This window comes from Labrys sp. F242 (assembly GCF_057813875.1).
The window spans coordinates 173,015-286,014 of record NZ_JBVASG010000004.1 but is presented as its reverse complement, the minus strand read 5'-3'; the positions used below and the strand labels follow the sequence as shown (position 1 = coordinate 286,014).

The 113,000-nt window shown below is 63.3% G+C and carries 109 protein-coding genes (2 of these 109 running past the window's edge); 67 read left to right on the top strand and 42 right to left on the bottom strand.

The window, feature by feature from the left end:
• The 3 genes from ACZYTC_RS24785 to ACZYTC_RS24775 form a co-directional block, all read left to right on the top strand.
• Positions 1 to 284 carry the end of an aromatic ring-hydroxylating oxygenase subunit alpha gene (locus ACZYTC_RS24785; protein WP_441773692.1) on the top strand. The gene continues 970 nt to the left of window position 1, outside the view, so 284 of the gene's 1,254 nt are visible here — the last part of the coding sequence; its start codon lies off the left edge, out of view; it ends in the stop codon at positions 282 to 284.
• 25 nt (positions 285 to 309) lie between these two features.
• Complete coding sequence (locus tag ACZYTC_RS24780) at positions 310 to 1,353, top strand: FAD-binding oxidoreductase (RefSeq protein ID WP_434961358.1); 1,044 nt, start codon at positions 310 to 312, stop codon at positions 1,351 to 1,353.
• Between the two features lie 337 nt (positions 1,354 to 1,690).
• On the top strand, positions 1,691 to 2,314 hold the full coding sequence (locus ACZYTC_RS24775) for a TetR/AcrR family transcriptional regulator (RefSeq protein WP_488990799.1): 624 nt from the start codon (positions 1,691 to 1,693) through the stop codon (positions 2,312 to 2,314).
• A gap of 37 nt (positions 2,315 to 2,351) precedes the next feature.
• Here ACZYTC_RS24775 and ACZYTC_RS24770 read toward each other — a convergent pair whose 3' ends face one another.
• Positions 2,352 to 2,954, bottom strand: a complete 603-nt coding sequence (locus tag ACZYTC_RS24770; protein WP_488990798.1) for a dimethylsulfoniopropionate lyase — start codon at positions 2,952 to 2,954, stop codon at positions 2,352 to 2,354.
• A gap of 48 nt (positions 2,955 to 3,002) precedes the next feature.
• Positions 3,003 to 5,039 (bottom strand): oxidoreductase, encoded by a 2,037-nt coding sequence (locus ACZYTC_RS24765; RefSeq protein WP_434960944.1) that lies wholly within the window; start codon positions 5,037 to 5,039, stop codon positions 3,003 to 3,005.
• Between the two features lie 238 nt (positions 5,040 to 5,277).
• Here ACZYTC_RS24765 and ACZYTC_RS24760 point away from each other — a divergent pair, with 238 nt between their 5' ends.
• From ACZYTC_RS24760 to ACZYTC_RS24715, 10 genes are all read left to right on the top strand, one after another.
• On the top strand, positions 5,278 to 6,072 hold the full coding sequence (locus tag ACZYTC_RS24760; RefSeq protein ID WP_434960945.1) for a pyrroline-5-carboxylate reductase family protein: 795 nt from the start codon (positions 5,278 to 5,280) through the stop codon (positions 6,070 to 6,072).
• Between the two features lie 70 nt (positions 6,073 to 6,142).
• Positions 6,143 to 7,144: an ABC transporter substrate-binding protein gene (locus tag ACZYTC_RS24755; RefSeq protein WP_434960946.1), complete on the top strand. Its 1,002-nt coding sequence runs from the start codon at positions 6,143 to 6,145 to the stop codon at positions 7,142 to 7,144.
• A gap of 92 nt (positions 7,145 to 7,236) precedes the next feature.
• Entirely contained in the window at positions 7,237 to 8,124 is an 888-nt protein-coding gene (locus ACZYTC_RS24750; RefSeq protein WP_434960947.1) for an ABC transporter permease, read from the top strand.
• Positions 8,117 to 9,157, top strand: a complete 1,041-nt coding sequence (locus ACZYTC_RS24745) for a quaternary amine ABC transporter ATP-binding protein (protein ID WP_441773687.1) — start codon at positions 8,117 to 8,119, stop codon at positions 9,155 to 9,157. The genes ACZYTC_RS24750 and ACZYTC_RS24745 overlap by 8 nt, the downstream gene beginning before the upstream one ends.
• An 87-nt stretch (positions 9,158 to 9,244) precedes the next feature.
• Positions 9,245 to 11,230 (top strand): oxidoreductase, encoded by a 1,986-nt coding sequence (locus ACZYTC_RS24740; RefSeq protein WP_488990930.1) that lies wholly within the window; start codon positions 9,245 to 9,247, stop codon positions 11,228 to 11,230.
• Positions 11,231 to 11,372: 142 nt separating this feature from the next.
• On the top strand, positions 11,373 to 12,272 hold the full coding sequence (locus tag ACZYTC_RS24735) for a dihydrodipicolinate synthase family protein (RefSeq protein ID WP_488990797.1): 900 nt from the start codon (positions 11,373 to 11,375) through the stop codon (positions 12,270 to 12,272).
• Positions 12,273 to 12,401: 129 nt separating this feature from the next.
• A complete protein-coding gene (locus tag ACZYTC_RS24730) occupies positions 12,402 to 13,256 on the top strand; it encodes a substrate-binding periplasmic protein (protein ID WP_488990796.1) in 855 nt (284 codons plus the stop codon).
• A gap of 188 nt (positions 13,257 to 13,444) precedes the next feature.
• Positions 13,445 to 14,098 (top strand): amino acid ABC transporter permease, encoded by a 654-nt coding sequence (locus tag ACZYTC_RS24725; RefSeq protein ID WP_488990795.1) that lies wholly within the window; start codon positions 13,445 to 13,447, stop codon positions 14,096 to 14,098.
• A complete protein-coding gene (locus tag ACZYTC_RS24720; RefSeq protein ID WP_488990794.1) occupies positions 14,095 to 14,838 on the top strand; it encodes an amino acid ABC transporter ATP-binding protein in 744 nt (247 codons plus the stop codon). The genes ACZYTC_RS24725 and ACZYTC_RS24720 overlap by 4 nt, the downstream gene beginning before the upstream one ends.
• A 204-nt stretch (positions 14,839 to 15,042) precedes the next feature.
• Positions 15,043 to 15,801, top strand: a complete 759-nt coding sequence (locus ACZYTC_RS24715) for an SDR family NAD(P)-dependent oxidoreductase (RefSeq protein WP_488990793.1) — start codon at positions 15,043 to 15,045, stop codon at positions 15,799 to 15,801.
• A 17-nt stretch (positions 15,802 to 15,818) separates the two neighbouring features.
• Here the strand turns inward: ACZYTC_RS24715 and ACZYTC_RS24710 are convergent, their stop codons facing one another.
• The 11 genes from ACZYTC_RS24710 to ACZYTC_RS24660 form a co-directional block, all read right to left on the bottom strand.
• Positions 15,819 to 16,943 carry a mandelate racemase/muconate lactonizing enzyme family protein gene (locus ACZYTC_RS24710; protein WP_488990792.1) on the bottom strand — a complete coding sequence of 375 codons (1,125 nt, stop codon included), beginning with the start codon at positions 16,941 to 16,943 and terminating at the stop codon, positions 15,819 to 15,821.
• A 51-nt stretch (positions 16,944 to 16,994) separates the two neighbouring features.
• Positions 16,995 to 17,936 (bottom strand): alpha/beta hydrolase, encoded by a 942-nt coding sequence (locus ACZYTC_RS24705; RefSeq protein ID WP_488990929.1) that lies wholly within the window; start codon positions 17,934 to 17,936, stop codon positions 16,995 to 16,997.
• Positions 17,937 to 18,066: 130 nt separating this feature from the next.
• A complete protein-coding gene (locus tag ACZYTC_RS24700) occupies positions 18,067 to 18,963 on the bottom strand; it encodes a glycine betaine ABC transporter substrate-binding protein (protein ID WP_488990791.1) in 897 nt (298 codons plus the stop codon).
• Positions 18,964 to 19,069: 106 nt separating this feature from the next.
• A complete protein-coding gene (locus ACZYTC_RS24695; protein ID WP_488990790.1) occupies positions 19,070 to 19,975 on the bottom strand; it encodes a glycine betaine ABC transporter substrate-binding protein in 906 nt (301 codons plus the stop codon).
• Positions 19,976 to 20,006: 31 nt separating this feature from the next.
• Positions 20,007 to 20,768, bottom strand: a complete 762-nt coding sequence (locus tag ACZYTC_RS24690; RefSeq protein WP_441773681.1) for an ABC transporter permease — start codon at positions 20,766 to 20,768, stop codon at positions 20,007 to 20,009.
• Positions 20,765 to 21,883: an ABC transporter ATP-binding protein gene (locus tag ACZYTC_RS24685; protein ID WP_488990789.1), complete on the bottom strand. Its 1,119-nt coding sequence runs from the start codon at positions 21,881 to 21,883 to the stop codon at positions 20,765 to 20,767. The genes ACZYTC_RS24690 and ACZYTC_RS24685 overlap by 4 nt, the downstream gene beginning before the upstream one ends.
• The gene (locus ACZYTC_RS24680; protein ID WP_434961360.1) at positions 21,880 to 22,542 is read right to left on the bottom strand and encodes an ABC transporter permease; all 663 of its coding nucleotides are present in this window, start codon (positions 22,540 to 22,542) and stop codon (positions 21,880 to 21,882) included. The genes ACZYTC_RS24685 and ACZYTC_RS24680 overlap by 4 nt, the downstream gene beginning before the upstream one ends.
• Before the next feature lie 58 nt (positions 22,543 to 22,600).
• Positions 22,601 to 23,281 carry an isochorismatase family protein gene (locus tag ACZYTC_RS24675; RefSeq protein WP_441773679.1) on the bottom strand — a complete coding sequence of 227 codons (681 nt, stop codon included), beginning with the start codon at positions 23,279 to 23,281 and terminating at the stop codon, positions 22,601 to 22,603.
• Position 23,282: 1 nt separating this feature from the next.
• Positions 23,283 to 24,587 (bottom strand): M24 family metallopeptidase, encoded by a 1,305-nt coding sequence (locus tag ACZYTC_RS24670; RefSeq protein ID WP_434960961.1) that lies wholly within the window; start codon positions 24,585 to 24,587, stop codon positions 23,283 to 23,285.
• Between the two features lie 124 nt (positions 24,588 to 24,711).
• Entirely contained in the window at positions 24,712 to 25,713 is a 1,002-nt protein-coding gene (locus ACZYTC_RS24665) for a GlxA family transcriptional regulator (protein WP_441773678.1), read from the bottom strand.
• A 13-nt stretch (positions 25,714 to 25,726) separates the two neighbouring features.
• Entirely contained in the window at positions 25,727 to 27,262 is a 1,536-nt protein-coding gene (locus ACZYTC_RS24660; RefSeq protein WP_441773724.1) for a trimethylamine methyltransferase family protein, read from the bottom strand.
• A 180-nt stretch (positions 27,263 to 27,442) separates the two neighbouring features.
• On the opposite strand from ACZYTC_RS24660, the gene ACZYTC_RS24655 reads away from it, so the two are divergent.
• Both ACZYTC_RS24655 and ACZYTC_RS24650 read left to right on the top strand, forming a co-directional pair.
• Positions 27,443 to 28,330 (top strand): LysR substrate-binding domain-containing protein, encoded by an 888-nt coding sequence (locus ACZYTC_RS24655; RefSeq protein WP_322432150.1) that lies wholly within the window; start codon positions 27,443 to 27,445, stop codon positions 28,328 to 28,330.
• 269 nt (positions 28,331 to 28,599) lie between these two features.
• Positions 28,600 to 31,020, top strand: a complete 2,421-nt coding sequence (locus ACZYTC_RS24650) for a GcvT family protein (RefSeq protein WP_488990788.1) — start codon at positions 28,600 to 28,602, stop codon at positions 31,018 to 31,020.
• A 90-nt stretch (positions 31,021 to 31,110) separates the two neighbouring features.
• On the opposite strand, the gene ACZYTC_RS24645 is transcribed toward ACZYTC_RS24650, so the two are convergent.
• From ACZYTC_RS24645 to ACZYTC_RS24630, 4 genes are all read right to left on the bottom strand, one after another.
• The gene (locus tag ACZYTC_RS24645; protein WP_441773676.1) at positions 31,111 to 31,416 is read right to left on the bottom strand and encodes a hypothetical protein; all 306 of its coding nucleotides are present in this window, start codon (positions 31,414 to 31,416) and stop codon (positions 31,111 to 31,113) included.
• 5 nt (positions 31,417 to 31,421) lie between these two features.
• Positions 31,422 to 33,410, bottom strand: a complete 1,989-nt coding sequence (locus tag ACZYTC_RS24640; RefSeq protein ID WP_481271240.1) for a hydantoinase B/oxoprolinase family protein — start codon at positions 33,408 to 33,410, stop codon at positions 31,422 to 31,424.
• A gap of 13 nt (positions 33,411 to 33,423) precedes the next feature.
• Positions 33,424 to 35,526 (bottom strand): hydantoinase/oxoprolinase family protein, encoded by a 2,103-nt coding sequence (locus ACZYTC_RS24635; protein ID WP_488990787.1) that lies wholly within the window; start codon positions 35,524 to 35,526, stop codon positions 33,424 to 33,426.
• 262 nt (positions 35,527 to 35,788) lie between these two features.
• Positions 35,789 to 37,249 (bottom strand): aldehyde dehydrogenase family protein, encoded by a 1,461-nt coding sequence (locus tag ACZYTC_RS24630; RefSeq protein WP_488990786.1) that lies wholly within the window; start codon positions 37,247 to 37,249, stop codon positions 35,789 to 35,791.
• A 328-nt stretch (positions 37,250 to 37,577) separates the two neighbouring features.
• On the opposite strand from ACZYTC_RS24630, the gene ACZYTC_RS24625 reads away from it, so the two are divergent.
• The 5 genes from ACZYTC_RS24625 to ACZYTC_RS24605 all read left to right on the top strand — a co-directional run bounded on the left by ACZYTC_RS24625 (position 37,578) and on the right by ACZYTC_RS24605 (position 43,511).
• Complete coding sequence (locus ACZYTC_RS24625) at positions 37,578 to 38,789, top strand: 3-hydroxybenzoate 6-monooxygenase (RefSeq protein ID WP_488990785.1); 1,212 nt, start codon at positions 37,578 to 37,580, stop codon at positions 38,787 to 38,789.
• A 48-nt stretch (positions 38,790 to 38,837) separates the two neighbouring features.
• On the top strand, positions 38,838 to 39,632 hold the full coding sequence (locus tag ACZYTC_RS24620) for a class II aldolase/adducin family protein (protein ID WP_488990784.1): 795 nt from the start codon (positions 38,838 to 38,840) through the stop codon (positions 39,630 to 39,632).
• Between the two features lie 151 nt (positions 39,633 to 39,783).
• The gene (locus ACZYTC_RS24615) at positions 39,784 to 40,221 is read left to right on the top strand and encodes a MarR family winged helix-turn-helix transcriptional regulator (protein ID WP_434960970.1); all 438 of its coding nucleotides are present in this window, start codon (positions 39,784 to 39,786) and stop codon (positions 40,219 to 40,221) included.
• Between the two features lie 259 nt (positions 40,222 to 40,480).
• Positions 40,481 to 41,833: an MFS transporter gene (locus ACZYTC_RS24610; protein ID WP_434960971.1), complete on the top strand. Its 1,353-nt coding sequence runs from the start codon at positions 40,481 to 40,483 to the stop codon at positions 41,831 to 41,833.
• A gap of 1 nt (position 41,834) precedes the next feature.
• Positions 41,835 to 43,511, top strand: coding sequence for a GMC family oxidoreductase (locus ACZYTC_RS24605; protein WP_488990783.1), 1,677 nt, complete (start codon positions 41,835 to 41,837; stop codon positions 43,509 to 43,511).
• Between the two features lie 105 nt (positions 43,512 to 43,616).
• On the opposite strand, the gene maiA is transcribed toward ACZYTC_RS24605, so the two are convergent.
• The 4 genes from maiA to ACZYTC_RS24585 are packed head-to-tail and all read right to left on the bottom strand — an operon-like array spanning position 43,617 to position 46,632.
• Positions 43,617 to 44,264, bottom strand: coding sequence for a maleylacetoacetate isomerase (gene maiA / locus ACZYTC_RS24600; protein WP_434960973.1), 648 nt, complete (start codon positions 44,262 to 44,264; stop codon positions 43,617 to 43,619).
• Entirely contained in the window at positions 44,261 to 44,962 is a 702-nt protein-coding gene (locus ACZYTC_RS24595; RefSeq protein ID WP_488990782.1) for a fumarylacetoacetate hydrolase family protein, read from the bottom strand. Before ACZYTC_RS24595 ends, maiA begins: the two co-directional genes overlap by 4 nt.
• 33 nt (positions 44,963 to 44,995) lie before the next feature.
• A complete protein-coding gene (locus tag ACZYTC_RS24590) occupies positions 44,996 to 45,556 on the bottom strand; it encodes a maleylpyruvate isomerase N-terminal domain-containing protein (protein ID WP_434960975.1) in 561 nt (186 codons plus the stop codon).
• On the bottom strand, positions 45,553 to 46,632 hold the full coding sequence (locus tag ACZYTC_RS24585) for a cupin domain-containing protein (RefSeq protein ID WP_488990781.1): 1,080 nt from the start codon (positions 46,630 to 46,632) through the stop codon (positions 45,553 to 45,555). Before ACZYTC_RS24585 ends, ACZYTC_RS24590 begins: the two co-directional genes overlap by 4 nt.
• Before the next feature lie 215 nt (positions 46,633 to 46,847).
• On the opposite strand from ACZYTC_RS24585, the gene ACZYTC_RS24580 reads away from it, so the two are divergent.
• Positions 46,848 to 47,276, top strand: a complete 429-nt coding sequence (locus tag ACZYTC_RS24580) for a MarR family winged helix-turn-helix transcriptional regulator (protein WP_434960977.1) — start codon at positions 46,848 to 46,850, stop codon at positions 47,274 to 47,276.
• A 134-nt stretch (positions 47,277 to 47,410) separates the two neighbouring features.
• Here the strand turns inward: ACZYTC_RS24580 and ACZYTC_RS24575 are convergent, their stop codons facing one another.
• Both ACZYTC_RS24575 and ACZYTC_RS24570 read right to left on the bottom strand, forming a co-directional pair.
• Complete coding sequence (locus tag ACZYTC_RS24575; RefSeq protein ID WP_454818974.1) at positions 47,411 to 48,217, bottom strand: family 1 encapsulin nanocompartment shell protein; 807 nt, start codon at positions 48,215 to 48,217, stop codon at positions 47,411 to 47,413.
• Positions 48,210 to 49,283 (bottom strand): Dyp-type peroxidase, encoded by a 1,074-nt coding sequence (locus ACZYTC_RS24570; protein WP_488990928.1) that lies wholly within the window; start codon positions 49,281 to 49,283, stop codon positions 48,210 to 48,212. The genes ACZYTC_RS24575 and ACZYTC_RS24570 overlap by 8 nt, the downstream gene beginning before the upstream one ends.
• A 159-nt stretch (positions 49,284 to 49,442) precedes the next feature.
• On the opposite strand from ACZYTC_RS24570, the gene ACZYTC_RS24565 reads away from it, so the two are divergent.
• Both ACZYTC_RS24565 and ACZYTC_RS24560 read left to right on the top strand, forming a co-directional pair.
• Positions 49,443 to 50,072, top strand: a complete 630-nt coding sequence (locus tag ACZYTC_RS24565; RefSeq protein WP_488990780.1) for a PqqD family protein — start codon at positions 49,443 to 49,445, stop codon at positions 50,070 to 50,072.
• Positions 50,073 to 50,084: 12 nt separating this feature from the next.
• Positions 50,085 to 50,879, top strand: a complete 795-nt coding sequence (locus ACZYTC_RS24560) for a glycosyltransferase family protein (protein ID WP_488990779.1) — start codon at positions 50,085 to 50,087, stop codon at positions 50,877 to 50,879.
• A 39-nt stretch (positions 50,880 to 50,918) separates the two neighbouring features.
• On the opposite strand, the gene ACZYTC_RS24555 is transcribed toward ACZYTC_RS24560, so the two are convergent.
• The 4 genes from ACZYTC_RS24555 to ACZYTC_RS24540 all read right to left on the bottom strand — a co-directional run bounded on the left by ACZYTC_RS24555 (position 50,919) and on the right by ACZYTC_RS24540 (position 53,804).
• Positions 50,919 to 51,047, bottom strand: coding sequence for a hypothetical protein (locus ACZYTC_RS24555; protein WP_488990778.1), 129 nt, complete (start codon positions 51,045 to 51,047; stop codon positions 50,919 to 50,921).
• 92 nt (positions 51,048 to 51,139) lie between these two features.
• Complete coding sequence (locus tag ACZYTC_RS24550; protein ID WP_149249890.1) at positions 51,140 to 51,556, bottom strand: organic hydroperoxide resistance protein; 417 nt, start codon at positions 51,554 to 51,556, stop codon at positions 51,140 to 51,142.
• Positions 51,557 to 51,747: 191 nt separating this feature from the next.
• Positions 51,748 to 53,067 (bottom strand): sensor histidine kinase, encoded by a 1,320-nt coding sequence (locus ACZYTC_RS24545; RefSeq protein WP_488990777.1) that lies wholly within the window; start codon positions 53,065 to 53,067, stop codon positions 51,748 to 51,750.
• Positions 53,064 to 53,804: a response regulator gene (locus ACZYTC_RS24540; RefSeq protein ID WP_434960983.1), complete on the bottom strand. Its 741-nt coding sequence runs from the start codon at positions 53,802 to 53,804 to the stop codon at positions 53,064 to 53,066. Before ACZYTC_RS24540 ends, ACZYTC_RS24545 begins: the two co-directional genes overlap by 4 nt.
• A gap of 571 nt (positions 53,805 to 54,375) precedes the next feature.
• On the opposite strand from ACZYTC_RS24540, the gene ACZYTC_RS24535 reads away from it, so the two are divergent.
• The 4 genes from ACZYTC_RS24535 (at position 54,376) to ACZYTC_RS24520 (ending at position 59,414) form a co-directional block, all read left to right on the top strand.
• Positions 54,376 to 56,148, top strand: a complete 1,773-nt coding sequence (locus ACZYTC_RS24535; RefSeq protein WP_488990927.1) for a cytochrome c biogenesis protein DipZ — start codon at positions 54,376 to 54,378, stop codon at positions 56,146 to 56,148.
• Positions 56,149 to 56,293: 145 nt separating this feature from the next.
• On the top strand, positions 56,294 to 56,860 hold the full coding sequence (locus ACZYTC_RS24530; protein WP_441773661.1) for a TetR/AcrR family transcriptional regulator: 567 nt from the start codon (positions 56,294 to 56,296) through the stop codon (positions 56,858 to 56,860).
• Between the two features lie 49 nt (positions 56,861 to 56,909).
• Positions 56,910 to 57,878, top strand: coding sequence for a quinone oxidoreductase family protein (locus ACZYTC_RS24525; protein ID WP_488990776.1), 969 nt, complete (start codon positions 56,910 to 56,912; stop codon positions 57,876 to 57,878).
• A gap of 123 nt (positions 57,879 to 58,001) precedes the next feature.
• Positions 58,002 to 59,414: an amidase gene (locus tag ACZYTC_RS24520; RefSeq protein ID WP_488990775.1), complete on the top strand. Its 1,413-nt coding sequence runs from the start codon at positions 58,002 to 58,004 to the stop codon at positions 59,412 to 59,414.
• Between the two features lie 101 nt (positions 59,415 to 59,515).
• Here the strand turns inward: ACZYTC_RS24520 and ACZYTC_RS24515 are convergent, their stop codons facing one another.
• Complete coding sequence (locus ACZYTC_RS24515; RefSeq protein WP_488990926.1) at positions 59,516 to 60,820, bottom strand: epoxide hydrolase family protein; 1,305 nt, start codon at positions 60,818 to 60,820, stop codon at positions 59,516 to 59,518.
• A gap of 307 nt (positions 60,821 to 61,127) precedes the next feature.
• Here ACZYTC_RS24515 and ACZYTC_RS24510 point away from each other — a divergent pair, with 307 nt between their 5' ends.
• The 4 genes from ACZYTC_RS24510 to ACZYTC_RS24495 all read left to right on the top strand — a co-directional run bounded on the left by ACZYTC_RS24510 (position 61,128) and on the right by ACZYTC_RS24495 (position 64,124).
• A complete protein-coding gene (locus ACZYTC_RS24510) occupies positions 61,128 to 62,168 on the top strand; it encodes an alpha/beta fold hydrolase (protein WP_434960987.1) in 1,041 nt (346 codons plus the stop codon).
• Between the two features lie 21 nt (positions 62,169 to 62,189).
• A complete protein-coding gene (locus ACZYTC_RS24505) occupies positions 62,190 to 62,717 on the top strand; it encodes a cytochrome P460 family protein (RefSeq protein ID WP_488990774.1) in 528 nt (175 codons plus the stop codon).
• 32 nt (positions 62,718 to 62,749) lie between these two features.
• A complete protein-coding gene (locus tag ACZYTC_RS24500) occupies positions 62,750 to 63,277 on the top strand; it encodes an isoprenylcysteine carboxyl methyltransferase family protein (RefSeq protein ID WP_488990773.1) in 528 nt (175 codons plus the stop codon).
• 61 nt (positions 63,278 to 63,338) lie between these two features.
• Entirely contained in the window at positions 63,339 to 64,124 is a 786-nt protein-coding gene (locus tag ACZYTC_RS24495; RefSeq protein WP_488990772.1) for an alpha/beta fold hydrolase, read from the top strand.
• 134 nt (positions 64,125 to 64,258) lie between these two features.
• On the opposite strand, the gene ACZYTC_RS24490 is transcribed toward ACZYTC_RS24495, so the two are convergent.
• The gene (locus ACZYTC_RS24490) at positions 64,259 to 64,612 is read right to left on the bottom strand and encodes a hypothetical protein (RefSeq protein ID WP_434960991.1); all 354 of its coding nucleotides are present in this window, start codon (positions 64,610 to 64,612) and stop codon (positions 64,259 to 64,261) included.
• 68 nt (positions 64,613 to 64,680) lie between these two features.
• Positions 64,681 to 65,103: a hypothetical protein gene (locus ACZYTC_RS24485; protein WP_434960992.1), complete on the bottom strand. Its 423-nt coding sequence runs from the start codon at positions 65,101 to 65,103 to the stop codon at positions 64,681 to 64,683.
• 393 nt (positions 65,104 to 65,496) lie between these two features.
• Between ACZYTC_RS24485 and ACZYTC_RS24480 the strand changes: the two genes are divergently transcribed.
• Together ACZYTC_RS24480 and ACZYTC_RS24475 are read left to right on the top strand one after the other, a co-directional pair.
• Positions 65,497 to 66,450 (top strand): helix-turn-helix domain-containing protein, encoded by a 954-nt coding sequence (locus ACZYTC_RS24480; RefSeq protein ID WP_488990771.1) that lies wholly within the window; start codon positions 65,497 to 65,499, stop codon positions 66,448 to 66,450.
• A gap of 582 nt (positions 66,451 to 67,032) precedes the next feature.
• Positions 67,033 to 67,824: a helix-turn-helix domain-containing protein gene (locus ACZYTC_RS24475; RefSeq protein ID WP_434960994.1), complete on the top strand. Its 792-nt coding sequence runs from the start codon at positions 67,033 to 67,035 to the stop codon at positions 67,822 to 67,824.
• Positions 67,825 to 67,984: 160 nt separating this feature from the next.
• Here the strand turns inward: ACZYTC_RS24475 and ACZYTC_RS24470 are convergent, their stop codons facing one another.
• A complete protein-coding gene (locus tag ACZYTC_RS24470) occupies positions 67,985 to 68,746 on the bottom strand; it encodes an FkbM family methyltransferase (protein ID WP_434960995.1) in 762 nt (253 codons plus the stop codon).
• A 251-nt stretch (positions 68,747 to 68,997) separates the two neighbouring features.
• A complete protein-coding gene (locus ACZYTC_RS24465; RefSeq protein WP_488990770.1) occupies positions 68,998 to 71,148 on the bottom strand; it encodes a TonB-dependent receptor plug domain-containing protein in 2,151 nt (716 codons plus the stop codon).
• Between the two features lie 360 nt (positions 71,149 to 71,508).
• Between ACZYTC_RS24465 and ACZYTC_RS24460 the strand changes: the two genes are divergently transcribed.
• The 4 genes from ACZYTC_RS24460 to tsaA are packed head-to-tail and all read left to right on the top strand — an operon-like array spanning position 71,509 to position 74,919.
• Positions 71,509 to 72,555 carry an iron ABC transporter substrate-binding protein gene (locus ACZYTC_RS24460; RefSeq protein WP_488990769.1) on the top strand — a complete coding sequence of 349 codons (1,047 nt, stop codon included), beginning with the start codon at positions 71,509 to 71,511 and terminating at the stop codon, positions 72,553 to 72,555.
• Entirely contained in the window at positions 72,555 to 73,610 is a 1,056-nt protein-coding gene (locus ACZYTC_RS24455) for a FecCD family ABC transporter permease (protein WP_488990768.1), read from the top strand. Before ACZYTC_RS24460 ends, ACZYTC_RS24455 begins: the two co-directional genes overlap by 1 nt.
• Positions 73,607 to 74,422 carry an ABC transporter ATP-binding protein gene (locus tag ACZYTC_RS24450; protein ID WP_488990925.1) on the top strand — a complete coding sequence of 272 codons (816 nt, stop codon included), beginning with the start codon at positions 73,607 to 73,609 and terminating at the stop codon, positions 74,420 to 74,422. Before ACZYTC_RS24455 ends, ACZYTC_RS24450 begins: the two co-directional genes overlap by 4 nt.
• A 2-nt stretch (positions 74,423 to 74,424) precedes the next feature.
• Positions 74,425 to 74,919 (top strand): tRNA (N6-threonylcarbamoyladenosine(37)-N6)-methyltransferase TrmO, encoded by a 495-nt coding sequence (gene tsaA / locus ACZYTC_RS24445; protein ID WP_488990767.1) that lies wholly within the window; start codon positions 74,425 to 74,427, stop codon positions 74,917 to 74,919.
• Positions 74,920 to 74,983: 64 nt separating this feature from the next.
• Here the strand turns inward: tsaA and ACZYTC_RS24440 are convergent, their stop codons facing one another.
• Positions 74,984 to 75,631, bottom strand: a complete 648-nt coding sequence (locus tag ACZYTC_RS24440) for a pyridoxine/pyridoxamine 5'-phosphate oxidase (protein ID WP_488990766.1) — start codon at positions 75,629 to 75,631, stop codon at positions 74,984 to 74,986.
• A gap of 6 nt (positions 75,632 to 75,637) precedes the next feature.
• Complete coding sequence (locus ACZYTC_RS24435) at positions 75,638 to 76,414, bottom strand: class I SAM-dependent methyltransferase (protein WP_488990765.1); 777 nt, start codon at positions 76,412 to 76,414, stop codon at positions 75,638 to 75,640.
• A gap of 164 nt (positions 76,415 to 76,578) precedes the next feature.
• On the opposite strand from ACZYTC_RS24435, the gene ACZYTC_RS24430 reads away from it, so the two are divergent.
• Complete coding sequence (locus ACZYTC_RS24430) at positions 76,579 to 77,472, top strand: LysR family transcriptional regulator (RefSeq protein WP_488990764.1); 894 nt, start codon at positions 76,579 to 76,581, stop codon at positions 77,470 to 77,472.
• Between the two features lie 101 nt (positions 77,473 to 77,573).
• On the opposite strand, the gene ACZYTC_RS24425 is transcribed toward ACZYTC_RS24430, so the two are convergent.
• The 3 genes from ACZYTC_RS24425 to ACZYTC_RS24415 all read right to left on the bottom strand — a co-directional run bounded on the left by ACZYTC_RS24425 (position 77,574) and on the right by ACZYTC_RS24415 (position 80,371).
• The gene (locus ACZYTC_RS24425) at positions 77,574 to 79,073 is read right to left on the bottom strand and encodes an aldehyde dehydrogenase family protein (RefSeq protein WP_488990763.1); all 1,500 of its coding nucleotides are present in this window, start codon (positions 79,071 to 79,073) and stop codon (positions 77,574 to 77,576) included.
• 301 nt (positions 79,074 to 79,374) lie between these two features.
• Positions 79,375 to 79,980 carry a cysteine hydrolase family protein gene (locus ACZYTC_RS24420; RefSeq protein ID WP_488990762.1) on the bottom strand — a complete coding sequence of 202 codons (606 nt, stop codon included), beginning with the start codon at positions 79,978 to 79,980 and terminating at the stop codon, positions 79,375 to 79,377.
• Positions 79,981 to 80,164: 184 nt separating this feature from the next.
• A complete protein-coding gene (locus ACZYTC_RS24415; RefSeq protein ID WP_434961005.1) occupies positions 80,165 to 80,371 on the bottom strand; it encodes a TOBE domain-containing protein in 207 nt (68 codons plus the stop codon).
• A gap of 128 nt (positions 80,372 to 80,499) precedes the next feature.
• On the opposite strand from ACZYTC_RS24415, the gene ACZYTC_RS24410 reads away from it, so the two are divergent.
• From ACZYTC_RS24410 to ACZYTC_RS24385, 6 genes are all read left to right on the top strand, one after another.
• On the top strand, positions 80,500 to 80,892 hold the full coding sequence (locus tag ACZYTC_RS24410) for a winged helix-turn-helix domain-containing protein (RefSeq protein WP_488990761.1): 393 nt from the start codon (positions 80,500 to 80,502) through the stop codon (positions 80,890 to 80,892).
• Between the two features lie 597 nt (positions 80,893 to 81,489).
• Positions 81,490 to 81,777: a hypothetical protein gene (locus ACZYTC_RS24405; protein WP_434961007.1), complete on the top strand. Its 288-nt coding sequence runs from the start codon at positions 81,490 to 81,492 to the stop codon at positions 81,775 to 81,777.
• 268 nt (positions 81,778 to 82,045) lie between these two features.
• Positions 82,046 to 84,871 carry a xanthine dehydrogenase family protein molybdopterin-binding subunit gene (locus ACZYTC_RS24400; RefSeq protein WP_488990760.1) on the top strand — a complete coding sequence of 942 codons (2,826 nt, stop codon included), beginning with the start codon at positions 82,046 to 82,048 and terminating at the stop codon, positions 84,869 to 84,871.
• Entirely contained in the window at positions 84,868 to 85,413 is a 546-nt protein-coding gene (locus ACZYTC_RS24395) for a (2Fe-2S)-binding protein (RefSeq protein ID WP_441773641.1), read from the top strand. Before ACZYTC_RS24400 ends, ACZYTC_RS24395 begins: the two co-directional genes overlap by 4 nt.
• 7 nt (positions 85,414 to 85,420) lie before the next feature.
• Complete coding sequence (locus tag ACZYTC_RS24390; protein ID WP_488990759.1) at positions 85,421 to 86,704, top strand: cytochrome c; 1,284 nt, start codon at positions 85,421 to 85,423, stop codon at positions 86,702 to 86,704.
• A gap of 204 nt (positions 86,705 to 86,908) precedes the next feature.
• Positions 86,909 to 88,072, top strand: a complete 1,164-nt coding sequence (locus tag ACZYTC_RS24385; protein ID WP_488990758.1) for an ABC transporter substrate-binding protein — start codon at positions 86,909 to 86,911, stop codon at positions 88,070 to 88,072.
• Positions 88,073 to 88,407: 335 nt separating this feature from the next.
• Here the strand turns inward: ACZYTC_RS24385 and ACZYTC_RS24380 are convergent, their stop codons facing one another.
• Together ACZYTC_RS24380 and ACZYTC_RS24375 are read right to left on the bottom strand one after the other, a co-directional pair.
• Positions 88,408 to 89,181 (bottom strand): tellurite resistance TerB family protein, encoded by a 774-nt coding sequence (locus ACZYTC_RS24380; protein WP_488990757.1) that lies wholly within the window; start codon positions 89,179 to 89,181, stop codon positions 88,408 to 88,410.
• Between the two features lie 245 nt (positions 89,182 to 89,426).
• Complete coding sequence (locus ACZYTC_RS24375; RefSeq protein WP_488990756.1) at positions 89,427 to 90,335, bottom strand: GntR family transcriptional regulator; 909 nt, start codon at positions 90,333 to 90,335, stop codon at positions 89,427 to 89,429.
• Positions 90,336 to 90,522: 187 nt separating this feature from the next.
• Between ACZYTC_RS24375 and ACZYTC_RS24370 the strand changes: the two genes are divergently transcribed.
• The 22 genes from ACZYTC_RS24370 to ureG all read left to right on the top strand — a co-directional run bounded on the left by ACZYTC_RS24370 (position 90,523) and on the right by ureG (position 108,777).
• On the top strand, positions 90,523 to 91,206 hold the full coding sequence (locus tag ACZYTC_RS24370; protein ID WP_434961014.1) for an amino acid ABC transporter permease: 684 nt from the start codon (positions 90,523 to 90,525) through the stop codon (positions 91,204 to 91,206).
• A gap of 1 nt (position 91,207) precedes the next feature.
• Positions 91,208 to 91,861, top strand: a complete 654-nt coding sequence (locus tag ACZYTC_RS24365) for an amino acid ABC transporter permease (RefSeq protein ID WP_441773636.1) — start codon at positions 91,208 to 91,210, stop codon at positions 91,859 to 91,861.
• Entirely contained in the window at positions 91,845 to 92,573 is a 729-nt protein-coding gene (locus tag ACZYTC_RS24360) for an amino acid ABC transporter ATP-binding protein (protein ID WP_434961016.1), read from the top strand. The genes ACZYTC_RS24365 and ACZYTC_RS24360 overlap by 17 nt, the downstream gene beginning before the upstream one ends.
• 25 nt (positions 92,574 to 92,598) lie before the next feature.
• A complete protein-coding gene (locus tag ACZYTC_RS24355; protein ID WP_488990755.1) occupies positions 92,599 to 93,378 on the top strand; it encodes a transporter substrate-binding domain-containing protein in 780 nt (259 codons plus the stop codon).
• Between the two features lie 13 nt (positions 93,379 to 93,391).
• Positions 93,392 to 94,393, top strand: a complete 1,002-nt coding sequence (locus ACZYTC_RS24350) for a zinc-binding alcohol dehydrogenase family protein (protein WP_488990754.1) — start codon at positions 93,392 to 93,394, stop codon at positions 94,391 to 94,393.
• Entirely contained in the window at positions 94,390 to 95,151 is a 762-nt protein-coding gene (locus tag ACZYTC_RS24345; protein WP_441773633.1) for an SDR family NAD(P)-dependent oxidoreductase, read from the top strand. Before ACZYTC_RS24350 ends, ACZYTC_RS24345 begins: the two co-directional genes overlap by 4 nt.
• Before the next feature lie 14 nt (positions 95,152 to 95,165).
• The gene (locus ACZYTC_RS24340) at positions 95,166 to 95,864 is read left to right on the top strand and encodes an RraA family protein (RefSeq protein ID WP_441773632.1); all 699 of its coding nucleotides are present in this window, start codon (positions 95,166 to 95,168) and stop codon (positions 95,862 to 95,864) included.
• 10 nt (positions 95,865 to 95,874) lie between these two features.
• On the top strand, positions 95,875 to 96,183 hold the full coding sequence (locus ACZYTC_RS24335) for a UxaA family hydrolase (protein WP_441773631.1): 309 nt from the start codon (positions 95,875 to 95,877) through the stop codon (positions 96,181 to 96,183).
• On the top strand, positions 96,183 to 97,373 hold the full coding sequence (locus ACZYTC_RS24330) for a UxaA family hydrolase (protein ID WP_441773630.1): 1,191 nt from the start codon (positions 96,183 to 96,185) through the stop codon (positions 97,371 to 97,373). The genes ACZYTC_RS24335 and ACZYTC_RS24330 overlap by 1 nt, the downstream gene beginning before the upstream one ends.
• Positions 97,374 to 97,697: 324 nt before the next feature.
• Entirely contained in the window at positions 97,698 to 98,945 is a 1,248-nt protein-coding gene (gene urtA, locus ACZYTC_RS24325; RefSeq protein WP_434961366.1) for an urea ABC transporter substrate-binding protein, read from the top strand.
• A 98-nt stretch (positions 98,946 to 99,043) separates the two neighbouring features.
• On the top strand, positions 99,044 to 100,612 hold the full coding sequence (urtB, locus tag ACZYTC_RS24320; protein ID WP_488990753.1) for an urea ABC transporter permease subunit UrtB: 1,569 nt from the start codon (positions 99,044 to 99,046) through the stop codon (positions 100,610 to 100,612).
• Positions 100,612 to 101,775 carry an urea ABC transporter permease subunit UrtC gene (gene urtC / locus ACZYTC_RS24315; protein ID WP_488990924.1) on the top strand — a complete coding sequence of 388 codons (1,164 nt, stop codon included), beginning with the start codon at positions 100,612 to 100,614 and terminating at the stop codon, positions 101,773 to 101,775. Before urtB ends, urtC begins: the two co-directional genes overlap by 1 nt.
• Positions 101,772 to 102,521, top strand: coding sequence for an urea ABC transporter ATP-binding protein UrtD (gene urtD, locus ACZYTC_RS24310; RefSeq protein WP_434961024.1), 750 nt, complete (start codon positions 101,772 to 101,774; stop codon positions 102,519 to 102,521). Before urtC ends, urtD begins: the two co-directional genes overlap by 4 nt.
• 9 nt (positions 102,522 to 102,530) lie before the next feature.
• A complete protein-coding gene (urtE, locus tag ACZYTC_RS24305; protein ID WP_488990923.1) occupies positions 102,531 to 103,226 on the top strand; it encodes an urea ABC transporter ATP-binding subunit UrtE in 696 nt (231 codons plus the stop codon).
• Positions 103,201 to 104,043 (top strand): urease accessory protein UreD, encoded by an 843-nt coding sequence (locus ACZYTC_RS24300; RefSeq protein WP_488990752.1) that lies wholly within the window; start codon positions 103,201 to 103,203, stop codon positions 104,041 to 104,043. Before urtE ends, ACZYTC_RS24300 begins: the two co-directional genes overlap by 26 nt.
• A gap of 14 nt (positions 104,044 to 104,057) precedes the next feature.
• Positions 104,058 to 104,360 carry an urease subunit gamma gene (locus ACZYTC_RS24295; RefSeq protein WP_434961026.1) on the top strand — a complete coding sequence of 101 codons (303 nt, stop codon included), beginning with the start codon at positions 104,058 to 104,060 and terminating at the stop codon, positions 104,358 to 104,360.
• Between the two features lie 33 nt (positions 104,361 to 104,393).
• Positions 104,394 to 104,990 (top strand): HupE/UreJ family protein, encoded by a 597-nt coding sequence (locus ACZYTC_RS24290; RefSeq protein ID WP_488990751.1) that lies wholly within the window; start codon positions 104,394 to 104,396, stop codon positions 104,988 to 104,990.
• A gap of 3 nt (positions 104,991 to 104,993) precedes the next feature.
• Positions 104,994 to 105,299, top strand: a complete 306-nt coding sequence (locus ACZYTC_RS24285) for an urease subunit beta (RefSeq protein ID WP_441773626.1) — start codon at positions 104,994 to 104,996, stop codon at positions 105,297 to 105,299.
• Entirely contained in the window at positions 105,299 to 107,011 is a 1,713-nt protein-coding gene (ureC, locus tag ACZYTC_RS24280; protein ID WP_488990750.1) for an urease subunit alpha, read from the top strand. Before ACZYTC_RS24285 ends, ureC begins: the two co-directional genes overlap by 1 nt.
• A gap of 2 nt (positions 107,012 to 107,013) precedes the next feature.
• The gene (locus tag ACZYTC_RS24275; RefSeq protein ID WP_441773624.1) at positions 107,014 to 107,481 is read left to right on the top strand and encodes an urease accessory protein UreE; all 468 of its coding nucleotides are present in this window, start codon (positions 107,014 to 107,016) and stop codon (positions 107,479 to 107,481) included.
• Positions 107,438 to 108,127 (top strand): urease accessory protein UreF, encoded by a 690-nt coding sequence (locus ACZYTC_RS24270; RefSeq protein ID WP_488990922.1) that lies wholly within the window; start codon positions 107,438 to 107,440, stop codon positions 108,125 to 108,127. The genes ACZYTC_RS24275 and ACZYTC_RS24270 overlap by 44 nt, the downstream gene beginning before the upstream one ends.
• A complete protein-coding gene (gene ureG / locus ACZYTC_RS24265; RefSeq protein ID WP_434961031.1) occupies positions 108,124 to 108,777 on the top strand; it encodes an urease accessory protein UreG in 654 nt (217 codons plus the stop codon). The genes ACZYTC_RS24270 and ureG overlap by 4 nt, the downstream gene beginning before the upstream one ends.
• A gap of 68 nt (positions 108,778 to 108,845) precedes the next feature.
• On the opposite strand, the gene ACZYTC_RS24260 is transcribed toward ureG, so the two are convergent.
• Entirely contained in the window at positions 108,846 to 109,763 is a 918-nt protein-coding gene (locus ACZYTC_RS24260) for a LysR family transcriptional regulator (protein ID WP_488990749.1), read from the bottom strand.
• A gap of 92 nt (positions 109,764 to 109,855) precedes the next feature.
• Between ACZYTC_RS24260 and ACZYTC_RS24255 the strand changes: the two genes are divergently transcribed.
• Positions 109,856 to 110,794 carry an AEC family transporter gene (locus ACZYTC_RS24255; RefSeq protein WP_488990748.1) on the top strand — a complete coding sequence of 313 codons (939 nt, stop codon included), beginning with the start codon at positions 109,856 to 109,858 and terminating at the stop codon, positions 110,792 to 110,794.
• Positions 110,795 to 110,881: 87 nt separating this feature from the next.
• On the opposite strand, the gene ACZYTC_RS24250 is transcribed toward ACZYTC_RS24255, so the two are convergent.
• On the bottom strand, positions 110,882 to 112,132 hold the full coding sequence (locus ACZYTC_RS24250; protein WP_488990747.1) for a glycosyltransferase family 4 protein: 1,251 nt from the start codon (positions 112,130 to 112,132) through the stop codon (positions 110,882 to 110,884).
• Between the two features lie 21 nt (positions 112,133 to 112,153).
• On the bottom strand, positions 112,154 to 113,000 hold the 3' portion of the coding sequence (locus ACZYTC_RS24245; protein WP_434961035.1) for a sugar transferase. It continues 593 nt past the right edge of the window; only the last 847 of its 1,440 coding nucleotides appear in the window; the start codon falls outside the window, past its right edge — the gene reads right to left on this strand; the stop codon is at positions 112,154 to 112,156.

Below are 113,000 nucleotides of genomic sequence, written 5' to 3'. Positions count from 1 at the left end.
ATGCCGTGAGCACCCTGATCATTCCGCTCAGCGCCGACGAGACCCTCGTCCGCACGAAATGGCTGGTGCACAAGGACGCCGTCGAGGGCCGCGACTACGATCTCGACAAGCTCACCAATGTGTGGCTCGCCACCAACGAGCAGGATGCGCAATTGGTCGCGCGTTCCTATTCGGGGGTTCTGGATCCGGCCTATGAGCCCGGCCCCTATTCCCCCTTCACCGAAGGCCAGCTCGACAATTTCGTCAGCTGGTACATCGATCGGATGCGCGCCAATGGCTACTGACGGCTCGCTGCAGGCAGGTGTCGGCATGACCATTGCTCCCCACGCCGAAGCGTTCGACCTGCTCCTCTGCGTCGATGTCCATGACGAAACGCATGACGTGAAAAGCTTCACCTTCCTGTCACCCGAGGGAAAGGCCTTCGATTTCGAGGCGGGCCAGCACCTGTCGCTCGAGCTGGAGATCGACGGCTTGCCCGAAAGCCGCTGCTACAGCATGTCTTCCTCGCCGGCGAGGCGGAAGGCCATCACCGTCACGGTGAAGCGCACGGAAGGCGGCCGCGTCTCGAACTGGCTGCACGACAATCTCGTCCCCGGCATGACGGTCAAGGCCTTGGGGCCGCTTGGCGCTTTCGTGCGGCCAGCAGCCGCGCCGGCCAAGCTCGCGCTGCTGTCGGGCGGCTCGGGCATCACCCCGATGATGTCCATCGTCAGGGATATTGCCGATTCCGCGCAAGCCGCGGACGTGGTCTTCGTCCATGCGGCGAGGACGCCGCGCGATCTCGTCTTCCGCGACGAGCTTTGCGTGCTGGCGAACCGGTTGAAGGGCCTGCGGCTGCTCCTGCTTCCCGAGCAGCTCATCGGCGAACCGTCCTGGCCTGGATTGACCGGACGGATATCCAAGGCGTTCCTGTCGCTGGCCATCCCGGATCTCACCGAGCGTGTCATCATGTGTTGCGGCCCGGCGCCCTTCATGCAGGCCGTCCGCTCCTTCAGCGCCGAATTGGGCAGCCCGGCCCACAATTACTACGAGGAGAGCTTCGACAGTGTCGGCGTCGAGGAGCCAGCTGCCGATATCACGCCGCAGGCGAGACTCTTCAAGGTCGAGTTCGCCAAGCAGTCGCGGACCATCGAGGTAGCCGGCGAGCAGACGGTGCTGTCGTCAGCCAAGAAGGCGGGCGTTCGCCTTCCCTCGTCCTGCGCCAATGGCCTATGCGGCACCTGCAAATCCAGGCTCGTCAGCGGCAGCGTCGACATGCAGCACAATGGCGGCATCCGCCAACGCGAGGTCGAGGCGGGCTTCTTCCTGCCCTGCTGTTCCAAGCCGCTGAGCGACCTGGTGATCGACAGATAGCTTCCGCCACAAGGTTCATTGCACCCTGCAACGGTGGACCAATGCCTCCGGGATGGCAGGCATCCTTGCCTGTCATGCCGGGAAGAGGCGATTTCGATCCAAGATGCTACGATGGCATGAACGCCGTCCCGCCCAGGAGCGGGACGGCGTTCATGCGTGCCATCGTCGCCCTGGTTTGCCGCGCCCCGACAATGGGCACTATCAGGGTCAACAGGGCGCCCGAATACGGCTCCAGACCTGTACATTTATGTCTACTAAATAGACACAATTGACGCTATGCTCGACATTCATGTGCATTTCGCCTGATCGCCGATTTGCCGTTGATGGAGGGGGCGTCATGGAGCAGGTTTTGGGCGAAACGGGCTGGCGGGGCTCGGCCGAGGTCTGGCTGGAGGCGGCCTATGAACTCCTGCTCGAATCCGGGGTCAGCACGCTCAAGATCCTGCCTTTGGCCAAGAAGCTCGGCCTGTCGCGAACCAGCTTCTATTGGTTCTTCAAGGACCGCGAGGAACTCCTCGGCGCCCTGATCGAGCGCTGGCGCGACAAGAACACCGGCAATCTCGTCAAGCAGGCGCAGGCCTATGCCGAGTCGATCGCGGAAGCGATGCTCAATGTCAACGATTGCTGGATCGACAAGACGCTGTTCGACGCCCAGTTCGAATTCGCCGTGCGGAGCTGGGCCCTCGAATCGCCGGACATCCTCGCCGAAGTGCAAACTGCCGACCAGATACGCCTCGACGCCCTTGCGCAGATGTTCACGCGTTTTGGCTATACCGCGATCACAGCCGATGTGCGGGCCAGAACGACCTACCTCACCCAGATCGGTTATATCTCGATGCAGACGCAGGAAGACGTTGCCCTTCGCATGAAGCGCATTCCCGAATATGTCGAGATCTTCACCGGCGTAAGGCCGGAACAGCGTGAGCTCGACCGTTTCCATGCAAGGCATGGCTTGAAGTGAGAGCCTTGTTGCAAGGCCTGATCGACCCGGAGGGTCCTCAGGACTCCCTATCGGCCCGGAGCGCCCAGAAGGCGAATAGCGGCGTTGCGAGCGAGCGCATTGCATGCCGGATACCGGGCCTGTTGTAGAACGAGCCGCCGATACCCGGCGAAAACCAGTCTCCCTCCCCCTGGCGGAACTCGCCGTCGGACAGCACCAGATAGACCTCTTCGGGAGCATGGTCATGGTCGGGATAGCGCACCTTCGGCGCCATCAGCGACACGCCGAGCCAGACGTCGCTGCGCTCCTCCAAGCCTCCGGGGCCCAGAAGCATCGCGTTGGCGTGGCCGTCGTCGAAATTGCCGCTGGCGGTGCTGTCATTGTTCGGACGCCGGCGCCATTGGAGGTTGGGCTCGACCTCCCTGAAACGCTGCAGCAGCTTGTCGAGCGTGGCTTGGCCCGTTTCGACACCAAGGGCAATATCGAGCTGTTCGCAAACCGGCAGACGCCCGCCGGGGCCGGACCGCACAGCGCCCGGTTCTTCCAACGCCGAGAAGATCTCGGCGATGGATTTCCGCGCCTTCGGATCCTGTGCAAATTGGCCGAAAGCTGCCTTGGCCGCCTCGACGAAGTGCTGAAGAGCCGCGCTGCGATGTGTCATTGAAAGCCTCTCCCAGTCCGGCGAGCTTCGAAAATCATGGCACCGAGCTCAAAGATCCTTGGCCAGCCTAAGGGCATCATAGATGGCCGCATGGGTATTGCGAGCCGCAACCGCGTCCCCGATGCGGAAGAGCTGATACTTGCCCTCACCGTTGCGAACCACGGATTGGGGCTCCCCCGCGATCAGTTGATCATAAGACATCTCGCCGAGATTGCTCGAGGACGGCTTCAATTCGAAATAGAGATCGTCGAGCGGAATCGTGCCGTGATTGACGACGATCTGATCAAAGCTGCGCTGCCTGACAATGCCGCCATAGTCGCTGCCGATATGGGCAACCAGCAGGTTCCCGGATTTTTCGACGGCATGGAGGCGGTAGGTGACGGTGAAGGCGACATCCAGCTTCTGCAAGCTGCGCATATAGGGCACGAGGTTCATTGCCATGACTTCCGGCGCGAAGGAACGGTCGGGCGTCATGATCTCCACCTTCGCCCCGGCCTGCGCCAGCATCTCCGCCGCCTGCAATCCAGCGTGATCGCCGGCATCGTCGAAGATGAGCACGTTGGAGCCGGGCTTGACGTCGCCGGAGATGATGTCCCAGGCCGAGACGACGAGGTCGTTGCCCTTGGACAGCACCTCGGTGTGCGGCAGCCCGCCCGTGGCGACAACAATCACGTCCGGATTCTCGGCTTCGATCCTGTCGGCGTCCGCCCAGCTATCGAAATGGAAGGTCACGCCCAGCTTCTCGCACTGGCTCATGCGCCATTCGATGATGCTGATCATTTCCTTGCGCCGCGGGCTTTGGGCGGTGAGCCTGACCTGCCCGCCCGGCTTGCCTGCCGCCTCGAAGACAACGACCCGATGCCCCCGCTCGCCGGCGACGCGTGCCGCCTCCAGGCCTGCCGGGCCTGCGCCGATGACGACCACGGTCTTGCGGACCTTGGCTTGTTGCAGGGCATGCGGCATGGTCAGCTCGCGGCCGGTGGCCGGATTGTGGATGCAATAGGCGGCCCCGCCCTGATAGATGCGGTCGAGGCAGTAATTGGCGCCCACGCAGGGCCGGATGTCGTCCTCGCGCTTTTCGATGATCTTGCGCACCAAATGCGGGTCCGTCATGTGGGCGCGCGTCATCCCGATCATGTCGACCTTGCCGGCGGCGATGGCGTGGCGTGCCGTGGCGACATCCGGAATCTTCGCGGCATGGAAGGTCGGGAATTGCGTCGCTGCGCGGATCTCGCCGGCGAAGTCCAGATGGGGCGAATTGGCCATGCCCTGGATCGGGATGACGTCGGTCAGCCCGGCATCGGTATCGATATGGCCGCGGATGACGTTGAGAAAATCGATCAGGCCGCTCTCCTTGAGGCGGCGTGAAATCTCCAGGCCCTCTTCCTTGGTCGTACCGCCCTCGAGCTGTTCGTCGGCAGTATAGCGCACGCCGACGATGAAGTCGGGGCCGACGCGCTCGCGGATGGCCTTCAGCACGTCGAAGCCGAAGCGCAGGCGATTTTCCAGCGAACCGCCATAGGGGCCTTCCAGCTCGTTGGTGAGCGGCGACCAGAACTGGTCGATGAGATGGCCATAGGCTTCCAGCTCGATGCCGTCCATGCCGCCGGCCTTCATGCGCTCGGCCGCATCGGCGAAGTCCTTGATGATCCGCTCGATGTCCCAGTCTTCCAGCTTCTTGGGAAAGGCGCGATGCGAGGCTTCCCTCTGGTGGGAAGGCGCCACGACAGGTAGCCAGTCGCCCTTGTCCCAGCGCGTGCGGCGGCCGAGATGCGTGAGCTGGATCATGACAGCCGCGCCGTGCTCGTGAACCGCGTCGGTCAGGTCCTTGAGCCAGGGCACGATCTCGTCCTTGTAGGCGAGCAGATTGTTGAAGACCGGCGGGCTGTCCTTTGAAATGGCAGCGGACCCCGCCGTCATGGTCATGGCAACCCCGCCCTTCGCCCGCTCCACGTGATAGGCCCGATAGCGTTCCTTCGGCATGCCGTCCTCGGGATAGGCCGGCTCATGAGAGGTCACGATGATGCGGTTGCGCAGCTTGAGATGCTTGAGCTGAAAGGGCTGCAGGAGGGGGTCGTTCGACATGGCTCGGGATCCAGCGTTGCATGTGCCTCAAAAGGCTAGGCAGAATGTACACTGGTGTCAATCGACCTCTAACGGCCTAGTCATGTTTTTTGACAATGGTGTACATTTTTATTGCTTCTAAACGCGTGGCTATGGCAGCATGGGTTTCGTCCATGAGCGGCGACGCTTTCCGATAGGGGAGTTTGTGGTCGTTTCATTGCCAGGCATGGTTTCCGGCTGACCACATGAGCGGTTCACGATGAGCAGGCCCCTGAAAATCGGTGTGATCGGTGCAAATGGCTGGCTCGGCGGCGCCATCGTCCAGGCCCTGCTGGACGCCGGCCTGACATCGCCCGAGCATCTGGTCCTCTCCCTGCGCAGTGGGGAACCCGCGCGCTTTCCCACTGCGCGCTGGACCCGGGACAATCAGGATCTCGCCGACAGCGTCGATCTCATCATCGTCAGCGTGCGCCCGGCGGACTGGCCGGCGCTGAACGTCAAGGCTGCGGGTAAACTTATCATCTCCGTCATGGCCGGTATTTGCCTGGAACAGCTAATCTCGGGCCTCGGTTCTGAGCGCGCGGTGCGTTCGCTGCCCAACGCGGCAGCCGAAGTGCGGGCATCCTTCACGCCCTGGATCGCGTCCCCGGCGGTATCAGCCGAGGAGCGCCGCCTCGTCGGCCGGATTTTCGAGGCGTGCGGCAGGAGCGCCGAACTTGGGAGCGAGCGCGAGTTGGACTACCTGACCGGTCTTGCAGGCTCAGGCCCTGCCTTTCCGGCGCTGCTGGCGACGGCGATGATGCGCCATGCCACCGCCCACGGCATCGAAGCCGCAGTGGCCCGCCAGGCGGTGACCGCTCTTCTCGTCGGCACGGGACGGCTGTTCGAAAAGAACGGCGATGACCCAGAGAGCACCGTCGAGGTCTTTCTCGATTACCGAGGTACGACAGCCGCCGCCATCGAGGCGATGAAGGCGGGCGGCTTCGACCAGGCTGTCGGGGCTGGCCTCGCTGCGGCATTCCAGAAATCCATCAGCATGGGCCTGCCAGCCTAGCTGCAAGGGGCACGGTGACGGCGGCGCACCGACAGCCTGACAAAGCCGCCTGAAGCAGAGGGAAATGACCGTGAAGAAACTATTGTTGACGAGCTGCCTTGCTCTCGGCCTGGTCGGGCCGATGTCGCTGGCTCAGGCGGCCGAATGCGGCTCGGTATCCATTGCCAGCATGAACTGGCAGAGCGCCGAAGTGCTGTCCAACATCGACAAGTTCATCCTCAACAACGGCTATGGCTGCACCGCCGAGATCACGGTGGGTGACACGGTGCCGACGATCACCTCCATGGCCGAGAAGGGCCAGCCCGACATCGCGCCGGAAGCCTGGATCGATCTGCTGCCTGACGTGGTCAAGCGCGGCATGGACGATGGCAAGCTGGTGACGGCAGCGACCTCCCTGCCCGATGGCGGCGTGCAGGGCTGGTGGATTCCCAAATATCTCGCCGATGCCCATCCCGACATCAAGACGATCGGCGACGCCCTCAAGCATCCCGAGCTCTTCCCCGATCCCGAGGACTCCAGCAAGGGCGCCATCTACAACGGTCCGCAAGGCTGGGGCGGCACCGTGGTGACCGCGCAGCTCTACAAGGCCATTAATGCCGAGAAGTCCAATTTCAGGCTGGTCGATACCGGTTCGGCGGCCGGCCTCGATGGCTCGATCGCCAAGGCTTACGAACGCAAGAAGGGCTGGCTTGGCTATTACTGGGCCCCGACCGCCTTGCTCGGCAAATATGAGATGGTGCGCCTCGACCCCGGCTATCCGCGCGACGAGGCGGAGTGGAAGCGCTGCAACACCGTAGCCGATTGTGCCGATCCCAAGCCCAATTCCTGGGTTCCCGACAAGGTCTATACGCTGGTCGCCAAGAAGTTCTCCGAACGTGTCGCTCCCGATGTCATGGACTACCTGAAGAAGCGCGCCTGGCACAACGACACCGTCAACAAGGTGATGGCCTGGATGACCGACAACCAGGCCAATGGCGAGGACGGCGCCAAGCACTTCCTGAAGGAAAATCCCGACATCTGGACCCAGTGGGTGTCGCCGGCCGCCGCGGACAAGATCAAGGCCGCGCTCTGATAGCAAAAAGGCGGCGCGCGTCCGGCGCGCCGCTTTCGTGACGCCCATAGCAAAAACAACAGGGGCGCCGTCGCGGCGAAGAGGGGTTATCGATGGAATGGTTCTACAAGTTTCCCCATATGAACGATGACAGCCTTCGCGACTTGAAGAAGGCGATCGACGAGGGGTTTCGCACGTTCACCCGCACCTATGGCGATGCCATCGAGAGCTTCTTCTCGCCGCTTCAGTATTTCCTGATGCAGGCCGAGCGCTTCATGACGCAGACGCCTTGGCCGATCATCACTTTGATCATCCTGGCCATCGCCTGGTTCGCCAGCCGCAGCTGGAAGGTGGTGGTCGCCTGCCTCCTCACCTTGCTGGCGATCGGCTATTTCGGCATGTGGGATGACACCATGCGCACGATCTCGATGATCTTCGTGGCGACGGTGCTTTCCATCGTGATCGGCATTCCCATCGGAATTCTAATGGCGCTCAATGACCGCCTCCAGAAGACGCTCAATCCGCTGCTCGACGTCATGCAGACCATGCCGAGCTTCGTCTATCTCATCCCCGTGGTCATGCTGCTGGGCATCGGCCGCGTGCCCGGCCTTATCGCCGTGGTCATCTACGCCATTCCACCCATCATCCGCCTAACCAATCTCGGCATCCGCCTGGTCGACAAGGATGTCCTCGAGGCGGCCGATGCCTTCGGATCCTCCGGCTGGCAGAAGCTCAAGAACGTCCAGCTCCCCCTCGCCTTGCCCACTATCATGGCCGGCATCAACCAGACGATCATGATGGCGCTCGCCATGGTCGTCGTCGCCTCGATGATCGGCGTCCAGGGGCTCGGCCAGCCCGTGCTGAAGGCCATCGCCAACCAGTATTTCACCCTCGGCATCTTCAACGGGCTGGCGATCGTCGGCATCGCCGTCATCTTCGACCGGGTCAGCCAGGCCTATGGCCGCCGCCTCCAGAAGCATCGGGAGACGGTCCATGGTTGAGGGTACGAAGCAGTACGGCATCGAAATCCGCAACCTTTCGAAGATCTTCGGCCCGAATGCCAAGGCGATGGTAGAGCTTGTCCGGCAGGGAGCGACCAAGGCCGAGCTCAACGAGCGGCATCGCCACGTCCTCGGCCTGCGCAACATCAACATCAGCATGCCGGTCGGTGGCATCCAGGTGATCATGGGCCTGTCCGGCTCGGGCAAATCGACCCTCATCCGGCACATCAACCGCCTGGTCGATCCGACCGACGGCGAAGTACTGGTGGGCGGCGAGGACGTCGTGAAGATGAACCAGCGCGAGTTGCGCGAGTTCCGCCGCCACAAGACGGCGATGGTCTTCCAGAAATTCGCGCTGCTGCCGCATCGCACCATTCTGGAGAATACTGTCTACGGCCTCGAAATTCAGGGTGTGCCGCGCGCCCGGCAGGTCGAGGAGGCGATGCGCTGGATCGAACGGGTCGGTCTCGGCGGGTTTGAAAGCCGCTACCCGAACCAGCTCTCAGGCGGCATGCAGCAACGCGTCGGCCTCGCCCGCGCGCTCACCAACGACGCCCCGATCCTGCTGATGGACGAAGCCTTTTCCGCGCTCGATCCCCTCATCCGCATGGACATGCAATCCGTGCTTCTCGATCTGCAGCAGGAGATCAAGAAGACGATCGTGTTCATCACGCACGATCTCGACGAGGCTTTGCGGCTGGGTGACCGCATCGCCATCCTGCGCGATGGCGAGGTGATCCAGCAGGGTACCAGCCAGGACATCGTGCTCAATCCCGCCGACGACTACATCGAGAACTTCGTCAAGGAAGTGAACCGCGGACGCGTCATCCAGGTGGATGCGATCATGTCACCCCTCGTCGAGGGCTATGAGACGAAGGGCATGACGGTCTTGTCGGGCTCCACCCTGGAGGGCGCCATCCGGCTGCTCGCCCACCAGCCGCATGACGACGTCGCCGTCCTCGACCCGGCGGGCAAGCCCATCGGCGTGGTAAATCTCAGGCAGCTCGCGGCCGCCGTCGTGCCCTCGCACTGACGACCAGCACCAAAGCTATGCATCCAAGGGACACAGGCAAAAGCCCGTGTCCCTCGATCGCCCCTCCCAATCCATCGGATGGCCATGGTGTCGAAGCAGTTTCCCCGCTTGTTCTCATCCATCGCAATCGGCAAGCACGAGCTCAGGAACAGGATCGTTTTCGGCGCCCACACCGCGAACATGGCGGTGAACGGGCTGCCGACGGAGCGCCATGCTGCCTATTATGCCGAGCGCGCCAAGGGCGGCGCCGGCATGATCGTGGTGGAGCCGATGCCGGTCCACCCCGCCGCCATTCTCACACGCGGCAATTTTCGCGTTTGTGACGACAGCGTCATTCCCGCCTTCCGGAAAGTCGTCAGCGCCATCAAGGACAACGGCGCCGTCGCCATCCAGCAGCTCTATCACATCGGCGCCCATGGCGATTCCGACAATTCATTCCATCCGCACTGGTCTCCCTCCGGGCTGCCGAGCTACCACGACAGCGACGGTTCCCATGCGATGAGCGAGGCCGAGATCCAGGAGACGATAGACGGCTTCGTGGAGGCTGCACGCCGATGCCGGGCCGCCGGTTTCGACGGCGTGGAGGTCTGGGCCGCCTATCTCGGCCTGGTCGACCAGTTCTGGACGCCCTGGACCAATCGTCGCGAGGACAAATGGGGTGGCACGCTGGAGAACCGCACGCGCCTGTCGAAGGAAATCCTTAGCCGCATCCGCAAGTCATGCGGTGAGGACTTCATAATCGGATTGGCCATCAGCGACGAGCCCGACTACAGCGTTGCGCTCAGCCGCGACGAACTGGTCGAAATCGTGAGCCTTCACGACCGGCAGGGCCTGATCGACTATGTCACTTGCGGTTCCGGCGGCTATCTCGACTTTCACAAGCTGATGCCGACCTTTCTCTATCCGGAAAAACTCGGCGCGGATCTGGCTGCCAGGATCAAGGCCGTCACGACGCATGCACTCGTCATTGCCGAAAGCCATATCCGTACGCCCGAAAATGCCGAGACTGTCCTGAGCGAAGGCTCTGCAGACCTTGTTTCCATCGTGCGCGGCCAGATCGCCGACCCGCATCTGGCCAGAAAGGCCAGTGAAGACCGGGCCGACGACATCAGGGGCTGCATCTCCTGCAACCAGATGTGCTGGGGACGTCGCTCGCGCGACTATTGGATCAGCTGTCTGATCAACCCCTCCGTCGGGCGTGAGTTCATGTGGGGCGGCGACCGTTTCGAGCCGGCGGCTGCAGCAAAGCACGTCCTTGTGGTGGGCGGCGGCCCGGCAGGCCTGGAGGCCGCTCGCGTCGCCGCCGAACGCGGGCACAAGGTGACGCTGGCCGAGGCCTCCAGCCGGGTGGGCGGCAATTTCCTGCTGGCTGGCCTGCAGCCCCGCCGTGCCCAGATCCTCGATCTTCTCGCCTGGTATGAGCGCCAGTTGCTCAAGCGTGGCGTCGATGTCCGCTTGAACTGCTACATGGAGGCCGAGGACGTGACGGCGATGGCTCCGGATGTCGTCATCCTGGCCACAGGCTCCCTTCCGCCCGACACCGGCTTTCAGAAAGCTATTCCGGCGGTCGAAACGCTGCCCGGCATCGGCAAGGGCAACGTCTTCTCGATCGAGGCCGTCATGAGCCGCCAGGCCCGTCTCGGCAAGCACGTGCTGCTGCTCGACGAAGGCGGTGGCTGGCGCGGATGCGGAACGGCCTGGAAGCTGGCGGAAGAAGGCCACGAGGTCACCATCCTCACGCCGGATGCCTTTGTCGGCAAGGAATTGCAGCGCACCACCGCCGATGTTCCCTTGCGCCGGACACTCAAGAAGCTCGGCGTTACCTGGCAGGTCGAGGTCAGCATTGCCGAGTGGCACGGCCGGGGCGCCACGATCATCGACCACAACAGCGGCGAAAGATCGTTTCTCGCAGCCGACAGCCTGGTACTCGCCACGACCAATATCCCGGCAAACTGGCTCGCCACGGACCTTGCGGCCCAAGGCGTTCCCTATGTCGAGATCGGCGATTGCGCCGCGCCCCGCCAAGCACCCTATGCCTTTTTCGACGGCCGAAAAATCGCCCTCGGCCTTTGACCGCTGCTGAAAAGCAAGACGTAGCGCACCGGCAGTCCTCTCGCCATCACCCCGCCCTTTCCCGAAGGCACCCGTACCCGGCCTTGCCAAGCCATTCAGACTCGTATATTGGCCTTGTTTAACGATAAACAAGGAGCGTGCTTTGCCCAAAACCCATACCGGCTTTCATGGGGTCTACCCGATGATCTATGCCTATTTCGACGCCGAGGGCGGACTGATCGAAGCCCCCGTGAAGGCTTCGGTCGAAGCGATGATCCGTCATGGTGTCCACGGCCTGGCCGTGCTCGGCCTCGCCTCCGAGGTCAACAAATTGTCTCGTGCCAGTCGGCTGCAGCTTCTCGATTGGGTCAGCGAGGCGAATGCCGGGCGCATACCGCTCAGCGTTACCGTGGCCGAGAACAATGTCACCGGTCAGGTCGAGTTCGCCAGGCTGGCCAAGGAGCGCGGCGCCAACTGGTTGGTGCTGCAGCCTCCGCCCGTCTCGCCGATCGACGAGTCCGAGCTTCTCGCCTTCTTCAGCGCCGTGATCGACAAGGTCGACCTGCCTGTCGGCATCCAGAACGCGCCGCAATATCTGGGCATCGGCCTCTCCAATGCCGGCCTCAGAGAACTCGCCCGCCGCCACGCCAATTTCCGCCTGGCCAAGACCGAAGGCAGTGCCGTTGCAATCGCCCGGTTGGTCGAAGAAACCGAGGGCATGTTCGACGTGTTCAACGGCCGCGGCGGCTTCGAGCTGCCCGATATACTGCGCGCGGGTGCTGCCGGTGTGATCCCGGGGGGCGAGAGCTTCGATGTCTTCGTCAAGGTGTATGACGCCATGCGGGCCGGTCACGCGGAAGAAGCAGAAAGGCTCTATCGCAAAGTTTTGCCGCTCATCGTCTTCCTGGAGGAGAGCATCGACCATCTGGTGACTTACGGCAAACAGGTCGCTGCCTTGCGCCTCAACGCGGACGCCGGCAAACCGGCGTTGCCCTCGACGGTGTGCACGCCCTTTGGCCTGGCGGCAATCCGCCGCTTCGCGGACGCCCTCGGCAAACTCTAAGCGTCTTGCGATTTGGCGGAATCGCCAGGAAGCGTTCCTGCTCCGGAGCATCAAGCCTTCCAGGCCGCGCAGAAGTGCGGCCCGGCCATAACAATCAAGCCATCAGACAGAACCAGAAGGGAAAGAGACATGACCGTTCGGATGACCCGCCGCCATTTTGCCGCCGCTCTCGCGGGCATGGCTGGCGCAGGCCTTATCGCCCCAACCATCGCCCGTGCAGAGACCGAGGATCTGCTCGCCCAGATCAAGAAGCGCGGCTTCCTGCGCGTCGGCACCTTCAGCATTCCGCCCGAGACCTGGATCGACATCGGCAGCGGTGAATGGAAGGGCATCGATGCCGATTTCACCAGGGCGATCGCCAAGTCGATCGGTGTCGAGGTCGATCCGGTCGTTCTCGTCCACGGTGCCCTTGCACCGGCCCTGGAGGCGGGTCGCGTCGACGTCATCGCCGGCCTCTACCGCACCGCCGAGCGCGAGAAGGTGATGGCTTACAACAAGGTGCCGTTCTGGTACGGCATCGACGTGCTCGTCACCCGCAAGGAAGGCGGTATCGACAAGGTGGAGGATCTCAAGGGCAAGGTCATCGGCACGGTACGCGGCTCGGCCCAGGAGCTGGAAGCGGAAGAGTTGAAGAAGCGCTTCGGCGCCCAGGACATCCGCAAGTTCGATGCCGCCGACCCCATGCTGCTCGATCTCAAGGCCGGCCGCCTCGATGCAGCGATCTGGTGGGGCTATACCTTCGACTATGCCGTCCAGAAAAACCCGTCCTATGACTTCAAGGTGGTGGAATATCTCCCGCCCGAATATCTGGGCAGCGAAAAACTGCCAGCGACGCATTACGTCTTTGCGCGCAAGGGCACGCAAACTCTGATCGAGGCCTTCGATGCCGAGATCCGCCGCTTGCAATCGGCCGGCGAGGACAAGAAAATCATGGAAAATTACGGCCTGAGCAACCCAGCCTATATCACCGGCGTGCTGAAGTGATGCCCACGGGAACGCGACGCGACTTGCATGTGGCGTCGTGTTCCCTGTCCCTGGATCAAAGTGCGGTTTCTTCGGACCGAACCTTGCTCTCCACCTCCTTGTTTCAATGCATTTTCTTGATCAAGAAGTCTGCCGGCTTCTTTGGAAAATGCTTTGGCGACTGACCTTTTGTCCGGAGTCCCCCGCTCATGGCGGATTTTCTCGACCTCGCCCAGCGCTACTTTCCCTATATCCTGCGCGGCGCGGTGGTGACCCTCGAACTGACCGTGTTGTCCCTGGTCGGCAGCATCATTCTCGGCCTGGCTCTCGCTTTGGCGCGTATGAGCCCGATGCGCTGGCTGAAAGTCATTGCAGGCATCTATATCGAACTCGTCCGGGCCACGCCGGCCCTGCTGCAGCTCTTCATCATCTATTTCGGCCTGACCAGCTTCGATATCCGCCTGGGTCCCTTCGCCGCGGCGGCGCTCACCCTCGGCCTGATCGGCGGCGCCTATGCGGCCGAGGTGTTCAGGGCCGGCATCGAAGCGGTCGATCGCGGCCAGTACGAAGCCGCGCGCAGCCTCGGCATGCCCACGCCGCTCGCCATGCGGCGCATCATCCTGCCCCAGGCCGCCGTACTGATCCTGCCGCCGTTCACAAATTTCGTCATCGCCATGATCAAGGATACCTCGCTGGCGCTGACGATCGCCGTGCCTGAGATCATGTACCGCTCCTATGACGCGGCCAGCCAATCCTTCCGCAGCCTGGAAATCTACGTCATGGCCGGCGTCATCTATGTCGCGATCTGCCTGCCGCTGTCGCAGCTGGCCAAAGCGCTCGATCGGCGAAAGGCCCCCCGATGACCGAGATCCTGACGCTTCAGCGCCTGCGCATGGCCTTCGGCAGCCATGAGGTGGTGCGCGGCATCGACCTATCGGTCGCCGAAGGCGAAAGCATCGCCATCATCGGGCCGAGCGGTTCGGGCAAGAGCACGCTGCTGCGCTGCCTCAACCGGCTGGAACAGCCGACTGGTGGACGAATGACCTTCGAGGGCCGAGAATTCACGCCGGCCTCCGACGTCAATGCCTTGCGCATGCGCATGGGCATGGTGTTCCAGCACTTCAATTTGTTTCCGCACATGACAGCGCTCGGCAACGTCATCGAAGCGCCGGTTCATGTCCGCAAATTGCCGCGTGAGACCGCGATCTCGCAGGCAAAGGCGCTGCTGGCCAGGGTGGGTCTCGCCGACAAGGCCGACGCCTATCCCTCGCAACTGTCGGGAGGGCAGAAGCAGCGGGTTGCCATTGCTCGCTGCCTGGCGATGGAACCACGCCTGCTGCTCCTCGACGAGGCAACGTCGGCGCTCGATCCGGAACTGGTCGGCGAGGTGCTGGCGGTGATCCGCGACCTCGCCCGGCAGGGCATGACCATGCTGATCGTCACCCATGAAATGGGCTTTGCCCGCGACGTCGCAGATCGGGTCATCTTCATGGATGGCGGTGTGATCATCGAGCAGGGTCCACCTGCGCAGATCTTCGGCGCACCGCGCAACGAAAGGCTGCGGCGCTTCCTGCACGCGGTGCTCGAACGCGACGCCCCCTGAGCCACCCGGCGACAGTTTGAACATCGTACCGAAAAATCGGCGCCATGTTCAGAAAATTATGCAACAACAATGAGTTAAATAGAAATTCGTTCACAGAGAAACGTTTTATTTCTATAACTCATTGTTTTAGAAGTATTTTTGCGATCCAGCCGTTGCGGTGAAAGCGCTGCACACTTTGGCTATCCCATTTGACAAGGAATGGACATGTCGACCAGCTTCAGGCCCGATTACCACGTCGCAATCACCGGTGCCGCGAGCGGGCTGGGGGCTGCCGCGGCCCGCCATCTCGCCGCGCTCGGTGCGACGGTGGCCTGTCTCGACATCGACGAGGCAGGCGCCGCAAAGCTGGCAGCCGAAATCACCGCCAGCGGCGGCAAGTCACTGGCGGCCCGCCTCGACGTCAACGATCCCGCCGGCGTGGAAGAAATCTTCGCCAGGCTCGACCAGCACCTGCCCACTTTGGAGGCCCTGGTCAATTGCGCCGGCATCACCGGCACCACCAACATCAAGGCGCATGAGGTGGACCTGGCCGATTTCGACCGGGTGCATGCCGTCAATTTGCGCGGTGCCCTGATCATTTCGCAGGCGGCCCTGCGGCGGATGCTGCCAAAGGCCTATGGCCGCATTCTCCACGTCGCATCGATTGCCGGCAAGGACGGCAATGCCGGCATGACCGCCTATTCGGCGACCAAGGCCGGACTGATCGGCCTGGTGAAGTCGATGGGGAAGGACTATGCCACGGCCGGCATCACCGTGAACGCGCTCGCGCCCGCCGTCATCCGCACGCCGCTGGTGGAGGCCCTGCCCCAGGCAACGATCGACTACATGACCGCCAAGATCCCGATGGCGCGCTGCGGCGAACTCTCCGAAGCCGCCGAGATGATCGCCTGGGTCGTCTCACCAGCCTGCAGCTTCACCACGGGCTTCACCTTCGACCTCAGCGGCGGTCGCGCGACCTATTGAGATGCGACCTGCCTGCTTCACGCCGCCTGCACAAATCGCCTCTCGCCCTCCCCGACCAAGTCCCTGTCGAGCTCGAAGCCAAGGCCCGGGCGCTGGAGAGCCTCGATCCAGCCCTGCTTCGGATCGAGGTCGGGCGAGGTCACGATATCCTTTTGCACCAGTTGCCACATGATCTGGTTGCCGTCATCGAGATTGGGGATGGCGAGCGCGATATGATGCTCGGCACAGGTGGTGATGCCGGTGGTGAAGGAACTGTGGATACAGATCTTCAGACCTGCCGCCTCGGCGACCGCCGCCGCCTTCAGCATCGGCTGGATGCCGCCGATCTCGCGTGGCCCGATACAGATCATGTCGGCGGCGCGCTGGCGGCAGATCTCATAGACATCGTAAAGCGTGAAGGCCGCCTGGTCGGCGACGATCGGAATGCCGACGGCTGCGCGCACATGCGCCATCGCCGGAATGCTCCAGCTTGCCGTCGGCTGCTCGATGAACTCGATCTCGAACCTCTCGAGCTTGCGGCACATGTTGATCGCCTCGTGCACGCCCCAGCCTTCATTGGCATCGAGCCGCAGGCGCGCATCGCCAATCTCCCGGCGCACCGCCGCGGTAATTTCCAGGTCGAGCTTCTCGCCTCGGCCGACCTTCAGATAGAAGACGCGCTCCCCGCGTTGGCGGCCCGCGGCAGCGTCCCGCGCCAGCTCCTCGGCAGTCTCTCCCTGCAGGAAATAGAAATAGCCGACGGCCTTGCTGTGGGCCCCACCCAGGAGCCGATGCACCGGCAGTCCCGCAAGTTTGCCTTGCAGGTCCCACATCGCCATATCTACACCCGAGAACATCTGGTTGGCGGCGCGCATGATATTGGCGCCGTGACCGAGATATTCCTGGTGGAAGATGCGCGCTATCAAGGGCGCGACGTCATAGGGGGACTGCCCGACCAGATGGCTCGCCAGCCGCCTGAGGATCGCCGCCGTTCCCGCCTGATCCGGCGCCACCGTGCATTCGCCAATGCCGACCATGCCATTGTCGGCCTCGATCTCGATCAGATTGACGGCGAAATTCTCCCTGATGCCGTAGGACCAGTGATAGGGCTGCTTGAGGGGCAGCACCAGCGGCCTGACGCGCACCTGCGAGACCTTGACCATATTGCTCGTTCCTTCCTGATATCGATGCGGGTGGCGTTGCCGATACGGGGCTTATCCTCGTCCTTCGGCAGCAAGCGTCGAGAGAGCCCGGGTTATGCGCTCCATCGCGGCCCTCGCGCGCAATGCCGTGTTGCGGGCTCGCAGGAAACTGTGCGGCAGGCCTTCCTCCTCATGCCAGGAGGCGGGGACGCCCTCGGCACGCAACCGGTTGCAATAGATCTCGCCATCGGAGGAAAGCGGATCACATTGAGCCGTGAAGACGTAGGTCGGGGGCAGATGCCCGAAGCTAGAGCCCGCCAGCGGCGTGAAGCGCGGATCGGCGCTGCAATCGATGCCGCCGGTACGCATGCCGCGATAATAGATGACGTCGCGGGTCGTCAGCAGCGGTGCGTGGGCATGGGTCAGATAGGAACCCTTGTCGAAATCGGCTCCCAGCAGGGGATAGATCAGCACCTGCCCGATCGGTCGCCGCCCCTCTTTCCCCACATGATCCGCCAGGCAGGCGGCCAGATTGCCACCGGCGGAGTCGCCCGCCAGCACAACCGGGTGCCCGAGGCCGGCCGTCACCCAGCCATAGGCGGCAATGGCATCCTCCAGCGCTGCCGTTCCCTTATGTTCCGGAGCCAGGCGATAGTCGACCGAGACGACCGTCAATCCGGTCGTCGCGCAGAACTCGGCGCAGACGTCGTCATGGCTGTCGAGACCGCCGAGGACGAAACCGCCACCGTGAAAATAGAGGATCGTCGCACGACCATTGCCTCCCTCCGCCGAATAGATCCGGATCGGAATGGCATGGCTCGGTGTCTCCACAGCCGTGGTTTCGACGGCGATGCCGGGCGGCCGGCCGGCATGAAAGGCCTGGGCCATCCGGTCGTAGACTTCCCGGTTGCGTTCGATCGACCAGTCGACGGCTTCAGGCGGATAGAAGCTGTTCGTTCGGTTGATGAAATCCCAGGTTACGGCATCTATGAGGCGGGTGTAGTCAGGCGTCATCATCGGGTACCGCAAGCAGAAAAAATTCGATTTTCAGCAATACTTCGACTGCCCTTGGGAACTCAATCGATCCGCAGGATTGGCACCGCAATGACAGTCATTCATCGTTCAAGTCCAAGAGCCATCAGAATTAAAGCAACCCCGCCTGCTTGAGATAGGCCTTGGCGACATCCTCGATCGCCTTCTTGTGGACGTCGACCTCGCCATTCAGAGCCTGCATGGTGGCGTCGTCCAGCTTGGCCGATAGCGCTTCGAGCGTGTCTTTCAGGTCCGGATGCGCCTCGAGCGTGGCATGCCTGACGACTGGGGCGAGCGCGTAGTTCGGGAAGAAGCCCTTGTCGTCCTTGAGCAGGGTCAGCTTCATGGCGGCGATGCGCCCATCGGTGGCGCCGACCGTGGCGACGTCGATATCGCCGCTGGCGAGGGCGTTGTAGACCAGCCCGATCTCCATCGGCCGAAGATTGGCACGCCCCGCCTTGAAGCCGTATTTTTTCTCCAGGCCGATCAGGCCGTCCTCGCGTTTGGGAAACTCCGCCGTGGCCCCAAGCAGGACCGGCTTGCCATCCTTATAGGCGGCGGCGAGATCAGAGAAGGTGACGAGGCCGTGCGTTTTGGCATTATCAGACCGGATCGCCAGCGCATAAGTGTTGTTGGCCTTGGACGGCGCCAGCCATACCAGCCCCTTGGCCCCATCGAGCGTCTTCACCCTGGCATAGGTTTCCTGTGGCGACAGCGGCTCCGTCACCTTGTTGAAGGTCACCAGCGAGGTGCCCGTATATTCCCAATAGAGATCGACCTGCCCGTTCTCCAGGGCTGATCGCACGATGTTGGTGCCCATGCCGTCTTTCTTGTTGACGGTATAACCCTTGCTTTCCAAGAGCTGCCTGGTCATTTCGGCGAGCAGGAACTGCTCGGTGAAATCCTTGCCGCCGACGGTGAGCGTGGCGGCAAAGGCGATCGTGGACAACACGAAGGAGGCCGCGACGCACAAGGCGGCGATCGCGCGCTTGCGCAGAATGCTGATCATGGTCTGGTTCCTTTGGCTCCATCAGCAAGTGACCGTCATCCCCGGCACGGCCGAAGGCCGTGGTATCCTCACGAGCCTTGCTTGTGAGTGAGGACGACAGGGCAGCTCACTTCAAACCGTTCTGCTTGAGGAAATCGGCTGCGACGACTTCGACCGTCTTCTTGTCGACATCGACCTCGCCGTTCAGCTTCTGCATGGTGGCATCGTCCAGCTTGGCCGAAAGCGCCTCGAGGGTCGGCTTCAGGTCGGGATGGGCGTCGAGCACGGTCTTGCGCACCACCGGCGTGAGGGCATAGTTGGGAAAGAAACCCTTGTCGTCGGCGAGCACGCGCAGCCCCAGCGCCGCGATCTGGCCGTCTGTCGCCTGGGCGGAAATGACGTCGAGATCCTTGTTGGCCAAAGCCCTGTAGGCAAGGCCGAGATCCATCGGCTTGACGTTGGCCCGACCGGCCTCGAAGTCATAGGTCTTCTGCAGGCCGAGCAAGCCGTCCTGGCGCTTGGGAAACTCGGCTGTGGTACCCATCATCAGCGTGGTTCCGGCCTTGTAGGCGGCCGCCATGTCGGAGACCGTTTTCAAGGCGTCGGTCTTCGGATTGTCCTTGCGTACCACCATGGCATAGGTGTTGTTGGCCTTGGACGGCGCCAGCCAGACCAGTCCCTTCTCGCCATCGAGTTGCTTGACCCGATCATAGGTCGCCTGCGGCGAGAGCTTGTCCGTCACCTTGTTGAAGGTGACGAGGGAAGTGCCGGTATATTCCCAGTAGAGATCGACTTCGCCATTCTCCAGGGCGGCGCGGACGATCTTGGTGCCCATGCCGTTCTTCTTGTCGATCGTGTAGCCCTTGCTGGTCAAAAGCTGCGTCGTCATCTCGGCGATGATCTGCTGCTCGGTGAAATCCTTCCCGCCGACCGTGAGATTGGCCGCCGGGGCCGCGCTGCCGGTCGTGGCCAGAACGATCGCCGAAAACACCCCCGAAAACACGCACTTGCCCAGTTTCATCAGCATTGTCATCGTCTTTCCCTCTGTTGCTTGTTGCCGCTGTTCAGCGCAGCGGATTGATGCCTCGCGGGACGAGGTAATATTGCAGCCGGCCCACCAGGAAATCGGTCATGACAGCCAGGATCGCGGTGGGGATGGCGCCGGCGAGCATCATCGGCAGTTCGTCGAGGGCGATGCCGGTGAAGATCAGTTCGCCAAGGCTGCCGGCCCCGATCAGGAAGGCGAGCGGGGCCGAGCCGACGCAGATCGCCAGAGCGGTGCGGATGCCGCCGAAGATGACGAACAGTGCATTGGGCAATTCCACCCGCCACAAGGTCTGCAGCGGTGTCATGCCCATACCGCGCGCGGCTTCCAGGAGATGGGGCTGAACCGCGCGCAGCCCTGCATAGGTATTGCGCACGATCGGCAGCAATGTCGCCGCCCACAGCCCGAACACGGATGGCAGGATGCCGATGCCGAGCCAGGTCATCGACAAGGCGAGGATGGCGAGTGTCGGGATGGTGCTGCCCAGATTGAAGATCTGCATCGCGAATTCGGAAAAACGTCTGAGGGCCGGCCGCGACAGCAGGATACCCACGGGAACGGCGGTGAGGATGGCGAGCCCGCCCGCCCAGGCGACCAGTTCGATATGCTGCAGGCTCAGATAGGTGATGTCGTCCCAGTAGGCGAGGATCTCGCCCGCCATGCCGCTGAGCCACAGCCACAGGCAAACCGCAAGCAGCACCGCCCACATGCCAAGCGGCACCCAAAACTGCGAGCGCCGCCTGTTCTGCCTGGTCGCTATTGCCGCCGCTGGTCCGCTCATCCGGCTTCTCCGGCATGGCTGAGGCTGGCGACGATCGAGCGATAGGTCAAAACGCCCTTGAGCTGCCCCGCCTCGTCCACGCAGGGCAAAACGGGCATGTCCTGCGCAAACATTGAGGCCACCGCATTGCGCAGATCCGAATTGAGCGCGGCCGTGGTCTCGATCGGGCGCGCGTGGTCACTGACCATCCCCGTCGCAGTCCTGGCATGGTCGAGCGCCACCAGGCCCTCCGGTCGGCCATCGGCGGAGACCATGATGATGGCGTGCTGGCCGGAGGCCTGCATTTTCTCAAGGGCCAGAACGATCGGATCCTGGCGTCCCACCGTATCGAACTGAGCGGTCATCGCCTCCCCGGCCGTCACCAGGCGCAGACGCTTGAGGGCCCGGTCGGAACCGAGGAAATTCTCGATGAAGGCATTGGCCGGCCTGGCCAGCAGCGCGTCGGGGCTGGCATATTGTTCCAGGCGCCCACTGCGGAAAATGGCGATCTTGTCCGCCATCTTTACCGCCTCGTCGAGGTCGTGCGAGACGAAGATGATGGTCTTGCGGATCGCCCGCTGCATCTTCAGGAACTCGTCCTGGATCACCTCGCGGTTGATCGGGTCGATGGCGCCGAAGGGCTCGTCCATCAGCATGACCGGCGGATCGGCGGCGAGTGCGCGCAGCACGCCGACGCGCTGCTGCTGGCCGCCGGACAATTCGCGCGGATATCGGCTGAGGAACAGGTCCGGCTGCATGCCCACCAGTTCGAGCAGTTCGGCCGCCCGCGAGCGCGACTTCCTGCGGTCCCAGCCCAGGAGATCGGGCACCACGCAGATGTTCTCGCAGATAGTCTTGTTGGGAAACAGCCCGATCTGCTGGATGACATAGCCGATCGAGCGGCGCAGCTGGATCGGATCGGTCGCGCTGGTATCCTTGCCGTCGATATAGACCTTGCCGCCGGTCGGCTGGATCAGGCGGTTGATCATCTTCATGGTCGTCGTCTTGCCGCAGCCCGACGGCCCCAGCAGCACGCAGATCTCTCCCGCCGGCAGGTCGAGATTGATGTCGTCGACGGCGACGAAGGGCTTGCCCGCCGTTTCGAAAGTCTTGGTGAGATGTTCGAGACGGATCATCGGCTCGCTCCGCCCTTGATGCCCTTGGAAGTCAGCAGCCACTGCACCAAAGCGAGGAACAGGTCTGCCGCGATCGCCAGGAGGGACACGGCCAGAGCGCCCGTGATCAACTGCCGGGGATCGGATTGGCTGATGCCGCGCGAGATGAAGGTGCCGAGCCCGCCTGCGCCGATATAGGCTGCAATGGCGGTCACCCCGATATTCATCACCACGGCGGTGCGCACCCCCGCCATGATCACAGGCACGGCCAGCGGAATCTCGACCTGGCGCAGCCGCTGGCCCATGCTCATGCCCATGCCTGTAGCCGCCTCACGCAAGGCCGGGTCGACATTGGCGATGGCGGTATAGGTGTTGCGGATGATCGGCAGCTGCGAATAGAGGATCACGGCGATCACCGCGGGCACATAGCCGATGCCGTGACCGAAGGGCGATAGCAGCGGGATCATCAGCCCGAACAGAGCGATCGACGGCACGGTGATCATGATCGAGGCGAGATAAAGCACAGCGTCGGCGGCAGTTTTGGACTGGGTGATCGCAATGCCGATCGGCACTGCCGTGGCAAGGGCAATGCTCACCGCCACGAAGACGATGGAAATGTGTTCGAGTGCCCTGGCACCGATCACATGGAGATTGTCGGAGATAAAGGTCAGGATTTCCATCATGCCGCTGTGCCGCAATCCTCGTTTTGTCGCCGTCGTTCGAACCCGCAAACGCTCCTCAAAGTTCTGCATAGAGATCGGAGGCATCCTCATAGGTAAAGCGCAGGGGCACCGAGCCTCGGACCTGCCAGGCCTCGACTGGCTCGCCTGCGATCAGGCGGCATGCCTGGTCGGTGCCTACCACGGCACCGCCATAGAGCCGATTTGCCAGGTTGAGGATGGCAGTCTGATGCATGGCCGTGCTGGCCGTGCCGCAGGCATCCTTGACCAGGAGCACGTGGAAGCCGAGGGCTATCGCGTCCTTGACCGTCGCATCGACGCAGGCCTCGGTCCACACCCCCGCGATGGCCAGCCATTCGATGCCGTTGCGCCGCAATTCCTCCGCCGGCGAGCTGGCGCCGAACAGGCTCGGCTCCGATTTGAAGATGACTGCCTCCTCTGCGGCCGGCGCGACTTCGGCGCAGATGGCGATGCGCGGATCGTCCTTGTCGCTGAAAGCCGAACGTCCGTCGGCCTGCATGGGATGGAAGGGACGGCCGGGCTTCGCCGGATCCACGACATAGGCGGCGTGATAGAGCGGCACGCCGTGTCGGCGTGCCATATCCTGCAGACGGCGTGCCTCCGCCAGCACGCCGGCATAGCCTTCGACCAGATAGCGCGGATCGGCCCGATGCTCCTCCTGGAGATCGATGAAGATGGCGGCCATCCGGTTGCGGTCGATATGCAGCGTCCGTTTCACGTCAGATCTGTCCTTCCAGGAACTCGTCCTCATAAGGGAAGCGCGACAGCAATTCCGTGCCGGTCTCGGTGATGAGGACCTCGTCTTCGAGCTTGACCCCTTCGCGACCGCCCTTCTCGCCGATATAGCTTTCCACCGAAACGACCATGCCCGGCACCAGATGGCCGTCGCGGCCATAGGTTTCGTAATCCATCGAATGGGCGATGAACGGCGTTTCCCCATGCATGCCCACGCCGTGCATCACCGAGGTGTAGCGCTGGTCGACGAAACGCTCGGGGATCTTCCAGGCTTTCTCGGCAATCTCGCGGAAGGCCATGCCCGGCTTCACGATGCCGATATTGTGCTGCACCTGGTCGTAGGACATCCGGTACAGCATCTTCTGATAGGTCGTCGGCTTGCCCGGCCCACAGCGGAATGTGCGGGAGAAATCGGAATAATAGCCGTAGCAGCCAATGGTGTCGGTATCGAGGGCCACCAATTCGCCCGGGCGGATCTTGCGCCCGCTCGCCTCGTTGAACCAGGGATTGGTGCGCTGGCCCGAGCTCAGCAGGCGTGTCTCGATGAATTCGCCGCCCTGCCGGATCACCTCGTGATACATGATGGCGAAGAGCTCGTTTTCCGAAACGCCCGGCTTGATCGCCTCCCGGACCGAGGCAACGGCCGCTTCGGCGCCGGCCATCGAAACCTGAAGGCACTTGACCTCCTCCGGCGTCTTGATGGCGCGCACCGCCAGGATCTCGCCCTGGCAATCCCTGACGTCGCAGCCGCGCTTTTGCAGCGCCACTGCCTGCAGATGGCTGCAGCGGTCGAGGCCGAGCTTCATCGATCCGCCGCCATGGGTCTTGAGGAGTTCGGTGATCTCGTCGGCGAAGGGACCGGCCGTCTCGTCGTCCCGGCCCGACACCGATGACCACACGAGCTTGGAAGGCCGGGCCTCGTCGATCGTGTCGAGCACCATCGAGACATGGTAGCTCTGCGGATATTCGAACAGGACGATCGGCCCCTCGGTGGGGATGAAGAAATAGCGCGTGGAGTTGCGCAGGAAGTAGCCGAACATATTGCGCGAGCCGGTGGCGTAGCGCTGATTATAAGGGTCGAACAGCACGACCGCCCCATAGCCGGCCGCGGCCATCCATTGGCGCAGCCGGGCAAGGCGACCCTTGCGCAGGGCATCGGCATCGATGAAGGAAGGCTCGGTATCGGAAAGCCACATGCCGCCGGCCGGATCCGCAGCCGCCGGATGGCGCATGCGATCCTTGAAGTCGACATCCTCGACACGATCCGGATCGAAAACCACAATGCTCATGAATAGTCTCCTGTCCATGAACAGTGACCAACCGGCGCGCGCATTGTTTGGCTGCTTTCCGCGAAAACTATGCGCGATTCCGCAAGGCCGCCCGCCGTGACCATTCTCGTCATGCCGGGTCTTGTCATATCCTGGGCGCCTCCCCCGAGATCGACTTGCGCTGGCGCACGCCCCTCGGCGCGTAGCCGAAGCTATCGCGGAAGGCCCGGGAGAAATTGGCCGCATTGTTGAAGCCGCAGGCCAGCGCCACCTCGCCGACCCGCAGGCTCGAATGGGTGAGCAGATCGGCTGCCCGCCTCAGGCGCAGGCTACGGTAGTAATGGTTCGGCGTGACGCCGAGCTCGGAGCGGAAGGAACGCTCGAGCTTGTCGGCGGAGACGCCGAGGCGCCGCGCCAGCGCATCCATGCGAAGAAGGTCCTCGACGCAGTCCTCCATGATCGCCACGGCGGCCAGCACGAGTTCGTCGCCGATGCCGGTACGCAGGCGCAGCGGCATCAGCCGCCTGTCCACGCTCGACCGCAGCGGACTGTGCACAAACCATTCGGCGACGCCGGCCGAGAGCTCGCTGCCATAATCACGGCCGATCATGTCCAGCATCATGTCGAGGCTGCCCACCCCGCCTGCCGCCGTGAAGCGTCGCCGGTCGATGACATAGAGGTCTCGCTGCATGTCGAGGCCCGGAAAGGCCTCGCGAAAAGCCGGCTGGCTGGTCCAGTGCAGGGTGCAGGCATAGCCGTCGAGCAGACCGGCGCGGGCCAGCAGGAAAGCCGCATCGGCGACCGAGCCGAGATGTGCGCCAGCCCTGAGGTTGCGGCGGATCCAGGCCATGGCATCCTCGGCAACCAGATGATCGGCGTCGCCGCCCGAACACACCACGATGCGATCAACGGACGGCGCGTCCCGAACGCCGAAATCCGGCTCGATGTCGATGCCGTTGGAGGCCCGGACCTTCGATCCATCAGGGCCGACCGTGATCCAGGCGTAGCAGCGCTTGCCAGACAGCGTGTTGGCGGCACGCAGCGGCTCGATCACCGAACTGAATGCCATCAGGGGAAAGCCCGGGAACATCAGCACGGCAAAGCGGATCGCCTCACTGGCCTGCCTTTCGCTCAGCCTGATCTCCATGGCATCGATCCCTTCAAGGTTCCCCGGCGCCGATCTCCGTGCGCCGGCGCACGACATAGGCCTCGAGCTCCTCGCGAACGGCTTCGTCCAGGGCCGGCTCCTGATATTCCCGCAAAGCGTGCTGCCAGAGGCCCGTCGCCCGGTCGAGTGCGTCATGCGCTCCGGCCTCCTGCCAGCTGCCGTAATTCTGCCAGTTGGAGAGCATGGGCTGATAAAATGCGGTTTCGTAGCGCGACATCGTGTGTTCGCTGCCGAAGAAATGCCCGCCGGCAGGCACGGCCTTGATGGCCTCGAAGCCCAGATCGTCCTCCTCGAAAGGCAGGGGACGCAGGAACTCCATCATGTTCTGGAGGATCTCGACGTCGAGGACGAGCTTTTCATAGGACGCCGTGAGGCCGCCCTCCAGCCAGCCGGCGGCGTGATAGATCAGATTGGCGCCGCCGAGGACGGCGCCCCAGGTCGCCATCTCCGTTTCATAGGCCGCCTGCAGGTCGACCGCATTGGAAGCATTGGCATTGGAGGTGCGATAGGGAAGGCCATAGCGCCGCGCAAGCTGGCCGGCGATGATGTTGGCCTTGGTGTTCTCCGGCGTGCCGAAGGCCGGCGCGCCCGAGCGCATGTCGACATTGGAGGTGAAGGCTCCGTACATCACCGGCGTGCCCGGATTGACGAGCTGCGTCAGCACGACACCGAACAGGGCCTCGGCGTTCTGCTGGCACAGGGCCGCCGCCAGGGTCACCGGCGTCATCGCGCCCATCAGCGTGAAGGGGGTGACCGTTACCGGCTGTCCATGTTCGGCCATGGCCATGAGGCCGTCCGCCATGGCGTCGTCGAAGAGCCGCGGCGAGTTGACGGAAATGATGGTGATGACGCCGGGCGAAGCGCACATCTCCTCCAGGGTGATGCCCCGCGCGATCGCCATCATGGCGATAGCGTCCATGGCGCGGCCGCGCCCGATGGCGCTGCAGTGGAAGCTCAGATCGCTGAGAGACAGATTGGCTTTGTAGGTATCGAGGTGGCGCGAATTGGCCGGCAATTCGATGGGCGCGCACACCTGGTTGCCCAGGATGTGGATGGCGTTGAAATAATGGGCCAGGCGGGTGAAGTTCTCATAGTCGGCAAGATTGCCGGATCGCCGGCCGTTGATGCGGTCATGCACGTTGGGCGGCCCGGCCACCAGGCCGAAGACCAGCGCATTGCCGCCGATCTCGAGCTGCTTGTCGGGATTGCGGCCCGTCAAGGTGAAGCGACGCGGCGCGGTGCGAAGCGCTTCCTTCACCAATGTCTCGTCGATGCGGATGGTCTGGCTCTCCCGGTCGACGAGCGCGCCGGCCTTTTCGAACAGGTCCATCGCCCGCGTGCTCATCACCCGAATGCCGAGTTCGGAGAGAATGCGCATCGAGCTGCGATGCAGCATCTCCATGCGCTCTTCGTCGAGCATCTGCATGGGCGCATAGGGATTTGACACGCGCTGCCAGGGCAGCTGGGGAATGCCCCCGCCCCGCGCGCTTCTCGATCGGCGCCCCCCGCCACGCCTGTCCTGTGTCATGCCCGGTACGCCACCCTTGCTTGAATTCATCTGACAACTCGCCATGATAGGTGTGGTACAAGGCGCCTTTCACGTGATTAGTTTGGCGGCATTGCCCAAAAAAAATGATGTCATGGCGCAAAGCGGCGTTGAACCGGCGGAGGCAGTTGAACTAGCCTCCGGCAAACATCCAGAGCCGCCATGAAACCCCCTCCTCCGCTCAACTACATCCGCTCCTTCGAATGCTCGGCCCGGCATTTGAGCTTTACCGAGGCCGCCAAGGAGCTGGGCTATACCCAGGCCGCCATCAGCACCCATGTGCGGGCCCTGGAGCACTATATCGGCCGTCAGCTGTTCGTACGGTATCCGCGCAGCCTGAAACTGACCGAGATGGGCGAGGCCTTCCTGCCGACGCTCAGGCAGGCGCTCGATCAGATCGACCACGCAACCGAAGCCATCCTCGCCTCGGTCAGGAACCGGACGGTGGTGATTTCCTGCCCGGCGACGCTCGCCACCAACTGGCTCGCGGGCTGCATTGCTGCCTTCCATGCCAGGCATCCTGATATAGAAGTCGTGCTGCACGGCACGATCTGGGAGGATCCCAGCGAACCGGCGGCCGATCTCACCGTCTCCGCACGGCGCTTCGACAACAAGCCACCAATGGCCATCCCGCTATGGGATGAGAGCCTGGCTCTGCTGTGCGCGCCGCAATTCCTCTCCGGGCCGAACGCGATCAGGTCCCCCGCCGATATCCTGAAGCAGGGCTGGATTTTCGTGCACAGCCGGCAGGAATATTGGCAATGCATGGGCGCGGCTCTCGGCATCGAGACGTCGGAGCACGAGAAATATCTCAGCACCAACTCCTCCAATATCGCCCTGGAGCTGGCGGTCGCCGGTGCGGGCTGCGTCGCCGTACAGCTTTCGCTCGCCCGCCCTTTTCTGAAAAGAGGGCTTCTGGCCGAACCCTTCGCTGTCCGCCCGCCCAGTCCGTGGGGCTATTATCTTTCCGACAATGCTTCATCCAAGGGCAGCGTGGTAAAAATCGTGAAGGAGTGGATTCTGGCCCGCGCCAAGGCCGACATGGTCTGACACGATCCTCCGATAGACTTCCCCGAGCCAATCCTACGTCTCAAGCGTTCGGCAACAAGCGAAGATCGCGAGGCCAATGACATCGTTTTATTTGGTCATTCTTTGCCGAACACCGCTTTTTTGCGCGAAAGGCTGCCTACCCGCCTCGTGCCCTGCTGCCTAGACTTGCCCGGTCACAACAGGCGAAAGCCCTGCCAGGATCTTCCGCGTGGATCTCCCAACGGCATCGGGCCTTCGCCGCATGGATTGTTCATCGGGAAGTTCGTTTCATGCGTAGCCATGCCCAGGCCGTCGTGATCGGCGGCGGTTTGATCGGTTGCTCGATCCTCTATCACCTCGCCAAGCTCGGCTGGACCGAAATCGTCCTGCTGGAACGGGACGAACTCACCTCGGGATCGACCTGGCATGCGGCCGCCAACATCCACGGCCTGCACGACTCGACCAATATCAGCCGCCTGCAGCACTATACGATGGCGCTCTACAAGGAGCTGGAGGCGGAGACCGGCCAGGGCTGCGGCATCTTCCAGCCCGGCTCGCTCTATCTCGCCCAGACCCAGGAGCGCGAGCACCAGTTGCGGCTGCAGGAAGCCAAGGCGCGCCGCTACGCCATGAATTTCTACGAGGTCTCGCACGGTGAAGCCGAAAAGCTGCATCCGCTCGTGGATTTCTCAGGCATACGTTGCATCATGTTCGAGCCCGAGGGCGGCAATGTCGACCCATCGGGGGTGACGGCGGCCTATGCCGCCGGTGCCCGCCAGCGCGGCGCCGAGATCCATCGCTTCACGCCGGTCACGGGCACCGAGGCGCGGCCCGACGGGAGCTGGATCGTGCGCACTCCGAAAGGCGATATCCGCAGCCAGTGGATCGTCAATGCCGCCGGCCTGTGGGCGCGCGAAGTGGCCGCCATGGCCGGGCTGACCCTGCCGCTGATGCCGACCGAGCATCAATATTTCGTCACGCAGACCATCCCCGAGATTGCCGCGCTCGATCGGCGTCTGCCCTCGGTCGCCGATCGCGACGGCGAATACTATCTTCGCCAGGAGGGCCTCGGCCTGCTGGTCGGGGCCTATGAGCGCGACATGCGGTTCTGGGGCGAGGACGAGACACCCGCCAATTTCGGCCATGAACTCTTTCCCGACGATCTCACCCGCATCGAGGACAACATGATGCGGGCGATCGAGCGCGTACCGGTGCTCGGCTCGACCGGCATCCGGCGGGTGATCAACGGCCCGATGATCTGGTCGCCCGACAGCGCCGTGCTGTTCGGCCCCATGCCGGAAATGAAGAACTACTTCTGCTGCAATGGCATCATTCCCGGCTTCTCCCAGTCGGGCGGCATGGGCAAGCTCGCCGCCGAATGGATGATCGAGGGCGAGCCCTCCCTCGACATGTTCGCCTGGGACCTCGCGCGCTTCGGCTCCTGGGCCGACAAGGCCTTCACCAAGGCCCGGGTTCGCGATCAATACGGCCATCGCTTCAAGATCCACTTTCCCAATGAGGAGCGCAGCGCCGGCCGGCCCGTGCGCACCCGCCCCATCCATGCGATGCAGCAGGAAATGGGCGCGGTGTTCGGCTTCAACTTCGGCTGGGAACATCCGCTATGGTTCGCCGCCGCGGGCGAACCCCGGGAGGAGACGGCCGGTTTCGCGCGCCAGAACTGGTGGGAGCCGGTGGGGCGGGAAGCGCGCATGCTGCGCGAGCATGCGGGCATCATCGATATCTCCAACTTCGCCAAATATGAGGTCACCGGCGCGGGTGCGCGAGCCTGGCTCGATGCGCTGTTCGCCAATCGCATGCCGACGCGGACAGGCCAGATCTGCCTCACCCCCCTGATCGGCCGGCGGGGCGGCGTCGCCGGCGACTTTACAGTCACCAGGCTTGCCGATGATCGTTACATGATCTTCGGCTCCGGCATGGCGGAACGCTATCATCAGCGTTTCTTCAACGCCGTACCCCTGCCGGAGGGAACGCTGTTTCGTTCGATGACGGACGCCATGTGCGGTTTCAGCGTCGCCGGCCCCAAGGCGCGCGCCCTCCTGCAAAGCCTGACATCCGATGACCTTTCCAACGACTCCTTCCCTTTCATGCGTTCGCGCCTTCTCAATCTGGCCGGCATCGAGGCCGTGGCCCTGCGCGTTTCCTTCACGGGCGATCTCGGCTGGGAGGTTCATTGCCAGGCCGGCGACCAGGAAGCGCTCTATCGCGCCCTTCTCGCGACCGGGAAGGAGCTCGGCGCCGGTCCTGTCGGCGCGAGAGCGATGACGTCGCTTCGCATCGAGAAGGGCTATGGCAGCTGGGGGCGCGAATATTCGCCGGAATATTGGCCTCAGGAATCCGGCTTGGCGCGTCTCGTCAAGCTGGACAAGGGCGACTTCCTCAACCGCGACGCCTATGCGGCCGTCGCCGACCGTCCGGCGCGGGACCGGCTTGTCACGCTGGCCATCGAGGCCGAGGATGCCGATGCAACTGGAGGCGAACCGATCTTCCTGCCGGACGGCACTCCGCTCGGCCAGGTTTCCTCCGGCAGCTATGGCTATTGGGTCGGCCAATCCTTGGCCCTGGGTTACGTCAAAGCCGATCTGGCCGGTTACGGCGATGCCGTGACAGTGGCCATATTAGGGATCCCGCATAAGGCGCGCATCCTCGCCGAGCCTGCCTTCGACCCAGGAGGCGAGCGCCTGAGAGGCTGAAGCCCCGTCCGGCCATGACCGTTTGCATATCGCGCACGCCGGCTGGCGCGACGCCGTGGCGATCATCGAGGATCATGGCCGGTTCGCGGGTCAGATTTGTGTTTCGGAACGGGTGGCCGTCACCTCCCAGTGCCGGTATGAAGGCTCGTCCGTCGGTGCGATCTCCGTCGCCAGCAGCACATAGCAACCGGGACAGAAGACCTGGCGCAGGCCAATCGGCCGATCGGTGAAATGCGACGCCGGGGCTCGCACACCGGGACCCGCATCCTGGGAAGGCCGCTCGCGGCGGATGGCGTTGGCGAAGGGGTTGCCCACACCAGCCCCCAAGGGATGATCGCAATGATCGCAAACGATGGTCCCGTCCGCCTGCTGCCTCACATTGTCATCGATCTTCATGGCTCTCACTCCGCAGCCTGGTTCGGGACGGGTTCGCCGACGCGTTCGCATCGGATCTGCCTGCGGCGCCGGCGGGTCGCCAGTTCGTCCGCGCTGCCATCGCCATTCAGGAGCACACCATAGATGTCGTTGGCCGCCTTGGCGGACACCTTGCGGGCCTCGACGTCGCGGGCAACGAGAACCGCATCGCGCAGGAGCGGATCACCGTAACCGCCGCCGCCCTGCCAATGGGTGTAGTAGACATCCTGCTCGCCCAGATGCGTCTCCAGATGCGCTTCCAGAATGTCGGCGGTGCCGCCAGCCTCCTCCAAGGTCGCGGGAATGCGTCCGGCCGCGAAGAGTTCAGCGACACGGGCATTGCGCTTGAGAACATCATATTGGGTGCCGGCAGGATAGCCGCCGCTGATGCCGGTTGCCTGCGGCAGCGCCTTGCCGGTAGCTGAGACGACCAGATGCACGCCCCCGATCGGGGAATCATGCGGGATGAAGCAGCTCGATCCGCCCATGCCGCCGCGAAAACGGCCCGGTCCGCCGGAATCCGTTTCCTCTCGCCGCCACAGATAGAGCATGGGGAAGCTGAATTCGTTGATCTCGACATCGGCGACGCGGCCCATCGGGATACAGTTGAGACCACCGGTATCGACCCCGTCCTGATCGACACGGGCGCCGAGGCCCCCGGCCATGGAATCGCAGATCATGGTCACGAAGGGGTTCCCGCGCTGGTCGAGCCCGGCGAGCACGGCGAGGTCCCAGGTACCGCAGCACACGCACATCAGCGATTTGCGGTGCTCGGGATGCACATCGAGCATGCCCGCGACGCATTCGGACACCACGTTCTGCGTCGCCCAGGCCGAAGCCACCGAGGCCTTGCCAATGCCGGCCGGGAAGTTGCAATTGTTGATGGTGCCGGGCTCACTGACGATCTCGAGGCAGCGATAGAGGCCGCCCGGCGACCAGGGAATGTCGCCGCACAGCATGGTCAGCACGATGGGCATGATGCCGCCGCGAAGGCCAGCGAAAGTGCAGTTGGCAAAGCCCTCCGTTTCCTTGTCGGTGCCGGTGAAGTCGAACTTGAGGCTATCGCCCTGCTTGGTCATGGTCAGCAGGATCTTGTAGAGATTCCGGTCGCTGTGGCGGAAGGAATCCTGGTGGGCAACGCCGCTCCACGTGCCATCCGGCAGCGCCTGCAGCTTGGCACGCAGCCGCGCCTCGGCATCGTTCATCATGCGCTTCATCACCGCCTTGACGGTGAGCGCGCCATATTTGGCAATCAGGGCGGCGAGGCGCTCCTGGGCGATGTTGTTGGCACCGATCTTGGCCCGCAAATCGAGGGCAATCAGGCGCGGCACCCGGGAACGGCGAAGATACATGTCCTCGATGTCGGAGCGGATACTGCCGCCCTCGACGATCTTCACCGGCGGGATCGGCGTCGATTCCCAGAAGACGTCGCGCCCCTCCACCGACCAGCTTCCCGGCGAGACACCGCCGAGATCGACCTGATGGCAGACGACGGCGGTCCAGGCGAAGACCTCGCCGTCATGGACGAGCGGGGCAAAGACGGTGACATCGTTCTGGTGCAGGCCGCCGCCAACCCAGGGATCGTTGCACAGGAACATGTCGCCGGCCTGGAAGCCAGGCTGCCTGGAGCGGTTCTCCAGCGTCCATTTGACCGCCATGTCGACGGAAGCGGCAAGCTGGGTGTTGTAGAGCCCGACGACGACGGAATCGCCGCATTCGTCGAGAATGGTCGCGCCGAAATCGTTGCAGTCCGTCACCACGACGGAGCCCGACATGCGCTTGAGGCCGTCGCCCATCTCTCCGGCGACGGCGGCAAGGCGGTGGCGGATGACCTCATAGGTCAGGGGATCGACGGCCTCGATGTCCTTGTCCGTCACCTGGTGCAGCTTCGCGCCCGATGCGAGCTTTCGGGTCTCGTCGGGTGCCTTCGGCTGATAGGCGAAGCGCTCCGACCCTGCGATTTGAATGAGCGGCATGGTTTTCTCCCCCTCAGCCCGGTTCCGCGACGCGAATGGCGAGATTGCCATAGGCGTCCACCACGCCGGCAAAGCCTTCCGGCAGCGCGACGGTGGTGGTCGGTGTCTCCACTACGGCCGGTCCCGTCAGGTTCGACCCGGCGCCCAGGCTGCGATAATCGTAGATCTTGGTGTCCTGCCAGCCCTTGCGCGTATCGAGGAACACCTTGCGCATCGAGAAGGGAACCGGATCGGCGGTCGCGCTTTCATGCGCGGCGAGATCGGCCCGGATCGGCAGGATGCCGATAGCGCGCACCCGGTAGGTGATGATCTGCAGGCCGGCGTCGCTGAACCCGGCACCCTTGCCGTAGATGCGTTCATAGAGCTGCTCGAAGCTGGTGCCGATGCCGGCGATCTCCGCCTCCCCGAGCGGCCCACCCGGCACCGGAGTGGTTACCTCGGCCATCTGCATGGTGTAGCGCAGCTCGGCTTCCCGCTCATAGACCACATTGGCAAAACGCAGCTTCTGTTGGACCAGGCGTTCGGCGAGCTCAGCTTCGAGCTTGCCGAAATTGCCGTTGAGCGTGGCCGGCTCGATGGGGAAGTTGCCCGGATCCGACATTTCCGCGGTCAGCACGATGTCGGATGAGGCGAGCCCATAGGCCGAAAACACCGCGGCGGTGGAGCCGAGCGGCACCACCACTTCCGACACGCCGAGATCGGCCGAATAGTTGACTGCATGGACCGGACCTGCGCCGCCAAAGGAATAGAGCACGAAATCGCGCGGATCATGCCCGCCATTGACCACGACGCTGCGCACGAGGTCGGCGGTCTGGGCATTCTGGATGGCGTAGATCGCGGCGGCGCCCTGCTCCACCGTCAGGCCGAGCGGCTCGGCGATCCTGGTACGGATCGCTTCGGCAGCGAGCTCCTTGGACAGTTTCTTGCGGCCACCCAGGAAATTGTCGCCATTGATGATGCCGAGCACGAGATCGGCATCGGTGACGGTCGGTTCCTGCCCGCCCTCGCCGTAGCAGACCGGACCGGGACGGGCACCGGCGCTGCGGGGGCCGACACGCAGATTGCCACCGCCGTCGATCCAGGCGATCGCGCCGCCGCCGGCGCCGATGGTGCGGACATCGACCATCGCCGTGTTGATCTGGTGTTGATGCAGCACCGTGGTCGTCGTCGTGCTCGGCTTGCCATCGCGCACCAGTCCCACCAGGAAAGTGGTTCCGCCCATGTCGGTGGAAATGATGTTCTTGTGGCCCAGGCGCTCGGCCAGGCGCAGGCAGCCGATCACGCCGCCGGTGAGCACCGAACCCAGCGTACTGACGGCGTGTTTGGGCGCATCGGCCGCCTGCACGCAACCACCTGAGCCCTGCATGACCAAAAGGGAGCCCTCGAATTTCTTGGCGCGCAGTTCTTCCTCGAGCGGGGTGAGATATCCCTTCAGCACTGGGCCGATCTGCGTGTTGATGATGGTGGTGGCGCTACGGGTGTATTCGCGGATGCGCGGGCTGGTCTCATGCGACAGGGCGACATAGAACTCCGGCGCTTCTTCCTGGATGAGCTCGCGAATGCGCCGCTCGTGCACCGGGTTGCGGAAAGCCCAGAGCAGCGAGACGGCAATCGCCCGCACGCCGTCATCGCGCAGCTTCCTCACCGCGGCACGGACGCCCTGCTCGTCGAGGGGAACGATGATTGCGCCCTTGTGGTCGATGCGCTCGTCGATCTCGATCACGTCGCGATGCGGCACCAGCGGCGCGGGCTTGTTGGTGCGCGAGATGTTCTGGACGGCGCTCGGATCGAGGCCGGCATAGCGCCCTTCCAGATTCATGATGCGGATGGAATCGGCATGGCCTCGAGTGGTCAGGAAGCCGACACGCGCCACGTCGCCGGTGACGACGGCGTTGAGCGTAGAGGTGGTGCCGTGAACGATGTAATCCGTCTTCGATAGAAGGTCCTCCACACTGCTTCCGACCGTGTGTGCCAGTTCTCCAAGGACGTTGATGAAGCCGCGCGAAAAGTCGGGCGGCGTCGAGTGGGCCTTGGCGGAGACCAGCACGCCATCCGTGCTGGCCAGGAAGCCGTCGGTAAAGGTACCGCCGGTATCGACGCCGATTACATATGTCATGGATCCTCCCTTTGTTTTGTTTTTGGTTAGGCAGCACCGTCACGCGGAAGCGAAACGCGCGTCCCCTGCTTGGTTGTCAGCACACAAAACTGGAATGCGGCCGGGTTTGTCCTGAAGGTTTCGCCTTCACTCTCCGCCTGCCTTGAAGGCCCGCGGATACTCCCTGGCTCATTAAACAGCATACATAAATTCAGTATGCTGTCAATATGGCCGCGACGCTCTACCGGCGCCAGCTCATCCGGGCGGGCCGGCGCCCCCGCCCTTACCCCTTCGGCAGTATGATGTTGATGGTCTTGGTCTCGGTATAGCCCAGCATCTCTTCGATGCCTTCCTCTCGCTCGATCCCTGAGCTTTTCATGCCGCCGAAGGGAACGCCAATGAAATGCGCCGAAGAACCGTTGATCCAGGTGTGGCCGGCGCGGATCTTGCGTACCATCCGCAAGGCGTCGTTGATGTTGTTGGTCCACACCGCCGCCGTCAGGCCGTATTCGGTACTGTTGGCCTTCTCCACCGCCTCGTCGAAGCCCGTCCACTTGCCAACCGACAGGATCGGGCCGAACACTTCCTCCTGCCACAGCCGCATGCCCGGCTCGACATCGGCATAGACGGTCGGCTCGACCCAGTAACCCTTTTCGAACATCGGACCATAGGGACGCTTGCCGCCGGTCATCAGGCGTGCGCCATCCGTCTTGGCGCTCTCGAAGAAGGAAAGCACCTTTTCCAGCTGCACCCGCGAATTGACGGGCCCCATGCCGGTATCGGGCGATTGCGGGTCACCGAGCCGGATCGCCTTGACCTTGTCGACGACACGCTCCAGCACGGCGTCGTAGATGTCGGCATGCACGAGGAGACGGCTGGTTGAACCGCAGGATTGGCCCTGCCACGCGAAGTTCATGCCACGGACCGCTGCATCGGCAATCCGGTCCGGATCGACGTCCGAAAAGGCAATGAAGGGATTCTTGCCGCCCAGCTCCAGGCTGACATGCTTGACGCCGACCTCCGCCGCCGCACGCTGGATCGCCCGCCCCGTCTGCGGCGAGCCGATGAAGGCGATGCGCTTGATCAAGGGATGCTGGACGAGAGCGTTGCCCACGACCCGGCCGTCTCCGGTGACGATGTTGAAGATTCCGGGCGGTAGCGCCTCCCGCGCAATCTCCGACAGGATCATGGCCGAGAGAGGGCTGGTTTCCGGCGGTTTGACCACGACGGCATTGCCGGCGGCCAGCGCCGCCGCAGTCCTCGCCACGGCAAACATCAGCGGGTGATTGAAGGGGGCGATGCGCACCACCACGCCATAGGGCTCGCGCAAAGTGAGGTGCAGATTTTCATGCGTGGAGGGGATCGTCGCGCCCTTCAGCTCATGGGCGAGACCAGCAAAATAGTCGAGGCTGTCGACCGCGAAGCCGACGTCGCCGCGCATGGGCGTGACGGTGTTTCCGGTATCGGCGACCTCGACCTTGAGGATCTCCTCCGAGCGCGCCAGCAGGGCCTTGCCGAAGTCGCGCATCGCGCGGCTGCGTGCCAGCGGCGTGAGCGCGAACCATTCGGGCCAGGCGGCATCCGCCGCCCTGACAGCACGGTCGACATCCCCAACCGTCGCGCGCGGAACGCGGCCGATGACCTCTTCCGTTGCAGGGTTGATGGACAGGTCGAACTCGCCGCTGCTGGCATGAACGAGCTCGCCGCCGATCAGCATGCGATCCGCCTGGGTGACGTAGTTCATCGGATAGTGCTCCTCCCGTTCGACGGACCCGTCAGCAGGCCTGCCTTTGTTCTTCACCATTCCGCCTGTCGATCCAGGAAGCCGGGACCCTTGCAGCCCTGCCATCTCGCAGGCTGCGCCACAGGCACTCCATGACGACATGGCACATGGTTCATTCGATAATTGACAGTATACGGATTATCAGTTAACTGTCAATTATGGAATACCCGACCGAGCACTACCGGGATCGCATCGCCCGAGGCCACCTGCCCAAGGCCGCGCGATCATCCGATGCCGTACGGACCGCACCGGTTCCAGTGAACAAGCCAATGGAGAGGAGACACCGAAAATGCAGCACAAGACCGTCATTGCCGGCGCGGGAATCGGCGGCCTGGCAGCTGCGCTCGGCCTCGCCCGCAAAGGCCATGCCAGCATCGTGCTCGAGCGCGCTCCGGCGCTGGGCGAAATCGGCGCCGGCATCCAGCTCGGCCCGAACGCCTTCCACTCCTTCGATTATCTGGGCGTCGGCGACGCCATGCGCAAACTGGCGGTTTATGTCGACCGCCTGCGTATGATGGACGCCCTGACGGCCGAGGAGATTGCCTCGATCGACCTGACCGAGCCGTTCCAGAAGCGCTTCGGCAATCCCTATGCCGTCATCCACCGCGGCGACATGCACCGGGTTCTGGTCAATGCCTGCCGCGCCGATCCGCTCATCGACCTGCGCACCGGCTGCAGCGTGACCGGTTACGAACAAGACGGAACCGGTATCACGGCCCTGCTCCAGACCGGTGAGCGCATCGCCGGCAGCCTGCTGATCGGAGCCGACGGGCTATGGTCCAACATCCGTACCCAGCTCGTCGGCGACGGCGCTCCCCGGGTGACGGGCCATACGACCTATCGAAGCGTCATTCCCACCGAACAGATGCCGGAAGACCTGCGCTGGAATGCGGCAACGCTCTGGGCGGGCCCCAAATGCCACATCGTCCACTATCCGCTATCGGACTGGAAAAGCTTCAACCTCGTCGTCACCTACCACAACGACGCGCCGGAACCGGTTGCCGGCAAGCCGGTCAGCCAGGAGGAGGTGCTCATCGGCTTCCAGCATGTCCATCCGCGGGCGCAGGATATCATCCGTCACGGCAAGGACTGGAGGTTGTGGGTGTTGTGCGACCGCGATCCGACCGACAGGTGGACGGAAGGACGGGTCGCGCTCCTCGGCGATGCCGCCCATCCCACCCTGCAATATATGGCGCAAGGGGCCTGCATGGCGCTGGAAGACGCGGTCTGCCTGTCCGACGAAATCGCCGCCCATCCCGATGATCACGAAGCCGCGCTCACCTCCTATCAATGTCGCCGCGTGACCCGCACCGCCCGCATCCAGTTGATGTCGCGCGAGGTGGGCGATCACATCTACCATCCCGCCGGCGTCCATGCCCGATTGCGCAACGAGATCATGGCCGCCAAATCGCAGGAGCAATGGTACGACGCCCTGCAATGGCTGTATGGCGCCAACGGCCTTGGCGTAGCGTCGGCCCCACAACCTGTCGCGGCGGCCTGACCGCCTCGCACCGATCCAGCTTCACAACAATGCTTCGAGGACCATCCCATGTGTGTCGATAAATCCCACGCTTTCGAGGATGCCGCCGGCGTCATCGTCGCTGACCAGGCAGGCGCCGGAGCAGCCCCGTCACCGACACTGGTCGAGGACTTGGTCAACGCCAACCACATATTGTTCGATCAGGGCGTCGTGGACGCCTTCGGCCATGTCAGCGTGCGCCACGATCGCCGCCCGGACCGCTTCCTGCTGGCGCGCAACATGGCGCCGGGACGGGTGGCGGCCGAGGACATCATCGAATTCACGCTCGACGGCGATGCCGTCAACGCCGAGGGGCGGCGTGTCTATCTCGAGCGCTTCATCCATGGCGAGATCTATCGCCGCCGCCCCGACGTGATCGCCGTGGTCCACAGCCACTCACACGCGATCGTGCCCTTGAGCGTGTCGAAATCCACAAGGCTGCGAGCCTTGTTCCACATGGCCGGATTCATCGGCCAGGCTGCCCCCGTCTTCGAGATCCGCGATGCGGGCGGCGACAGCACCGATTTGCTCATCAGCGACAACGCGCTCGGCCGCGCACTCGCCGAACAATTCGACGCCAGCGACATCGTGCTGATGCGTGGCCATGGCTCGACAGTCGTCGCCCAATCGCTGCCGCAAGCCGTCTACCGGGCTGTTTATGCCGAACTCAATGCCCGCTATCAGCTCGAAGCCAGCCGTCTTGGCGATGTGACCTATCTCAGTGAGGGCGAAGGGCGCACGGCCGCGCAGAATATCGAGGCGCAAGTGCACCGGCCCTGGGATCTATGGGTCGAGCAGGCGAAGGCACGTCGCAAAGGGAGCTGACGAACGTCGAGTTCGGACGATGGATGGATTGGCGAGGCGGCTGGCGTTCGCCCGTTACCAATCTGCGTTCGGGGCCTTGCCCGGTAGGCTGCTTTGATTTGCCTTGGCCGATGATTTAACTATCGTCCGGCGGAAATTGGGTAGCATTTCGATGACAGAACTCTATGGCATGCCGGGACACCTGATCCGGCGCGCGCAGCAGATATCGAGCAGCATCTTCGCCGAGGAGTGCGATGGCTTCAATCTGACGTCGGTACAGTTCGCGGCGCTGTTCACTATACGCGCCAATCCGGGCCTGGACGCGACCCGGCTCTCGAGCCTGATCGCCTTCGACCGCTCCACCATCGGCGACGTGCTCGAGCGTCTTGAGGCGAAGAAATGGATTCGGCGGCGGGCCAGCCCGAGCGACAAGCGAGCCAAGCTGCTCTACCTCGCGCCGGCTGGCGAGAAACTCCTGAGCGACGTCGAGCCGGCCGTCCGCCGCGTGCAGGAACGCCTTCTCGCTCCCCTGCCGCCGGAGAGCCGCGCGACGATGATGCGCTTGCTGACTGAGCTCGTCAGCCTCCATAACGATAATTCGATCCCCTGAACGCGCTTTCCTAATCCACGTCCGCCGACCATCGTGATGGAGCAAAGCGTTCTCGATTTAATTGACAGTATACATAATATATGTATACGTACTAAAATAACCCAACCGAATTGGGCAGGCTCGCCAAGCCATCACCGGACAGATCGGTCGTGAAGGCGATCTTGCAGGGCGGTGCCACCCGATTTCGGCAATTTTCAAAGAACGATTCCGGCCGGCTCCCTCGCGGATAAAGACCGGCAATTCGGGGAGAAACGAGACCATGGCGAGCCCTTCGCTCAACGTTTCGCGGCTGATCGACGAAAGGCCGATCAGCGGGCTGCAGATCGCGGTGATCGGCCTGTGCGGCCTGATCAACTTCTTCGACGGCATGGACACCCAGTCGATCGGCGTGGCGGCGCCGTTCATCGCCAAATCACTGGGCCTGACCATCCCCCAGCTCGGCCCCGTCTTCTCGGCCGGCCTGCTCGGCGCAGCTCTTGGCGCCATCGGCTTCGGCGCTATCGCGGACAGGGTCGGCCGCAAGCGCCTGTTGCTGATCGCCGCGGTGCTCATCGGCGTCTTCACCCTGCTCACCGCCTTCGCCCAGTCTTTCAACGGCTTGATGCTTTGCCGTTTCCTCGCTGGCATCGGCCTGGGCGGCGCCACGCCCTGCTTCATTGCGTTGACTGCCGAATATACGCCGGAGCGCCACAGGGCGACCTGTGTGACGCTGATGTGGTCCTCCTTCCCGCTCGGGGCGATGGCCGGTGCCTTCATCAATTCGCGGCTGATCGAGCATTTCGGCTGGCAGATGATTTTCTATATCGGCGGCATGCTGCCGCTGGTGATTGCCGTCATCCTGGCGATTTGGCTACCGGAATCACTGAAATTCCTGATCGCACGCCGCAATGACACGGCCGCGGCGCGACGCATCCTCAGGCGCATGAGTCTTGCCACCGTCACCGACAGCACCCTGTTGACCGCCGACGGCGACAAGACCGAACGGGCCTCCTTCGGCTCGGTTTTCCGCGGAGGACGCGCGCTCGGCACGCTCCTCCTCTGGGGGCCCTTCTTCACAGGGATGGGCGTGCTGACCCTCACCGTGCTGTGGACGCCATCCCTGATGGGCATGAACGGCATCTCGCCAGCGGACGGTGCCTTCGTCGTTGCCTTCAACGGTCTCGGCGCCTTCTTCGGACAGGCCATTGCCGGCCGCTGCATCCAGCGGTTCGGCATCATCCCGACCATGGTGCCGGCCTTCATCCTCGGTGCAGCCGCCACGGTCGGCCTGGGCTACAGCGTAGCGTCCGTGCCCTCGGCCGCCTTGTGCATCGGCCTCGTCGGCCTGTTCCTCGGCATCGGTACGGCCGGCGCCATCGCCATGGCCGCAGAAGTCTATCCCACCGCCATTCGTGCCACCGGCGTCGGCCTGAGCATGGCGGTCGGGCGGTTCGGGCAGGTCTGCGCCCCCTATTTCGTCGGCCAGATGCTCGCCATCGGAGCTCTGCCCAGCGTGATCATGATTACCGCCGCCGGCGCGGCCATCATCGGCGGCATCTTCGTGCTCTTCTTCAAGCTGTGGCTCTCGCACAGACCTGCCACGGCCGCCTCCGAACTGAAGGCGGCGTCCTGACATGGCCATCGTGACCCCCGTTCAGGATGCCGGCACCTATGACTTCGTCGTCGTGGGAGGCGGCTCTGCCGGATGCGTGCTGGCGCACCGCCTGACCGAGGGCGGCGCCAGCGTATTGCTGCTCGAGGCCGGGCAATGGGACCGCGATCCCCTCATCCATATCCCTGTCGGCATCGGCAAGATCTTCCCGCAACGCTTGCATGACTGGGGCTATTTCATGGAGCCAGATCCCGGCATCGACGGCCGTGGCATCGAATGCGCCCGTGGCCGGGTGATCGGCGGCTCGTCCTCCATCAATGTGATGGCCTATGTGCGCGGCCATCGCAGCGACTATGACCGCTGGGCGCAATCGGGCCTCGACGGCTGGTCCTATGCCGATGTGCTGCCCTATTTCCGCCGTTCCGAAACCTGGGAAGGCGGCGGCGATGCCTATCGCGGCGGCGAGGGTCCGCTGCGTGTGCAAAGGACCCGCTATCGCGACGCCATTCTCGGCGATTTCATCGAAGCCGGCCGCCAGGCAGGCTATCCCGTGACGAAGGACTACAATGGCGCACAGCAGGAAGGCTTCGACTACGTCCAGGAAACCATCCACGCCGGCAGACGCAACAGCGCCGCGACCGCCTATCTGCGCCCCGCCCTGCGCCGGAAGAACCTGCGCGTCATCGTCAGCGCCCGTGCCGATCGCATCGAAATGGCGGACGGCCGCGTCACCGGTATTCACTTCAGCCAGGGCGGTCGCCCCCAATTTGCCCAAGCGCGGCGCGAGGTCGTCCTGGCCTGCGGCGTGATCAATTCGCCCAAACTGCTGATGCTCTCAGGTATCGGCGGCCCTACGCATCTGGCCGGGCATGGCATAGCGGTGAAGGTGGCCAGCCCCGGCGTCGGCAGCAATCTGCAAGACCATCTTTCGGTGATGGCGACCTACCGCCGCAAGAGCCCGAGTCGGTTCCAGCGCGAAATGCGTTATGACCGCCTCGCCGTGGCCATGCTCAAATCGCTGCTGCGCAAGGACGGCTTTGCTTCAGACGTGCCGATCGGCGTGACCGCCTTCCTCAAGACGCAGCCGGACCTGACAGCCCCCGATGTCCAGCTCCTGTTCCTGGCGGCGCCCTTCCCTGCCCGGCCCTATCTGCCGCCGTTCACCAGACCGGTGCCGGATGGCTTCGGCTGCCGCGTTGCCCTGCTGCGCCCTGAGAGCACCGGCTCGATCACGCTCGGCTCGGCCGATCCCGAGGCCAAGCCGCACATCACGCAGAACTTCCTGACCTCGGAGCGCGACCGCGACACGCTGCGCGAGGGGCTGCGCATCCTGCGCAGGACGATGAACCAGCCGGCGATGGCACCCCATATCGTCCAGGAAAACGCGCCGGGCGCTGCCGCCCAGGACGACAACGCACTGGATGCGTTCATCCGCGCGACGTCGGTGACCGTGCATCACCCGGCGGGAACCTGCCGGATGGGCGCCGCGCAGGATTCGCGGCGCGTCGTCGACGGGCAGTTGCGACTGGTCGGCGTGGACGGGCTCAGGATCGCCGATGCCTCGGTCATGCCGGACCTCGTGGGCGGCAACATCAACGCGGTCGTGATGATGATCGCGGAAAAGGCAGCCGACATGATGCTGGGCAGGCCCGCCTTAGCCCGCGCCGCCGATGCGTATGAACAAACCGTCATTGCATGAAGAAAAAACGGCGATGCTACGCAGCGTCGCCGGTTTTTTTGATGATTTAGTCCGTAATTATTTGCCTGCCCCCGGGGCCGTAGAGTTGGGGAGGCCGAAGCGCCATCATGCTTCCCAGTCGGGCTGCTTCCTCGGATGGGCGTCGGCGAAGGCGGGAAGCGCCTCGCAGGCGGCATGAACAGCCAGGAGGCGCGGCATGGCCGATAGATCGGCGCCGAAGCGCTGGGCCGAGAAGACCTGAGGCACCAGGCAGACATCGGCTAGGCCCGGAGCCTCACCAAAGCAGAAGGTGGAAGGCGCGCGACGGGCAAGTATTGCTTCGCAGGCGGCAAGGCCATCGATGATCCAGCGCTGGCACCAGCCATCCAGCGCCGCCTGATCGGCAGCGAAGCCGGTCTTCAGATAATCGAGAACGCGAAGGTTCTGCAGCGGATGGATATCGCAGGCGATGACCTGCGCAAAGGCGCGCACCTCGGCACGCAGGTTCGCATCCTCGGGAACCAGCTTTAGCCCTGGCTGCGTTTCGTCGAGCCATTCGATGATGGCAAGCGACTGGGTGAGGCGGAAGTCGCCCTCCTCCAGTGTCGGCACCAGCGCCTGGGGGTTGAGGGCGCGATAGGCCGGCGCCTTCTGCTGTCCGCCATCCCGGCGCAGATGCACCGACGTGAAATCATAGGTCACGCCCTTGAGGTTGAAGGCGATGCGGCAGCGATAGGCCGAGGACGAACGGAAATAGCCGTGAAAGCGGATCATTCCGCTGCCCCGATCGTGAGCTCGATCGGGTCGAGACCGCCGATGCCGCCGGTAATGATGTCTCCGGCCACCACGGCACCGACGCCGGCCGGCGTTCCGGTCATGATCAGGTCGCCGGGCTGCAGATGGTAGTAGTGCGAGAGATGGCTGACGATCTCTTCCACCTTCCAGATCAGGTCGCTGAGATGGGCCTCCTGCTTGATCTCGCCATTCACCGCCAGATGGATGCGCTGGGGTCCGATAGCGGCGAAATCAGCGACCCTGGTGATGGGGGCGAACACGGCGGATTGCTCGACATCCTTGCCGAGATCCCAGGGGCGCTGCTTGGCACGCGCTTCGAGCTGGAGATCGCGGCGCGTCATGTCCAGGCCGCACGCATAGCCATAGATGGCCTTCTGCGCCGCGGCGACGTCCGCCTTGAAGACCGGCGCGCCGATGGCAATCACCAGTTCCATCTCGTAGTGGAAATTCGACGTGCCGGGCGGATAGGCGACCACCGCACCACTCTGCTCGGCGGTCAGCGCCGATTTGGTGAAATAGAACGGCGCCTCGCGATCCACCTCCACGCCCATCTCGGCGGCATGGGCAGCGTAGTTGCGTCCCACGCAGAAAATGCGGTGAATGGGATAGGCGGCCGTCTCGCCCTTCACCGGCACCGTCGGCCAGGCGGGCGAAGGAAACAGGTTCGCACTCGTCATCGGATTCTTCCCTTGCTGTGATGTCGCCTGCCCTCAGGCTCGGAATTCGAGCGGCAGGTCGCGCAATCGTGCCCCATTGTCCAGTTCAAGGGCTCCGTGCCAAAGTCGGCGTGCCCGTTCCATCGCCGTGCCCCGCAAAGGCCGTGCGTGTCCCTCAACATCGGCCACAAGCGCCTCCCAGGCGGCACCCGGCAGATCGCGCCAGACCACGTTGAGATGCACAGCCGCGTGGTCGAACAGATGACGCAGGGCTCGGGCGGGCAGCGTGGCGCCGAGCTCGATATCCTCGATCCGCCCTGCCTCGTCGTCATAAAGGGGTGGGACCGCCTCGCCTGCTGTCGCCGCCTCCATCTGCCGGCTGATCGCCCGCGCCTGATAGGCGACGTCGCAGATGACATGCGCGCGGGTCCAGCCGGGAACGCGGGAGGGCGCGTAGAGCGCGGCGTCCCCGAGCTCGCTAAGCTTGCGGGCGAAATAGGCCGTGCCCAGCCGCGCCAGCCGCAGATCTTCCGCCGGCGCTTCCGGCGCATCGTAGCGCGCGCCGAGCCCCTGCCGCTCCTGCAGGGCTCGGCGGGCGGCGTCGAGGTCGCTCATCGCTCCCCGTCCTCGACCAGCGTGCGATCAAAATTCAGGCGCTCGATGATGGGTGCGTCCGAAAAGCGGAACAGGTCGAACCGGGTTTCGGCCTGCAGTGACCAGGCGATCCAGGAAGGAACCACGAAGATGTCACCCTTTTCGAGCTTGTGCGTCACGCCGCCCATCACCACCGCGCCGCGACCGTCGAAGACCTGGAACACCGAGGAACCGACTTCCCGCCGCCCCGCCGTCTCCACGCCTTCGCGCAGGCGATGGAATTCGGCGCGGATGGTCGGCATCACGTCCCCGCCGGTGGTCGGGTTGACATAGCGGATCGCCGCGTGACCCTGCTCCACCGTGGCCGGCTGGCCCTCCTCCTCGAGCAGCAACTGCTCGGTGAGCGCTCGGTCGGTATAGTCCCAACGATATGCGCCGATGGGCGAGGAAACGGTGTTTTGCAACCCCCACAGCGGGCGCAGGCCCGGATGGCACCACAGCCGCTCGCTGCGCGAGAACTGCGGCGTGGCGTAGTCGGTCACGCGCTCCGAACCGAATTCGAAGAAGCCGACATCGTTCTGGTAGGAGAAGGGAATGTCGAGGCCGTCGATCCAGGCCATCGGCTGGTGGGTCTCATTGTGATGGCCATGGAAGTTCCAGCCCGGCGTCAGCAGGAAATCGCCCCGGCTCATGCGCACCGGGTCGCCGTTCACCACCGTCCAGACGCCCTCGCCCTCGACGACGAAGCGGAAGGCGTTTTGCGAATGGCGATGTTCGGGTGCGGTCTCCTTTGGGCCGAGATACTGGATGGCACACCAGAGCGTGGGCGAGACATAGGCCTCGCCACCGAGGCCGGGATTGGCGAGCCCGATAGCGCGGCGCTCGCCCCCACGGCCAACCGGAACGAGGGCACCCGAGGCCTGCGCCAGCGGAAACAGATCCGACCATTTCCACACATGCGGCACCGCCTTCGGACGGGGATGGCGCGGCATCAGATCGCCAAGCTGCGTCCAGAGCGGATTGAGGTGCTGGTCCTTGAAGTCGGTATAAAGCTGGCGCAACGCCGGCGTGTCTTCAGGCTGCATCGCATTGGCCATTGTCGTTCCTCCCGATGAAAATAGTACGTATACTTACTATTTGATTTTGTCAATGGTTGTCGCGCATGCGGAGCGCTGCTAAAGCGTTTTGCGATGTGGCGGTCACGCCAAGAATCGCGACGACGCTCTCGCCAATCCGTTGGATTGGCTTGGAACCAAAGAGCTAGAGCAAGCAAGCGTTGCCGTCTCAACGCGCTTTGCTCGAGGAAGCGGATATGGCGTTCATTCACCACCTTCCCGGGCACCTGATCCGGCGGCTGCATCAGCTTTCCGTCGCGACCTTCACGCAGAAGACACAGGAAGCCGGTTTCGATCTGACCCAGCTTCAATTCGCCGTGCTGTCCGTGCTGGCGGAGAATCCGCAGATCGATCAGGCCACGCTGGCCACGCTTGTCGACATGGACAAGGTAACGATCGGGGATGTCGTCTCGCGGCTGGAGGCGCGCCAATTGATCCGCCGCCTCGTCAAGGCATCGGATCGGCGCGCGCGCATCCTGACGCTGACCCCAAGCGGCAAGGCCCTGCTGGAAGAGGTGCGGCCTCTGGTGGTCGCAATTCAGGCAGAGATCCTGCGCACCTTGACGCCCGAGGAGCAGACTGGCTTCCTGGCTCTGGTCACCAAAATCTGCAGACCGTCGGCCTGAGAGGGCCGCAGCTCAAACGACAATCCGCCGCACCGGACTCGATTGACCGCACCGAAAAAGGCCGAGTGCCTCCGATCGCGGCGCTCTCAGCGCGCTCGATGGCAAAGCACCCGCCTTATACTGGCGACCCTGCCCTATTTCTTGGCGGGCAGGAGGGCGACGGCTGCCTCCGCTGTCAGCAGGCGGAAGGTCAGGCTTTCCTGGAAGTAGAGCTGGACCGATGTCGCCGAATGGCTGGCATAGCCGATCGAGATGTCCTGGCCCACGGACAATTCGAAATCACCGCCTCGCGTCGTCAGCACCAACCCGCCCTCGATCGCCGGGGCCCAGATGATTCCCCCCTCCACCAGGCGCTCGACATGCTCGAAGACCGGATAGCCGTCATCACTGCCGCCGGTGGCAGCCGTATAGGCATCGGCTCCCAGCACCAGCGCATAGGGCCCATCCACCCCCGCCAGCCGCAACTGGCTCACTGCCTGTGCGACAATGTCCGGATAGCTTTTCACCTGGGCCGGAAGCGTCAGGGCCGGATTGGAAAGGCCCTGACGGATGCCCTCGATCCCGGCCGCGGCAAAGCCATCGAAGACCGCGCGATCCTCGGCAAAGGCGAGCTTGCGCGCCGCTTCCTTCACCGGCGACCAGTCCGAATCCGCCGCACCCCGCTCGACATCGTCGATGGCCTGGCGTGCCAGCTCGAAGGGAACGCGCAGTTCCACCAAGGCCTTCACCTCCCGCTGGGCGGCTTGGACCCCCTCGTCCGGCCCTGCAAGCGGCAGGATATGACCGGTTCCCACCGCCGATGTCGCCAGGCCCTGCGGGCCCTCGACGTCCACCACGCGCCGGCCGGCCAGATGGCGCTTGAGGGTGCGCGTCGCCTCCTCCTCGATCTGCGCCCAGGCGCCGTCGGAGATCGGTGCCAGCTCCCGATGAAGATTATTCATGGCCTGCTTCCTTCTTGAGCGATCCAATACCGAGCGAGCCGTCACCGCCAGCCGGCCGCGAACCAGGGCTTTGCGCAGGCTCGATATCTGCGGGGACCGGTTCGGCCGTCGCCGGCGCGGCAGCATCGGCCGCCACATCGTCCAGGAACGTCGCCGACGGCACGAAGAACAAGGAGCCGGTCACCGCCCGGCTGAAATCGAGCAGCCGGTCGTAATTGCCCGGCGGCCGGCCGACGAACATGTTCTCGAGCATCTGCTCGATCCGGCTGGGCGAGCGGGCGTAGCCGATGAAATAGGTGCCGAACTCGCCCTTGCCGACGTCGCCAAACGGCATGTTGTCGCGCAGGATCTCCAAGGCCGCGCCATTCTCCTCGATCGAGGTCAGGACGTTATGCGCGTACGGCGCCTTGAGCGCATCGTCCTGCTCGATGTCGGACAGCTTGGCGCGCCCGATGATCTTCTCCTGCTGCTCGACGGGCACCTGGTTCCATCCGGTCAGATCATGCAGATATTTCTGCACGATCACATAGCTTCCACCGGCGAAGGCGCCGTCCTCCTCGCCGATGAGGGTGGCATCCACCGCCGCCTGGTCGACCGGGTTCTCGGTACCGTCGACGAAGCCGATCAGGTCGCGGTCGTCGAAATATTTGAAGCCATGAACCTCGTCGCTGCCGGCGACGGCGTGCCCGATCCGCGCCATGATCTGCGTCGCCAGTTCGAAGCAAAGGTCCATGCGCCGGGCGCGGATGTGAAAGAGGATGTCCCCCGGGGTCGAGACCGCATGATGGACGCCGCGGATCTCGCGGAAGGGATGAAGATCCTTCGGCCGGGGCGCTCCGAACAGCCGGTCCCACATCTGCGAGCCCAGACCCATCACACAGGATAGGCGACCCTCGAGATCCCGGAACCCCACCGCCCGCAAAAGCCCCGACAGATCCGCGCACAACGCCCGGACCGCCGCCTCCGACTCCCCGCCGGGCTTGACGGTTACCACCAGGAAAATGGCTGAACGCGAGAGGGGAGCAACGACCGGCTGCGAAATGACGGGTGGCAAACTCGACTCCATCATCAATTCACTATGCGGCCAGCAAGCACGAAGGCCGCCAAAGACTCAAGACGATGCCTCACCATATCCCGAGCCTCATTCACAGCGGGGTGCCGAATCTCGACCGTCTGCAGCGGATGCCGGAGCGGCTTCTCTTATCTGCACCTTGCCGAGATCGATGTGAAGAAGGTTACGGCACTCTTCTTTGATAATCTGCAACGATCCTCACACCGGCCGGGTCTGGACGATATGTCTGCGCCGAGGCGCCTGGAAAGACAAACCATGCAAACATGGCTTCTGCCGCCTGTCGGCAACGCGGCGATGCTCATGACAGTCCTGGGGGATGTAGAACCGGTCTGCCATCCAGCGTCAATGCGCGTCCGGTCACGGAAGGAATTGTTGCTCCCTATCGCGGGCGCAGTTTCGTCGCTATCATCATACCAATGCGGCGTCGGCCGGAATTCCGCGGATAGTGTCGACGCAGGGCATGGTGATCTATTTTCGGTAAGACCTTTGGATATGAGCGACAATACAAGACAGCTTTTCAGGCAAAGTATCGACCTTGAGAGCAACGAACTGCCCGACGGCTATGTCGTCTATGACCGGGGGCGCGACAAGGTCCATTTCCTCAATATTACGGCGGCTATATTGTTCGAACTGTGCGACGGAAGAAATACCGTCGCGGCGATGGCAGAATTCCTGCAGAAGCATTTCGAATTGCCCTATGTCCCGACGGCGGAAGTGGAAGGCTGCCTGGCGGATTTGCAGTCCCAAGGGCTGATAGAACACGCCCAGGCTGAAGCCGTTTAGGAGAGTTTCAAAGTGGCAGTCCGATCCAAAGGCACGACCTCGGCGCGAAGCGCCTGTCCGTCCGTGCTCGTGCTCACGCCCGTCAAGGATGCCGTTCCGCACCTCGACCGCTATCTCGGCCTGCTCGACAGGCTGGATTGGCCGAAATCGCGCTTGAGCATCGGTCTCCTCGAAGGTGACAGCGTGGACGGTACCTGGGACAAGCTCCAGGAACTCAAGCCAGGCTTGTCGGCGCGCGCAAGACGCCTGTCGCTGTTCAAACGCGACCATGGTTTCAAGATTCCGACGGGCGTGCATCGCTGGGCACCCCAGATTCAGCTCCTGCGCCGCCAGATTCTGGCGCGGGCCCGCAATCAACTTCTGTTCCGGTCCCTGCGCGACGAAGAGTGGGTTCTCTGGCTCGATGTCGATCTCGTCGACTATCCGCCCGACGTCCTGCGCCGCCTGATGGCGACGGGATTCGAGATCGTCCATCCCCACTGCGTGACCAGGCCGGGCGGGCCGACCTTCGACCAGAATGGCTGGCGGGAGCATGGCAGCAAGATGCTGTGCGACCTGCGGGAGAGCGAAGCCGTCCGTCTGGACGCGGTCGGTGGAACGATGCTGCTGGTCAAGGCGGACCTGCATCGTGACGGCCTGATCTTTCCGCCTTTTCTCTACGGCCGCAGCAATCCGAGGATCCGTCCCCAGCATCCGATCTGGGGACAGGGAGAGATCGAAACCGAAGGCCTCGGCATCATGGCCCAGGATATGAACGCCCAGTGTTGGGGGCTGCCCAACCTGGAAATCCTGCACGCAAACGGCTGAACGCCTGTTGGCTCAGCCCGTCCCTGTGGTTCTTGCCGGTCATCGCGGCAGATCGGGGGGCAGCACCCCCGTGAGAGCCAGCAGCCCGGCAAGGGATGACGGCTCCCGGGAGTCGGGCTCATAGACGCAGGAGGCCGCCAGGATCGCCAGGCCCAGAATGCAAATCATGATCCGTTTCATTGGAAGCCTCGCTGGGCGCGGCGATGCCGCGCCCTCTCGGTTGGGTGTGGAAGACGCAACGTGACGGTAAGTTCGCTTCCTCAGACGAGGGCGAGCTCCACATCGATGTTGCCACGCGTCGCCTTCGAATAGGGGCAGGTCTGGTGAGCTTCCTCGACGAGGGCCTGCGCGAGCTCGCGATCGAGGCCGGGCAGGCTGACCTTCAGGCGCGCCTGCAGGAAATAGGCGCCCTCGGTGGTGCCGAGATCAACTTCAGCATCGACAGCCGTATCGGTCGGGAGCTTCAGCTTGCGCTTGCCAGCCGCAAGGCCCATGGCGCCGATGAAGCAGGCCGACCAGCCCGCCGCGAACAACTGCTCGGGATTGGTGCCCGGCTGGCTGCTGCCGGGAGGCGACAGCTTGATGTCCAGCCGGGCATCCTCGCTGCGTGCAGCCCCGTCACGGCCGCCGGTGGTGTGGGTCCGGCCGGTATAGAGAACCTTGTCGATCTTGGTCATGATACACTCCTGTCCATCTTGGGTTTTCGATACCGCCACCTGCGGCATCGGAAAGACCGGAGTGTCTTGAAGGGGGCGTTTGTCCGCCATGTTTCCGAAAACCCCGGAAGTGTAACAAACGGTAGTTTCCGGGGAGATCGACATGCAGGCATACCGCAAGGCCGGAAAGCCTTGGAGAATGCTCCGGCAAGTCAGCGGATGACGACTTCCGCCGCCAGCCCCCCGCCGTCGCGATTATAGAGCCGGACCGCACCGCCGATGGTGCCGGCCAGTTGCTGGGCGATGGCAAGGCCGAGGCCTGTGCCACCGGTCTCGCGATTGCGGGACTGTTCCAGCCGGAAGAAGGGCTGCATGGCAGCCTTCAACATGTCTTCCGGGATGCCGGGCCCGCGATCCATCACCGTGATGACAATGTTGCCCTCGGATCTGCGCTCCACGCCAATCTCGGCGGCACCGGCAAATTTCAGCGCATTGTCGATGAAGTTCGAGAGGATGCGCCGCAGCGCATGCGGCTTGGTCGATGCGACCCCGTCGACACAGCCAACCACCATAACGGCCTTTCCGGTATCTTGATAGTCGTAAGCAATACTGTCGATGAAGGAGACAAGGTCGATGCGCGCCGCTTTCTCGCCGCTGCTGTGCGAGCTGCGCGCATAGGCGATGCCGTCCTGGACCAGACGTTCGATTTCGCGAAGATCCCGCACCAGCTTGTCCTTTTCCACTGACTCATCGGCCATGTCGGCCCGCAGGCGCATGCGGGTGATCGGGGTTTGCAGGTCATGGGAGATCGCGGCGAGAATCTGGACACGCTCTTCGAGATAGTGAGCGATGCGCTCAAGCATTGCATTGAAGGCTCGGGCCGCATGGGCGACTTCGCTCGGGCCGGCCTCGCTGAGCGGGACGCTTTTCGCATTGGGATCGAGGGCGTCGGCCGCCGCCGCGAGTTCACCGAGCGGGCGGATGGCCTGCCTTACGGCAAACCAGGTACAGAACAGAAGGAGCGCCATCTGCAGCATCAGCACGTAAGGAAGCCAGTCTGCGATCGGCATGACGCCGCGCGGCGTGATCTCGATGGTCAGGGGGCTGCCGTCGCTCAAGGTCAGATGGGCCTGCAGGCGGTTGCCCTCACCCGGTATGGCTTCGATGCGCAGGGGGAAACGGGAACCGGCTGCACTCTCCAGTTTGGCCGCGATCTCCTGGCCATGGCTGGAGGTGTTGGGCACACCGGGAAGGCCCGGCCCCAGCGCGAGGTTGTAGTTGCCGCGGCTCAGCCAATCCAGCAACTCAGGCCTTTCGCTCGCCGGCGTCCGGTCGAGAACGGCGATCGAGGTCGCCACATCGTTTTCCAGCGTGCGCAGCATCAGCGCCTTCGCCGACATATAGCGTTCGGCGTAGAGGACACCGAACGACAGGCCATAGGCTATCGCCAGGCCTGCAAGCAGGATCAAAAACAATCGGGCGCGAAGGCTCTTGGGCCACCACAGCGGGTGGAACGCGCCGTCCACCATCATGGCCGGGGCTCCGAGATCTCCACGGGAACGGAGAGAACATAGCCTTCGCTGCGTACGGTCTTGATGTAGGTCGGCTCGCGCGCGTCATCGCCGAGTCGCTGGCGCAGACGACTGACCAGCAGGTCGATCGAGCGGTCGAACAGGTCGGCATCGCGGCCTTGCGTGAGGTTCAGGAGTTGATCGCGGTTGAGGACGCGCTGGGGATGGTCGATGAAGACGCGCAGCAACCGATACTCGGCCCCGCTCAGCGCGATTTCCGTGCCCTGCCTGTCGAGGAGATGGCGGCCGACGGTGTCGAGCCGCCACTCGCCGAAAGTCAGAAGCTGGCCGGCCTCGCTGATCTGCAGATTGGGCGGCAGCATGCGGGTTCGCCGCAGGACGGCGTTGATGCGTGCCAGCAGTTCGCGGGCGGCGAAGGGCTTGGGCAGATAGTCATCGGCGCCCATTTCCAAGCCGATGATGCGGTCCATCTCGTCGCTGCGGGCTGTCAGCATCAGGATCGGTATCGCCTTATGCTTTCCGGCTCGCAATTCGCGGCAGAGCACGAGGCCATCCTGGCCCGGCATCATCACGTCGAGCACGATCAGGTCGACCGTATTGGCGTCGAGGAAACTGCGCATCTGGCGTCCATCGGCAGCGGCCGAGGCACGAAGGCCGTTCTTCTTCAGATAGCTCGATACCAGATCGCGAATTTCGCTGTCGTCATCGACAATCAATACGTGGTCGACATGTTCCATGCCTGAACTTCCTGCTTGCGCCAGTCACTCATACCTGCGCTCGAAAATGCCGACGCATTCGAGCCGGGTATTACATCGCAACACCATGTCTTCTAGAGCAACGTCTTCTAGAGCAATGCGCGTTTTGTTGAAAACGCGCATTGCGCCAATTCGTTGTTTCCAAGCCAATCCATCGGATTGGCTTGAGCGTCTCGGCGATTTCCGGCGGCGCCATCAAATCGCCAAACGCTTTCACCTGCTCGAAGTCTCATACAAGGCGCAGAAATCAGGGCCGCGGCAGTGCGAAATTGGGCCAGCGCGATGTATCCTGGATGTGTCCCTCGCCGGCGCCCATTGCATATGGATGTAGGATCCGGCGGGCGCGGATACGTTCCGATACAATCGAGGCTCTATCGGTCACTTCTCGGGTTTTGTGTCGTCGTGTCGCCACCAGAGCCCCGGCCTACACGCCGGTACAATCGCCCAAGGCCTCCGACACATTCACGATACTCGCGCACGCCACATCAGCCTCCTTGCTCGTCGGGCCTCCCTGCCATCGTGGGCCCGGCACTCCGTTGCACAGGAGACAATGATGGTTCTTCTAGCCATTGCCTATTTCGGCGGCGTGCTGACCATTCTCAGCCCCTGCATCCTGCCTATTCTCCCCTTCGTCTTCGCCGGAACCGGGCTGCCTTTCCTCCGCGGCAGGCTGCCCATGCTTGCCGGCATGGCCGGCAGTTTCGCACTGGTTGCGACACTGGCGGCTGTCGGTGGGAGCTGGGCCATCCAGGCCAACGAGTTCGCGCGCCTGGCTGCGATCGCGCTTCTGGCCCTCTTCGGCGTGAGCCTGATCTCGCCGCGCGTCGCCAACGCGATCACCCAACCGATCGTCGACTTCGGTAACCGGCTGCACGGCGCTTCAGCGGCCTCAGGCAAGCGGACGGCTGCCAGTTCGCTCGTCCTCGGTTTGGCAACGGGCCTGCTCTGGGCGCCCTGCGCCGGCCCGATCCTCGGCCTGTTGCTGACCGGTGCGGCCCTGCAGGGAGCCAATGTCGAAACGACGCTCCTGCTGATCGCCTATGCGGCCGGTGCCGCCACCTCGCTGGCCGGCGCCCTTCTTGTGGGCGGCAGGCTCCTTGCCGCCATGAAGCATTCGCTCGGCATCGGCGAGCGCATTCGGCAGGGTCTGGGCGTGGCAGTGCTCGTTGGCGTCGGCACCGTTGCCCTGGGCTTGGACACCGGCGTGCTGGCGCGGCTCTCCTATGCCGGCACGGTAACCATCGAGCAGGCCATCCTCGACAGGCTGCATGTGGATCCGCGAACCGCCATGGCGTCCAGCCTCGCCTCCCGCGGCATGCTGATCGCGAGCGCCAAGGCACAGACACCCTTCCGCAGCGATCTTCCCGTCGAGGGTCAGGCTCCCTCGCTCGACGGCGCCGTTGCCTGGCTCAACTCGCCTGCCCTCACCACGGAGCAATTGCGCGGCAAGGTGGTGCTGGTCGATTTCTGGACCTATTCCTGCATCAACTGCATCCGCACCACGCCCTATATTCGCGCCTGGGCGGACAGGTACAAGGATCAGGGCCTGGTAGTAATCGGCGTTCACGCCCCCGAATTCGCCTTCGAAAAGAAGCTCGACAATGTCAGGCAGGCGGTCAAGGATTTCGGTATTGGCTATCCCGTGGCTGTCGATAACGACTATCGCATCTGGCGCGCCTTCCAGAACAGCTATTGGCCGGCCTTCTACCTGATCGATGCCGGGGGCCAGATCCGCTACCACCATTTCGGCGAGGGCAATTATCGCCAGACCGAACAGGCGATCCAGGACCTGCTGCGGGAAGCCGGCAGTGACGGGCTGGCGAAAGAGGCGGTCGCGCCCGCGGCGAAGGGAGCGGAGGCCAGTCCCGACCTCGGCAATCTCGGTTCGCAGGAGACCTATCTCGGCTACAGCCGCGACGATAATTTCGCCTCGGCCGAGCGCGTGTCGCCTGACGCGTCGCGTGACTATTCGGTGGCGGATCCCGGCCTGAACCAATGGGGCCTGTCGGGCACCTGGACCGTCGGTCCGGAAAAAGCGGTTCTCGACAAGGCGGGCGGTGGCATCGCTTATCGCTTCAGCGCCCGCGACCTGCACCTGGTGCTCGGTCCCGGCGCTGCCGGCAAGCCCGTCCGCTTCCAGGTCACCGTCGACGGCAAGGCGCCCGGCCCCGACCACGGAGCCGATATCGATGCGCAAGGAAACGGCCTGGTCAGAGAAACGCGGCTCTACCAGCTCGTGCGCCAGTCCGGCGGGGTGTCGGCGCGGACCTTCGAGGTCCGCTTCCTCGACCCCGGCGTCGAAGCCTATGCCTTCACCTTCGGATGACGGCTTCTGCTCCAACCGCCATCCGGCCGTCCGGAACGCACAGCTCCCTGTATCGAGACGGCCGGGCATCGATACGGCGGTGAAAGAAGTGCATCCCTTCAAAATTTTTCTTGAACATTCGTTCCCGAATATTTAGACCATCGATATGGCAAGACTACGGGAATTCGACACCGACGCCGCGCTCGACGCCGCGATCGGCGTGTTCAGGGAACATGGGTTCGAGGGCAGCTCGGCCCAGATGCTCGTTGACGCCATGGGCATCGGCCGGCAAAGCCTCTATGCCGCCTTCGGCGACAAGTGGCAGCTCTATTGCTCGGCGGTGCGCCGCTATGGGCTGGGAGAATGCTCCGCCCATTTCGATGCCCTGCGGAGTGGCGCGCGCGGCATGGACGGCATCAAGGCGATGCTGCGCCGGGTGGTCGACAGCGCCGACCAGTCCTGCCTCGGCACCGGCTCGGTCTGCGAGTTCGGCGCTTCCCGTGCCGATCTCGCCGAGATCAACGCTTCCTTGGCCAGAAGCCTGGGCGGCGTCCTTGCCGGCCGGGTCCGCGACGCGCAACGCGAAGGCGATGTGGCCGCCGGTCTCGATCCGGAAAGAACGGCCGAGTTTCTGATCGCCAGCATCGCCGGCATTCGTATCGCCGGGCGCAGCGGCGCCGACCATGGGATTCTGGCCAGCCTGGCCGACATGGCCTTGAGGGCTCTGCGCTAAGTCTTTTTTGCACAATTCAGGAACGGTCATTCAATATAGGAGTCAATCAATGAAGGCCGTCGTCATGAACGGAATCGGCGGAAGCGACAGGCTGAGCCATGTCGAGCGCGCCGAGCCGGCACCGCGTCCCGGCGAAGTCCTGATCGAGGTCGCCTTTGCCGGCGTCAACTTCATGGATATCGGTGTCAGGCAGGGCATGGCCTGGACAGAGGTCCCAGATCCCAAGATTCTGGGCGTGGAAGGCGTCGGCCGCGTCCTGGCATGGGGTGATGGTGTCGCGGACTTCAAGCCGGGCCAGCGCGTCGCCTGGGTCTATGCACCGGGCAGCTATGCGGAGCGGATCGCGATCCCGGCCGGCGCGCTGGTGCCTGTACCAGACGCGATCGATGACCGAACGGCCGCTGCGATCATGATGCAGGGGCTCACGGCCAGTCACTTCGCCACCGACTTCTATCCGGTCCAGCCCGGCGACACTGCTTTCGTCCACGCAGCGGCCGGTGGCGTGGGGTTGCTACTGACACAGATCATCAAGCTGCGGGGTGGCCACGTCATCGGGCGGGTTTCGACACCGGGCAAAGTGGCCATGGCCAAGGCAGCCGGGGCCGACCATGTGATCGTCGACGCCGAAGGGCGGTTTGCCGAGGATGTCCTGCGTCTGACCAAGGGAGAAGGCGTCTCTGTCGTCTATGACAGTTCGGGTCCCACTACTTTCCAGGGCTCGCTCGACATAGTGCGCCGGTCCGGCACGTTCTGCTGGTATGGCCCGGTTCTGGGCGGCCCCGGCCTGCTCGACATCATGAGCCTGCCGAGGAGCATCAAGATCGGCTACGCCGTCTTTTTCGATCATATCCACACGCCCGAACTGCTGCGCAGGCGCTCGACCCAATTGTTCGACTGGCTGGCCGAGGGCAAGCTCGAGGTTCGGGTCGGCGGCGAGTATCCACTGGCGGATGCAGCCAAGGCCCATGCGGACATGGAAAGCCGCAAGACCACCGGCAAGCTGCTGCTCGTCCCGTAAACGCCGGGAGCGCCGTCTTTGCCGAAGCTCCGATCGGACCGGTCCCGAGGACGCCGGCATCTTGGTCTTCCCTTGTCGGGCCGCTCCATGCTTTGCTTGGCCGAATCCGATGAGGAGACCGACGTGGGCGCAGACAGCATTTCCGCATTCGCAACAGCCGCCGAGCTCGGCCGCCTGCTGGCGGAGGGCCGTGTTACCTCCGAGGCGATCACACGTCGCGCGCTGGAGCGCATCGCCGCCCATGACGGCGCGCTTCGTTCATTTGTCGCCGTTTTCGCGGAAGAGGCGCTGCAGGCTGCCATCGCATCCGACCAGCGCCGCCGCCGCGGGGAGGCGCGGGGCTTTCTCGACGGTGTCCCCTATGCCGCCAAGGACCTGTTCCACGTCAAAGGCTGGCCGACGAGGGCCGGCTCCAGGGCGCTCGGTGCCGAACCCCAGGCTGTAACGGCCAACGCCGTGACGCGGCTGGCCGAGGCTGGCATGGTGCTCGTGGGCAAGGTCCAGACCGTCGAATTCGCCTTCGGCGGCTGGGGCACCAACCACGTCACGGGCACGCCACTCAACCCGCGAGATCCGGGCCTGCCCCGGGCGCCCGGCGGTTCCTCCAGCGGATCGGGCGTGGCGGTTGCCGCCGGCCTCGTCCCGGCGGCGCTCGGCACCGATACCGGCGGCTCCATCCGCAACCCGGCCGTGATGTGCGGCATCGTCGGCTTGAAGACCACCGTCGGCCGGATCGGGCGCGGTGGCCTGCTGACCCTCGCCCCCTCGTTCGACAGCGTCGGCCCTCTCACCCGTTCGGTCGAGGATGCTGCCCTCCTCTTCGCCGCCATGGCCGGGCGGGATCCGCTCGATCCGGCGACATTCGGCGCACCGCCGGTCGCCCTGTCGAGCGCATCGGAGCATGATCTAGCCGGGCTTCGCCTGCGCGTCCCCGCGGCGTCCGACCTTGCCGGTGTCGAGCCGCTGGTGCTCGAGCGGTTCCGGGCTGCACTCGCCGACCTCGCGGCCCTCGGCGCGGACATTCGGGAAAAGGCGATGCCCCGGGCGCCGGAAGCCTATATGACGCTGACCGGCGAGCTGATGTCGGCCGAATCCTGGCATCATCTCGGCCGCTATGCCGGGCCGGACGACGGCCTGGTCCATCCGGACGTGCGATCGCGCATCCTCAAGGGCAAGGAGATCGACGGCGCCCGCTACCAGAACCTGCTGGAGCAGCGGCGTGCCGCACAGATCGAGTTCGCCGGTTATCTGGAGGGCGCGGATGCGCTGCTGACGCCCACGGCGCCGATCCTGCCGCCGCCGCTTGCCGAGATCGACGAAACCAAGACCCCGCTCGGCACCTTCACGCGCTTCGTCAACCTGATGGACATGGCCGCCCTCAGCGTTCCGGCAGGCCTGGTCGGAACAGGCCTGCCGACCGCCCTGCAGATCGCGGTGCCCCGCTTCGAGGAAGCCCTGGCCTTGCGCATCGGCCGAGCCCTGGAAATCCGCCGGGGCGGGTTGTTCGAGCCGCCGACCGCCTATGAGATGCCTTGAGCCAGGCCGTTTCCTGGTCGTGAAGCAAACATCCCAATCCCACTTGCACGGGCACTGGGGATGGGCACCCGACCGGCGGGGCGAGCGCCGGTAGGACTAGCTCAGCGCAGCGACCGGAAGGCGGCACGGACTTCCTGCACGAACAGCTCCGGCTGCTCCCAGGCCGCGAAGTGGCCGCCATTCCCGGCCTCGCTGAAATAGACGAGGTTGTGATAGCAGCGCTCCGCCCAGCTCCGGGGCGCCCGATAGATCTCGCCCGGGAACACCGTCACCGCGACGGGCAGTTCGGCAATGTCGACGGCATTGAAATTGTTGGAGTGGTCCTCCCAATAGATGCGCGCCGCCGAAGCGCCCGTCTGCGTCAGCCAGTAGAGGGAGACGTCGTCGAGCATCTCATCCTTGGTCAGCACTTTCTCCGGATCGCCGCCGCTATAGGTCCAGGTCGCGAATTTCTCATACATCCAGGCGGCCATGCCCACAGGTGAATCCACCAGGGAATAGCCGATGGTCTGCGGCCGCGTGACCATCATGGTCGCATAGCCCGAACTGTCCTTGTAGAAGAGGTCAAGGGCATCGAAGGCTCGGCGCTCGTCCGGCGTGAGACTTGCCGGCGCCGAGCCACCCGCCGTCAGGATCGCGGCGATCTCCTTGGGCACCGCCCCCGGCATGTTGACGTGGATGCCGATCAGGCCGGGCACCTTCTGCAGCGCCATGCGGTGGGAGATCACCGAGCCGCAGTCGCCGCCCTGCGACACATAACGCTCATAGCCGAGACGCCGCATCAGCACGCCCCAGGCGCGGCCGATATGGTCGGAGCCCCAGCCCTTGGCCGTCGGCTTGCCCGAGAAGCCGAAGCCGGGGATCGAGGGCACCACCAGATGGAAGGCGTCCTCGGCCTTGCCGCCATATCTGGTGGGATCGACCAGCGGATCCATCACCTTCATGAATTCGAGGATCGAGCCCGGCCAGCCATGGGTCATGATCATCGGCATCGCCTTGGCATGTGGCGAGCGGATATGGATGAAGTGGATGTCGAGGCCGTCGATTTCGGTCACGAACATCGGCAACGCGTTGAGCCGGGCCTCGACCTTGCGCCAATCATAGGATTCCGCCCAATAGGCGACCAGCGGCTTCAGCCTTGCCAGTGTCACCCCTTGCGAGAAGTCGGACACCGTCTCTTCGGGCCAGCGCGTGGCGCTCAAGCGCCGGCGCAGATCGACGATGTCCTCCTCGGCAATGGCAATCTTGAAGGGCCTGATATCGTTGCCGACTTCCGCCGCGTGCAAGGCGGTGGGGATCAGGCCGACGAGCGCCGCTGCGGCGGCCGATTTCAGCAAACCGCGTCGGGACGTGTTGAAATCATGCGAAGGCAAATTGCTCGAAGAAGACGAATTGTTTGAAGACATCTTGTTTGAAGACATGGGGCAACTCCATTCATTTCACGGCAGCCCTCCTGCCGGTGCCCCGTCTTTGGCGATGCCATGTTTGCCCGATATGTCTCCGCCGCCCTCGATCCGCATCCTGCCGTATCCGGCTGGCTTGCCGATACATTGCCATACAGGCAGGCCGGCGGCGGCTGTGGCCGATTGTATCACTCTGTATCGAGGCGGAAGGGGCTTACATAGCCTTTCAAATCCAGCCGATGGCGACATAAGGCCGATACAGTGTTGCGGCTTTTTACGGCCACAACTTCAGCAATCGGGATTCATGTCGATGTCGGAACAAATCGATCAATCGCGCCGCGGCCTGCTCGGCACACTGGTGTTCGGTGCCGTTCTCGCGCCGCTCGGCGCAATCGGTGCCGTCAGCGCACAGACCAAGTCCTCTTCGTCCGCATCCGGCCGCGGCACCCATACCGCCTTCGCCTCGCTCAAGCAGATCAAGGCCGGGGTGCTCGATGTCGGCTATGCCGAGGCCGGGCCAGCCGATGGCACTCCCATGCTGCTGCTGCACGGTTGGCCCTATGACATCCACAGCTATGCCGACGTTGCACCGATCCTGGCGGCAGCCGGCTACCGGGTGATCGTGCCCTATCTGCGCGGCTATGGCAGCACGCGCTTCCTCTCGGCCGAGACGCCCCGCAACGGTCAGCAGGCCGCGCTGGGCAGCGACATCATCGCCTTCATGGATGCGCTGAAGATCGAGAAGGCAGTCATCGGCGGCTATGACTGGGGCGCCCGCACGGCCGACATCGTCGCGGCCCTCTGGCCCGAGCGCTGCAAGGCGCTGGTCTCGGTGAGCGGCTATCTCATCGGCAGCCAGGAGCTGAACAAGGCGCCCCTGCCGCCCAAGGCAGAGCTGCAGTGGTGGTACCAGTATTATTTCGCCACCGACCGGGGCGAGGCCGGCTATGCGAAATACACCCATGATTTTGCCCGGCTGATCTGGGAGCTCGCCTCGCCGCAATGGAAGTTCGACGACGCGACCTTCGCACGTTCGGCACAGGCCTTCGACAATCCCGATCATGTCGCCGTCTCCATCCACAATTACCGCTGGCGGCTCGGCTTGGCGCAAGGCGAAGCCAAGTATGATGAGTTGGAAAAGAAGCTCGCCGCCCTGCCGACGATCACCGTGCCGACGATCACCATGGAAGGCGATGCCAATGGCGCGCCGCACCCGGAGCCATCAGCCTATGCCAAGCGGTTCTCCGGCCGCTACGAGCATCGCCTGATCAAGGGCGGCATTGGCCACAACCTGCCGCAGGAGGCACCGCAAGCCTTCGCCCAGGCGATGCTCGACGTCGCCCGTTTCTGAACCAGGTGAAGGACTTCCACGATGAAGACCTCAGTGACCATGCCTTTGGCCGGTGCCTGCCTCGTGGCTGTGGTCGTCGCTGCGGCCGGAGCGCTCGCCCAGGATACGGAAGCCCCGAAGAGCGCATCCAAGCCGGCCTCGCCGATCTACGGCGTCACCATTCCGAACGGCTACCGGCAATGGGAATTGGTGGCGCCGGCGCTGGAGCACGAGCCCCTCAACGAGCTGCGCACTGTCCTCGGCAACAAGACCGCGATCGACGCCTATCGTGCCGGGACCCTGCCCTTCCCCGACGGGACCATTCTGGTCAAGCTTGCCTGGAAGCGTGTGCAGTCGCCGGAATTCGAATCCGCCTTGGTACCAGGGCCGGCAACGACGGTGCAGGTCATGGTCAAGGATTCCAGGAAATATGCCGCCACCGGCGGCTGGGGGTTCGGGCGCTTCATCGACGGCAAGCCTGTGGACCTAGCCCAACACGAGACCTGCTTTGCCTGCCACGAGGCGCGCGTGAAAGCGCGTGACTATGTCTTTACCAAGCTGGCGCCATAAGGCGCCCTGCTCCTGACGATCCGGGAATTCACATGCCGCCCCATCTCATCCTCTTCGCCGTCGCCGCCTTTGCCTGGCGCCTCCTTACGCTCGCGATTTCGGCGCGGCACGAAAAGGCCTTGAAGAGGGATGGCGCGCAGGAATATGGCGCGAAGAACAGCATCCTCCTCGCGGTCTTTCACGTGATCTATTACGTCTGCGCGATCGTCGAGTCGACGGCCAGATCGCATCAGCCGAACGCCCTTGTGTCCGCGGGCGGCATCGCGATCTACATCGCATCCACTTTCGTCCTCGTTTCGGTGATCCGTTCGCTCGGCGGGCTATGGACGATCAAGATCGTCATCAGCCCGCAGCATCGGCGGGTTCAGAGCGGCCTGTTCTCGTTCGTGCGGCACCCCAACTACTTTCTGAATATCCTGCCCGAACTCATTGGTTTTGCACTGGCTCTCAACGCCTATTGGACGCTGGTGATCGGCATTCCCCTCTATTTCATCCCCCTGGTGACCCGCATCCGGCAGGAAGAAGCCGCGATGCGCGAGACCTTCGCTCCCGATCTGTAAACGCCCGATTTCATCTTCCCGCCCAAGATCCGGTGCGGGTGACAACCCGAAGGAAAGTCCGATGAAGAAGTTCGTGAGAGGGCTGGCCGTCGCCGGCGCCCTGTTGCTGAGTGCGCCCGCTCTGGCCGAGACAGCCAAGCCAACCGTGGTTCTCGTGCATGGCGCCTTTGCCGACGCCTCGAGCTGGAACGGCGTGATCCAGCGCCTCGAAAAGGACGGCTACCCCGTCGTCGCCGCCGCCAATCCGCTGCGCAGCGTGCGCGGTGACGCCGACTCCGTGGCCAGCCTGATCGACAGCATCAAGACGCCCGTGGTCCTGGTCGGCCATTCCTATGGCGGCTCGGTCATCAGCGAGGCCGCCGCCGGAAAGGCCAATGTCCAAGCCCTCGTCTATGTCGCGGCCTTTGCGCCGGAAACGGGCGAGACCGCCATCGGGCTCAGCGGCAAGTTCCCGGGCTCGACGCTCGGGCCGACACTCGCCCCGCCGGTGTCGACCTCGGGCGGCGGCAAGGATCTCTATATCCAGCAGGCCAAATTCCCCGACCAGTTCGCCGCGGATGTTCCCAAGGCCGAGGCGAAGCTGATGGCCGCCACGCAGCGGCCGATCACCGAAGCCGCGCTCGGCGAGGCCTCGACCGAGACGGCCTGGAAGACGATCCCCTCCTGGTTCGTCTATGGCGACAAGGACCTCAACATCCCGCCCCAGGCCCTGGCCTTCATGGCGGACCGCGCCCATTCCAAGCAGACCGTGGTGGTCAAGGGCGCCTCGCATGTGGTGATGGTGTCGAACCCGGCAGTTGTCGCCAAGCTAATCGAAGCCGCTGCCCAGGCTTCGCCGGGCAAATAGGCTGCCTGTGCCTGCCATGCATATGGGCCTCGCGTGCTATCAATGTCCCACAGCGTCCGTCGATGCCGAGAATTTCAATGAACGGAAACCGCCCGGGTTTCGGGCCTGGACGGTTTCATCCAAGTTCAGATCGATCAGTTTTCAAAGAAGGCCCAACGCGTACCATTCCACTGGAAATAATAGGAGCGGCCAGCATACATGGCATAGCTATATCTACCACCGCGCGACGATGTAAAATATATCGAAAATTGGCGGCAACCATTTACGACCGTGGAACTGCCTGTCCAGACCGAATAACTCACAGAATTGCTTTCACTGCCATCTGGATAGGCGCAGGTAACGGAGAATGGAAGCAATACGCTGCGCCCGCCACTGTTGATCGCACTGATCCGGACACCGCCGGCTTGGGCAGGTATCACGGCCAAACCCAAATTAATCGCCGCGAACGTGAGTACACAGGCTGCTTTGGCGCAAAGAAAGCGGATCATCGTTCATACCGTTCGGAAAGATACATCTTTGTGGTTGAAGCCTTGGGCCTCCGCTGCAGAAGGCTTGTCTAGTCGCCGGCCACCATGTCCGTAAAACAGGAGGCAATGGCTCTATTGGCACCGAGTTTCATTGCCCATGCGAAAATCGCAGGCGCTTCGCTCTTATCGGCGACGCCTCCCCAGACATCCTTGAATTTAGGGGCACCGGACGAGGTCTCGAAAAAGAAATAGCCCGGATCAGCCACGGGTACGTTCGCATATACCACGGTCCAGCTGGCCGCCTGCATGAATTTCGTAACGTCAACCTTGGATGGTCGAACCTTCGCGTTGAGGTTCCCTGCGATAAGCTTCGCATAGTCGGTTCGCCGCTGTTTTGTCAGATGGGTATCGACTCCGTCGCAGGGGGACGCCGCAAAGGCTGGGGCAGATATCAGATAGAACGCGCCGATAATCGAACCGAATGAAGCGACTTTTCTGAAGGTAGGCACCATAAAAATATTCTCCATACTGAGAGTTTTTTATTTAAAAAATAAAGTCTTTATCGAAAAGCTATAAAATAATTACCATTAATTTTTGTTAAATTACACAAAACATATATTATTTTTGATAATATCATTTAACTACATTTATTATATATTTTATCTAGACACCGATGACAATATTATCTACCAGAATGTTCTCGGTTTGTAATAAGCCGATGCGAAATTTGTCGTTGAAAGCGCAGGTAATGATCGGATCGTGATAAATCGCAAGAATGTAGTAGTTTTCTGAAAGGTTGCGTGCAGCGCATGGGGGAAGCCGAATGAAGCGTATCGGGCCGGCCTCTCCAGCATCGAAGAAGCGGCATTATGCTATCCAGGCTGGAACTTGATATTCGAGATCTTATGGGTGCCCTGAAGTCGACGCCGGTCATTCGTGACGGGAGTGTATGGGACCCGCATCAGTCAACGCTCATCGGCGATTCATATATCAAGGTGGATGAAGCCTGCGTCCTGTGCATCCTTAGTGTACATGTATTTCAGCCATTCATCAGCCGCATTATACGTGGCGACTACATAACGATCCAATATCTGCAGGTCAGCGGAAACTATTTCCACCACCATAGCGGGCAGATTCAACAGGTTCACTCAGGATCGGTCTCGCTGACTGCGGCTCCGATGTCTGTCACCGAGATCCGTCAGCTTCGCCCGTCAGCATCCACCATCGCCACGAGAGCCATCTGCATTCATATCGCACGTGACCATCTTGTCGGGTCATTCGGACTGCGGCCCGACTTCTGGCGCGACGAATATCGCGACGCTTTCTTCAATGTGGGAGCGTCTTCGCTTTCCATCGCGACGCCCCTCACGCCCGAGATGTGGATCATCCTCGACGCCCTGATCGACTGCAAGTTCGACGAGCCGATCCGCAGCATCTACCTGAAAGCCAAGGCCGTCGAATTGCTGGCTCTGACCGTTGTGCAATTCAACAATTTCGAACTCCCAGGCGGCACCGCGCAGCTTGCTTCGGCAGCCAGAGATCAGAGACTGATCGATATCGCCGCTCTCATCTATCGTCGAGAACTCAACAATCCTCCATCGGTCGAAGAATTGAGCCGACGTGTCGGGATCAACCGCAACAAGCTCACGGCCGGTTTCCAATCGGCTTTCGGACTGACCCCCGCTGATTTTTCACGCCGGCTCCGTCTCGAATGGGCCGCGCGGCGGCTTTCCGAGGGGCTCGATATCAGGCAGGCCGCCGCGGAGGTGGGCTATGACAGCGTGCCCGCATTCGGGCGCGCCTTCCGGCAGCATCACGGCAGGGTACCGTCCGAACTTTCTCCCCCGCCGGCCGATTGACTGAAATTACCCGGATAGCTGGCTGCCTGAAGCGGCATCGCACCGCCCGATCCCCACTACCTTTTTCCTTTCGATGTCGTCGAAAGGGCCGCAGTGTCTTACCCAGCCGGGGATCGAGATCCCGCCAGAATTACCAAGAAAAGGCCAGAATGACAAAAAGGTGCAATTTTGTGAAATCCAGTGATATCAAAGAGTTAGTTATAACTTGAACCCTTGCGGGCCGAAAGGATAGCTCTTGGATGGGGGTAATATTATGAGGTCGGCGTTCGCCATACGTAGCCCGGCTTCGATCTGTGGGGCATGGCTGCGAAGCAGCCAATCATCCGGCATTCCAGCGCGAGGAAGCTCTGTGTCGATTCTGCTTTGGAGGAATGCTTTCCTCCAATGGCCGGCTTCGATCACCGCGCTGAGGAGACGCCTGGGATACGCATCAGATCGAGGTTTGCCAGAGCTGCGTCGGGTCGCGCCGCCTCTTTGCGACAGTCAGATCGTCCTGCTGCCCCCAGGACAAGGTGTTGAACGGGCATGCTCAGAGGCGTTCCGGACGAATGGGGTCCAAAATACGAGTCCGATGGGGGGGCGATGACGCGGTCCCACACTGGTCCGAATGCGATCGGGTATACGGCGCCCGTGCATATGGCCCTGGTGCTGCTGACGCCCCAGCCAGGCAGGGAACTCGCGCTCAACAGCGATCGCAGGACCGTGGGTGTGGCCCCTGCCGGCTCGCTTGAGATCATTCCCGCCTCGGCTGAGGTATTCGCCTGCTGGAAAGTCGAAAAGCAGAGCCTGCTGGTCGCGGTCGATCCCGGCCGCCTGGCGCGGCTGGCCGGTGCGGAGTTCGACAAGGATTGCTTCGAGCTCCACCCACCACAGCTGGGAACGGTCGACCGCCACGCCCATGCCCTCGCGCAATCCATGCGATATGAACTCGAGAACGCGGCTCTGAGCTTCGAGGAAAGTCTTGATGCCCTGATCACGCTGTTCTCCACCCATCTCCTGCGCAATTACTCATCGCTAAGGCCGCACTCGTCTCCTTCCCTCAATGGGGGCCTATCTCCGGCTACCTGGCGCAAGGTAAACGACTTCATTCAGGCGCATCTGGGCGAAACCTTGTCTCTCGAAAAGCTCGCTTCGATCGCACATTTGTCGCCAAGCCATTTCGCCCGGGCCTTCGGGCAGACGGCCGGACAATCGCCCCATGGTTATGTCGTGACGTCCCGATTGGCGCGGGCTCGTGAATTGATCGTCAACACCGACTTGCCGTTGAGCCAGATCGCGTCGAGTGTCGGTTTTGCCAATCACTCCCACATGACGATGCGGATGAAACGCCTATGGGGTGCGACACCTGCCGAATATCGGCGCCAGCAACGCTGAGACAGCGAGCGTGTCGCCTGCAGCGCCACTTTCTACCCATTCACACCCAGAGGAAGCCATCATTCCAGGCAAACCGGCCCGCCATCGGAACGCCCGAAAGCGCAGTGGCCGCCAAGATGGTTACGGGAATTGCCCGTATACCCCTTGCGCCGCCCGTCCTTCAATTCTCCCGCGCAGCCTTGACGACGCGTCCGAGGAATTCGACCAGCCGTGGCTCGAAGCGTTCGCCGAGGAGGCAGAGGCAATCATGGCGGTCGTAGATGATGTGATAACCGAGTTTTTCGAGAAACTCGCCAATCGCCCGTGAGGCTTCGGCCGTAAGCGCCACATGCTCGAACAGGATCGCCGAGGGACGGTGGCGGTCAAAATCAAAGGTGCGCAAGACAATGTCGTCGCAGCCTTCGACATCGATCACCAACAGGTCAGCCGTCTCGAATCCGGTTTCCCGGCAGAGCGAGTCGAGCCTGCGTGTCGTAACCGGCACGGTCTCGATCATTCCGGGCAGATCATCATATTTGAGTTCGTGCATCATGATGGTCGGCAGCGAGAAGCTGCTCAACACGTCCTCGCCGCGGACAATGTGGAAGTCACGCGTCCCCTCCTCCGGCCAGATCGCCTCATCGCGGAAGATCAGTCCGTCACGCGTGCCGTAATGGGTACGCAGCCGCTCCATCGCCGCCGGCACCGGCTCGACCAGCAGGCCGCGCCAGCCACCCTGGATGACGTGCCGGCTGATGGGATCGCCGCGCATGCCGTCATTGGCGCCGACCTGCACGAAGGTGAGCGGCGCCGCATCGGGCTCGATCATCGCAAGCACATAGTCGACGATCTCGGCAAAGACGTACTTCGTGTTGCGCGGCTCCTTCTGGCAGAACACGGAACTCGAAAGGCCGGCAACGCCGGGATAGGCAGGTCGATTCATCGCTGCTCGTCACTTTCCTTCATCGTGGCGAAGCGGCATCCTACGCCGCAGGACATGATCCCCTCGGGTGCGACTGTTTGCCGGACGCCAGCGGCCGGTGCGAGGCTGGACGAAGATCATGCCTCCACCGCCCATGATCGTCAGGGTGGCCCCGGACCATAGAAAACCGATGCGGAGATTACCAGGATAATGGCCATCTCCGGCCCGGGAACGAACACGGCCTCCCTCAGGACAACGGCCAGCCGACAGGATCAGAACGTCGCCGTCATGCTGACGAAGAAGTTGCGGCCGGGCTCCAGAAAGCCATAGGCAAGCTGATAGTCGGTATCGAAGATGTTGCGGATACCCGCATCGAACTGCAGGTTCTGGGAGGCCTTGTAGCTGACGTTCAAATTCGCCAGCGCAAAGCCCTCGGTCTTGAAGAAGTTGTTCTCCAGGCGGTCCGTCGACCAGCGCGAACTGTAGAGCTCGAGGCTTGGCCGCACCGTGAAATTGTCCCAGGGGAGCCATTCGACATAGAGATAGGCGATGTTGCCCGGGGTTCCGACCGGCTGTAGCCCGGGCCGCTGGGGATCCATCAGCCTGCGCTTGAGATAGGTGTAGCGGGCTCCCAGCGTCAGGTCGGAGCGGGCCGCCCATTCGCCATAGAGTTCGACGCCGTAGGTGCGGCCGTCGCCGACATTCTGGTTCTGGATCTTGTTGCCGCCGATGGAAACAGACTGGATGACGTTCTTGAGATCGCTGTAGAACACCGAACCGCCCAGTTGCACGCCTTCCAGAGGCTTGCCGGCCCAGCCGATCTCGTAATTGGTCGCCCGTTCTGGCTTCAGGCTCGGATTGGGCAGGGCGTCGCCAAAGCGCGTGCTGAAGCGCTCGAACAGGGTCGGAAAACGGGAGCGCGACGAGACGCTGGCGTGGAACTGCGAAGCCTCGCTCTGGCGGTAGATGCTGGCGAGCTGCCAGTTGAAGGCATGGCTGCCGCCTGTCGGATAGTCGAACCGGCCGAGCGTCGTATTATAGTCCTGCGCTCTCTTGATATCGTTGAGATCGTAGCTGACGCCGGCGACGAAATCGAGCTTGTCGGTGGCGTGGAAGGTGTCCTCGACGGCAAAGGACCAGGTATCCTCGGATGTGCGCTGCCACGGCTCCATGACGGCGGAAACGCCGGGCCGGTTGTGTTGGCGCTCCTGGTGGACGTCACGGCGGAAGTGGATCGCCGCCTTCAGCGTGTTCATCGCAATGAGGTCTGTGCCACCTTCGAGGCTGAAGCCATAGGCATGGTCGCGATAATAGCTGTCGAAGGAACGTGTCGTCGTCTGGGTCGTATGACTGTAGTCGTCATAGGCCTGCAGCAGGTTGTCGAACGTGTTGTAATAGGCCCGCGTCTTGATGTAGGAGGCCTCGCCGATTGCCGTCTTGGAGTTGAAGGCAAGGCTGGAGATGTTCCAGTAGGGCCATTCCCAGTCGCGCTGATAGGCCGTGCCGGGTGGCAACGGCATCGGCGTGATCCCGCGCACCGGTTCATAGATCGAATAGGGCGCGGCCTTCTCGCCGCCCTGGCGCGTATAGCTCACGACATATTCATCGGTGTCGTTGGGCGTAAAGCCGAGCTTGAAATTGGCGCGCCAGTCCTTGACGTTGGTGAAGTTGCGGCGACCGCCCTTTTCGATCGGCCCACCCGCACCGATCGACACCGGATCGAAGCTGCGCGGCAGGAACCAGCCATTGCTGGTGCGGTAGGAGCCGTTGGCCATCAGGTAGAAATGATCCTGCTTGATGCCCACCGATCCGGAGGTGGTGAAGCCCGCCAGGGCACCGGTGTTGCCGGCATCGATCCCCAGCCGCAATTCGCCCTCATAGGCCTTGGTCGGCTTGCGGGTAACCAGATTGATCGCGCCGCCCATGCCGCCGGGACCGCTGAGCACGGAGACATAACCCTTCTGCACCTGGATCTCGGCGAGATCCGGCGTCAGGAAGCGGCCGAAGTCGATACGGTTGTCTGCCGGCAGATAGACGCGGACGCCGTCGATATAGAGGGGAACCTGGAAGCGGTCGAAGCCGCGGATATAGATCAGCCTCTCGTTGCGGCTGCCGCCTGTATTGGAGACTTCGACGCCCGGCATCGTCGCCAAAGCATCATCGAGCGTATTGCGGTTGCTTTTCTGGATATCCGTAGCGGTAACGGTGCTCCGTGATATCGACTGGCCACCGATGTCGGAATTGCTGGCCTGCGACGGCAGGGTGCCGAGGACGAAGACCGGATCCAGCTCTATGGGCTGTTCGGCCTGGCCCTGGGCCGGTTTCTTTTTCTTGGTATCGGTCGCTTCCTGGGCTCCCGCCCCAGACAGCAGGACAGCATTCGACAGCAGCAATACGGCAACACTCGACAACAGTCGGCGCATCAGGATCCCCCAGCCCTTTAGACGGCTTGCTGCTCCAAAGCCTCCGGGATGGAAGCCGCCCCTTGGAACGCAAACGTTATGCTTGATGGAATACAACGAAGTGCCATGCAATCAAGTCCTCCCCTGCAATTTTGTTTCAGGAAAGGAAAAGTAGCCGTCAAAATCAACCGAAAAGAGATTAAATCACGCCCTCCCTTCATGTTCCCTCGACGATAGGAACGCGAGCCGAGAAGCGTTCCTTCATCGTGCGACGGTCACGATTCCCGGCTGCGATCTGTGGCCGCGGCAGCCAGGCGGGCCTTGACCGGGATATCCATCCAACCATAACGATTGGTGAACTTCCGCGATGGAGACGTTTCGATGCTTCGGCGCTCATTCCTGTCAGCTCTGGCGGCGACGCTGCTTGTCGTTCTGCCACAGTCCGGCATTGCCCAGACGCGGACATTCGTCGACGCGGCCGGTCGCAGCGTCGAGCTGCCGGTCGCCATTCATCGCGCCATGGCGGCAGGACCCCCTGCTTCCGTTCTGCTCTACGCCATCGCGCCCGAGAAGATGGTCGGCTGGGTTCGGGCGCCATCGGCAGAGGAAAAGGCGTTCCTTGCGATTCCCTACCGCGATCTGCCGGCCCATGGACGGCTGACCGGCAAGGGCAATACGGCCAATATCGAAGCGGTCCTGGCGCTGAAACCCGATGTGATCATCGATGTGGGAACCGTCGACGGCACCTACGCCTCACTCGCCAACCGGGTGCAGCAGCAGACCGGCATTCCCTATGTCCTGATCGACGGCCGCTTCGCCAAGTCGGCCGATAGCCTGCGCAAGCTCGGCGATATTCTCGGCGAGCCCGGGCGGGCGGACGAATTGGTCCGGTTTGCCGACGAGGCAACACGCCGCCTCGATACAGCAGTGAAAGCCATCCCGGCCGGCGAGCGGCCGCATGTCTATTACGGCCGCGGCCCCGATGGTCTGGAGACCGGGCTTGCCGGCTCGATCAATACGGAGGTCCTGGAAGCGGTCGGCGCAACCAATGTCGCCGATGCCGCCGGTGCCGGCGGCCTTGCCCGAGTGTCCATGGAGCAATTGCTCGCCTGGAATCCCGACATCATCCTGACACTCGACCGGAACTTCCAGGCCAAGGTCGCGACAGATCCGGTCTGGGCCAGCATTACGGCGGTGAAGAACCACCGGGTCTACCAGGCACCGGCTCTGCCGTTCGGTTGGTTCGATGCGCCGCCCGGCATCAATCGCATCATCGGCGTGGCCTGGCTGACATCGGTGCTCTATCCCGGCCGTACGGACATCGACCTTCGGCAGGAAACAAGGACCTTCTACCACCTGTTCTATCATGTCGAACTCACCGAGCCCCAGCTCGACAGCCTGCTCGCTACCGCGACGGGAAAGCCGTAATGGCCGGGCGCAGGAGCCTGCACAAAGCCTTGCCCGGCGGACGGTCCCCGCACGCCTGGGCTTCGTTCCCGATCGCCTTCGCGCTCCTGGTGATCGTGGTACTGATCTCCCTCGGCACCGGAAAATACAGTGTTTCGCCGCCGGATATCGTCAGGGTAATCTGGTCCAGGCTGTCCGGCCTTCCCAGTGGCCTCGATGCGACGATCGACACCGTGGTCTGGCAAGTGAGGCTGCCACGCGTGATCGCCGGATTCCTGATCGGTGCATCCCTTGCGACGGCTGGGGCCGTTTACCAGGGACTGTTTCGCAACCCGCTCGTCTCGCCCGATCTTCTCGGCGTGTCGGCCGGCGCCAGCCTCGGCGCGGTCGCGGCCATCTTCCTTGGCTTATCGGTTGCCGTGATCCAGGCCATGGCCTTTGCCGGCGGGCTTGCCGCTGTCGGGCTCGTCTATATCGTGGGATCCTCGATCCGCCAGGGCGATCCAGTCCTGCTCCTGGTCCTGGCCGGCGTTGCAATCGGCGCGCTGCTCGGCTCCAGCATCTCCCTGCTCAAGGTGCTCGCCGATCCCTACAACCAGTTACCGGCAATCACCTTCTGGCTGCTCGGAAGCCTTGCCAGCGTAACACCGGCGGACGTCGCCTCGATCCTGCCGGCTATCATCATCGGCCTCGTCCCGATCATTCTGCTACGCTGGCGCATGAACCCGATGGCCCTCGACGACGAGGAAGCCCGCGCACTCGGCCTGGCAACGGGCCATCTTCGGCTCACCCTGGTCGCGGCCGCGACCTTGATGACGGCGGCGGCGGTCTCGGTCTGCGGCATCATCGGCTGGATCGGCCTCCTGGTGCCGCATGTGGCGCGTATGATGACCGGACCGGAGTTCTCGCGCCTGCTTCCGGCCTCCCTCATTTTGGGAGGTGGCTTTCTCATCGGCGTCGATACGCTGGCGCGCTCGATGGCGCAGATCGAAATACCGCTCGGCATCTTGACCGCCGCGATCGGTGCACCCTTCTTCCTCTGTATGCTGGCGAGGACAAGGCGAGGATGGCAATGATGCTGGAGGCGGTCGATCTGGCCTTCGGATATCGCGGCACGCTTGTGGGGAGCGGCGTAACCCTGGCGGCCCGGCAAGGCGAGGTTCTGTGCCTGCTCGGGCCTAATGGCTGCGGCAAGACCACCTTGTTCAAGACGCTGCTCGGCCTGATTCCGGCCCAGGGCGGGCGGCTGACCCTGGACGGACGCGACATCCGCGCTTTCAGCCGCGCCGAATTTGCCCGCCACATCGGCTATGTCCCGCAGGCGAACGCCGCCTATTTCCCCTTCAGCGTGATCGACGTCGTCCTGATGGGCCGGGCAAGCCGCATTCCCACATTCGCGGCCCCCTCCAGTCACGATCGCGAGATTGCCTGGGATGCGCTCGATATGCTCGGCATCCGCGAACTCGGCACGCGTTCCTACACGCAGATCAGCGGTGGCGAGCGCCAGATGGTGTTGATCGCCCGTGCCTTGGCGCAGCAACCGGCCCTGATCGTCATGGACGAGCCGACTGCCAGTCTCGATTTTGGCAATCAGTCCCGGGTGCTCGAGCGCATTCGTGCGATGGCAGGGTCAGGCCTTGGCGTGATCCTCTCCACCCACGATCCCAGTCACGCCTTCGCCTGCGGCGATCGCGTTGCCCTGATGCGCAAGGGGCGGCTCGATGCAGTCGGCCCACCCTCCGACGTCATGACGCCCGCCCTCCTGGAAAAGCTCTATGGCGTTGGGGTCGCCATCGAGTTCCTGGCATCGGCCGGCCGGCACATCTGCGTTCCCATCCTTGCCGCTGCGCAGCTTCCCGCCACGGCAAGCCAGACAAGGAGGACCTGAGCATGGTTCGCGAAAGCGAAATTAGACAAAATGAGGTAGCGGTTTCCCCTCCCGAGCTGACCGATGCGGGGCTGGTCTTCATTGGTCGCATCCTGACGCCATGGACGTCGAGGCTGATGGCCCCGCGGCAGGGCCGGCCGGATGGGCCGGTCTGCCGCATCGAGATCTTCGAGCCATGGCAGGCGGCGCTCGACGGAATCGACCGTTTCGAGCGCCTGGAGGTCCTCTACTGGCTGCATCTGTCGCGCCGCGATCTCGTCCGCCAGAGTCCGGCCAATGACGGCACCACCCATGGCACGTTCGCACTTCGCTCGCCGGTCCGCCCGAACCCGATCGGCACCTCGATCGTGACGCTCGTGGCTCGCGAAGGATCGACATTGCTGGTCCGCGGGCTCGATTGCCTCAACGGCACTCCCTTGCTGGATCTCAAGCCCGATCGCACCCTGTTCAAGCCGATCGCACCCGAGCAACCCGGCGATCGGGAGACGCAGGCCTGACGCCCGCCTCTCCCCAAGGCGCGCTGTTTTATGCGAAACGCTGCGAGGGGGCGGGACGCTTCTATCACGGCCACAGCTTTTCGCGCGACCATCCCACCGCTTCCCGCCGGTAGCGCAGACGCCAATGCCGACGTTCCGCGTCGCCTTGCCAAAATTCCACCTCCTGCGGCGCCACGATGAAAAGGCTCCAATGCGGCGCAATCAGATCCGGTCTTTCCAGTATGCGGTCCTGCAGCAGTGCGAGTGCGTCCTCCAGATCCTTGGCGGATGTCAGCGGCTCACTTTGCCTGGCGGCGAGCGCAATCGCCCGCGCACCCGCCGGCCGGGCGAGAAAGTCGACATCACGCTCATGCACATCGGCCCGCTCAACCAAGCCACGAATACGCACCTGGCGTCCGAGCCGTGACCAATAAAAAGTCAGGGCCACCTGGGGATTGTGCGCGATCTGACGTCCTTTCGGGCCCTGATCGGTGGATGCAAAATGCCAGCCGCGATGATCGAGATTCTTGAGGATGAGAACACGCGCATCGGGCGCCCCCTCCTCATCGACCGTCGAGAGCACCATGGCATGCGGTTCATCCACACCGGCCTCGACGGCATCGCGGAACCAAGAGGCAAACAAGAGCCGCGGTTCTCCCGGCACCCCATCCATGTCGAAGGTCGGGAGGGGACCGGCGAGCGACTTCAAGGCACGTAATTCGTCCTTCATCATCCCACCTCACGGCCTCGATATGATCAGCCGCAAGGATCCTTCGAAGAAAGGCTGGCTGCGGAGTTCGCCATAGCGCCTGTCCCAGCTTCCATCCTTCAGGTCGCGGCTGAGATCGGCAACGAATCGCTCGCCGACGGCAGGGTCGACGAAACTCCACGCCGAGTTGGCAAGCCGTGCGCCGGGCTCGAGCAGACGTTCCGGCCTGCCGTAATAAGCCTCGCCGAACCCGTCGATGCAGCCCAGCGGGATGGGCACCGGCCTGACCTCGATATCGCCTGCGAGCGCATCGGCAATGGACGCCATGCTTGGATAACGCCGGGCCTCGACGGCGATCATCTCCGGGGCGTAGGCCTGCAGCCAGGAACGTTCCAGCGCATCGGGATCGCAGCTGAGAACCAGAACCGGCCCACGCGTGACGCGGCGCATCTCCCTCAGACCTTGCTTGAGATCCGCCCATTGATGGACCGTAAATGTCGCCATGCTGGCATCGAAACTCCGGTCGGGGAAAGGTAGGTGTTCGGCCGTTGCATCGAGTGCCGTCGACAGATGAGCCGGCCGCTGCGCCCGCATCGAGGCAGAGGGCTCGACCGCCGTCACCTTGCGGTCGACCGGTTCGTAGGAGCCCGCGCCGGCGCCGACATTGAGTACGGTTGCCGCGTCGCCCAGGGCCTCCAGGATGAATTGGGCGATGCGGGGATCCGGCTGGCGATAGGTCCGGTAGCCGCTGCCGATCACGCCGTAATTCGCATCGCCGGCGCTGCCGTCTTGGTATCTGCCATGCATATCCCGTCTCCCGTGTTTGCATGGAACAAGGCGGACGGCCCACTCGCCGGCCTGTCTTCCTCCGTTCCAAAAATGGCTAGTCTCATCTGTCGCGAGGTAGAAAACACTATGACTTACATGGTGAAAATCGATATGATCGAACACTCAATGTTCGGAAAAGGCACATGGCAAGGCATATCCCCTCGCTGAACGCGTTGCGTGCCTTCGAGGCGGCGGGCCGTCATGGCCTGATGACGCGCGCAGCCGACGAACTCAACGTCACCCACAGCGCGGTCAGTCGCCAGATACGGCATCTGGAGCAGGTGCTGGGCGTGCCGCTTTTCGAAGGCCCGAAGAACAGGCTGCGCCTGACTGACGCCGGCTCGACATTGCTGTCCGGGCTCGCGAAGGCTTTCGACCAGATCGACATGTCGGTTCGCTCGGTGGCCGACATCGAGCAAGGCCCGCTCGACATATCCTGCCCCGGCACGTTCACCATGCGCTGGCTCATTCCGCGGCTCTATCGCTTCCAGGCCGAATACCCCGAAATCGAGGTGCGCCTGACGGCATCGTCCCGCCCCGTCGATTTCAGCAGGGACGGTTTCGACGTCGCCATACGCGTCGGGGCGGCGCCGTGGCCTGAAGGAGCCGAAATCATCGAGCTGTTTCCCGAACAGACCGGTCCCGTGCTCGCGCCGCCGCTGGCGACGGCATCAGCCGGCGGGCTCAACGCCATCCCACAGCTCCACACCCGAACACGCCTGCGGGCATGGGGCGACTGGCATTCGCGCTCGGGGCAATCGATCCAGGCCGGGCCGCGCGTCGAATACGAGCATTTCTATTTCATGCTGGAAGCGGCGAGAGCCGGCCTCGGTGTCTGCGTCGCACCCTGGCCCTATGTCAGCGAGGACATCCATTCCGGCCGGCTGCAAGCACCGATGGGCTTCCTCGACAGTGGCCACGACTATGTCGCCCTGCGCCGGGCGAGACGCAATCGCAAGTCCAGCCTGTTTTGTGACTGGCTTCGCGCCGAAGCCGGCGCCTTTCTGAAATCCGACCCGCCACCGTCGAACATCTGAGGGCGCCATTCGACGGCACCCTCGGCGTTGAAGATCTCGATGACAGGGCGCAGGAGCGCCCTATCATCATATCGCTGCTCCCGGCGGCTCGGGCGGCCCCCTCAGAGCCTAGCCGCCACCGCCTTGGTCTCGGTGTAGTGCTCCATGACTTCCTTGCCCATCTCGCGACCCCAGCCGGATTGCTTGTAGCCGCCGAACGGCCAGGCCGGGTCGCCGTAATTATGGGTGTTGATGCAGATGGTGCCCGCCTTGATCTTGCGGGCCATCATATGGGCGACCTTGAGATTGCGGGTCCAGACGCTGGCCTGCAGGCCATATTCGGTGTCGTTGGCAAAGCGCGCGACCGCATCGAGATCGTCGTCGTCATAGGATTGGACGCAGACCACCGGCCCGAAGATCTCCTCGCGCACCACGCGCATGCTCCGATTGGTCTGGGCCAGCACCGTCGGCTCGACGAAGTAGCCCTGGTTGCCGATGATGCTGCCACCGGTCACGACCTCCGCCCCTTCTTCCCGGCCTGATTGTAGGAAGCCGGTAACTCTCTGGTGCTGCTCCTTGGAAACCAGCGGGCCGAGATTGACGCTCGGATCCAGGCCGTGGCCGACCTTCAGCTTGCCTGCCGCTTCCGAGACGCCCGCGACCACCCGGTCATAGATCGACTTGTGGGCGAACAGACGGGACCCGGCGGTGCAGCACTGCCCCTGATTGTAGAAAATCGCATCGGCCGTGCCGGCGATAGCGAGATCGAGATCGGCGTCGGGAAAGACGATGGCGGGCGACTTGCCGCCGAGCTCGAGCGATACGCGCTTGAGGTTGCCCGCCGCCGCCCGCACGATGATCTTGCCGACCTCGGTCGAGCCCGTGAAAGCGATCTTGTCGACATCGGGATGCTCGGCAAGGGCTGCGCCGGCGGTCTCACCGAACCCGGTCACGATGTTGACGACACCGGCCGGGAATCCGGCCTCCTGGATGAGCTCGCCGAAGCGCAAGGCGGACAACGGGGTTTGCTCCGCCGGCTTGAGGATGATGGTGCAGCCCGAGGCAAGAGCCGGCGCCAGCTTCCACGCCGCCATCATCAAGGGAAAGTTCCAGGGAATGATCTGACCAACCACGCCGACCGGCTCGCGCAGCGTATAGGCGTGCCAGTTGCCTGCGCTCGACACCGGTATGGTCTCGCCATTGAGGCGCGTCGCCCAACCGGCCATGTAGCGAAACATGTCGATCGAACCCTGGACGTCGCCCCGGCGCGCATTGGTCACGGGCTTGCCATTGTCGAGCGCTTCGAGTTCGGCGAACTCGTCTGCATGCTGCTCCAGCAGGTCGCCGAGCCGCCAGACGAGCCGGGAACGCTCGGCGGGCGAGATCCGCGACCACGGTCCCGTCTCGAAGGCCCGGCGTGCGGCGGCAACCGCAAGATCGATATCGGCCTTGTCTCCGGCCGGCACCTCGGCGATCTTCTCCTCGGTCGCGGGATCTTCGACAGCGAAGGTCTTGCCGCTCCGGGCATCGACCCATTCTCCATCGATCAGGAGCTTGTGCCGCTTGGCGAGAAACGCCGCCGCGGCGGAACCGAGCGACGGTTTGCGGATTGCAATATTCATAAAGTCCTCCCTTGTTCAAAGATTTATCGGCATTGATTGTATTCAATTGGATACAACGCTGGTGCCGAGCCTGTGTGACGGCACGCCAATTTCGCTAACGCTGGGCGAGCGAGGGATTGGACTCCAGCAGCGATCCACGAACACCGTAATAGTCATACATATATAGCGATAGGCAAAATACTGCCGGATGGCAACCGCTCTTCTCCGGCGGCATCGGGCGGGCGTCGACAAGGAAAGCCTGGTTTGGTGTCTTGGCGGACGCTGTCATCGATGGCGCCTGGCCCGGCAACCCGAGGACGACCTACGCCCCTGCCAGGGCGGCCAGGAAATCGGCGTGCTTCATCGGCTTTGAAAACATCGGATAGTTCTTCTCGACAGCCAGCCTCTGCTCCTCTTCGCTGAGGGTGGCCGTACAATCCGTCAGCGTGATGACGTCGTACCCCTTCTCGTAGCCTGTCCTCATGGTCGACTCGACACAGCAATTGGTCAGGAAGCCGCTAAGCGCGATGGTCGAGATGCCACGGCTGCGCAGGATGAAATCGAGGTTGGTGGTGGCAAAGCCGCACAGCCCTCGTTTGCCCTCGACGACGATGTCTTCCGCTGCCGGCTTCAGGATCTCGACGATCTCGGCGCCCCAACTTCCCTTCCTGAACGACTTGCTGTCGACGACGCCCTTGAGGATGCCATAGGGGCTGGGGCTGAGTTCATGATAATCCTCGGTGAAGGTGATCGGCGCATAGACGATCGTCGCGCCAGCCGCGCGGGCCTGCTTCACGGTCTCCAACGTGTTGGCCAGCATGTTCGTCTGCTCCATCACGGGCTTGACCGCCGCGTGCAGGGTGCCACCCTCGGTGGTGAAATCATTCTGGTATTCGATGAGAACGACGGCAGTCGATTTCGGATCCATTGTTTCTCTCCGGATGGCAGGGATCGAGTTCGCCTGGCGACGGCGGAGCGCCAGCCGGCAGCGCTATATATCACTCAATATTGCGCTTCGCGCGAAATTCCGCCGCCCCTTGCCATTGGCATGGTCGTTTGAAGCCGGCACGCCGGTAAGTGCCTACTACCGGGGAAACCGTTCCGATCCAGTTTCAATCGATGGCGATCATCACATCCGAGGCCTTGATGGCCGCATAGGCGTCTTGGCCTTTCTGGAGTTTCAGCGCATCCACAGCCTCATTGGTGATCGAAGCGGTCACGATGGTGCCGCCGACGTCGAGCCGCACATGCGCGGTCGTCGCCCCTTTTACGATATCCACGATCTTGCCCTTGAGCGTGTTCCGTGCGCTGATCTTCATCGAACATCTCCAATGCAGAGGAAGGGCGGAAATTTGCCGGCACCGACAATCGCGCTGACAGCTTTCTACGATGCCACTATATTTTGTAACGAACCAGATAGGCGAAACACGAACGCTGGCGAAACACCGTGCCGTCCCTGAGCCTGCGCATAGATCTTGACCCTGAAGGCCGCATTGGCCCCGGAAAAATCGAGCTTCTCGAGAATATCGCTTCGCTCGGTTCGATCTCGGCGGCCGGCCGTGCCATGGGCATGTCTTATCGCCGTGCCTGGGATCTGGTGGAGGAAATCAACCAGATCTTCGGCAAGCCCGTCGCCACGCGTCAGATCGGTGGCAAGAATGGCGGCGGGGCCGTACTCACGCCTCTGGGCCTCGCCCTCATCGCTCGCTTTCGCGCCATCGAGCGGGCCGTCAGCGATGTTGCACGTGATCACATCGCGGCCTTGCAGAACGAGATCGCACACCAACCAGCCCATGAGGCTCGGGCAGCGCCATCGGCGAGGATAAAGACGAAGAACTAGGCTCTTGGGTTCAGTTCAACCTGACCCGCTTCATTGAACAGAACTCGACCCGGCATTCGGCCTGCTCGATGGATGTCAACGCCTGTCGACATATCAGGGTCATGCGCTACGCGCACAGGGGCATACTCGTTGCGGCAGCATCCTACTTCGCCGCAATGCTCGTTCCTTCTTTCCCTCAACTCAATTCGGAATCTGAATGTGAATTGATCCAGGGTTTCAGTCACCTCGCCTTCATCGCGTGCAATTGGTCATGACTGATCAAGACGTCATCCGTAATACGGGATGCATGATTGAAAAAATACACGCAATGCGTGTGCATGATCGGTGATAGACTTCGCCGTCGGTGTGCGGCTCACCACGGCCACCGGCACGGCCCTGTCGGCGCCATTCACCTAGTCCGACAGGGCCACCCTCTCTCGACCTTGCAGGAATCGAGATGAAGCACTTTGAAGATCTGCACGAATGCTCGGTCAGCCGCCGTGACGCTGGCGTGAATGACGCATCGAGGGCCATGCGCCGCCGGAGCGCCCCGCACGATGACGGCCAGCGACCACGGCTTAACTCGCTTATCCCAGGTCCGGCTTCGGAGACGCTGCAATGGCCGCCATCGATCCCCTCACCGCCGGCGCCGTCCTGCTGGCAACCGCCGCCACGGATGCGGTCTATGTCATGTTCACCGCTGCGGTGGTGGCCCGCAAGCGCGTGCCGGCCGCGACCTGGAGCAGTGTCTGGTATCTGCTGTCGTCCTATGCGGTCATCAGCTACACCGAGAACTGGGCCTATGTCGCTTTTGCAGCGCTAGGCTCGTGGCTCGGCGCCTACGCCTCGATTACCTTCCTACACCGCCCGCCTGGCGGCCCGCCCGTTGGTGCGGCACCAGACTAGACAATCGACAAGGGAGGGCCGTCATTGCCGGCCGTATCGCCTCACGAAATCCCGAGGTCCTCGGACCCTGGCACGCAAGCTCGAAGTCAACGCAGTAGATCTCGGTGTCGCGTTGCGTGTTGTGCCATCCTCCAATTCGATCCTGCGCGCCGGTCCATCATTCACTGACGGGCCAGCTCGCAATTCCCCAGAACAGGATTGTAATAAATTACTTCCGTGATCTAAGCTGATGACCGAAAGTGACCCACGCAGTCATGGAGGCAACGCTATGAAAGCGGCTCTTTCGCGCAGGGATTTCCTGAAGGCAGGCGTGGCTGCCGGCGTGGCGATCAAGATATCATTCCTGGGCCCCACCGCCGATGCGCGATTGATCGAGACGCCGCCGCGGCCAGGGCCGGATTGGCTGAACGGCCGGGGCAAGCCAAGATACCGCCTCGATGCGATCGCCAAGGTTACCGGTGAAAAGACCTTCTCGCGCGACTATCGCGCCCGCGATCTCGAAGGGTGGCCCAAGGAGCAATCGCATGCCTTCCTGCTGCATGCGACCAGAACGGACCTGGCGTTTGACGGCATCGACCTCAAGGTGCTGGGCGAGGATCTCAAGCCGGACCGGCTGGTGCTGTACCAGGATCTTGTCGCCGACGGCATCGAGATTCCGGTACCGGGCTTCTATGGCGACGTTTTCCTTGTGCCGAAAGGGCAGACGGCACGCCTGCTCGGCCAGCCCGTGGCCCTGCTCGTCTATCACGATTTTGCCCGCTACGACGCCGCCAAGCGCTTGACGCGCTTCGATGACACTGTCGTGCGCTATGGTGGCAAGGCAGCCTCGACCACACCCGGTCCCTATGCCTCCGCGCGCTATGTGCGTATCGACGGCGGCGATCCTTTTGCGGAGGATCGCTATTCATCGCTGAAGGACACCGTGATCCGGGCAGGCTTCAAGGGCGACGAGCCGCAATGGCCACCGGCCGGCAACGCTGACGCCATGGCGCGCGGCATGGCCGCAGCAGCCGAAATCGAGCGCGAGATCGCGGCCGCGGGTGATGATGCCCTGGTGCTGAAGCGTAGCTACTTCTCCCAGTCGACCGACGCCTCGGCCATGGAGGCCGACAATGGCAATGTCTGGTACGATCCGGCAAGCGGGATCCTGCATGCCATGATCGCGACGCAGTCGCCTTATGAGGTCGCGGAAGTCGCGGCCCAGATGGTGTCGAAGTCGAAACATCCTTTGAAGGAGGTCGATCTTCGGGTCGGCTACACCGTGGGCTATGGCACCAAGGATCACGCGATCTTCCCCTTCTATTGCGTGCTCGCCGGGCTCTACGGCAATGGCCGCCCGGTGCGGCTGGCAAACGACCGCTACGAGCAGTTCCAGATGGGGCTGAAGCGCCACGCCTTCTGGATGGACAATGTGCTGCTGGTGGACCGAAAGACCGGGCAGTTCCGCGCCATGACCGGCCGCTACAAGAATGACGGCGGCGGGCGCGAGAATTTCTCGGCCTCGGTCGGTGCTGTCGGGGCAACCGCCGGACAATCGATCTATTACCTGCCGAAAAGTGATTTCTCGGCGGCGGCGGTTGCATCGCGTGCCGTCGACGCAGGCTCGACCCGAGGCTACGGCACGCTGCAATCGATGTCGGCGACCGAGATGATGGTCGACGAGGCGGCCGAATTGATCGGCATGGACGTCATGGATCTGCGGCTGAAGAACGTTCTGCGTTCCGGCATGAAGAACACGCAAGGCGCTATTCCCGCCGGGGCCATGCGTCATGAGGAGATCATTCTCAAGGCACGCGAACATCCCTTATGGAGCGAGCGGCAGAAGAAGAAGGCAGCGTTCGAAACCGCCAATCCGGGCAAGAAATATGGCGTTGGCTACGGCCACGTACACAAGGATTACGGCACCGGCGCCGAGGCTGCCTTCGCTGCCATCGAGTTCGATGCCAAGGGACGCCTGAGGCTCGTCCATGTCGCGCATGAGATCGGCACCGGCGTGACCACCTCCCAGGCCATCATGGTGGCCGATATGCTCGGCGTGGCACCGGACGACACCGAATATGGCAAGGTCCGCTGGCCGCAAATGCCGCTCGAGACCACCGACCAGCCCTATACCATGTCGCAGGCCGAGGAAGACCAGCGCAGGCAGAATCCGCGCTGGACCCCCTCCTTCACCTCGCCCATGAGCGCTTCCAACAGCGTCTATTATCTCGGCCATGCCACGCGCGAGGCGGCACGGGCCATTATCGACCTCGCCATCTGGCCAGCGGCGCGGGCGCTGTGGTCACGCGGCATCGGCGGCGGCCAGATGGCTCCGGAGGCGGTGCGCCGTGACGACCTCAGGCTTGCCGGCGGGAAGGTCAATGCCGCGGGCCTGCAGCCACTTTCCTTTGCCGAGGTTGCGGCCGAAGCGCATCATCAGGGGCTCGTCACCGGGGTGACGGTCCACACCTTCAATCGCTGGCAATGGGCGGAGGCGGAGTTCGACCTCGGCGTGATCGGCCAGCACCGTTTTGCCATCGACGCGCTGGCCGTGCGATATGGCGATGGTGCGCCAGCCGAACGCAAAGCGCTGATGACCTTGGATGGCTGGCAGTTCGTAGATCGCAAGGCGGTGTCCTATCCGCCTGTCCAGCGCAACAATGCGGGCGTGACCTATTATACGCCCATGGCTACCCTCGCCGAGATCGTCGTCGACACCGCCACCGGTGAGATCTCCCTGCTGTCGCATCATTCCATCATGGATTGCGGCCGGCATATCGTGCCGGAACTGGTCTCCGGCCAGATCCAGGGCGGCCTTGCCATGGGTATCGGCCACGCCCTCAAGGAATATCTGCCGCTTTACGAAGACGGCCCGGGCGACGGCACCTGGAACTGGAACCGCTACGAGCTCCCGATGGCGGGGGATGTTGCCGTGTGGTCGCAGACCGTCGAGATCCTGCCGGCGCTTTCCGAGACCGACCCGCCCAGGGGCATGGCGGAGGTGGTGATGATCGCGGTCGTCCCCGCCATTGCCAATGCCGTCGCACACGCTATCGGCAAGCGTTTCTACAACCTGCCTATCACGTCGGAAAAGATCCTGGAGGCGCTGGCATGACACTCGCGTCCAAGCAACTTTCGCTCACCATCAACGACAAGGCTGTCGGCCCCATCGACGTGCCCGAAACCATGATGATGCAGGATTTCCTCTACGAGTATCTCAACCTGACCGGCTCGCGCATGGGCTGCGGCCAGGGCATATGCCATGCCTGCACCGTGATCGTGGAAAAAGATGATGGCGTGCTCGAGGAAATGCGCACCTGCATCGTCGGCGCCCAGTGGTTCGCCGGCCGGAAGGTAAGGACCGTGGAAGGGCACGCCAAGCGCGACGCCAACGGCGCGATTACCCAGCTTTCACCTGTCCAGCTGGCCTTCATCGAACATTTTTCGTTCCAGTGCGGCTATTGCACGCCAGGCTTCGTGACGGCAGCGACCGTTCTCCTGGACCAGCTCGAACGCAAGCCGATCCCGCGTGCCGAGCTCGAGCAGACGATCACGGACACGCTCGGCAGGCATATTTGTCGCTGTACCGGCTATGTACGCTATTTCGAGGCGGTGCGCGATCTTGCTCTCAATACCCCTGGCTTGGTGAAGGCGTAGCGCAGCCATGATGAGAAAACTGCTCTGGACGATTGCCGGCGGAATCGTGCTGGGGGCGGCCGTCGCAAGTGCGATCTTGCTGGGCCTGTTCGAAAAAAGCGTGGTCGCCAAGGATATTGAGCAGCCGCTTACGGCCGATGAGATGAAGACGTTCGCCAAGCGGGGCGCCTATGTCGCCGTTGCGGCCGACTGCTATGCCTGCCACACGGCCAAGGGCGGCGCGCCCTGGGCCGGCGGCCTGCCTTTCCAGACCCCGTTCGGCACGATCTATGCAACCAACATCTCGCCTGACAAGGACAATGGCATCGGTAATTGGACGCGTGCGGAATTCCATCGGGCCGTGCGCGACGGGGTAGGCAAGCAAGGCCACCTTTATCCGGCGATGCCCTATGCGTCCTACCGCAAGATGACAGCCGAGGATGTCGATGCGGTCTATGCCTTTCTGATGACGCGCGAACCGATGAAGGTCGAGAACAAGAAGAACGAGCTGAACTTCCCATTCAACATCCGCCAGACCTTGACGGTCTGGAATCTCGTCAACCTGTCCTCCGATGTCTCGACGGCAGATCCGGCACGTTCTCCCGTCTGGAATCGCGGGCGTTATCTGACCGATGCGCTTGCCCATTGCGGGGAATGCCACACGCCGCGCAATGTGCTGCAGGGCATGAGGAAGGATGCTTATCTCCAGGGTTCGGTCATCGAGGGCGCGCACGCGCCAGACATCACCAGGAATGGCCTCGAGCGCATGGGCTTTACCTCGCTAGTGCTCGCTACTTTCATGAAATCGGGCCTCTCGGCACAGGGCGCGATGACCGGCCAGATGTTCGAGGTCGTACATTTCTCCACGCAATATATGACGCCTGACGACCTCAACGCCTTGTCGGCCTATCTTTTCGATCTCGACGACGCCTCGAAAGGACAGACGCCGACACCATCGCCCGCGATCTCGGTGGCGCCCGAGGTCACGGCTTCGGCCAAGCCGACCTATCTCGCGCTCTGCTCGGGCTGCCATGGCGCCGAGGGCCAGGGTATCCCGCATGTCGTGGTGCCACTCGCCACCAATGCGACCCTGCGATTGACCAGCGCGCGCAATCTCGTGCGTGCTGTGGTCGACGGCATTCCGGCGCAGCGCTTTCCCGGGCTGGAGCGCATGCAGCCGATGCCGGGCTTCGGCCATCAGCTCGACGATCGCAGCCTGGCTGATCTGGTGAACTGGATGCGCCAGACCTGGGGCAATCAGGAGTCCAAGCTGACAGCGGAAGACGTCAAAAAGCTGCGCGAGAACCATTGAAGCGTTTCTGGCGCAGACGAACGCTCAGCGGGCAAGATCGAAATTACCGTATGGCTTGCCTTAACCATACAGATCGGCGGAATTGTCTGAAACTGTTCCTGTCCCCCTCGAATTCGCAGCTGTATGTGGTTGTCCTCAAGCCGCATGGACGCTTTGGTCGGAGATTGCGGAACGGCACCCCATCACGTCAGGAGAGGTCAAGGCATGAACACGTCGCCATCTCCGCCTGGCGTGGGGCCAGTTGACGGCTCGACCGTGCAGATCGGTGCCCTGGTTCCGCTAAGCCGGCCTGGCTGGGTCGAGGCAGGCCGGCATTTGCTTGCCGGACTCGAATTGGCCGTTGGCGAGGTCAATGCGGCCGGCGGGATCGCCGGAAGGCCGCTCGAACTGCTGGTCCGAGATACAGCGGCTGACCCGCAACGAAGCGTGGCGGCGGTCGATGAATTGGACCGCTTGGGCGTGGCTGCCCTGGTGGGGGAGTATCACAGCGTGGCCGCTCGCGCCGCGGCGGGCAGGGCCGATGCCCTCGGCCTGCCGTTTCTCTGCTCGTCTGCGGTTCTCGACGCACTCACCGAACAGCCGATACACGGGGTCGCGCGCCTCGCCCCGGCACAGTCCCACGGCTGGCAGGTCTATGCAGACTTTCTCCTCGGCGCAGGCCACAGTCGGATCGCCGTAGCAGCCCAGCCAAGTGTCTATTGGGCCTCCGGAGCCCGCATTCTGCGAGACTATCTGTCTCCACGCGGCGTCACCGTCATCGAACTCGACATGCACTCGCTTATCCCCGCTGCGATGTGCGACAAACTCGCCGACATGCGCACGACAGCCCTGCTTTTGCTGGTCGGGTATCCGGAGCCGGCCGTGTCGATCGTCAAGGCCGTTCGCCGCGATCAACGTCTCGCCACGATGATGATCGGTGCTCCGGCCGGGCAACCGGAGTTCGCCGAATGGGCGAGGTTGCTGGGTGACGAGGGCACCGCCATCCCGTTCTTGCGCTATCTGCCCGAGCGCCTCGGCCCGCTCGGCACCCGCATCGAGACGGCCCTGCGCGAACGGCTGGCCGAAGCTCCCTCCTTCGTCGCCTTCGAGGGCTACGACACGATCGCCGTTCTCGCCGCGGCGTCGCGTGCTCACGGCGTGAACCGGGCGCGCATTGCCGGATCCTGGCCGTGCGTAGCCGTTGAAGGCACCCGCGGGCGGATCCAATTCTCCCGCGCGCCGGGCATCGGCGTTTGGCAATGGACTTGGCCGCCAGTCCACGTGGTTGACCGAGATCCGGCGGCGCCAGATCGTTTTCGGATCCTTTACACCCGGAAGGCGCTGAGGTCCGATTGCTGCTTTGATGACGCGTCTCGCGACAAACGATGAAGCGGTCGAGGCCAAGCTGTTTTGTGTCCCCTGTCTATTGGGGCGTTCCCCCCCCCCCAGAGTTTTACAGCCATCGCCCTTTCTCGTATCGAGGGCGGGCGGCCCGGGCGCTTGCCCTTGGCTCGAATGGTGACAATGTCATTCTCTATGCGCTCCGAGATCCGTCACCCCGCCTGCTGCTGCTGATTCCCCGATCGACGGAAGCTTCGTCGCCAATTAAGCAATAATGATGCCTGGTACCTCCAAGCCCCTTCGCTTCGATCAGCACCGAGTCCACGCCAATGTCGTGATCTGGACCGGGATTTGTCGCTCACCGGTTCTGTTCGCCAACCCGATCACGAGCCGTCGGGCGTGAAAGGGCAGTTCGACAAGACACTTTCCCCGAGAAGCGCGCGCGAGAATTCGTCGATGAGCGCCAATTCCCGATGATGGCGAAAACCGTCGCTGTCAGCCACCGCCAGGCAAACCTCGATCACCCTCTTCCTCGTAGCCAGTGCGGCCGCTTCAAGCTCGTGTAAACTCGTTCTTGCGGCATCGGCCGACGGCCGCATGCGCCGAATCCATTGGCGAGCCCGCTCGATCTCGTCCGGATTCAAGTCGATGCCCTGGGCGGCACAGCAAGCTGTGACATGGTCGAGCATGATCATCACTTCCTCGCCCGACATTTGCAGGTCCGCCCTCGCCACCGAGACGGCGAGCATGAGGCCGTTCTCCCGCGCGACCCTGCGGATCACGGCCAAGCGTTCCCCTCCCCGTTCATCGCCAGAGGCGGCTGGCGGCGGCTGCTGCCAAGACAGTCCGAGCACCTCCCGATAGAACGCATCCAGGGGTTCCTGGAGCACGCCATCCGCGTCGGCGATCGACACGATCCTGTCGAGGCGGAAAGAGCGCAGATCATCTCGGTCATGGCTGTAGCCGAGAAGCCGGGGAATGCCGTCCCGCCCCGGCTTGACCGACCAGAGCGTAACAGGCCGAAACTGCCGGCGACCGGCGGCATCCTGATATTCGATGACCAGGAGAAGGCCACCGACACCGGATCCCCCCGAGGACCGGTCAGCCCTTTCGGATGAAGGCGCGTTCGGCCGAGGCGGTTGCGTTCTGCGGGGCATCGATGACCTCTCGACCCGCATTGGCAGGCGATACACGATCAAACTGGCGGCCAATCCTGGATCGGAAAGGCCGGCAACGACAAGCATGACCGAGGATCATCGGAACGATTACCGCCGGTCGATGGTTGATGATGAGATGCGCACGCGTCAACCGGACGTGGCAGTAAAGGGAACAGGGATGGTTTTTCCGGTTTCCCGCCCTGACCAACGCAATGGTAGCCGAGCCCTTGTCCTGCCCGTGCGTGTCACCTGTCGCCGGAGAGGGACAGAGGTGGGACGTTCTCGCCAATGGACAGGCGCATTGTCTCGCGGGCGGCAGCGAGATGGGCGCGGCAAGTGCGCTCGATGGCATCGACATCGCGGCTGAGCAGAGCATCGATATAGTCGAGATGCTGATGGATCGCTGCAATGTTGCGGGCCTTCTCGTCCACCTTGTTCCACTGATAATGGTAGTGGAAGATGATCGAGATGATCTGGTAGAACTCGACCACGAAGCGGTTCTCGGAAGCATCGTAGATCAGGCGATGCAGCGTCTCGTCGAGGGCCGAGAAGTCGTGGAACCGGGTCTCCGCCACGGCCAACAGGGCCACATGATCCTCTCGGATTGCCCTGAGTTCGGCCCAGATCGGCGCCTCGGGGGGGAGCGTCGCGACCTTGCGGGCCGAGCGCAGCTCGAACAACTCGCGGATTTCCGAAAGTTCGGCGGCAAAGTCGGTGGTGATGCCGCGAAAGATCCAGGTGCTGTTGGGCCGCTGCGCGAGCAGGCCGTAATGGCGCATCTGTTGAAGATATTGGCGGATCACCGTCGTCGAGACGCCAAACTCGCGCGAGAGCTGGGCAACGTTGATCGGATTGCCCGGACGGATGTCGGCGCGCAGGATCCATTCCATGAAGGCGCGCTCGACCTGGGCGGAACGCTGCTCGGTTTCTTCTTCCGGGAAGTAGTCGACCGGTCGCGGGCGGCGCAAAACCTCGCGCTCCCCCAGGATCCTGGCATGCTGCAGGTCCCGCAGTACGGCTCGCAGCGTCGTGCGGCTGATCTGCAAATCCTGGGCGAGCCGTGCCTCGGGGCCGTCCAGGCACCTGATCGCAGGATCCGACAAGCGCTGGAGCAGGTGATTATAGGCTTTCTTGTAAACGCTCTTCGACCGCAATACATACACCTTGGTTTATTAGACATTTAAAACCAATTGACGCCAACCTACTGCGCGACCATCGTCGCGGTCAAGGGCATCATACCCCTTCAAGAATGATGGGATCAGGGCACCGCGCCTTTGGGCGCTGCCAGCAGATCCATCCGGGCAGGCAACGTCAGATCAGAGGGCGCCACGCGCGCACTGCATGAGCTATCAGTTCGATTTCACAGCACTGCTGCCCTATTGGCGGGACTTCGCGCAAGGGGTGTGGCTTACGCTCCAGCTTTCCGCCTGGTCGACATTGTTCGGCTTCGTGGGCGGCACGCTCTGCGCCATCGCCCGGGCTGATGGCGCACCCTGGCTGCAGCGTATCGTCGGCGGTTATGTCGAGGCGATCCGCAACACCCCGTTGCTGGTACAGATCTTCCTGATCTATTTCGGGATTGCAGTGCTCGGTATCCACCTTTCCGCCAATCTCGCCGCCGTCATCGCCCTGGTGGTGAACATCACGGCCTACACCTGCGAGATCATGCGCGCCGGCATCGAATCCGTGCACAAGGCACAGATCGAGGCCGCCGATTGCCTGGGCCTCTCCCGTCGCCAGACCTATTGGCACGTCATCCTGCGCCCCGCGGTCGAACGGGTCTATCCGGCTCTGACCAGCCAATATGTGCTGCTGATGCTGGCCTCCTCCATCACCTCACAGATCTCGGCCGAAGAGCTGACTGCCGTCACCGGCCGCATCCAGTCCGACACCTTCCGCAGCTTCGAAACCTATATCGTCACCGCCCTGCTCTATTTGTTGCTTTCCTTCGTCGTGCGCGGCGCCTTCTGGGCGTTCGGCATGCTGATCTTCCCGCGCAAGCGCCGATTGGGGACATCGCTGTAACATGCCAAGTTTCGGGCTCTATCATCTCGTCTTCCTGCTGCAGGCCGCTTGGTGGACGCTGGCGCTTTCGGCGCTCGCCTTCGTCGGCGGAGGCATTCTCGGCTTCGCCGTTGCGCTGGCGCGCATTTCCGACAGCCGGATCCTGCGCGCGCTCGCCGGCCTGTATGTGCAGATCGTGCAGGGCACGCCTCTGCTGATCCTTCTCTTCCTGATCTATTTCGGACTGGCGATCTTCGGGCTGGATCAACTGCCGGCCCTCGCCGCCGCCGGTGCCGGCCTGACCATCTACGCCTCCGGCTTCCTGGGCGAGATTTGGCGCGGCTGCATCCAGTCCGTGCCGAAGACGCAGTGGGAGGCGGCCGAGTGTCTCGCACTGACGCGCTGGCAGCGCATGAGCCGTGTGATCCTGCCACAGGCGATGCGCATCGCCACGGCTCCCACCGTCGGCTTCCTGGTCCAGATCGTCAAGAACACCTCGCTCGCTTCGGTCGTCGGCCTGGTTGAGCTCAGCCAGGCGGGCAAGCTGATCAACAATTCGACCTTCCAGCCCTTCGCCGTCTTCATCTGCGTCGCGCTGTTCTATTTCATCATCTGCTATCCGCTCTCGGTCTGGAGCCGAGGGCTGGAGAGGAGGCTCAATGTCGGCCGTCGTTAAGCTCGCCAACGTTCACAAGAGCTTCGGCGCCGTCGAGGTGCTGAAGGGCATTTCCTTCGAAGTCGGCCGTGGCGAAGTCGTCGCCATCATCGGGCAGTCCGGCTCGGGCAAGTCGACGGCGCTGCGCTGCATCGATGCCCTGGAGGTCATTCAATCCGGCACGATCGATGTCTGCGGCCATCAGGTCCACAGCCCGGCGCTCGACAAGCGTGCATTGCGCCGCGACGTCGGCATCGTCTTCCAAAGCTATAATCTGTTCCCCCACCTGACCGCCGAACAGAACATCATGCTCGCACCGGTCTGCGTGAAGTCCCTGTCGAAATCCGCGGCGCGCGAACTGGCACGCGACTGCCTGCGCAAGGTGGGACTGGAGGCCAAGGCCGATCACTATCCCGAGCAGCTCTCGGGCGGCCAGCAACAGCGTGTCGCCATCGCCCGCTCGCTGGCGATGCAGCCCAAGGTGATGCTGTTCGACGAGGTCACCTCGGCCCTCGATCCCCAACTCACCGGCGAAGTCCTGAAGGTGATGGAAGATCTCGCGCGCGGCGGCATGACCATGATCCTCGTCACCCATGAAATGGGCTTTGCCCGCCGCGTGGCAACCAACGTCATCTACATGCATCGAGGCCAGGTCTGGGAGCAACTGTCCGGCAGCCAACTGGCCAATCCTGTCACGCCGGAGTTGCGCGACTTCATCGCCGGCGAGCTTTGAAAACAAGAAAGGCAAGGGAAACGACATGAAACGTAGGCAATTTTTGCTGGCGGGCGCCGCCATGCTGTTTGCACCGGCCGCGGTGCGTGCCGATACGCTCGACACCATCCGCAGTCGCAAGAAGCTGATGATCGCACTCGATCTGGGCTCCCCGCCCTATGGTACGATCGATGCAGCCATGAAGCCGTCGGGTTCCGATGTGGAGACGGCCCAATTGCTGGCCAGCGACATGGGCTTCGACCTCGACATCGTGCAGGTCACCAGCCCCAACCGCATTCCCTTCCTGCTGACGGGCAAGGCCGACATGGTCATCGCCAGCTTCAGTGTCACGGAGGAGCGCAAGAAGGTCATCGACTTCTCCGATCCCTATGGCGTGATCCAGTCGGTGATTGCGGCCAAGAAGGAGATAGCGATCAAGGACGACGCCTCGCTCTCAGGCCTGCGTGTCGGCACCACGCGAGGCAGCTCCAACGACAAGGAACTCACCTCGCGGGGCACCGGCGCCGAGATTGTGCGCTTTGAGGACGATGCCACCCTCGTCACCGCATTGGTATCGGGCCAGATCGACATCATGGCGACGTCGCCGGGCATCATGCAGACCGCCAATACCCGCGCACCCGACGCGCCTTACGAAATCAAATATGTCCTGCGCGTCTTCCCCTATGCCATCGGCCTGCGAAAGAACGACGAGGCGTTGCGCACCGCGGTGAACGAGTGGGTTCATACCAATCTGCGCAACGGCAAGCTCAACGCCATCTACAAGAAATATATCGGTGCCGATCTGCCGGCAGAAATGCTCAACTGACATGAAAGCGCTGATGATCGAAAGCGAAGGGCGCACGCGTTTCCATGACGTGGCTGCCCCGGTGGAAGGCGATGGCGAGGTGCGCATTGCCGTGCGCCATGTCGGCCTGTGCGGCAGCGACCTCAACACCTATCGCGGGCTCAATCCGCTGGTGCAGCTACCCCGGATACCCGGCCATGAAATCGGCGGCGAAATCATCGCAACGGGCGCAGGCGTGCCACCGGACTTCGCGGCCGGCAAGCGCGTTATCGTCATGCCCTACACCCATTGCGGCTACTGTGCCTCCTGCCGTAAAGGCCGCACCAATGCCTGCCGCTACAACCGCACCCTCGGAGTACAGCAGGATGGCGGGCTGGCCGAGGAGATCGTGCTACCCGCCGGCAAGCTGATCCTCAACGACACGCTGGCACCGCGGCATCTGGCCCTGGTCGAGCCGCTTTCGGTGGGCTTTCACGCCGTGAGGCGGGGCCGGGTGAACGCGGGTGAACGCGTCGTCGTGCTCGGCTGCGGCATGATCGGCATGGGCGCCCTGATCGCCGCCGTCGCCCGTGGCGCCGAGGTCATCGCGGTCGACATGAGTGCGGAAAAGCTCGCCCTCGCCCGGCGTTTCGGCGCGACCCATGTCATCGATGCCAGCGCGCGGGACGTGGTTGCCGAGGTCTCGGCCCTGACCGGGGATGACGGCGCGGACATCGCCATCGAGGCTGTCGGCCTGCCCGCGACCTTCACCCAATGCATCGCCCTTGCCGGCTATTCCGGGCGCGTCGTCTATGTCGGCTATTCCAAGGCGCCGGTGACCTACGACACTCAGCTCTTCAACCTGAAGGAGCTGGACATCATGGGATCGCGCAACGCGACGATCGACGACTTCCGCGCCGTGATCGCCTGGCTCGAAGGCATCGGCGATGAAGCCGATGCGCTGATCTCGCGCATCATTCCTTTCGAGGAGGCGGAAGACGCCCTGCCCTTCTGGGACGGCAACCGGGACAGTCTGAAGGTGGTGGTGGCGCGATGAATCTGCAACAAGCTTTCGGATTGGCGGGCAAGACCGCGCTCATCACTGGCGGTGGCTCGGGCCTCGGCCTCGCCATCGCCCAGGCGATGGGTGCGGCGGGCGCCAAGGTCATCCTGGCAGGCCGGCGCGCTGATGTGCTCTCGGAGGCCGCCGCCACCGTTGACGGCGCGGCCTGCGAAGCGGTGGATCTGGCCCAGGTCGACACCCTGGCCGCTTTCGCCACCGGCGTGGAGGCGCGGCATGGGAAAATTGACATATTGGTCAACAATGCTGGCAACACCATCAAGAAGCCCTTCGAGGAGACATCCCTGGCCGAGATCGACCAAGTGCTCGACGTGCATTTGCGCGGTGCGTTGGAGCTCACCCGCACCGTGATCGCCGGCCAGGCCCGGCGCGGCACCGGCAACGTCATCTTCACCGCTTCCATGACGTCCTTCATCGGCCAGCCCTTCGTGATGGGCTACACCGTGGCCAAGTCTGCCCTGCTTGGCGCCGTGCGCGGGCTTTCGGCGGAATTTGCAGCCCGCGGGGTGCGCGTCAACGGCGTGGCGCCCGGCTGGATCGATACGCCACTCTATCGCAAGGCCACCGATAACGATCCGCAGCGCCGGGCCAAGATCCTCGGCCGCATCCAGATGAACCGGGTCGGCACGCCGGAAGAAATCGGCTGGGCCTGCGTTTTCCTGGCCTCGCCTGCCGCCAGCTACGTCACCGGGCAGACGCTCGTGGTGGACGGCGGCGCCCTGGTTGGTTTTTGATAAGGAGAAAGTCTATGCCGATCGCGACCAAGCGCAGCGACGAGGAAACCTTCGCGCTGCTCAAGGAACGGTTGTTCACGGCGGTGGTCGGCGACGTCCTCGACGTCATGGGACTGCGCAAGCAGTTCCTGCCGGCGACCATCGGCCCGCTGCAGCAGCCGATGCGCATCGCCGGGCGCGCCATGCCGGTGCTGGAGGCCGACATCTTCGCCGAGGGAACCGAGCTTTCGGCCGGCCCGCTCGCCAGCAAGCCGTTCGGCATCATGCTCGAGGCGCTCGACGATCTGAAGCCGGGCGAGGTCTACGTCGCCTCCGGCTCGTCCCTGCGCTATGCCCTCTGGGGTGGGCTGATGTCGACGCGCGCCACCCATCTCAAGGCCGCGGGAGCCGTGCTGAACGGCTATGTGCGCGATGCGGCCGACATCGAGGCGTTGGGATTTCCCACCTTCTGCCGCGGCGTCTACGCACAGGATCAGGGCGTTCGCGGCAAGGTCATCGATTTTCGCACCGCGATCGAGATCGAAGGCATCCGCGTGGCTCCCGGCGATCTCGTCTTCGGCGATCGCGAAGGCGTCCTGATCATTCCGCGCGAAGCGGAGGATGAAGCTATCGCCCGCGCGCTCGAAAAGGCCTCGACGGAGAACCAGGTGGCCGTGGCGATCCGCAAAGGCATGAGCGCCTGCGAGGCGATGGCGACCTTTGGCGTGATGTGAGGCCACAACCATGCAGTTGGACCCTCGCCTCCTCCACCTCTCGCCGCTCGACAATGTCGTCGTGGCGCGTGAAGGCCTTGAAGCCAAGGCCGTGCTGATACTGGACGGGCAGGCGTTTACGCTGGCCGAGGCGGTGCAGCGCGGCCACAAGATCGCCTGTCGCGTCATCGCGCCAGGCGAGAAGATCATGAAATACGGTGCGCCGATCGGCTCGGCCATCCGGCCCATTGCGCCGGGCGAACATGTGCATCTCCACAATATAAAGAGCGACTATACGGCGACCCACGTCATCGGCTCGCCAGCGACAGAGGCAGAGTGATGAAAGGCTATCTTCGCAGTGACGGGCGCAAAGGCATCCGCAATGTCGTCGCGGTCGCCTATCTGGTGGAATGCGCTCATCATGTGGCACGGGAAATCGTGCAGCGCTTTCCCGACCAGCCCGTTCACCTGATCGGCTTTCCGGGCTGCTTTCCCAACGCCTATGCCCAGCGCATGATGGAGCAGCTTTGCACCCATCCCAATGTCGGCGCCGTGCTGCTGCTGTCGCTGGGCTGCGAGAGCTTCAACAAATATGCGCTTGCCGAGACAATCGCGTCGAGCGGCAGGCCGGTGGAGACGCTGACCATCCAGACCAGCGGCGGCACGCGCAGCACGCTCGAGGCCGGGCGTGCCTGGGTCGCACGGCAGGTGGACATATTGGCAGGCCAACCCACCGTTCCCATGGCTCTCGACGAGTTGGTCATCGGCACGGTTTGCGGCGGCTCGGACGGCACCAGCGGCCTGACCGGCAATCCCGCGGCCGGACGCGCCTTCGATCGGCTGGTCAAGGCCGGTGCCACCTGCATCTTCGAGGAGACGGGCGAACTCATCGGCTGCGAGGAGATCATGGCCGCGCGCGCCGTGACGCCGGCCCTCGGCGATGCCTTGCGCGGGGCCGTGGCGAAGGCGGCGCAGTATTACGCCACGCTCGGCTATGGCAGTTTCGCACCGGGCAACGCGGATGGGGGCCTGTCCACCATCGAGGAAAAATCGATGGGGGCCTACGCCAAGTCGGGCTCCTCGCCCATCTCGGGCCTGATCAAGCCGGGCGATGTCCCTCCTCGTGGCGGGCTCTATCTGATGGACGTCGTGCCTGACGGACCGGTGCGGTTCGGCTTTCCCAATATTTCCGACAATGCGGAGATCGTCGAGCTGATCGCCTCGGGGTCTCACCTCGTGCTCTTCATCACAGGACGCGGCTCCGTCTCCGGCTCGGCGCTGTCACCAGTCATCAAGATTTGCGCCAATCCCGATACCTATCGACGCCTCGCCGAAGACATGGATGTCGATGCCGGCCGTATCCTGGAAGGGCGCGCCTCGCTGGACGAGGTCGGCGACGAAATCCTCGCACTGATCCAGGACGTGGCGGCGGGCGCGATGACGAAATCGGAAGCGCTCGGCCATCAGGAATTCATTCTCACCTACAAGGCCTTCGAGCCGATCGGTCCGGCTTGCCTGCCTATCCGATGAAACCTTCGACCGGTCCCGCACGGGCGGACACAGCTTACGAGCATTCCATACGACAACACCCGACCCAGGAGGTGAGCTTCCAAAGGCAGCAATTCGCCTAATCGTTAGGCATGCATAAAATTTCGCCCCATCACCGATGGGCGCCAGCCCCACCTGCCAGCCCCGAAAACCCGATCGCCACGCCCGGTGCCTTCCGAGAACGGTCTTTCGCCCGATTGGCACGCCGCTTGCAGGAGCCCCACGGGATCCAACAAGAAGCAAGGGGAAGGCGTCATGTCGAAGCTTGGAAGACTTGGTCATAGCCTGTCGGGCGGCATTGCCGCGATGTTGATCATCTGCGGTGCTGCCAGGGCCGAAGAAGGCACCATCAAGATCGGCATCCTGCATTCGCTGTCCGGCACCATGGCGATTTCCGAGACCACGCTCAAGGACGCCATGCTGATGCTGATCGAAGAGCAGAACAAGAAAGGCGGCGTGCTCGGGCACAAATTGGAAGCCGTGGTGGTCGATCCCGCCTCGAACTGGCCGCTTTTCGCCGAGAAGGCCCGGGATCTTCTCGGCAAGGACAAGGTGGCGGCGGTATTCGGCTGCTGGACCTCGGTCAGCCGCAAATCCGTCCTGCCCGTGTTCAAGGAGCTCGACGGCCTGCTGTTCTACCCAGTGCAATATGAGGGCCAGGAGAGCGAGCGCAACGTCTTCTACACCGGCGCGGCGCCGAACCAGCAGGCCATCCCGGCCGTCGACTATCTGATGCAGCAGGAAGGCGTGAAGCGCTGGGTGCTGGCGGGGACGGATTACGTCTACCCCCAGACCACCAACAAGATCCTGCAGGCCTATCTGCAGTCCAAGGGCGTGGCCAAGGACGACATCATGGTCAACTACACGCCGTTCGGCCAGTCGGACTGGCAGACCATCGTTTCCGACATCAAGAAATTCGGTTCGGCCGGCAAGAAGACCGCCGTCATCTCCACCATCAACGGCGATGCCAACGTGCCCTTCTACAAGGAACTCGCCAATCAGGGCATCAAGGCCGAGGACATTCCGGTCGTGGCCTTTTCGGTGGGCGAGGAGGAACTGGCCGGCCTCGACACCGGGCCGCTGGTCGGGCACCTCACCGCCTGGAACTATTTCCAGTCGGTCGATACCCCGGCCAATGCCCAGTTCATCAAGACCTGGCGCGCCTTCACCAAGAATGACAAGCGCGTCACCAACGATCCGATGGAAGCGCATTATATCGGCTTCAACATGTGGGTGAAGGCGGTGGAGAAAGCTGGCACCACCGATCCCGACGCGGTGATCGACGCCATCGTCGGCGTATCGGTGCCCAACCTTTCGGGCAGCTATTCGACCATGATGCCCAATCATCACATCACCAAGCCGGTGCTGATCGGCGAGATCCAGGCCGACGGCCAGATGCAGACCGTCTGGCAGAGTTCGGGGCTGCTGGTGGGCGATGAATGGTCCGATTACCTGCCTGATTCCAAGGACCTGATCGCCGATTGGCGCAAGCCGCTTTCCTGCGGCAATTTCAACGTCGCCACCGGCAAGTGCGGCGGCCAGGGCACGAACTAGGCGCTGGCATGCTATCTCGCAAACCCTCCCGTCTCCGGTTGCGCTCCGCCATGTGTGGGTGTCGTTTCCTCATCCTGGCCCTGTGGGTCTGCCTCCTCATGCCCGGCCTCGTCCATGCCGATGAAGCCGGCATACGGGCCAGCCTTGCCAAGCTGGCCGGCGCAGGAAATTTCCAGCAGGTCGAGGCCGTGGTGCGCGACCTGGCCGGGAGCGGCGACGCTCTGGCAGCCCGTCCGCTCGCGGCGCTGGCGGACGGCAACCTCTACTGGCGCCAATCCGACAAGGCGATCCTGATCGCCTCGGGTACCGGCGATCCGCTTGCGGTCGCCGATCCGGTCACCGGTACGGGACAGGGGACCGCAGGCAAGGGCGAACTCGTCAGGATCAACGTCAACAACGCCATCAGGCGGGCGATAAGGGAGGCGAGCGGCTCGCTTACGCTCGCTTCCAGCGACAAGGCGGCGCGTCTCACGGCCGCCGCTACCCTGATCCAGACCCCTGATCCCAGCGCGCTCACGGCCCTCGACAACGCCATCGGCAAGGAGACCGATGCCACCGTCAAGACCCGGTTGGAGACCGCGCGCGCTGCCGCGACCTTGTTCTCCGACAGGCCCCAGGCCGACAAGAGCGCGGCCATCGGGCTCGTCGCCTCTCTCGGCACACGTGAAGCCGCCACGCTGCTCGGCCGCTTCGAGGCCGGTGCCGACGGAACCTTGAAGGACGAGGCCACCGCCGGTATCCGCGCCATCGATGCGCGCTTGAAAATGTGGGATCTGGTGGAGAACGTCTGGTACGGCGTCTCGCTGGCCTCGGTGCTCCTGCTGGCCGCCATCGGCCTTGCCATCACCTTCGGCGTGCTCGGCGTCATCAACATGGCGCATGGCGAGATGGTGATGATCGGCGCCTACACCACCTTCGTCGTGCAGGAGGCGGTGCGCGCCTATGCGCCTGGTCTCATCGACATATCCCTGCTGATCGCCCTGCCCCTGGCTTTTCTGGTCGCCGGCGCCGTCGGCGTCGTCATCGAGCGCGGCATCATCCGCTTTCTCTACGACCGGCCGCTCGAAACCCTGCTGGCGACCTGGGGCGTTTCGCTGATCCTGCAGCAGGGCGTGCGCGTGATCTTCGGGCCGACAAATCGCGAGGTCTCCAATCCCGGCTGGATGTCCGGCAGCTTCAGCGTGGGCGAACTGAACATCACCGCCAACCGGCTGTGGATCTTCGCCTTCTCGATCGCCGTGTTCATCGCCCTGCGCCTCATCCTCAATCGCACCCGCTGGGGCTTGCAGATGCGTGCCGTCACCCAGAACCGGCGCATGGCCTCCTCGATGGGCATCCGCACGCCGAAGATCGACGCACTGACCTTCGGCCTCGGCTCCGGCATTGCCGGCATCGCCGGCGTCGCCCTCAGCCAGATCGGCAATGTCTCGCCCAATCTGGGGCAAGGCTACATCATCGATTCCTTCATGGTCGTGGTGTTCGGCGGCGTCGGCAATCTGTGGGGCACGCTCGTGGGCGCACTGACGCTCGGCATCGCCAACAAATTCCTCGAACCCTATGCCGGCGCGGTCCTGGGCAAGATCATCGTGCTCGTCTTCATCATCCTCTTCATCCAGAAGCGCCCGCGTGGCCTGTTCGCGCAGAGGGGACGGGCGGTGGAAGCATGATCCTCGCAACCCTGCTCAAGAACGGGCTCGACCGTCGCCTCTCCATCCTCGTTGCCCTTCTCGTGGCGGCGGCCGTGCTGGTGCCGGTCCTTCACCTGGCGGTACCGGCAGACAACGCCTTCCACGTTCCCGCCTATCTCGTGGCGTTGCTCGGCAAATATCTCAACTACGCCCTGCTCGCCCTCTCCCTCGACCTCGTCTGGGGCTATTGCGGCCTTCTATCGCTCGGCCACGGCGCCTTCTTCGCGCTGGGCGGGTATGCCATGGGCATGTATCTGATGCGCGGGATCGGCGATCGCGGCGTCTATGGCAATCCCGTCCTGCCCGACTTCATGGTGTTCCTGAACTGGCAGGAACTGCCCTGGTTCTGGTACGGCTTCGACCGGTTCTGGTTCGCCGCACTGATGGCGATGGCCGTACCCGGCCTGCTCGCCTTCGCTTTCGGCTGGTTCGCCTTCCGCAGCCGCGTCAACGGCGTCTATCTATCGATCATCACCCAGGCGATGACCTATGCCCTCATGCTTGCCTTTTTCCGCAACGACATGGGCTTCGGCGGCAATAACGGGCTGACGGATTTCAAGGATCTGCTCGGCTTTTCCCTGCAGGCGCCGGGCACGCGCGCGGCCCTGTTCGCCGCCAGCGCCCTGATGCTGGCCTTGTTCGTCGCGCTCACTGCCATGATCACCGCCTCCAAGCTCGGCAAGCTCATGGTCGCCGTGCGCGATGCCGAATATCGCTCCCGCTTTCTCGGCTGGCGGCCGGAGAACATCAAGCTGTTCGCCTTCACCTTCTCGGCGGTGATGGCCGGCATCGCCGGCGCGCTCTATGTCCCGCAGGTTGGCATCATCAACCCCGGCGAGTTCTCGCCGGCCAATTCGATCGAAGTGGTGATCTGGACCGCCATCGGCGGCCGCGGCACCCTGATCGGGCCGGTAGTCGGCGCAGTGAGCGTTAACTGGGCCAAGAGCTGGTTCACCGCCGCCCTGCCCGATTTGTGGCTGTTCGCCCTCGGCGCCCTGTTCGTCGCCATGCCTCTCCTGCTGCCGAAGGGCCTGGTCGGCGCCTTCGCGCATTGGCGTCGATCCTGGTCCGCTCGCAAGGCCCCCGCGAGCAAGGCGCTTGCGCCCGCCCAAAGCGAAGCCGCGGAGGAAGCGGCCTCATGAGCCAGCAACCGCAAAGCATTCTCTATCTCGACGGCGTCAGCGTCAGCTTTGACGGCTTCAAGGCCATCAACAATCTCTCGCTCATCCTGGAACCTGGCGAGATGCGCGCCATCATTGGTCCGAACGGGGCCGGCAAGACCACGATGATGGACATCATCACCGGCAAGACCCGTCCCGATACCGGCGAGGTCTTCTTCGACGGCGAACATGATTTGACCAAGCTCGATGAAACGGACATCGCCAATCTCGGCATCGGCCGCAAGTTCCAGAAGCCGACCGTGTTCGAGACCCATACGGTCGAGGACAATATCGCCCTCTCGCTCAAGGGCAGGCGCGGCATCTTCGCTGCCCTGTTCGACCAGCGCTCGCGATCCGAGGCGGAGCGCATCGACGAGATCCTCGCCACCGTCCGTCTCGAACAGCGGCGGGGCGACAAGGCGGCCGGGCTGTCGCACGGCCAGAAGCAATGGCTGGAGATCGGCATGCTGCTGGCCCAGAACCCCAAGCTCCTGCTCATCGACGAGCCCGTAGCCGGCATGACCGACGCCGAAACGGCGCAGACCGGTGACCTCCTCAGGCAGATCGCCCGCTCGCATTCGGTGGTCGTTGTCGAGCACGACATGCATTTCATACGCGAACTCGGGGTGAAGGTGACCTGCCTGCACGAGGGCAGCGTGTTGTCGGAGGGGCGGTTCGACCATGTCTCGGCGGATCCGCGGGTCGTCGAAGTCTATCTGGGGAGATAGAGGGTCATGATGCTGTCCGTCAGGGATCTGACCCTGCATTACGGCGCGGCCCAGGCGCTGCGCGGCGTGTCCTTGCAAGCCGAGGCCGGCAAGGTCACCTGTATTCTCGGCCGCAATGGGGTCGGCAAGACCAGCCTGATGCGCACCATCGCCGGGCAGCATCGGTCGAGCGCCGGTTCCATCAGCTTCGAGGGCAAAGTACTCGGCCGCAGCCCCGCCCATGACAGGGCCAGGCTCGGCATCGCCCTCGTGCCCCAGGGCCGCGAGATCTTTCCCCTGCTGACGGTGAAGGAGAATCTGCAGACCGGCTTTGCTCCGCTTAAACGAGCCGATCGCAGCATTCCAACCCATATATTCGACCTGTTCCCGGTGCTCGCACAGATGCTGCAGCGCCGGGGCGGCGACCTTTCAGGTGGCCAGCAGCAGCAGCTTGCCATCGGCAGGGCGCTGGTGACCCGGCCCAAGCTTTTGCTGCTCGACGAGCCGACGGAAGGGATCCAACCCTCCGTGATCAAGGATATCGGCCGGGCCATCGCATTCCTGCGCGATAAGATGGGCATGACCATCCTTCTGGTCGAGCAATATCTCGATTTCGCCCGCGAACTCGCCGATCGTGTCGTCATCATGGATCGCGGCGAGATCGTCTTTTCCGGCGACGCCGGCGACCTGGACAAGCCCGATGTACGCCGACATCTCCTGCTCTGACCTCAGGAAGGCTCCGCTCCGTCTCGAACGGGCCGAGGGAGTCGCGCGCCTGGCCTTTCGCCGACGCGCCGGGGCCACCAGGCTCGAGACCCTCTATCAGGAAGGATGCGCCAAGGCGCGGTTGCCGCGACCGCTGCCCGGCGCGGAGCCAGAGGCGATCCTCATCAACACGGCTGGCGGCCTGACCGGCGGCGACGATCTCTCCTTCGAAATCGTGGCACGGCAGGCATGCTCGGCCACCATCACCACCCAGGCCTGCGAACGCATCTACCGCTCGACGGGCGAGGATGCGGTGGTGGTCAACCGGCTGGTCGTCGAGGCCGGCGCTCGCCTCGCCTGGCTGCCGCAGGAAACCATTCTGTTCGATGGCGGCCGTCTTGTCCGCTGCCTCGAGGCCGATCTGGCCGATGGCGCCGAACTTCTCGCCGTCGAGGCGGTGCTGTTCGGGCGCGCCGCCATGGGCGAAGTCGTCCGCAGCGGTGTCTTGCGCGATCGTTGGCGCATCCGCCGCAACGGCAGGCTGATCTTCGCGGAGGATTTCCGCATCGAGGGCGATATCGCCGGGCGCCTTGCCACTGCCGCGGCGTTGGGCGGGCAGCAGGCCATGGCCACGGTTCTCGCCGTTTGCCCGGACCCGGAGGAACGAATCGAACGGGTGCGCGAGATCATCGGCGGCCATGGCGGTGCCAGCGCCTGGGGCGGCAAGCTCGTGGTGCGCCTCCTGGCCCAGGACAGCCTGGCGCTCCGACATCGCCTCGAGCCCGTCCTTTCTTATCTGCTCGCCGACCGCCCGCTGCCGAAAGTGTGGCACCTCTAACCTTCGGAACTCGCATGAACCTCACGCCCCGCGAAAAAGACAAGCTCCTCATTGCCATGGCGGCGATAGTTGCCCGCCGGCGCCTCGAACGCGGCGTCAAGCTCAATCACCCCGAGGCGATCGCCCTCATCACCGACTTCGTGGTCGAGGGCGCGCGGGATGGCCGCTCGGTCGCCGAACTCATGGAAGCGGGCGCACATGTGCTGACGCGCGAGCAGGTCATGCCGGGTATCGCCGAGATGATCCACGACGTGCAGGTGGAAGCGACCTTTCCGGACGGAACCAAGCTGGTCACCGTGCACGAACCCATCCGATAAGCGCTTTGCTCTAGAGGCTGCCAAGGAACGACCATGAAGAAATATCTCGTCGCATTCGCCGCCGTGCCTGGCGCCATGCTCGGCGCAACGCCGGCCCTGGCCCATCTCAACCCGGCCGAACATGCCTCCTTCTCCACCGGCTTCCTGCATCCGCTTTCAGGCGCGGACCACGTGCTGGCGATGGTCGGCGTGGGCCTTTGGGCTGCCCTGCTCGGCGGGCGCGCGTTGTGGGCGGTCCCGACAACCTTCGTCATCGTCATGATGGCCGGCTTTGCCGCAGCCCTTGGCGGCATGCCCTTGCCCTTCATCGAGCCGGCGATATCAGCCTCGGTCGTGGTGCTCGGCCTGCTGGCCATGATGGCGTTCAAGGTGCCGACGCCCATCGGCATGGTCGTGGTGGGGTTCTTTGCCCTGTTCCATGGCTTCGCCCATGGCGGCGAGTTGGGCAATGCCAGCGCCACGTCCTTCCTGGTCGGCTTTGCCCTGGCGACGGCCTTGCTGCATGCGGCCGGCATCCTGCTCGGACCGGGGATCGCCCGTATCGCGGGTGACCGGGCCGGCAAGTTTGCCACGCAATTTGCCGGGGGAGTGACTGCCCTCGCCGGTCTCGCTTTGATCGTGGGAGGCTAGACCATGATCCCGGGCGAAGTCATGCCGATGGCTGGCGATATCGTGTTGAACGCCGGCGCGGAGGCGACCGTTCTCGTCGTCGCCAATTCAGGCGACCGGCCGATCCAGGTCGGCTCCCACTATCATTTCTTCGAAGTCAATGCGGCGCTCCTGTTCGACCGCGACGCGGCGCGCGGCATGCGGCTCGACATTCCCGCCGGCACGGCTGTTCGCTTCGAGCCCGGGCAGCAGCGGCAGGTGCGGCTGATCGCGATCGGCGGCAGGCGTCAGATCTTCGGCTTTCAAGGCAAGATCATGGGAGCGCTGTGATGGCCACTTCTCTTTCACGCGCCGCCTATGCGCAGATGTATGGGCCGACCGTCGGTGATCGCGTCAGGCTTGCCGATACCGAGCTTTTCATCGAGGTCGAGAAGGACTTCACCATTCCCGGCGAGGAGGTGAAATTCGGCGGCGGCAAGGTGATCCGGGACGGCATGGGCCAGAGCCAGGCGAGCCGCGCCGCGGGCGCGGTCGATACCGTCATCACCAATGCGCTGATCATCGATCATTGGGGCATCGTCAAGGCCGATGTCGGCCTGAGGGACGGCCTGATTACCGCGATCGGCAAGGCCGGCAATCCCGACATCCAGCCCGGCATCACCATCGTCATCGGCCCCGGCACGGAGATCATTGCCGGCGAGGGCAAGATCCTCACCGCGGGCGGCGTCGACGCCCATATCCATTTCATCTGCCCGCAGCAGATCGAGGAAGCCCTGATGTCGGGCGTCACCACCATGCTGGGCGGAGGCACGGGCCCCGCCCACGGCACGCTCGCCACCACCTGCACGCCTGGACCGTGGCACCTGGCCCGCATGATACGCTCTTTCGACGCCTTCCCGATCAATCTGGGGCTATCCGGCAAGGGCAATACCTCCCAGCCGGACGCCCTGGTCGAGATGATCGAAGGCGGTGCCTGCTCGCTCAAACTGCACGAGGACTGGGGTACGACACCGGCCACCATCGACAACTGCCTCAGCGTGGCCGACGAATACGACGTTCAGGTGATGATCCACACCGACACGCTCAACGAGAGCGGCTTCGTGGAGGACACGGTCGCCGCCTTCAAGGGGCGTACCATCCACGCCTTTCACACCGAAGGCGCCGGTGGCGGCCATGCGCCGGACATCATCAAGGTGTGCGGCCTGCCCAATGTGCTGCCGTCCTCGACCAACCCGACCCGGCCCTATACGAAGAACACCATCGCCGAACATCTGGACATGCTGATGGTCTGCCATCACCTGTCGCCGGCGATCGCAGAGGACATCGCCTTCGCCGAAAGCCGCATCCGCAAGGAAACCATCGCAGCGGAGGACATCCTTCACGACATCGGTGCCTTCTCCATCATTTCTTCCGACAGCCAGGCGATGGGCCGCGTCGGCGAGGTCCTGATCCGCACCTGGCAGACGGCGCATAAGATGAAGCTGCAACGCGGCCGCCTGCCCGCCGAGAGCGGCGACAACGACAATCTCAGGGTGCGCCGCTATATCGCCAAATACACCATCAACCCCGCCATCGCGCAGGGATTGTCGGCCTATGTCGGCTCCATCGAGATCGGCAAGCGCGCGGATCTCGTCTTGTGGAATCCGGCCTTCTTCGCGGTCAAGCCGGACATGGTACTGGTCGGCGGCACGATCGCCGCGGCCCCGATGGGCGATCCCAATGCCTCGATTCCGACGCCGCAGCCGATGCATTACCGCCCGATGTTCGGCAGTTTCGGTGGTGGGCCGGCGGCGTCTTCCTTGACATTCGTCAGCAAAGCCGCGCTCGCCAGCGGCCTGAGGGAGCGGCTCGGCGTCGCCAAGCCGATGGCGGCGGTGGAGAACACGCGCGGCGGCATTTCCAAGCGCTCCATGGTCCTGAACGATGCGCTGCCGCACATGGAAGTCGATCCCGAAACCTACGAAGTCCGCGCCGATGGCGAACTCCTGACCTGTCCGCCGGCGGCAGAATTGCCAATGGCCCAACGTTATTTCCTGTTTTGACCATGCTGCACGCCACTTCCCACTGCCATCACGACAGCCGGCTCCCCGTCGGCACCATCACGCTCGATCACAGGGGCCGTCATCTGCGCCGCAAGCGCCTCGTCACCGATCAGGGCGATATCGTCATGATCGACCTGCCCGAAGCGGTGCTGCTCGCCAGCGGCGATGCCCTGGTGCTGGAAGACGGACGTACCATCACCATCCTCGCCTCCCCGGAAGCGCTCTACGAGGTCAGGCCCGGCCGGCAATGCCCGCTCGCCCATCTCGCCTGGCATCTCGGCAACCGCCATCTCGCTGCCGAAATCGGCGCCGATGTCATCCTGATCGAACGCGATCGCGTGATCCGGGCCATGTTGGAGGGCCTCGGGGCCGAAGTCCGGGAGGTGGTCGCAGCCTTCCAGCCCGTGCACGGCGCCTACCATGCGCATGGGCACGGCCACCATCACAGCCATGGGCACGGTCATGAATGATAGGACGGCGCATCTCGTCCGGCTTTTGAGCTGGCTGTCGCCGGCCTTTCCCGTCGGCGCCTTCGCCTACAGCCACGGCCTGGAACGGGCTGTCCATGACGGGTTGATCGAGGATCGCTCCACGCTGGTCGATTGGCTGACAACAATCATCCAGGCCGGTTCCGGCTGGAACGATGCCGTCCTCTCGGCGCAGGCCTGGCGCTTGACCTCCCGCGGAGAGAGTTGCGCCGATATCGCGGAGCTCGCCGAGGCTATGGCCGGCACGCGCGAGCGCCATCGCGAAACCACACTGCAGGGCGAGGCTTTCGCGCAAGCCGTCGCGCACTGGACCGGGGAGCCCCCCGAACCGATGCCCTATGCCGTCGCCATCGGCCGGGTGGCCGCGCGCCATGGCATCGGGCTCGAAAACGCGCTGGCCGGCTTCCTTCACGCCTTTACCGCCAATCTGATCCAGGCTGCCATCCGGCTGGTCCCGCTCGGTCAGCGCGACGGGGTGCTGGCGCTCGCGGCCTTCGAGCCGGTCATCCTGGCCACCGCAAAGCGCGCCTCGCTTGCGATGCTCGATGACCTCGGTGCCTGCACCCTGATGTCCGACATCGTCTCGATGCGGCACGAAACCCAATATTCGAGGATCTTCCGCTCATGACTTCCAGCCCAGGCTCTCATGTCAGTCCAGGTCCCCATTCAAACCACGGCCCTTTGCGCGTGGGCATCGGCGGCCCGGTCGGCGCCGGCAAGACCACCCTGACCGAAATGCTGTGCAAGGCGATGCGCGAAAGCTATTCGGTCGCCGTAGTCACCAACGACATCTTCACCAAGGAAGACGAGCTCATCCTCAACCGGGTGCAGGCGCTTCCCCAGGACCGCATCATCGGGGTCGAGACTGGTGGTTGTCCCCACACCGCCATCCGCGAGGACGCTTCGATCAACCTGTCGGCGATCGCCGAAATGCGCCGGCGTTTTCCCGATCTCGACGTGGTCTTCATCGAATCCGGAGGCGACAATCTGGCTGCAACCTTTTCGCCGGACCTCGCCGATCTCACGCTCTACGTCATCGACGTCGCGGCGGGCGAGAAGATCCCGCGCAAAGGCGGCCCCGGCATCACCCGCTCCGATCTCCTGATCATCAACAAGATGGACCTCGCCCCCCATGTCGGCGCCGATCTCGACATCATGCGCGCCGATACCGAGAAGCAGCGCGGCAAGCGGCCCTTCGTGTTCACCGATATGCGCCGGCGCGTTGGGCTCGCCGACATCGTCGCCTTCATCGAACAGCAAGGCGGCCTGACGGCATAGGTCGCTCGACATGACAGATGCCGGTTGCAAGGCCGTGCCAGGCATCCGGCCGTTTCCTACCGCGTCCTTCAGCGCTCCAATCGGGTTGCCGGCCTTTTGCCAGCTGGCGACCCTTTCCAATCTCGGACGATATCGATCAAGGGCGCAACGGCCGGATTGCGGGATTCACCCGGAACCGAGAGAACGACCCTCAATGTCGGCGCAGCCGCGAGCGATCTCGGTATGACATCCACAGCCGCCTCGTCGCATATCGACGCCGGCACCAGAGCCACGCCCAATCGTGCCGCCACGAGCCGGACGATGGTGTGCTGCAACTGTGGTTCGTAGCGAAATCGCGGAACGATGCCAGCCTTCTCGAAGTAACCCGCGATGGCCTCGCGCAGCGTGGGCGCCACGGTTGCGGGCGCAGCGATCAAGTCCTCCGTTTCCAGATCGTGAGGAGTGATGCGGTCCCGCCCGGCCAAGGGATGCTCCCTCGGAACGATCAGGCACAGATGGTCCGTGATAACAGGCACGGTCCGCAACTGCGGAAATGGCCGGCCGGCAAAGGTAATGGCCGCGTCGAGTTCGCCGCCGAGAAGCCTGTGCTCGATATCGGCAGGCGTCGTCTCCAGGAGGACGATCCGAATGTCCGGTCTCAGCCCGGCGTAGCAACTGACGATCTGTGGCACGATGCGATGGGCGGCATGCATCATGAAGCCCAGGCGCAGCTCGCCCTTCTGGCCTTCCGCAACCAGCCTTGCATCGCGGCAGGCATCCTCGAACTGGGCCAGCACCATACGGGAATCCGCCAGAAATCTTTCCCCCGCCTGGGTCAGAGTGACGTGGCGCGAGTTTCGGTCGACCAACTGCACGCCGAGTTCGCGCTCCAGATTGGCGATCTGCCGGCTGAAAGGCGGCTGGGTCATATGCATTCGCGCAGCTGCCCGGCCGAAGTGAAGGGTCTCGGCGAGAGCCACGAAATACCGCATCTGCCGGGAATCCATCAATACCTCCAATGCATGGATAATAGCTTCGCATTGGATTGGATTATATCGATCGTCTCTTTTATGAAAGGCGACACCACAATCGGCGTGCCATGCTTTCCAATCTCCTCATCGTCCTGCCTGTCTTCGCGCTGATCCTCGCCGGCTGGCTTGCGCGGCGGTGCAATGCGCTTGGCCCGCATGCCACGCGCGAGGTGAACCGGCTCGTTGTCTATCTCGCGCTGCCTGCCCTGTTGTTCGACATCATGGCCAACGCAGACCCGGTCCAGATCTGGCAGCCCGGCTTCATTCTGGCTTTTGCCCTGGGCTGCGTGCTCATCTTCTCCGTTGCATTGTGGATCCGCCTGAGACAGGGCAGCCATCTGGCGGATGCGGCGATAGACGGCCTCAATGCCGGTTACGCCAATACCGGCTTCATGGGGTTCCCACTGGTCCTTGCCGTCATCGGCCAATCCGGTATGGCTCCAACCCTGGTCGCGACGATCGTGACTGTCTGCGCGCTGTTTGCCGTTGCCATCGTCCTGATCGAGGCCAGCCTTCAGGCCCAGGCGCGCCGAAGGGATATCGCGTGGAAGACGCTGCTCGCGCTGATCAAGAATCCATTGCTGGTCGCGCCGGCCCTGGGGGCGGTGGTGATGGTTGCGGGTTGGCCACTTCCTCAGACACTCGATCAATTTCTCAAATTGCTCGGCGGTGCCGCCTCGCCATGCGCACTCATTGCGCTCGGCCTTTTCCTGGCGGACAATGCCGGAAAAGGCGCCGAGGCCGGACGCAAGGTAGAGGCCTTGCTGATCGGGCTGAAGCTGGTGGCTCACCCCGTCGCAACCTGGGTGATTGCCGGGCCCATCCTCGGCCTGGAACCGGATGCGGTCCGCATCGCCGTCCTTATCGCAGCCCTTCCGACCGGCACGGGCCCCTTCATGCTGGCCGAATTCTATGGCCGCCAAGCCCTGGTCACTAGCCGTGTGGTGCTGGCAACGACGGCCTTGTCCATCGTGACGCTTTCTTTGTACCTTGCGGTATCAGGGTAAGCTAAGGCCGTATCGACACCGTCACTCGGCGAACCCGCGCGCCTGTCCACCGACAGCGCCCACTCTCCCTTGACCGGAGCTCGCCAATCAGCGCTTGGCCTCTGGCGGGCTTCCCATGGACGACAATAGCGCCTGCCAGCGGCGCAGGCAGGAAACACGGTCAAATCCGCTCTCGATCAAGGCACGCGCATTGCGCCCCTTCTGCACCAAAAGCTCAGGCCGATGGCGCCATTCGCGGACGACTTTCGCAAAACCCGCGCTGTCGCCGGGCGTGATGACGGCACCACAATCGAACCGGTGGATCAGGTCGGAAATTTCGCCGTCCGGCGCCATGACTGCAATCATGGGCTTTCCGGCTGCAGCGATGCCGTAGAACTTGCTCGGCACGATCAGACCTTCCAGGCGTGGATTGAGCGATAGCCAGTGAATATCCGGCACCGTCAGGGACTGTGGCAATGTGCCGGCGTCCTGATAGGGCAGAAATCGAAACATCCGGTCCAGCCCTTGGTCGGCAACGGCCCGCTTGAGATAAGAGGTGAGATAGCCATCCCCGATGAACAGGAACGCGATCCCGGGCTCGTCTCGAAGCAGGCGCGCGGCGCCGATCAGGGTATCGACCTCATGCGCCCGGCCGAGATTGCCCGAATAGCCGATCACGAACTTGTCCTGTAGGCCCCAGTCACGGCGTAAGCGGTTGGGCTCAGGGCCAGCCGGCACGATGTGCTGGTCATCGCACCAGTTGCAAATCGCCGTGACCCTGGCGGTCGGTACGCCGAATCCGGCGATCATCGCCTTCATCCTTTCGCCAACCGCTACATTCACGGCCGCACGGCGAAGACTGACGTTGCGCAGCCAGCGCAGGATGCCCCCCAAGACCCCCTGGCCGGCCTTCACGCCAAGCTCTGCTGCGACTTCCGGATACACGTCTTGCAGCCAGTTGATCTGCCGGAGGCGCTTCACCGCAATGATGGGCAGCAGCGAAACGCTCAGCAGCGGCGGATCGGTCTTGACCACAACGATATCGCCAGCCCGTGCGCGTCGCAAAAGCTCCCAGGCCAGAGTCGCGTGAACAGCCATGGCAAGGGCAGCCCGTCTGAGGAGCGATGAGCCCGCTTCCACCACCGGACCGACACGATAGATTGAAACACCGGGCAATGCCGCATCCGGATCCAGCCTGCGGGCGGGTTCGTCATAGCGGCCAGCACCGGTAAGGGCGGTCACGTCCCAACCCTGCTCGGCAAGGAAGGCCGCCAGATCGGAGGCGATTTGGCTGGTCGCGGACGTATCGGGATGGAAATAGCGATTGACCAGGAAAACGCGGCGCTGTTTCAAAGCCATGCTGGATCGCTGCCGTCCCGGTCAGCGTCGATAGTTCGGAGGAGAGTGCTGCTCCGCCAGGCCCCGAGCCGGGGCCTTTCTGCCCCTGCGTGCGGCCATGGCGCGACTGAGCGCGGCAATTCCCCTCCTTTCGCCGCCGAACACGAACATCATGGTCATGACGGCGATTTTCAGATCCAGCCCGAGGGATGCGTTGTCGATGTAATATTCATCGAGTGCGTCCTTCTCCTCGCTGGTCACGAGATTGCCGCCATTGACTTGCGCCCAGCCACTGATGCCTGGCCGTACGGCCAGGCGGAGCCCGGGATTGGCAGGTTGGTCTGCCGGCAGAAGGGGGCGCGGGCCGATCAAGGACATCTCGCCGGCGAGGACGTTCAACAATTGCGGGATCTCGTCGAGGCGCATCTTGCGGATGAGCCGACCGATCGGCGAGAGACGCTCGGCCCCGGGAACCACGTGCCCCTTGGCATCATAGGGGGCGTGATAGGTGCGGAACTTGTAGATGAAGAAATGCCTACCGCTACGCCCTACCCGCTGCTGCCAGAAATGCAGGGGACGCCCGACGTCGAAAAGCACGAGAGCTGCAACCAGCAGCCAGACAGGGGCCAGCAGTACCATGAGTATAACCGAAGCCACGATATCGATGACGCGCTTCACACCGAAATAGCGTGGCAATCCGGCCGCAGGGTCCGCCGCCGCCTCGCGAGCCACGACCGTCGGCAATGCCTGTGCCCGCCGCGCGGAAGCCTTGGGCATGAGTTCGAGCGCCTGTGCGACGCTCTTGAGCGCAATGCCTCGACGATCACATTCATCCGTGATGAAGCGAAGGCTGGCCGTGTCCAGTTGCTCGGGTTCCATGGACAGCCAC

Coding starts and splice junctions, on each gene's coding strand:
- ACZYTC_RS24425 (WP_488990763.1), bottom strand. CDS start 79,073: ATGAATATTGCAATCCGCAAACCGTCGCTCGGTTCCGCCGCGGCGGCG.
- ACZYTC_RS24285 (WP_441773626.1), top strand. CDS start 104,994: ATGATCCCGGGCGAAGTCATGCCGATGGCTGGCGATATCGTGTTGAAC.
- ACZYTC_RS24580 (WP_434960977.1), top strand. CDS start 46,848: ATGGCGTTCATTCACCACCTTCCCGGGCACCTGATCCGGCGGCTGCAT.
- ACZYTC_RS24260 (WP_488990749.1), bottom strand. CDS start 109,763: ATGGATTCCCGGCAGATGCGGTATTTCGTGGCTCTCGCCGAGACCCTT.
- ACZYTC_RS24405 (WP_434961007.1), top strand. CDS start 81,490: ATGGCCGCCATCGATCCCCTCACCGCCGGCGCCGTCCTGCTGGCAACC.
- tsaA (WP_488990767.1), top strand. CDS start 74,425: ATGGTTCGCGAAAGCGAAATTAGACAAAATGAGGTAGCGGTTTCCCCT.
- ACZYTC_RS24330 (WP_441773630.1), top strand. CDS start 96,183: ATGAAAGGCTATCTTCGCAGTGACGGGCGCAAAGGCATCCGCAATGTC.
- ACZYTC_RS24345 (WP_441773633.1), top strand. CDS start 94,390: ATGAATCTGCAACAAGCTTTCGGATTGGCGGGCAAGACCGCGCTCATC.
- ACZYTC_RS24270 (WP_488990922.1), top strand. CDS start 107,438: ATGGGCACGGCCACCATCACAGCCATGGGCACGGTCATGAATGATAGG.
- ACZYTC_RS24610 (WP_434960971.1), top strand. CDS start 40,481: ATGGCGAGCCCTTCGCTCAACGTTTCGCGGCTGATCGACGAAAGGCCG.
- ACZYTC_RS24470 (WP_434960995.1), bottom strand. CDS start 68,746: ATGAATCGACCTGCCTATCCCGGCGTTGCCGGCCTTTCGAGTTCCGTG.
- ACZYTC_RS24545 (WP_488990777.1), bottom strand. CDS start 53,067: ATGATGGTGGACGGCGCGTTCCACCCGCTGTGGTGGCCCAAGAGCCTT.
- ACZYTC_RS24660 (WP_441773724.1), bottom strand. CDS start 27,262: ATGACACAGGACAGGCGTGGCGGGGGGCGCCGATCGAGAAGCGCGCGG.
- ACZYTC_RS24670 (WP_434960961.1), bottom strand. CDS start 24,587: ATGAGCATTGTGGTTTTCGATCCGGATCGTGTCGAGGATGTCGACTTC.
- ACZYTC_RS24450 (WP_488990925.1), top strand. CDS start 73,607: ATGATGCTGGAGGCGGTCGATCTGGCCTTCGGATATCGCGGCACGCTT.
- ACZYTC_RS24665 (WP_441773678.1), bottom strand. CDS start 25,713: ATGGAGATCAGGCTGAGCGAAAGGCAGGCCAGTGAGGCGATCCGCTTT.
- ACZYTC_RS24555 (WP_488990778.1), bottom strand. CDS start 51,047: ATGATTTGCATTCTGGGCCTGGCGATCCTGGCGGCCTCCTGCGTCTAT.
- ACZYTC_RS24525 (WP_488990776.1), top strand. CDS start 56,910: ATGAAGGCCGTCGTCATGAACGGAATCGGCGGAAGCGACAGGCTGAGC.
- ACZYTC_RS24340 (WP_441773632.1), top strand. CDS start 95,166: ATGCCGATCGCGACCAAGCGCAGCGACGAGGAAACCTTCGCGCTGCTC.
- ACZYTC_RS24585 (WP_488990781.1), bottom strand. CDS start 46,632: ATGGCCAATGCGATGCAGCCTGAAGACACGCCGGCGTTGCGCCAGCTT.
- ACZYTC_RS24295 (WP_434961026.1), top strand. CDS start 104,058: ATGAACCTCACGCCCCGCGAAAAAGACAAGCTCCTCATTGCCATGGCG.
- ACZYTC_RS24485 (WP_434960992.1), bottom strand. CDS start 65,103: ATGGTGCCTACCTTCAGAAAAGTCGCTTCATTCGGTTCGATTATCGGC.
- ACZYTC_RS24440 (WP_488990766.1), bottom strand. CDS start 75,631: ATGATGAAGGACGAATTACGTGCCTTGAAGTCGCTCGCCGGTCCCCTC.
- ACZYTC_RS24775 (WP_488990799.1), top strand. CDS start 1,691: ATGGAGCAGGTTTTGGGCGAAACGGGCTGGCGGGGCTCGGCCGAGGTC.
- ACZYTC_RS24430 (WP_488990764.1), top strand. CDS start 76,579: ATGGCAAGGCATATCCCCTCGCTGAACGCGTTGCGTGCCTTCGAGGCG.
- ACZYTC_RS24515 (WP_488990926.1), bottom strand. CDS start 60,820: ATGTCTTCAAACAATTCGTCTTCTTCGAGCAATTTGCCTTCGCATGAT.
- ACZYTC_RS24685 (WP_488990789.1), bottom strand. CDS start 21,883: ATGATCCGTCTCGAACATCTCACCAAGACTTTCGAAACGGCGGGCAAG.
- ACZYTC_RS24385 (WP_488990758.1), top strand. CDS start 86,909: ATGAACACGTCGCCATCTCCGCCTGGCGTGGGGCCAGTTGACGGCTCG.
- ACZYTC_RS24480 (WP_488990771.1), top strand. CDS start 65,497: ATGGGTGCCCTGAAGTCGACGCCGGTCATTCGTGACGGGAGTGTATGG.
- ACZYTC_RS24365 (WP_441773636.1), top strand. CDS start 91,208: ATGCCAAGTTTCGGGCTCTATCATCTCGTCTTCCTGCTGCAGGCCGCT.
- ACZYTC_RS24290 (WP_488990751.1), top strand. CDS start 104,394: ATGAAGAAATATCTCGTCGCATTCGCCGCCGTGCCTGGCGCCATGCTC.
- ACZYTC_RS24590 (WP_434960975.1), bottom strand. CDS start 45,556: ATGAGCGACCTCGACGCCGCCCGCCGAGCCCTGCAGGAGCGGCAGGGG.
- ACZYTC_RS24625 (WP_488990785.1), top strand. CDS start 37,578: ATGCAGCACAAGACCGTCATTGCCGGCGCGGGAATCGGCGGCCTGGCA.
- ACZYTC_RS24645 (WP_441773676.1), bottom strand. CDS start 31,416: ATGAAGATCGATGACAATGTGAGGCAGCAGGCGGACGGGACCATCGTT.
- ACZYTC_RS24630 (WP_488990786.1), bottom strand. CDS start 37,249: ATGAACTACGTCACCCAGGCGGATCGCATGCTGATCGGCGGCGAGCTC.
- ACZYTC_RS24460 (WP_488990769.1), top strand. CDS start 71,509: ATGCTTCGGCGCTCATTCCTGTCAGCTCTGGCGGCGACGCTGCTTGTC.
- ACZYTC_RS24500 (WP_488990773.1), top strand. CDS start 62,750: ATGCCGCCCCATCTCATCCTCTTCGCCGTCGCCGCCTTTGCCTGGCGC.
- ACZYTC_RS24750 (WP_434960947.1), top strand. CDS start 7,237: ATGGAATGGTTCTACAAGTTTCCCCATATGAACGATGACAGCCTTCGC.
- ACZYTC_RS24415 (WP_434961005.1), bottom strand. CDS start 80,371: ATGAAGATCAGCGCACGGAACACGCTCAAGGGCAAGATCGTGGATATC.
- ACZYTC_RS24475 (WP_434960994.1), top strand. CDS start 67,033: ATGACGCGGTCCCACACTGGTCCGAATGCGATCGGGTATACGGCGCCC.
- maiA (WP_434960973.1), bottom strand. CDS start 44,264: ATGATCCGCTTTCACGGCTATTTCCGTTCGTCCTCGGCCTATCGCTGC.
- ACZYTC_RS24250 (WP_488990747.1), bottom strand. CDS start 112,132: ATGGCTTTGAAACAGCGCCGCGTTTTCCTGGTCAATCGCTATTTCCAT.
- ACZYTC_RS24640 (WP_481271240.1), bottom strand. CDS start 33,410: ATGCCGCTCATTCAAATCGCAGGGTCGGAGCGCTTCGCCTATCAGCCG.
- ACZYTC_RS24710 (WP_488990792.1), bottom strand. CDS start 16,943: ATGGTCAAGGTCTCGCAGGTGCGCGTCAGGCCGCTGGTGCTGCCCCTC.
- ACZYTC_RS24745 (WP_441773687.1), top strand. CDS start 8,117: ATGGTTGAGGGTACGAAGCAGTACGGCATCGAAATCCGCAACCTTTCG.
- ACZYTC_RS24495 (WP_488990772.1), top strand. CDS start 63,339: ATGAAGAAGTTCGTGAGAGGGCTGGCCGTCGCCGGCGCCCTGTTGCTG.
- ACZYTC_RS24255 (WP_488990748.1), top strand. CDS start 109,856: ATGCTTTCCAATCTCCTCATCGTCCTGCCTGTCTTCGCGCTGATCCTC.
- ACZYTC_RS24360 (WP_434961016.1), top strand. CDS start 91,845: ATGTCGGCCGTCGTTAAGCTCGCCAACGTTCACAAGAGCTTCGGCGCC.
- ACZYTC_RS24695 (WP_488990790.1), bottom strand. CDS start 19,975: ATGACAATGCTGATGAAACTGGGCAAGTGCGTGTTTTCGGGGGTGTTT.
- ACZYTC_RS24635 (WP_488990787.1), bottom strand. CDS start 35,526: ATGACATATGTAATCGGCGTCGATACCGGCGGTACCTTTACCGACGGC.
- ACZYTC_RS24455 (WP_488990768.1), top strand. CDS start 72,555: ATGGCCGGGCGCAGGAGCCTGCACAAAGCCTTGCCCGGCGGACGGTCC.
- urtB (WP_488990753.1), top strand. CDS start 99,044: ATGCCCGGCCTCGTCCATGCCGATGAAGCCGGCATACGGGCCAGCCTT.
- ACZYTC_RS24730 (WP_488990796.1), top strand. CDS start 12,402: ATGACCGTTCGGATGACCCGCCGCCATTTTGCCGCCGCTCTCGCGGGC.
- ACZYTC_RS24380 (WP_488990757.1), bottom strand. CDS start 89,181: ATGCCCCGCAGAACGCAACCGCCTCGGCCGAACGCGCCTTCATCCGAA.
- ACZYTC_RS24355 (WP_488990755.1), top strand. CDS start 92,599: ATGAAACGTAGGCAATTTTTGCTGGCGGGCGCCGCCATGCTGTTTGCA.
- ACZYTC_RS24420 (WP_488990762.1), bottom strand. CDS start 79,980: ATGGATCCGAAATCGACTGCCGTCGTTCTCATCGAATACCAGAATGAT.
- ACZYTC_RS24300 (WP_488990752.1), top strand. CDS start 103,201: ATGTACGCCGACATCTCCTGCTCTGACCTCAGGAAGGCTCCGCTCCGT.
- ACZYTC_RS24510 (WP_434960987.1), top strand. CDS start 61,128: ATGTCGGAACAAATCGATCAATCGCGCCGCGGCCTGCTCGGCACACTG.
- ACZYTC_RS24575 (WP_454818974.1), bottom strand. CDS start 48,217: ATGAATAATCTTCATCGGGAGCTGGCACCGATCTCCGACGGCGCCTGG.
- ACZYTC_RS24725 (WP_488990795.1), top strand. CDS start 13,445: ATGGCGGATTTTCTCGACCTCGCCCAGCGCTACTTTCCCTATATCCTG.
- ACZYTC_RS24370 (WP_434961014.1), top strand. CDS start 90,523: ATGAGCTATCAGTTCGATTTCACAGCACTGCTGCCCTATTGGCGGGAC.
- urtE (WP_488990923.1), top strand. CDS start 102,531: ATGCTGTCCGTCAGGGATCTGACCCTGCATTACGGCGCGGCCCAGGCG.
- ACZYTC_RS24505 (WP_488990774.1), top strand. CDS start 62,190: ATGAAGACCTCAGTGACCATGCCTTTGGCCGGTGCCTGCCTCGTGGCT.
- ACZYTC_RS24530 (WP_441773661.1), top strand. CDS start 56,294: ATGGCAAGACTACGGGAATTCGACACCGACGCCGCGCTCGACGCCGCG.
- ACZYTC_RS24620 (WP_488990784.1), top strand. CDS start 38,838: ATGTGTGTCGATAAATCCCACGCTTTCGAGGATGCCGCCGGCGTCATC.
- ACZYTC_RS24490 (WP_434960991.1), bottom strand. CDS start 64,612: ATGATCCGCTTTCTTTGCGCCAAAGCAGCCTGTGTACTCACGTTCGCG.
- urtD (WP_434961024.1), top strand. CDS start 101,772: ATGAGCCAGCAACCGCAAAGCATTCTCTATCTCGACGGCGTCAGCGTC.
- ACZYTC_RS24680 (WP_434961360.1), bottom strand. CDS start 22,542: ATGGAAATCCTGACCTTTATCTCCGACAATCTCCATGTGATCGGTGCC.
- ACZYTC_RS24715 (WP_488990793.1), top strand. CDS start 15,043: ATGTCGACCAGCTTCAGGCCCGATTACCACGTCGCAATCACCGGTGCC.
- ACZYTC_RS24350 (WP_488990754.1), top strand. CDS start 93,392: ATGATCGAAAGCGAAGGGCGCACGCGTTTCCATGACGTGGCTGCCCCG.
- ACZYTC_RS24540 (WP_434960983.1), bottom strand. CDS start 53,804: ATGGAACATGTCGACCACGTATTGATTGTCGATGACGACAGCGAAATT.
- ACZYTC_RS24465 (WP_488990770.1), bottom strand. CDS start 71,148: ATGCGCCGACTGTTGTCGAGTGTTGCCGTATTGCTGCTGTCGAATGCT.
- ACZYTC_RS24395 (WP_441773641.1), top strand. CDS start 84,868: ATGACACTCGCGTCCAAGCAACTTTCGCTCACCATCAACGACAAGGCT.
- ACZYTC_RS24615 (WP_434960970.1), top strand. CDS start 39,784: ATGACAGAACTCTATGGCATGCCGGGACACCTGATCCGGCGCGCGCAG.
- ACZYTC_RS24390 (WP_488990759.1), top strand. CDS start 85,421: ATGATGAGAAAACTGCTCTGGACGATTGCCGGCGGAATCGTGCTGGGG.
- ACZYTC_RS24435 (WP_488990765.1), bottom strand. CDS start 76,414: ATGCATGGCAGATACCAAGACGGCAGCGCCGGCGATGCGAATTACGGC.
- ACZYTC_RS24720 (WP_488990794.1), top strand. CDS start 14,095: ATGACCGAGATCCTGACGCTTCAGCGCCTGCGCATGGCCTTCGGCAGC.
- ACZYTC_RS24275 (WP_441773624.1), top strand. CDS start 107,014: ATGCTGCACGCCACTTCCCACTGCCATCACGACAGCCGGCTCCCCGTC.
- ACZYTC_RS24765 (WP_434960944.1), bottom strand. CDS start 5,039: ATGTCGAACGACCCCCTCCTGCAGCCCTTTCAGCTCAAGCATCTCAAG.
- ACZYTC_RS24535 (WP_488990927.1), top strand. CDS start 54,376: ATGGTTCTTCTAGCCATTGCCTATTTCGGCGGCGTGCTGACCATTCTC.
- ACZYTC_RS24700 (WP_488990791.1), bottom strand. CDS start 18,963: ATGATCAGCATTCTGCGCAAGCGCGCGATCGCCGCCTTGTGCGTCGCG.
- ACZYTC_RS24655 (WP_322432150.1), top strand. CDS start 27,443: ATGAAACCCCCTCCTCCGCTCAACTACATCCGCTCCTTCGAATGCTCG.
- ACZYTC_RS24335 (WP_441773631.1), top strand. CDS start 95,875: ATGCAGTTGGACCCTCGCCTCCTCCACCTCTCGCCGCTCGACAATGTC.
- ACZYTC_RS24570 (WP_488990928.1), bottom strand. CDS start 49,283: ATGGAGTCGAGTTTGCCACCCGTCATTTCGCAGCCGGTCGTTGCTCCC.
- ACZYTC_RS24690 (WP_441773681.1), bottom strand. CDS start 20,768: ATGAGCGGACCAGCGGCGGCAATAGCGACCAGGCAGAACAGGCGGCGC.
- ACZYTC_RS24550 (WP_149249890.1), bottom strand. CDS start 51,556: ATGACCAAGATCGACAAGGTTCTCTATACCGGCCGGACCCACACCACC.
- ACZYTC_RS24595 (WP_488990782.1), bottom strand. CDS start 44,962: ATGACGAGTGCGAACCTGTTTCCTTCGCCCGCCTGGCCGACGGTGCCG.
- ACZYTC_RS24400 (WP_488990760.1), top strand. CDS start 82,046: ATGAAAGCGGCTCTTTCGCGCAGGGATTTCCTGAAGGCAGGCGTGGCT.
- ACZYTC_RS24770 (WP_488990798.1), bottom strand. CDS start 2,954: ATGACACATCGCAGCGCGGCTCTTCAGCACTTCGTCGAGGCGGCCAAG.
- ureG (WP_434961031.1), top strand. CDS start 108,124: ATGACTTCCAGCCCAGGCTCTCATGTCAGTCCAGGTCCCCATTCAAAC.
- ACZYTC_RS24760 (WP_434960945.1), top strand. CDS start 5,278: ATGAGCAGGCCCCTGAAAATCGGTGTGATCGGTGCAAATGGCTGGCTC.
- ureC (WP_488990750.1), top strand. CDS start 105,299: ATGGCCACTTCTCTTTCACGCGCCGCCTATGCGCAGATGTATGGGCCG.
- ACZYTC_RS24705 (WP_488990929.1), bottom strand. CDS start 17,936: ATGACGCCTGACTACACCCGCCTCATAGATGCCGTAACCTGGGATTTC.
- ACZYTC_RS24605 (WP_488990783.1), top strand. CDS start 41,835: ATGGCCATCGTGACCCCCGTTCAGGATGCCGGCACCTATGACTTCGTC.
- ACZYTC_RS24650 (WP_488990788.1), top strand. CDS start 28,600: ATGCGTAGCCATGCCCAGGCCGTCGTGATCGGCGGCGGTTTGATCGGT.
- urtA (WP_434961366.1), top strand. CDS start 97,698: ATGTTGATCATCTGCGGTGCTGCCAGGGCCGAAGAAGGCACCATCAAG.
- ACZYTC_RS24780 (WP_434961358.1), top strand. CDS start 310: ATGACCATTGCTCCCCACGCCGAAGCGTTCGACCTGCTCCTCTGCGTC.